Here is a 113,106-nt window from a genome sequence, read left to right on the forward strand (position 1 = left end):
CATAGCCGAACAGCAGGTTGTAGCCCATGGCGAAAACCGCCAGCACCATGATGCGGGCGAGCAGCCCGTGGTGATACTCGGGCAGGACGAAGCTCAGGGTGAACAGCAGGACGATGACGCCCAGATGCAACGTATAGGCTTTTGCCGGTGAAGCCTCCTTCATCGCGATGCCGTCCCGAACAGACCTTGCGGCCGGAACACCAGCACCATGGCAACCAGCAGCGTGGCGATGATCTTGGCCAGCGTCGGCGAGAAGAACACCGAGATGATGCCGTCCGACAGGCCGATGAGCACGGCAGCTACGACGGTGCCGCGCAGCGAGCCGAGGCCGCCGATGATGACGACGATGAAGGACAGGAGCAGCGGGTCCTGTCCCATCAGATAATGCGCCTGGCTGATCGGCACGATCAGCACCGCGGCCACCGCCGCCAGCATGGCGCCGAGCGCGAAGACGCCGGCATAGACGCGGTCGACCGGTATGCCGAAAGCCTGCGCCGTCTCGCTGTCATATTGCGTGGCGCGCATGACGAGGCCGATTTTCGTACGGGTCAGCACGAACCAGGTCGCCACCAGCAGAAGCGCGGATGCGGCGATGATCCACAGCTTGTAGCCGGAATAGCCGAACCACGGCAAAAGGATGCGGTAGCTGAAGGGCGGCTCCACCGGCCGTGCCTCCGGACCGTAGAAGGTCAGCGCCAGTTGCTGGATGATGTAGAGCATGCCGATGGTGGCGACGATGGTGGCTTCCGGATTGTAATTCAGCCGGCGCAGCACCAGCCGTTCGGAGACCAGCGCGATCAGGCCGACGATCAGCGGCGCCAGCACCAGCGCCGCCAGGAAGCCGAGCGCCGGATGGCCTGATATCGCCGTGGAGATCGCCCAGGCAAGCACCGCGCCGAGCATGAAGAACTCGCCATGGGCGACATTGACGACGCGCATGACGCCGAACACCAGCGACAGGCCGAGCGCCGTCAGCGCCAGTACGGCGGAGGTGACGAGGCCTTCGAGGGCAGCGAGGAGAAGGTGAGGTCCGAAGTGCATCGGCTAAGCACCAGCGGGTGCGCGAAGCACCCCCCTCTGGCCTGCCCTCTTTGCCAAGACTTGGCATCTCCCCCTCAAGGGGGGAGAGTGCCTGTCATGACTGCTTTCGCCAATCACCAAAGACAGTGAGTGGCCGCCTTCGCACGAACTACCAATCTCCCCCCTTGAGGGGGAGATGTCCGGCAGGACAGAGGGGGGTGCTTCGAAGCGCACTGTGCTTACTGAACCAAGCTCACAGCGGCTGGGTCGTGTAATCCCCTTCCGGCTCGTAGAGGCCGTCCTCGATCTTGGTCTTGTGGACGACGTTCAGCCGGCCGCCTTCGACCTTGGAGATGTTCTGGATGCCAAAACACTGGTGGATCTTGCCGTTGAAGGTCTTCGGCCCCTGCGGATGTTCGGGGCCTTCGGCGAACTCGGTCAAAGCCTCGGTCGCCTCGACCAGCTTGGCGCGGTCTTCCGGACCCTTGTAGCCGGCATCCTCCATCGCCTTCTTGACGACATAGAGCGTTTCCCAGCAGCCGAACATGTGCGCGGCGGTAGAGACGTCCTTCGGATCGCCGACGGCGGCACCGTTGTCGTCGATGCCGACGGCGGCGCGATAGGCCTTCTGCGCAGCGGAATCATCTGTTTGCGCGTAGCGCGGCGAACCCTCCCAGAAATGGCTGCCGTCGAGGAATTCGAGGCCGGGGCTGTTGATGTCGGTGGCTTCGAGCGAATCGATGAAGCCGAACAGCTGCGGCCGGCTGGAGCCGTAGAACTCGCCGAGTTCCTTGACGAAGGTGAGCACCGCCGGCCCGACCATGACGTGGTAGATCACCTCGGTTTCGGCCGGGATCTGCGGGAAATATTTGGTGAAGGACGATTCCGTCGGCGGGATGGCGATCTGGGCGATCACCTCGGCGCCCTGCGCCTTCAGCGCCGGCGGCAGGTAATCGCGATGGTCGTAGCCGAAGGCAAAATCGGGGAATATCTGCGTCACCTTCTTGCCGGCATTCGCCGCGATCCACGGCGCCATCGCCTGGATCTGGCTCTTCACGTCGGTGATGCCGGGCTGGAAGACGTAGCGGTTGAGCTTGGTCGAGGCGACGTGGTGGCCTTCGCTGACGACAAAATAGGGCATCTTGGCCTCGCCGGCGGCCGGCGCCGAGCCGATGACGACATGCGAAAACAGCGTGCCGTAGACAATGTCGGTCTTGTGCTGGGTGGCGAACTTGCCGACCACTTCGGCGCCGCGGCCGGGATCGGTGCCGTCATCCTCGATGATCACCTCGACCGGCCGGCCGTTGATGCCGCCGGCTTCGTTGATCGCCTTGACCGCGGCGGCGGTGGTCCTGTCGTACCAGCGGCCGTAGGCGGCGCCGATGCCGGTGCGGTGGCACTGGAAGCCGATCTTTATCGGCGCCGAGCTTTGCGCCTGGCTGTAGCGGACGAACCCGGGCGCGACGGCGAGACCGGCGCCTGCGGCCAGCCCCTTCAGCGTGGTGCGGCGGGTGAGACCGGTTCTGGAGAGATCGAAAAACCCATTCTTGTCAGTCACGGCAGTTCCCCTTGTTTTTGAGTTTTGACCAATGGCTGTAGCGAGGCGAGCCACTCCTGGTAAGAGCGCCGAAAATTGCATGTGTACAAACTAAATCATCAAAGCCCTGACGTGGCAAGCGAGCTTTCCCCTGGGGATCAATCGGCGCCATCGAAGCCGGGCTTTGTCTCATCCGACCGAAGGCGTGGCAAGCAACCACAGGCCGAAGACCGTATAGGCGATCATCAGCACGGTGAGCGGAAACTGGCTGAGCGCGGCGCCGGCGGGACGCGGGTGCAATCGCCAGGCGAGGCCATGCGCAACGAGCACGGCGAGGATGTGGCCAATGATGATGACGCCGGCCTGGATATTCCACAGCCACCATGCCGAGCCGGCGCCGGCGGCGACGCCGGCTTCGATCTGCATGTCGGCGGTGCCGAACACGTTCCAGCCCAGCGCGAACGGGTCGGAAAGCGCAGCCACCGCATATTGGCCGTCGATAAGCAGCGACGTCAGATAGTGCGCAGCATGATAGGCGAGCGCGATCGGCACGATCGACCAGACCAGCAGCCCTGCGGCCTGACCGAGGGAATGCCGGCTGCCGGCAAGATGCTGGCCAAGGACAATGGCAAGGATGAACGCGGCTGCAAGCAACACGAACGTCAGCACGAGCCCGAAGGTGCCGACGCCGATCACCGCCGTGCGGCCCGGAAAGTCCAGCGGATTGATGCCGAACAGGCCGAGCCAAAAGAAGGTTTTCGACAGGCCGTCGAAAGACACCGACGACAGCGCGAGCAGCAGGAAAGCAATGCCACTGAGCGACAGCGGCGCGGCATTGCCGAGCTTGGCGCCCGGCCAGCACAGACTGAGCCGGCTACCTTCATTGCGCTCGACTTCAATGCGCTCGACTTCATTGCGCTCGCCTTCATTGCGCTCAAGCAGGGCGAATCGCGCCACCATGGCGAGGAAGACGGTCAGGAACTCACTGCGCCGGCTCCAGTCGCGGTAGCCGAACACCAGCATGGCGGCAAAACTCAGCAGCCAATAAAGGCCGGCGGCCCAGGCGAGCCGCGCCGGGTCGTCGGGCGCCGGGTCGATCAACTCGAACCAGGCGAAGGCGAAGAACAGCACGAAAGCCGGCCAGCAGCCGAGCCACGCAGGCGGTCGCCATGTCTTGCGATTGACGATCTTGCGCTTGCCGAACAGGCGGGAAACGACACGCCAGGGCCCGTACCAGGGGTTCAGCCATGACCAGAGATTGCCGAACAGCCCCTGCAGCAGAACCAGCCCAACCCAGAGCAGCGTCCAGATCGCCAGGGGAAGCGGGTTGGAGAGCGGATCACGGCTGCCGAACAGGCCGGCCGCAACCAGAATTGCAAAGCCGGCAAAGGATATCAGGCTGACGACAGTTCGTGCGCCGTCGCCGAATGCGAAAAGCGGCAAGCGCCGCCGCCAGAAGCGGTCGGGAAAGTCTGACGGCAGCAGTGCCAGGACAAGGAAACTGGCGGCGACCGCGAGCGCGCCGCCGGCGACGTAGTAGCCGGTGGGCAGAAGCAGGACGTGGCCGCGATCGGAGGCATGGGCGAAGGCGGGGGTGGGCAACAGGAGGGCCAACGAAGTCGCAAAGGGCATTGCTATTGCCAAGCGGCAGCGCTCTACGGCGCCCCCCTCTGTCCTGCCGGACATCTCCCCCACTTGGGGGGAGATCGGCAGTTCGCTCGATCGGCGCCTTCCATGCGACGTTGGCGATTGGCGAAGCTGTAGATGACGGCCAATCTTCCCCCTCGTGGGGGAGATGCCAAGTGGTGGCAAAGAGGGCAGGACAGAGGGGGGCGCGACGGAACTCATGCTATCCCAAGAGTTCCCTCACCCTCACACCTTGACCAGCTGCTCCACGCGGTCTTTCTCGCCGAATATGCGCAAATAGCGCTCGATCTCTTGTTCGTCGCCGGTGGCTTTGGCGGGATTGTCGGAGAGCTTGACCGCCGGGCGGCCATTGGCCTCGGTGACCTTGCAGACCAGCGAGATGGCGTCGAGCCGGTTGGTTTTGGTCGGCGCGCAGCCTTCGAAATCATTGGTCAGGTTGGTGCCCCAGCCGAAGGACATGCGCACCTTGCCGCGGAAGTGACGGTAGGTTTCCTCGATGGTCTCGACCTCGAGCCCGTCGGAGAAGATGAGCAGCTTCTGCCTGGGGTCCTTGCCCTTTTCACGCCACCAGGCAAGGATCTTCTCGCCGCCCTCGATCGGTGGCGCGCTGTCGGGGCGAAAGCCGGTCCAGTCGGCGACCCAATCCGGCGCATCGCGCAGAAACGAGGCGGTGCCGAAAGCATCGGGCAGCACGATCAGCAGATTACCGCCATAGTAGCGCTGCCAGTCCTGCAGCACCTTGTAGGGCGACTGCTTCAACTCCTTTTCGGAGTTGGCGAGGGCGGCAAGCACCATCGGCAGTTCATGCGCGTTGGTGCCGAGCGCCTCGAGGTCGTTGTCCATGGCGAGCAGCACGTTGGAGGTGCCGGTGAACGCCTCGCCGATGCCTTCCTTCAGTGCTTCGACGCACCAGCGCTGCCACAGGAAGGAATGGCGGCGGCGGGTGCCGAAATCCGAAATGCGGATATCCGGCAGTGCTTTCAGCCGCTCGGTCTTGGCCCACATCTTGGCCTTGGCGCGAGCATAGAGCACGTCGAGCGCGAATGGCCCGAACGCCCGCATGGCCGCGCGAGATCGAAGTTCGTTGATAATTGCCAGCGCCGGGATCTCCCACAGCGTCGTGTACATCCACGGACCGCTGAAAGTGAGCTCGTACTGGCCGTCGCGCTTGGAAAGCTCGTATTCCGGCAGCTGGAAATTCTCGAGCCAGGCGAGGAATTCCGGTTCGAATATCTGCTTGCGGCCATAAAAGGTGTTGCCGCCAAGCCAGATCATCTCTTTCTTCGAGAAGCGCAAGGTGCGGGCATGGTCGAGCTGATCGCGCAATTCCGCCTCTTCGATCTCCTCGGCAAGGCGAACCGAGGTGGTGCGGTTGATCAGCGAGAAGGTGGTGTCGATCTTGGGATACATGCCCCAGATCATCTGCAGCATCAGCAGCTTGTAGAAATCGGTGTCGAGCAGGCTGCGGACGATGGGGTCGAGCTTCCAGGTGTGGTTGTAGACGCGCCGCGCTATATCGGTCTTGGTCATGTCTCGATGCCGCCTTCGCTGCTCGCTCCCTGAAATGCCTCTTAGCATTGAATTTTTGAAAGCGCCTCCCGCTTTGCGGGCTGGCCCGACAAAAAGCAAAGCGTGCGGCAAGCGCGCTGCTTCGGCTGCTGCAGCCTCAGGGCGCGGTCTTGGCGCCGATCACTCTCAGCGCCGGACGCTTCCTGCGAATGCCGATGCGGCCCGCCACCGGCGCATCGGCGCGGCCGTCGGCCTGCTCTTTTTCGGCAAACAGCCAGTCGATGAACAGCTGCACGATCGGCGCCGACCTCATCTCGTTACGGCAGACGACATAGAAATCGTCGACCGCCGGCACCGACAGGCTGAACGGCGCGACCAGCAGTCCCCTGGCAAGCAGTCCGCTTGCTGTCACCGTATCGCCCAGCGCCACGCCATGGCCGTGGACCGCCGCCTCGCTCGCCATGCGCGCGTCGCCGAGATGGTGGCGGCGGCCGCGCTCCAGATCCAGCGCATCGGCGGCGGCCAGCCAGGTGTGCCATTCGCGGCCGTCGTCGCCGTGCAGGAAGACGTGATCGGCGAGATCGCGCACGGTGCGGATCGGACGGTTGTTGATCAGCGTCGGGCTGACCACCGGGAACAGCTCGAGGCCCGACCATTTGCGCATCCAGCAATCGGTCCAGCTGCCGTCGCCATAATGCACGCAGATATCGATATGCGGCGCGCGGACGTCCCTGGCGTCATTGGACGGGATCAGCGTCAGCCTGATGTCGGGGTATTGCGAGGTGAAGCTGCCGAGCCGCGGGATCATCCACAGCAACAGCAGTGCCGGCACGCAGGACACCGACAACGCACCGGTGCTCGCCGGCCTCGTCATGCGCTGCGTGGCGGCGGCGATGCCGTCGAAGGCGGTCGACACCGCCGGCAGCAATTCGGCGCCGTGCGGCGTCAGCTTCACCCGCTGGCCGGCGCGCTCGAACAGCTTGACGCCAAGCGACTGTTCGAGCGCCTTGATCTGATGGCTGATGGCGCCGTGGGTGACGTTGAGCTCAGCCGCCGCCTTGGTCAGCGAGGCATGGCGCGCCGTCGCCTCGAAGGCCCGCAATGGATTCAGGGGAGGCAGACGCTTGGCCATCGGAGCCTCAAAGGAGCACGACCCCCGGAAGTGCAACCCCGGTTTTCGGATAAGATCGTGCTCGACATTAATGTGAGATTTTCTCACAGCAAAGACCCTAACAATATCAATTGATTTTTCAATGCAGCTGCAAGACACTTTGGGCCGTACAGCATCAAGACGTGAAATCCGCAGGCAGCCGGCGCGGCCGTCATTGATGGCCGCCTGCACCAGCCATGGAGGACCGACATGGGTTATGATCGCGGCAAGCTCGAAGCGTTGCGCCGCAAATATGGCGAAAGCCATGGCGGCGAGATATTCGACCCAAATTTCCGGCGTGTCGCCGACAAGATCTTCTCCAAGAGCGGCACGCGGCTGGCGCCCTATTCCGGCATCCCTGCCTTCCTCAGCGCGCCTTACCGGGAAATCGCCGTCGACAATCCTGATTTCGGCGATCTGCAGGTGGCGATGATCGGCGTGCCGATGGACCTTGGCGTGACCAATCGGCCGGGCGCCCGCTTCGGGCCAAGGGCACTGCGCGCCATCGAGCGCATCGGCCCCTACAACCATGTGCTGGAATGTGCACCGACGCATGAGCTGAAGGTGGCCGACATCGGTGATGTGCCGTTCCAGAGCCGTTACCGGCTGGAGACCAGCCATGACGACATCGAGCGCCGGACGAACCAGATCGTCGATGCCGGCGTCGTCCCGCTTTCGGTCGGCGGCGATCATTCGATCAGCCACCCGATCCTGAAGGCTGTCGGCAAAAAAGCGCCGGTCGGCATGATCCATATCGACGCCCACTGCGACACCAGCGGCCTGTTCGACATGACCAAGTTCCACCATGGCGGTCCGTTCCGCAACGCGGTGCTGGACGGCGTGCTCGACCCGTCGCGCACCATCCAGATCGGCATCCGCGGCTCGGCCGAATATCTGTGGGAGTTCACCTATGAATCCGGCATGACCGTCGTGCATGCCGAGGAGGTGACCGGGCTCGGTATGCCCGCCATCATCGAGAAGGCGCGCAGAATAGTCGGCGATGGCCCGACCTATGTGTCCTTTGATATCGACAGCATCGACCCGGCCTTCGCGCCCGGCACCGGCACGCCGGAAGTCGGCGGGCTGACGACGCGGGAAGTGCTTGAACTGCTGCGCGGCCTGAAGGGCCTCAACATCGTCGGCGGCGACGTCGTCGAGGTGGCGCCGCAATATGACGCGACCACCAACACCGCACATGCCGGCGCGCAGGTGCTGTTCGAGATCCTCAGCCTGATGGTGTTCAGCCCGGCGATCTCAGGCAAGCGAGCCTGACGCATCAGACCAAGAAGTTCCAAGGCGACCGCCGCGCTGGAGCCGGCGGCCGCATTCAAACAAAACAAGCTTCCAGCAGGGGAACGACAATGACACTTCACATGAAGCTCAAATCATCCATCGCAGCCGTGCTGATGCTCGCCGGCCTCGGTCTTGCCACCCAGGCCGCCAATGCCGACGCGCTCGACGACATCACCAAGGCCGGCGCGATCAATGTCGGCATTTTCTCCGACTTTCCGCCCTTCTCCTCGGCCAGTGCCGATATGAGCATCAAGGGCTATGACATCGACGTGGCGCAGTTCATCGCCGACCAGCTCAAGGTCAAGCTGAATTTGGTCAGCGTGACCGGCCAGAACCGCATCCCGTATCTTACCGACAAGCGCGTCGATATCCTGATGAGCGTCGGCTACTCCAAGGAACGCGAGCAGGTGATCGATTTCGCCGCCGCCTACGCACCGTACTATATCGCCGTCATCGGCCCGGCCGCGCTCAAGGTCGAAGGCAAGGACGACCTCGCCGACAAGTCGATCGCCGTCAACCGCGGCACGCTGGAAGACACGTCGCTGACCGAAGCGGCACCCGCCTCGGCCGACATCCGCCGCTTCGACAACTATAATTCCGTCATCCAGGCCTTCATCTCGGGTCAGACCCAGCTGATGGTCGTCGGCAACGATGTCGGCGCCCAGGTGCTCGCCCGCCAGGAAGCACTGAAGCCGGAACAGAAGTTCCAGCTCCTCACCTCGCCGTCGCATATCGGCCTCAACAAGAACGAGGACCGCCTGAAGCAGGCGGTCAACGACGCGGTCGCCAAGATGCTGGCCGATGGCAAGCTGGACGAAAGCTCGAAAGCCTGGCTCAAGACGCCGCTCAATCCCGACAACCTCAAGGATTGATCTCCGGGGTAAGGACCTATCATGGGCTACAGCCTCGACTTCGGCTGGCTTGCCGATGCGACAGGCGCGATCGCGCGCGGGGCGGCCACGACGATCCTTTTGATCGCCGTGACCACGCTCGCGGGAACGTTCCTCAGCATCCTCGGTGCGGCCGGGCGGCGAAACGGCCCCTTGCTGCTCAAGCGGGCGATCGGCGTCTATGTCGAGGTGATCCGCAACACGCCGTTCCTGGTGCAGCTGTTCTTCATCTTCTTCGGGCTGCCCAGCATCGGCGTGAGGCTCGATCCGCTGCTGGCCGCCCTGCTGGCGATGACGCTCAACATGGCGGCCTACACGATCGAGATCGTCGGCGCCGGGCTCGACGCGGTGCCGCGTGGGCAGACGGAAGCAGCACTGGCGCTCGGGCTGCGGCCGCGCCAGGTGTTCGTCAAGATCGTGCTGCCGCAGGCACTCAAGGTGATCTATCCGGCGCTGACCAGCCAGATCATCATCATGATGCTGGAGTCGGCCGTCGTGTCGCAGATCGCAGTGCGCGAGCTGACCTACGAGGCCGACATGCTGCAGGCGCGCACCTTCCGCGCTTTCGAGACCTATTTCGTGGTGACGATCGTCTATCTCGTCCTGTCGATGGGGCTGCGCCGGCTGCTGGTCAGCGGCGGGCGCCGCGCGCTGGGGGCCGGCGTGTCATGATCGAATTCACCTTCTGGGATATGGTCCGCAACCTTCTGCTCGCCGCGCGCTGGACGGTGCTTCTGTCACTGGCGGCCTTCGTCGGCGGCGGTGTGGTCGGCATGGTCGTGCTGTTCTTCAGGATCGCCAAGAATAAATGGGCGCGGCGCCTTGCGTCGGGGTACATCGCGCTATTCCAGGGAACGCCGCTGCTCATGCAGCTCTTCCTGATGTTCTTTGGCCTGCCGATGCTGGGCTTGCGCATCGAACCGTGGACCGCCGCAGCACTTGGCCTCACCTTCTTCGCCAGCGCCTATCTCGCCGAAATCTGGCGCGGCGGCGTCGATGCGCTGCCGCGCGGCCAGTGGGACGCCGGCGCCAGTCTCGGCCTCCACTATCTGCAGGAACTGAGACTGATCATCCTGCCGCAGGCGTTTTCGATCACCCGCGCCCCGACCGTCGGTTTCCTGGTGCAGCTGATCAAGTCGACCGCTCTGACCTCGATCATCGGTTTCGAGGAACTGGTCAGGACATCCAACGCCATCAACAACGCGACCTTCGAACCGTTCACCGTCTACGGGCTGGTGGCGCTGATCTTCTTCGTCATGTGCTTCCCGCTGACGCAATATGCACGCGCGCTTGAACGACGGGCGACTACAAACTAGCAAGCTGCCTCTGCGCTTAGCGTTCGAATGCCTTCTTTTGGGTCAAAGCAGTCATTGGGGATTATCCGGTTCCGCGTTGTGAAAAACGATTGGTGACGATAACCGTGTTTCCGGCTGCCTCTTCGGAGCTACCTTCTTGTTGGAAGAAGAGTTCTGTGTACCATCAAGGGCTTGGGATGAGAATTGCAATGTTCGTCGCGTTGGCCGCGACAGCGGCTGGATGCGCGACCTCTCCGGTCGACTATGGAGCGTCGCTTTCGAAGCAAGACCGGAAATGGGGGTCGCCGGAATGCCGGCAAGCCCGCATGCAGGCTTCGAACTACGACGCTCGCGAAAAAAAGCAGCCGGGCTGGGGAACCGGCGTCTTTCTTGGCCCGTACGGATTGGGGCTAGCAGCAGCCATCAAGGAGCACCAGCAGAAGCAACGAAAATTGTTCGCTCGCGCGGTGCACTTGCGGTGCTCAAGCCTTCCCCTGCCAAAGGAGTTACAAAGCGACTTAAGCCCACAGGCCGCGCGTGCAAATCAGACGAAATATCCATAGACGTCACCACGCCGCCCTGCTTCGTGACGAAGCCGCTTTTATCAATGCCCAAAGGAGAGCGGCGGCGCGATCCTGTCGCGGCGCAGCCAACGCGCCAGGAGCAGCGCCGCCACCACCGCGAGCCCCAACGACAGGCCGATCCAGATGCCGACGCCGTCGAGCCCGGAATGGAAGGCAAGCAGCACCCCGAGCGGCAGGCCGATGCCCCAATAGCCGATCGCTGCATAGATCATCGGCACCTTGGTGTCGTGCAGGCCACGCAGCATGCCGGCGGCCACGGCCTGGGCGCCATCGAAAATCTGGAACAGCGCGGCAAAGGCCAGGAACGACACGGCAAGCCCGATCACAGTGGTATTGTCCGGGTCGCCGAGATCGATGAAGGCGCTGATCAGCAGCTGCGGCCACAGGATCATCACCAGCCCCATCAGCGCCATGAACGACACGCCAATGACAAAAGCGGTCCAGCCGGCGCGGGAAACACCTTCCGGATTGCCGGCGCCATGGGCGAGCCCGACGCGCACCGTCGCCGCCTGGTTGAGGCCGAGCGGCACCATGAAGCTGATCGAGGCGATCTGGATGGCGATGGCATGCGCGGCGAGCGAGGCGGCGTCGATCAGGCCCATAAGGAGGGCTGCCGCGTTGAAGATCGTCACCTCGAAGGCGAGTAGCCCGGCGATCGGCAGGCCGAGCCGCAGCAACCCCTTGAAGCGCGGCCAATCGGCCCGCCAGAAGCGCCCGAACAGCTGATAGCGGCGAAACTTCGGCTCAAGCATCACCACCGCCGCCATGCCGGCAAACATCAGCATGCTGGACAGCGTGGTGGCGAGACCCGAGCCGGCAATGCCCATCGAAGGGGCGCCGAGATTGCCGAACATGAACACCCAGTTGAAGAATACATTGCAGGCGACAGCAACGAAGACGATGACCAGCGCCCAACCAGGCCGCTCCAGCGCAGAGATGAACGAGCGCAGGACGATATAGCCATAGAACGGCAGCACCGCCCATTCGAGCCAGCGCAGGTAGATGCCGGCCTGATGCGCCAGCGCCGGTTCCTGGCCCATGGCCAGCAACACGACCTCGCCGTACCAGAGAAATATCCAGATCGGGATTGAGATGAGGATCGCCAGCCACAGCCCCTGCCGCACGGTGCGGCGCAGATCGCGCACGGAGTGGCGACGGCGGCCGAGTTCCGTAGCGATCATCGGCGAGGTCGCCAGCATCAGGCCCAGCCCGAAGATCAGCGGCATGAAATAGAGGTTGGCGCCGAGCGCGCCGCTGGCCAGCGTGTCCGGACCCAGCCGCCCCATCATCATGACATCGGTGGCGGTCATCGCCGTCTGGCCGAGATTGGTGAGCACCATAGGCCAGGCGAGCGCCAACGTCGCCCTGATTTCCTGACGCCAAAGGTTTTCCGGCGCGCGCGCGCCGGCTTCGATCGCAGACATTTTGTCGCCTATCCGATTGCGGCGCGTCGGCAAACACCGGAAGCCGCGTCTCAGCGCGGAAAATGGCCGTGATCGGCCCGGATTCCGCATTAACCGCACGGCTTGTCTACGAAAGGAGCGGCTATGGCAAGAGGCTGACTCAGTGAAGAGTTGAGCCAGAGAGCCCAGAAGCCGCTATGATTGCGTCGTTGGCCGATCTTAAGAGCGGTCATCACATCGGATTCCATCGAAAGGCATGCGGATGAGCGCGTTTCCCGAAATCTATCTGGTTCGGCATGGCGAGACGGAATGGAGCGCGTCGGGAAAGCACACCGGCCTGACTGACATACCGCTGACGCCTGCCGGCGAGGCGGCCGCCGGGCGGGTCGCTGAGCGGCTGCAGGGCCTTTCGTTCCAGGCTGTCTGGTCGAGCCCGTCGCAGCGCGCCCTCAAGACCTGTACGCTTGCCGGCTTCGGTTCGGCCAGCGTGGAGAAGGCCGACCTGGCGGAATGGGATTACGGCGCTTACGAGGGACTGACCACGAAGCAGATCCTCATCGAGCGTCCCGGCTGGCGTCTGTTTTGCGATGGCTGCCTTGACGGCGAGGCGGCAGAGCATGTCGGCGCGAGGGCGGATCGGATCGTCAATGAATTGCGTGACGTCAATGGCAATGTCCTGGTGTTTTCAAGCTCGCATTTCCTGCGGGTGCTGGCGGCGCGCTGGCTCGGCCTGCCGCCGCAAGATGGCGCGCTTTTCGTGCTGGATACCGCCAGCACAAGCGTGCTCGGCTATGAGCACGACCTTGGCGAGCCAATTATCCGGCGGTGGAACCAGAGATAGCAGACGCATTGCAGGGTTGTTCGCGCCGCGCCTACCTGATTTCGTCCAACGCCTGCCGCTGCCGGTGCATCTCCAAAAACACCCGGTAGTCGCGCTCGAAGCGGCCGGCGGCCGTCGAATTGGGCTCTCGCGTCTTGCCGCCTTGCTGCATGGCGACGCAGGCGGCGTTCAAATCGGGAAAAAGCCCGGCGGCGGTGGCGGCGATCATGCCGGTGCCGAGCAGCACCGCCTCATCGGCCAGCGGCTCGACCACCGTGCAGCCAGTGGCGTCGGCATAAAGCTCCATCAGCAGCGGGTTTTTGGTGTGACCGCCGGTGACATGCAGCGTGTCGATCAGATAGCCGTTCTCGTTCAGCGCTTCCAGCACATGGCGCACGCCGAGCGCAATGCTAACGGCGGTGCGCCAATAGAGCTTGCACAGGCTGTCGAAGGAGGAATCCAGCGTCAGCCCGCTGATGACGCCGACAGCATGCGGGTCGGCGAGCGGCGAGCGGTTGCCGTGGAAATCCGGCAGCACATGCAGCCTTCCGGCCAGGTTCTCGCCCTCTATGGCGCGCAACTCGACAACGCGCCGGGCAATCCTGGCGTGCATGGCGGCGTCCGGCTCGCCGCCGGCGCCGTGCCACCGGATGATGTGATCGAGCAGCGCGCCGGTGGCCGATTGGCCGCCTTCCGACAGCCAAAGCCGGGGAAGCGCCGCGCCATAATACGGGCCCCAGACACCGGCAAAGGGCTGCGGGTCGGGCGACATCGCCATGACGCAGCTCGAAGTGCCGGCGATCAGCGCCAGATGCCGGCCGATGTTGATTTCATCGCCGGCGAAGCCGCCGAGCACGCCGAGCGCGCCGGCATAGGCGTCGATGACGCCGGCCCCGACCCGGCATTGTTCGGTCAGGCCAAGCTCGGCCGCGGCTTGCGCGCTCAGCCGGCCGATATCGGCGCCCACCGGGCTGGCCTTGTCAGGCAGATTGCCATGCTCGAAAAGATCGCCGAGCCCGACGGCCTGGAAGAAGTCGTGCCGCCAGCCGGTCTCTTCATGCGCCAGATAGGTCCATTTGGCGGTCAGCGTGCATTGCGAGCGGGCGAGCGAACCTGTTGCCTTCCAACTGAGAAAGTCGGCGAGGTCGAATAAATAGCCGGATTCGTTCCATGTTCCCGGCAGGTTGCGCTTCAGCCACATCAGCTTCGGCGTCTCCATTTCCGGCGACATGACGCCGCCGATATAGTCGAGCACGGCGTGGCTGCTTTCGGTGCATTCATCGGCCTCGGCAATGGCGCGGTGATCGAGCCAGACGATGGTGTCCCAGCGCCTTTCGCCTGATACCGAGACGCTGAGCTGGCCACCATCCTTGCCCCGCACCACCAGCGAGCAGGTGGCGTCGAAGGAGACGCCGACGATGTCCTGCGCTGCCACGCCGGCTTTTTCGCGGGCGGCGCGCACCGCAATGCAGACCGCCGACCAGATATCCCGCGAATCGTGCTCGGCGTGATCGGCCTTCGGCCGGTTCATGACGATCGGATGCTCGGCGCGGCCGAGCAAGGTGCCTCCGGTGTCGAGAATGCCCGCACGGGCGCTCCCGGTGCCGACATCGACCGCGCAAACGAAACTTTTCGTCAAGGTATCCTTGCTCTCGCTCCCAGGCCTGCAATCAGATCGGGCAATTGCAGCATGTCAGCGAATATAAAGTCCGGCTCACTCGACGCAAGCCGCGCTTTCAGTGACGGATTACCGGCATGCGAGCCGCCGGTGAAGGCGAGGACGCGCATTCCCGCCGCCCGTGCCGCAGCGACCCCGACGGGGCTGTCCTCGACGACGACGCAATTTTGCGGGATCGCTCCCATTTTGGCGGCTGCGTGGAGAAATAGGTCCGGCGCCGGCTTGCCCCGCTCCACCATGGCGGCGCTGAACAGATGCGGCTCGAGCAGCCCGAGCAGCCCGGTGACGTCGAGCGCATAGCGGATGCGATCCAGCGTGCCGGAGGAAGCGACGCAGCATGGCATGGCGAGCCTCGGCAGAACCTGGCCGATGCCGGGGATCGGCTTCAACTCGTCGCGAAATTTGCGCATCAGCTCGACGCGCATCTCGCTCAGATGCTGGTCGGTGATATCAAGTCCGAAATCGAGACCGAGGATTTCGCGGACGCTTTTCATGCTCTTGCCGAGGAAATGCTCATAGGCGGCATCCTCGCTGACACTGCCGCCGGCAAGCGTGATCATGCTGAGCAGCGCCGAAACGGACAGCCCCTCGCTGTCGACCAGCACGCCGTCGCAGTCGAAAATGACCAGGTCAGGCGTCATTGCCGGGCCCTCATCAGCGGGGACATGCATTGAGCCGATCTTAGAGATTGCCGGCGAGGTAGCGCGTCAGCGTCGTACGTGCGCCATCGGCCCAGAGTGCCTCGATCGCCTTGGCAAAGGCTTCGACAAACGGCGCCGAGCGGCCGACCTCGCCATAGATGTCCTCCATGGCCAGCCAGGCGGCAGGCGCAGCCTTTGCCGCCCTGGCGGTCGTCTGCAGCCGGTCCCAGCTTGGATCATTGGGCTCGATGACCGCGCCTGAATCCGTGGTGCCGAAGCAATAGCGGCACCATAGCGCCGATTCCAGCGCCAGGCCGGCGACGCCCTTGCCGGCCTTCAGCCGGTCGGCGATGGTCGGGATGATGAATTTCGGCTGCCGGTTGGAGCCGTCGAGGCAAAGCCTGCGGATGGTGTCGCCGATCTTCGGATTGGAGAAGCGTTGCTCGATGAGTTTGTAATAGTCCTCCAGCACGGTGTCCGGCACCGGCGGCACCGTCGGGATGATCTCGTCGTGCTCCAGCCTGTCGAGAAAACCGCGCACCAGCGGCTCCTGCATCGCCTCGTGGACGAAGCGGATGTCCATCAGTCCGGCCGGATAGGCGATCGTCGCATGGCCGCCATTGAGGATGCGGATCTTCATCAACTCGTAGGGCGCAACATCGCTGACGAACTGCACGCCGACCTGTTCCAGCGCCGGGCGGCCGTCGGTGAAATGGTCCTCCAGCACCCACTGCCTGAACGGCTCGCAGAACACCGGCCAGTTGTCGTCGAGACCGAACTCGCTCGACAGAATGCTGCGCTCGCGTTCGGTGGTGGCCGGCGTGATGCGGTCTACCATGCCGTTGGGAAAGGCGACGTTCTCGCTCACCCAGGTCGCCAGTTTCTCATCGATCAGCCGCGCAAGCCCGATGACGCCATCGGCGGTGACATGGCCGTTGTGGGGGATGTTGTCGCAGGACATGATCGTGAACGGCACGATGCCGTCGTCGCGGCGGCGCAACAGCCCGGCAAGGATGATGCCGAAGACAGTCTTCGGCGTTGCTCCCGGCTGCGCATCGGCGACGATGTCGGGATGGGTCGGGTTGAACACGCCCGACGCCGGGTCGATGAAGTAGCCGCCCTCGGTGATGGTCAGCGACACGATTTTGATCGCCGGATCGGCAAGCCGTTCTATGATCGCGGCCGCGTCGCCCGGCATCAGGAAATCGATCATGGCGCCGGTGACGCGGGCGCTCATGTGGCCAGAATCCTGCTCGACCACGGTGGTCAGCCAGTCCTGTTCCTGCAACTTGCCGCGGCCGACCTTCTCGCCGTCGAAGACGCCGGCGCCGACAAGTGCCCAGTCGTGGCCGACGCCCGCATTGAACAGGTCGTCGAGATAGACGGCCTGATGCGAGCGATGGAAATTGCCGACGCCGAAATGCACGATTCCGGCCCTGAGCGCGGCGCGATCGTATTTCGGGCCAGCGACCTCAGGCGGAAGCTTGGCGAGGATGGAAGAAGAGAGTTTCACGGTCATCTGCTTACCCTTTAGCGGGACGGCTCTTCCCCCCGTGGAGGAGACGGGGAGAAGAGCGCCTTCGCCCCCTCAACTCATCCACTGGCCGCCATCGACATTGTAGGTCTGGGCGACGATGTATTCGGCGTCATCGCTGGCCAGGAACACCGCCATGCCGGTGAGGTCTTGCGCCGTGCCCATGCGGCCATAGGGCACGGCCTCGCCGACCAGCCTCTTCTTTTCGCCCTTCGGCCGGTTTTCGTATTTGGCGAACAAGGCATCGACATGGTCCCAGTGCTCGCCGTCGACGACGCCGGGCGCGATGGCGTTGACGTTGATGCGGTGCTTGATCAGATCGAGCCCGGCCGACTGGGTGAGCGAGATGACAGCGGCCTTGGTGGCGCAGTAGACGGCAACCAGCGCCTCGCCGCGGCGCCCGGCCTGGCTCGCCATGTTGATAATCTTGCCGCCCCGGCCAGCCGCGATCATCGAGCGGGCGGCTGCCTGCAGCATGAACAGCGTGCCGGCGACGTTGACCGAAAACAGCCTGTCGTAGCTTGCCTTGCTGATCTCGACGATCGGCGCCAGGTCGAACAAAGCGGCGTTGTTGATCAGAATGTCCAGCCCGCCGGCCCTTGTCTCGACCGCCTTTATCGCCGCCTCGATCGAAGCAAGGTCGGTGACGTCGAGCTTGACCGCATAGGCTTTTGTGCCGATCTCCGAAGCGGTCTTTTCCGCAGCTTCGAGATTGATGTCGCCGATGGCCACCGTGGCGCCCTCACGGACATAGGCTTCCGCGAATGCCCTGCCGATGCCGCGCGCCGATCCGGTGATCAGCGCCGATCTACCCTCGAGCCTCATTGCATCATCGCCTTTCCGTCGGCGCCGAAGCGGTGCAGCTTGGTCTTGTCCGGCGTCAGATAGATCGTGTCGCCGTGATGGGCGGCCAGTTCGCCGTCGGCGCGCACCGTCAGCGGCCCGACACCGTCGGCCTGCACGTGCAGAAACGTGTCGGAGCCGAGATGCTCGGCGACGCCGACCGTGGCTTGCCATTCGCCTGAAGTTTTCGAGATGTTCATATGCTCGGGGCGGATGCCGACGGTCTTGGCGCCATGTTTGGCCGCCGGCGCGCCTTCGATCAGGTTCATCTTCGGCGAACCGATGAAGCCGGCGACGAACACGTTCTTCGGCGTCTTGTAGAGCTCCATCGGCGAGCCGACCTGTTCGATGTTGCCGGCATTGAGCACGACGATCTTGTCGGCCATGGTCATCGCCTCGACCTGGTCGTGGGTGACGTAGATCATCGTCGTCTTGAGCTGATGATGCAGCTCGCTGATCTCCAGCCGCATGGTGCCGCGCAACGCAGCGTCGAGGTTGGACAAGGGTTCGTCGAACAGGAAAGCCGATGGCTGGCGCACGATGGCGCGGCCGATGGCGACGCGCTGGCGCTGACCGCCCGAGAGCTGGCCGGGGCGGCGATCGAGATAGTTGGTGAGGTTCAGGATGCGCGCCGCATCCTTCACCTTCCTGTCGATGGTCGCCTGGTCCTCGCCCGCCATCTTCAGCGGGAAGGCGATGTTCTTGGCCACCGTCATGTGCGGGTAGAGCGCATAGGACTGGAACACCATGGCCAGCTTGCGCTTTGCCGGCGCCTCGCCGGTGACGTCGCGGCCGTCGATATTGATGGTGCCGGCGGAGGTGTCCTCCAGCCCGGCGATCAGACGCAGCAGCGTAGACTTGCCGCAGCCCGACGGGCCGACGAAGACGACGAACTCGCCGTTCTCGATGACCAGGTCGATGCCCGGAATGATAACCGTCGACCCGAACGATTTGGAGACGTGCTTGAGCGTGATGTTTCCCATGGTTTCCTCCCCGGGGGTATCTTTGTCGGTTGCTTCAGGCAGCGTCCGTTACTTCACGGCGCCAAAGGTCAGGCCGCGCACCAGCTGCTTCTGGCTGAACCAGCCCATGATCAGGATCGGCGCGATCGCCAGTGTCGAGGCCGCCGAAAGCTTGGCCCAGAACAACCCTTGCGGGCTTGAGAAGGAACTGATGAAAGCAGTGAGCGGGGCGGCCTCGGTGGTGGTCAGCCGGATCGTCCAGAACGCCTCGTTCCATGCCAGGATGATGTTGAGCAGCATCGTCGAAGCGATGCCCGGCACCGCCATCGGCGTCAGAACATAGACGATCTCGTTCCAGAGCGATGCGCCGTCCATGCGCGCCGCTTCCAGGATCTCGCCGGGGATCTCGCGAAAATAGGTGTAGAGCATCCACACCACGATCGGCAGGTTGATCAGCATCAGCATGACCATCAGGCCGATGCGGCTGTCGAGCAATCCGGTATCGCGGAAGATCAGGTAGATCGGGAACAGCACGGCAACCGCCGGCATCATCTTGGTGGAAAGCATCCACATCAGGATGTCCTTGGTCCACTTGCCCGGCGAGAACGCCATCGACCACGCCGCCGGTATGGCGACGAGCAAAGCCAGGATGGTCGAGCCGACCGACAGGAACACCGAGTTGAGGAAGAACTTGAAGTAGCCGCTCTGCGCCTCGACCGCGGTATAGCTTTCCGTGGTTCCCGACGGAAACAGGTTGAAGCCCTGGATGGCCTCCTGCTCCGACTTGAACGAGGTGATGATCGTATAGAGGATCGGGAAAAAGATCAGCAGGGCGACGATCCAGGCGGCCGCGGTCGCGATCGTCTTGTGCTGGGTGCTGACTGCACGTGCCATCGTTTCCTCCCTTATTTGTCCAGGTTCCTGCCGACCGCGCGCATGGCGAAGAAGGCGACGATGTTGGCGAGAATGACGGCGAGAATGCCGCCGGCGGATGCCTGGCCGATTTTGAACTCCAGCAACGCCTTCTGGTAGACGAGGAAGGGCAGGTTGGTGGAGGCGTAACCCGGGCCGCCATTGGTGGTGACGAGAATCTCGGCATAGACCGACAGAAGGAAGATCGTCTGGATCAGGAGGACGACGGTGATGGCGCGCGACATATGCGGCAGCGTCAGATAGATGAAGCGGCTGATGAAGCCGGCCCCATCCATCTCAGCGGCTTCCTTCTGCTCGCCGTCGAGCGACTGCAGCGAGGTCAACAGGATCAATGTCGCAAACGGCAGCCATTGCCAGGCGACGATGATGATGATCGCCAGCATCGGATATTGGCCAAACCAGTCGATCGGCTGCCCGCCGAAGAAGCGCGCAATGTCGGCAAAGACGCCGTATTGCGGATGCATGATCATGTTCTTCCAGACCAGCGCGGCCACCGGCGGCATGACGAAGAACGGCGAAATGACGAGGATGCGGACGATGCCCTGTCCCCACATCGGCTGATCGATCAGCAGCGCCAGCAGGATGCCGCCGATCACCGTGATCAAAAGCACGCTGCCAACGAGGATAAGCGTGTTGAGTATCGACTGCAGGAATGCCGGATTGGAATAAAAAAGCGCGTAGTTCGAGAAGCCGACGAAGCCGTCGCGGATCGGATTGAGCGGATTGTACTGCTGGAAGGAGAACCACAGCGTGAATGCCAGCGGAACGATCATCCAGACGAACAGCAGCACCACGGATGGCGCCATCATGAAGCGGGCAAGCGAACGGGTCTGCTGAGTAGCCATGACGGTCACCCTTCAAAGGTCAGCCAAATTTTCAGAGTTTGCCAATTTTTCAGAGTTTGAAGGTGGCCGCCCGAACTGGGATTCGGGCGGCCCCTGCTGCCGGCCATGATGGGCAACCGGCATTCGGCACCGGGAGGAGCCTACTGGATATAACCGCCCTCGGTCATCGTTGCGGTGGCAGCGTCCTGGGCCTGCTTCAGAGCGTCGTCGACGCTGGTCTGGCCGGCGAGTGCCGCCGAAAAGAGCTGGCCAACGGTGGTGCCAAGGCCCTGGAACTCGGGGATGGCGACGAACTGGACACCGACATAAGGCACCGGCTTGACGGTCGGATGCGTCGGATCGGCGGCGTTGATCGAGTCCAGCGTCATCTTGGCGAACGGCGCCGCCTTCTGGTATTCGGGGTTGGCGTAGAGCGAGGAGCGCGTTCCGGGCGGAACATTGGCCCAGCCTTCCTTCGATGCAACGAGCTCGAGATAGGCCTTGCTGGTTGCCCAGGCTACGAACTTCTGAGCGGCGTCAGCCTTCTGCGTGCCGGCGGGAATGGCCAGCGACCACGCCCACAGCCAGTTGCCGCGCTTGCCCAAGCCATTGTCGGGCGCCAGCGCATAGCCGACCTTGTCGGCGACAGTTGAGTTCTTCGGGTCTGAGACGAAAGAGGCGGCGACGGTGGCGTCGATCCACATGCCGCATTTGCCCTGCTGGAACAGCGCCAGGTTTTCGTTGAAGCCGTTCGATGACGCGCCCTCCGGGCCATTGGCCTTCATCAGGTCGACATAGAACTGCAGCGTGTTTTTCCACTCGGGCTGGTCGAATTGCGGCTTCCAGTTCTCATCGAACCAGCGTGCGCCGAAGGAGTTCGACATGGCGGTCAGGAACGCCATGTTCTCGCCCCAGCCGGCCTTGCCGCGCAGGCAGACGCCGTTCACGCCATTGGCGCGATCGGTCATCTTCTCGGCGGCCTGCTTGACGAAGTCCCAGGTCGGCGCGTCGGGCATGGTCAGCCCGGCCTTCTCCATCAGGTCCTTGCGGTACATGATGAACGAGCTTTCGCCGTAGAACGGTGCCGCATAGAGCTTGCCATCGACCGAGAGGCCACCGGCGATGGCCGGGATGATGTCCTTGACGTCATAGTCGTCGCCGAGCTTGTCGAGCGGCAGCAGCCAGCTCTGCTTGGCCCAGATCGGAACCTCGTAGGTGCCGATGGTCATCACGTCGTACTGGCCGCCCTTGGTGGCGATGTCGGTGGTGACGCGCTCGCGCAGCACGTTCTCCTCGAGCGTGACCCACTGGAGCTGGATATCGGGATTTTTTGCGGTGAAATCGTCGGTCAGCGTCTGCATGCGGACCATATCGCCATTGTTGACGGTGGCGATGGTGATGGATTCGGCGTGCGCGGCGAACGCGAGGGTGCTGGCCGACAACAGACCCAGGGTGAGCGTGCGAAGTTTCATCAAATTCCTCCCATAGACCAAGCTGAGCATTTGCTTTGGCTGTGAGCAATTACTCACCTCGCGTGATTTATGTCAAGCCGGATTCGTTGCTGCAGCGCAGCACACAACCTCGTGCGGGATCCCGGTTCCGGAGGTTTACGGCGATTATTTCCTGCCGGCCAGGATGGGTCTCGGCGCGCGAAATGTCGGATTTCAGCGCCTGCTTGCATGGATAAATTGCCAACCTATTGGCCGGCAAGCTCCGCCAGGATCCATTCGCGAAAAGCGCGGATCTTCGGCAAGTTGCGCCGCGCCGGGGGATAGACCAGCCAATAGGCGTGGCCGTCGTCGCCGACCAGATCGAAAGGCTGGATCAGGCGGCCATCAGCAAGCTCGGCCTTGAAGAAAGCGGCCGTCACGATTGGCACGCCCTGCCCGGCGATGGCGGCATTCGCCTCATAAGCCTGCGCCCCCATGCTGGAGCCGGGGCGCTTCGCCAGTTCCTCGACCGGCAGGCCGGCGGCGATAAACCAGTCCCGCCACCAGATGTCGCCGGGGTCGAGGATCGGCAGGCGCAACAGATCGGCAGGCTCCTTTACGCCGCCGATGGTCGCCGCGAGTTTCGGGCTCAGCATCGGCGTGAAGTCCGCATTGAAAAGCTTGTGCACCTCGACGCCCGGCCAGTTTCCGCCGCCCGAGCGGATGGCGATATCGATATCCTCGCGGGCGAAATCGACGAGGCGGTTCGATGTATCGAGGCGCACCGCCAGCGATGGATGCGCGACCTGGAACGAGCCGAGATGCTGCGCCAGCCAGTTCGAAGCAAAGGTCAGCAGCGTCGAGACACAGAGCACGCCGTCGGCGCCGCTGCGCGCCGCAGCATAGGCTCCACCCAACAGGGCGAACGCCTCGCTGACCGCAGGCGCCATGCGTTGCCCCGCCTCGGTCAGCACGATCTGCTTTGGCCGGCGCAGGAACAAAGGCGCCCCGACGCGCTCCTCCAGAAGTTTGATCTGATAGCTCGCCGCCGCCTGCGTCATGCCGAGCTCGCCGGCGGCCTTGGTGAAGGAAAGATGCCGCGCCACCGCCTCGAACACCCGAATCGCCTGAAGCGGAGGGAGTTGGGAGACCTGCCGTGACTTGAGTTCAGGCATAAGCCCTCCTTATGGGCCGTGATCGACGTTTGATTGGCAGCAAGGGCCGATCCAGCCGATATTTGAGGTCGACGATCCCTTTCGTCTACAGCGCCGCGCGTCCTTTTGGACGCGCAGAGGACGCTGTAGCACTTTTGATTTTGCGCATGATCCTTTCCGAAAATCGATATCGATTTTCGGGGTCATGCGCAGACATAACGAGGCTGACGATCATGACCATTGTACAGGAAAAGCTATTTTCGACGCCCGCCCAAGGCTGGTTTTTGCGGCTGGCGCGGGGATTGGCTCGGCACGGAGCCAGGAAACGGGCCTATCTCGACATCAGGGAATTGCCACCGCATTTGCAGCGCGACATGGGTTTTCTCGATGGCAACGATCCTTGTGGCCGGCACAAATAGCCTTGCTGGACTTATCCCCGATCAGCTGGCGGCCAGCAGGGCGGCGGCGGTCCGCTCGTCGGTGATGAGGCCGTTGACCAGCCGCCGGTTGACAGCCGCAAGAATGCCCGGCAATTTGCGCTCGCCCATGGCGAGCGCGATCACCAGCGACTTTTCACGCGACGGCAACGATGCCGACGACACCCGGTCATTGGTGATGCCGTCGATCATCCGGCCCTCGCGATCGAACACCCAGCCGACGATCTCGGCGACGCCGCCGGCCTTTTGCAGCGCCTTCAATTCGCTCTCCGAAATGAAGCCATCCTCATAAAGCGGCGCCTTCGGGCCGAGATCGCCGATGCCGACGAAGGTGACGTCGGCTTCCGCGGCAAGCGCCAGCGTCGGCTGGATCATCGGCTGGCTGAGCAGCATCTCGCGTTCCTCGGGGGAGGAGGCGATGACCGGCAGCGGCATCGGGAAGGACCGCGCCTTGACCCGATCGGCCATGGTGAAGATGACGTTGTAGAAGGCGGCCGAACCGTCGGGCGAGATGTTGCCGGTCAGCGACACCACCTTGTGCTGCGGGCATTCCATCGGCGGCAGTTGCTCGATTGCCGCCTTCAGCGTGCGGCCGGTGCCGATCGCCATGACGATCGGCGTCGGCGAACGCAACCGCCGCTCGATCTCGGCAGCCGCCGCCACGGCGACGCCGATGGCCGAGGAGGAAGCGGGATCGCTCGGCACCACCTCGACCAGGTCGAGCGCGAAGCGCGATTTCAGCCGGGCCGCGAGATCGAGGCAACTGGCGATCGGGTGGTCGACACGCACTTTGATCAGCCCTTCGGATACCGCCAGTGACACCAGCCGCTGCGCCGTCTGCCGTGAGATGCCGAGCGTCGAGGCGATCTGGTCCTGCGTGTTGCCGGCGACATAATAGAGCCAGCCGGCGCGCGCCGCGTCGTCCAGCCTGTTGCTGCCGCTGTCCTGCCGGGAATTCAACTTGCTGCCTCCCTGCCCCCGAGCACCGAGCGGGAGCGCCTTGGTTTTACCGGGGAATGCGTTTGTAAGCAATTGCCTGTCGCCGGAGCAATTGCCTAGGTAAGCTCCCGAGGAGCGTGCAGTGTTTCGAGTGGATGATATAGCCCGCAATGTTGGTGCAGGCAGGTGCGGCGGTTTATCTCCCGAGGCAAACCCTTTAAGGGATTCGGACAAAGGAGCCTTGCATGACGCCGAAAGCGGTTTTCTGGGACATGGACGGCACGCTGGTCGACAGCGAACCATTGCACGAGGCGGCGCTGATAGCGGCGCTGCACAGCGTCGGCATCGCGGCGCCGGCCAACCTGCATGAACGGGTGCTCGGCATTGCCGCGTGGCCGGTCTACGAGATGCTGCGCGACGAGTTCGGCCTCGACCTGCCGTTCGACGACTGGATCGTGCGCAAATACGACCACTACCTGCCGATGGCCGAGACGCTGAAGCCTCGCCCCGGCGCCATCGAGATCTATAACGAACTGCGCGCGCTTGGCGTGGCGCAAGCGGTGGTGTCCAATTCCGACCGACTGGTCGTCGACGCCAATCTGCGCATGGTCGGCCTTTTCTATCCGGGCATGAAGACGATCAGCCGCAACGACGTGCGCGAAGGCAAGCCGCACGCCGAACCGTTCCTGCGCGCCGCATGGCTGGCTGGTGTCGATCCGGCCGATGCCGTGGCCGTCGACGACAGCGTGACCGGCGCCACGGCTGGGCTGGCGGCGGGGATGAAGACGATCTTCTGGCCGGAGGCGCCTATGCAAGGGCCGCCCGGAGCGATCGCCGTCAACAGCGCCGACGAATTGCGGGCTGAGTTGGGGCTTTAAGATTGGCGAAACCGGCGATCAGAGCGCCCTTCTCCCCGTCACTATACGGCGAGAAGTGCCCGGCAGGGCGACGAGGGGCGGCGCCGAGATTGACAATGAAGGCGCTTTTCCAGGGCGTATCGACATCACGGTCAGGCCAGGCCCCGCACTTTCGGGCGCTTGCGCTGCCCCTCATCCGCCTGCCGGCACCTTCTCCCCGTATAGTGACGGGGAGAAGGAGGCATCAGTTCCGGTAGACCGGCTCCTGCTCGTCGAGGATCGCCTTCAGTTCGGACAGGTGCCGCTCGGCCTGGCCGGGATAACCTTCCTGCTCCGCTGCTGCCTTCTCGGCGATTTCATCCGACAGGACACGCAGCGGACGGCCGGTCCACAGCGCCTTGATGTAGGTCTCGGCGGCGCGTTCGAAATAGAACATGCGGTTGAAAGTGTCGGCGACTGTATCGCCGATGACCAGCACGCCATGGTTGCCCATGACCATCACCTTGACCTTCGGATCGGTGAGCAGCTGCGAGCAGCGTTCGCCCTCTTCCTCGAAGGCGAGCCCGCCATAATGGCCGTCGACGACGTGGCGGTTGAAGAAGATCGCCGAGTTCTGGTCGATCGGCGGCAGCTTCGAGTCGGCGAGCGAAGCGAGCACCGTGGCGTGGATCGAGTGGACATGCATGACACAGCGCGCATGACGCACATTACGATGGATGGCGCCATGCAGGCCCCATGCCGTCGGGTCGGGCGCATTCGGGCCGGAGAGCGTGCCGGGATCGTTGGCGTCGATCAGCAGCAGGTCGCTCGCCTTGATGCGCGAGAAATGCACCTGGTTGGGATTCATCAGGAATTGCGAGCCGTCATCGTTGACGGCCAGCGAGAAATGATTGGCCACCGCTTCATGCATGTTGAGCCGCGCCGTCCAGCGGAAGGCGCAAGCCAGATCGACGCGCTCCTCATAGAAAGGCAGGTTGGTCAGCGTATCCTTCTGCAGGCGGGCGATGCTCATCGAAAACCTCCGTGAAAGAAGTTAAGGATGCCGCGCGCCGCAGATGCGCGCAACCGGTTTTGTTTGGTGCAGGCGAGCGCTTTGCCTTACGCCGCAGTGCTTCTGGCGGCGTCGATGCGCAGCCCGCCATTCTCGACGATAAAATCGATCACCTCCTGCAGCCCCTTGCCGCGCGACAGGTCGGTGAAGCCGAACGGCCGCTTGCCGCGCAAACGGGCGGCGTCGCTCTCCATGACGTCGAGATTGACGTTCACATAGGGGGCGAGATCGCTCTTGTTGATGACCAGGAAATCCGATCGGGTGATCGCCGGGCCGCCCTTGCGCGGGATCTCCTCGCCCTGGCAGACGGAGATGACATAGAGCGTCAGATCGGCGAGGTCGGGCGAGAAAGTAGCGGCGAGGTTGTCGCCGCCCGATTCGATGAAGACGATGTCGAGATCCGGAAATTTTCTGGTCATCTCGGCGATCGCCTGCAGATTGATCGAGGCGTCCTCGCGGATGGCGGTGTGCGGGCAGCCGCCGGTCTCGACGCCGACGATGCGATCCTCGGGCAGCGCCTGCAGCCGGGACAGCATCATGGCATCTTCCTTGGTATAGATGTCGTTGGTGACGACGGCGATCGAAAACTCGTCGCGCAGCGCCTTGCAGAGCTTTTCGGTGAGCGTCGTCTTGCCGGAGCCGACGGGGCCGCCGATGCCGATGCGAAGAGGACCATTGGCTTGTGTCATACGGCGAACTCCATGATGGCAAGCACTGCAAAGCCGAGCCCGATCAACAGGCAGAGCGGCGAATAATAGCTGACATCAAGCCGCGCGAAAGGCTGTTCCGGCGCCAGCCGGCGCCACCACGGCGTGAAGCCGGCAATGCCGCGCCCCAGGAAGACCAGCGCGATGAGCAGCGCCGTGGCGGCAAGCCCGGCCTTAGGAAAGGGCGTGGCAAACACGCCTTCGAGCGCCATCGGCCACAGTGTCGCCAGGCCGAGGCACCCGGCAACGGCGAAGCTGGCGAAGGGCGCCGGCATTTCGTCGACGCCGCGAAAGCCGACCACCGCGCGGGCGCAGGTGGCAGCGTCCGTGCCCGGCCAGATGCCGCCAATGCCCCAATAGACATGCAGCGTGGTGATCACAAGCAGGACGAACGAGAGCGCGAAGGCGAGGACGATCATGAGCGGAACAGCCGTGAATATTGCGTCTCGTGCTTCATCGCCATGACGTCCGAGACGAAGGCGCAGCCGCCGAGATCGTCCAGCGTCGAGCCGGCAGCGCGGGCGGCGACGCCGAGCGCCAGCGGCTCGAAACCGGCGAGCAACGCGGTCGCTCCAGTCTGGCCGACGACGCCGAGCCGGATCGCGGCCTGGACGAGATTGGAAAAGAAGCTCTGCAGGAAGGCCGACAGCGCGTCCTGCAGGGCAATGGCATTGCCGCCGGCAGTTGCGCCGACTGCGACGCAATAGGGGCACTCGGCCGGCAGACGGTCCAGCACCTGACACGGCCAGGCCGATGCCGCCTTCAGGAAGGCGGCGCCCTGCAGCATGGTTTCGGCATGGCGCTCGCGCGAGCCGGCCAATGCCTCGGCAAGTGCCGCGATCTCATCGAGATCGCCGCCCTCGCGGGCGCGCCGCCAGCTTTCGGCAAAGAGCACGGCATCGTTCCAGCCCGAGCCGATCTCGACCAGCGTCTCCAGCCACGCGGCGAGGTCTTTGCTGTCGGCGACCAGCCCGGCATGCACGGCTTGTTCGAGACCATGGCTGTAGGAAAAACCGCCGACCGGGAAGGCAGGCGACAGCCACGCCATCAGCCGCAACAAAGCGATGTTGGAAGGCTGGTCAGTCATGGTCATGGGAATGGCTGTGGGAATGCGATTCGCTATGGGTATGGGAAGGCGACTCGCTGTGCGCATGCGCCTCGGCGTGGGCATGACCGTGACTGTGCCCGGAATAGGCGCCGCGCAGCGGCTTGAACGGTTCGGAAACGTCGCTCACCGTGGCGCCCAGGCCTTCCAGCATCGCCTTGATGACATGGTCGCGCAGGATGAGGATGCGGTTAGCCTCGATGGCGGCGGCGAGGTGGCGATTGCCGATATGCCAGGCAAGCTCGGCCAGGTGCACCGCGCTCTCGGCACGGATGTCGTAGAGCGGCTCCTCGGCCGCGACGATCTCGATGTGGCGGCCATCCTCCAGCACCAGCCGGTCGCCATCGTTCAGGGCAACCGGTTCGGGCAGGTCGACCAGCACTCTATCGCTACGGGCCGTTTCGATGGCGCGGCGGCGCAGATGCCGCTCGTCATGGGCCAGCACCGCACGATCATACGGCGTGACCGCTTCCGCTTCGCCGGCGGTGAGGACCGAGACGGCACGCGGGAATTTGGTGAAATCGGTGCGGATGTCGAGCTTCATGTAAAAACTGCCTCTCCCAACAAGCGTAGCCTATCGCCTCCGCCGCCCCAAGGGTGCTCAAACAATCGTGTCGAAGAGCCGCAGGATGAATGATATCTGGTAGACGAGCGCGGCGGCGACAAAGCCGATGTGAAAGCGACGATCGCTGACCAGTATCGCGCGTAAGGGAGTTGCTGGTTCATTAGCTACCCCCTTTTGGCAGGAACGCAGTAGAGAAGAAGCCAACTAATCCCGCAGGAAATCGCCCATCGATAGTGGGTTGCCCGGCCAGAATCGTTCATCGAGCGCCTGCTTGGATGTGAATGGAGGGTCGCCTGGAAAGTGAGACTTCCTGAGACCCGTTTCCCTGACCGTGATAAGCAAAGCGTCTTTATATGCATCGTCGAAAATCTGAGCGGGATATCGGCGAAGACTCGGGCTGTCCTTGATGATGTTTGCGATCCAGATGCGCTGTTCGGAAATTGACGACTGCCAACTATGACTTCGATGGCCGGGTTGAAATTCCCATTTTAGGAGATGTGCAAGCAGCACCTCCATCCGACTGCGAATCTCTCGTTTGTCACGTCTCCCCAAACTCTCGATCTCCTCGGCAAGATTCTCACGATCGAGGTCGGAGAAACGACCTTCGCGCAACAATACGCCTTGCTCGGCGCACCACTGAGCATAGTCGGTTTCGTAGGGTGTAGACTTATGCCGACGCTGGATTTGGATCTTGTTCATGCCTGCATAATGCGTCGTTTTCGATGCCAAGCCAATCACTGGGTGAGACGGCTCAGATCCGGGATCAGAACAAAAAATACCTCTGCGCCATCGGCAGCACCGTGGCCGGCTCGCAAGTGAGCAATTCGCCGTCGGCGCGCACCTCGTAGGTTTCGGGGTCGACCTCGACATGCGGGGTGGCGTCGTTGAGCACCATCGATTGCTTGCCAATGCCGCCGCGGGTGTTCTCGACGGCGACCATCTGCTTGTCGATGCCGAGCCGGCCGCGCAGGCCGGCATCGAGCGCCGCCCTGGAAACGAAGGTCACCGACGAATTGGTCATCGCCTTGCCATAGGCGCCGAACATCGGCCGGTAGTGCATCGGCTGCGGCGTCGGGATCGAGGCGTTGGGATCGCCCATCGGTGCGGCGGCGATCATGCCGCCGATCAGCACCATGTCGGGCTTGACGCCGAAGAAGGCCGGGTTCCACAGCACCAGGTCGGCGCGCTTGCCGACCGCCACCGAGCCGATCTCGTTCGACAGGCCATGCGCGATGGCCGGGTTGATCGTGTATTTGGCGATGTAGCGGCGGACGCGGAAATTATCGTTGTCGCCGGTTTCCTGCGGCAGCGAGCCGCGCTGGCGCTTCATCTTGTCGGCGGTCTGCCAGGTGCGGATCGCCACTTCGCCGACGCGGCCCATGGCCTGGCTGTCCGACGAGATGATCGAAAAGGCGCCGATGTCGTGCAAAATGTCTTCGGCGGCGATGGTTTCCTTGCGGATGCGGCTTTCGGCAAAGGCGATGTCTTCGGGGATCGACGGCGACAGATGGTGGCAGACCATCAGCATGTCGAGATGCTCGGCCAGCGTGTTGACGGTGTAGGGCCGGGTCGGATTGGTCGAGGAGGGGATGACGTTGGGCAGGCCGCAAACCTTGATGATGTCAGGCGCATGGCCGCCGCCGGCGCCTTCGGTGTGGAAGGCGTGGATGGTGCGGCCCTTGATCGCCGCTACCGTGTTCTCGACAAAGCCGGATTCGTTCAGCGTGTCGGTGTGGATCATCACCTGCACGTCATAGTTGTCGGCGACCGACAGGCAGCAGTCGATTGCCGCTGGCGTCGTGCCCCAGTCCTCGTGCAACTTAAGCGAGCAGGCGCCGCCCAGCACCATTTCTTCAAGCGCGGCCGGCAGCGACGCGTTGCCCTTGCCCGACAGGCCGATATTCATCGGAAAGGCGTCGAAGGACTGGATCATGCGCGCCAGATGCCACGGCCCCGGCGTGCAGGTCGTCGCCAGCGTGCCATGCGCCGGTCCGGTGCCGCCGCCGAGCATGGTGGTGATGCCTGACATCAGCGCCTCCTCGATCTGCTGCGGGCAGATGAAATGGATATGCGCGTCGAAGCCGCCGGCGGTGAGGATCTTGCCCTCGCCGGCGATGATTTCGGTGCCGGGACCGATGATGATGGTGACGCCGTTTTGCATGTCCGGATTGCCGGCCTTGCCGATCGCGGCGATGCGGCCATCGCTGAGGCCGATATCGGCCTTGAAGATCCCGCCCGGCGCATCGATGACCAGCGCATTGGTGATGACGGTGTCGACCGCGCCTTGCGCACGGGACACCTGGCTCTGGCCCATGCCGTCGCGGATGACCTTGCCGCCGCCGAATTTCACCTCTTCGCCATGCAGTGTAAAATCCTTCTCGACCTCGATGAACAACTCGGTATCGGCAAGCCGCACCTTGTCGCCGACGGTCGGGCCGTACATCTGCGCATAGGCGGCGCGGGTGATTCTAGCCATCAGCAATTGCTCCCGAAATACGGCCCAACAGCCCCAGATACAGCCGGGGCGAAGCCCGGCCCCACATTGTCGCCATCCTATGGTCACGCAATGACCCGCTGGGCGACACCTTCCGATCCCATTTAGCGTTTGAGGTGGCAAGGTCACCCCAAAACGACCGTTTGCCAATCGATGGAAAGGAAGTTTTATGCGCAAGACGATATCTCTCGCAGCCGCCGCCACCCTCCTGCTCGCGACCGCTGCCAGCGCCCAGCAACAGCCTGCGCCGCAACCCGGCGAGCCGCCGGCTTCGCCGGCTCCCGCGGCGCCTGGCGCTCAGCCGGCAGCGCCGGCGATTCAGACCGTCAACGTCGTCGACATCGAGGAACTGCCCAAGGAAACGCAGACGAAGGTCAACGAAGTGATCGCCAAGCGCGGCGAGGACGGCCTGCAGAAATTGCGCAGCTCGATCGACGCGACGCCACAGGTCAAATCCGCGCTCGAATCCAAAGGGCTCACCTCGGCGCAAGTGATCGCCGCCAGCATGGACGCCAACGGCTCGCTGACCTTGATCACCAAGAAGGCGAGCTGACGATGCGCTGTGGCGGGCCGGCACGAGGCCGGCCTGCCGCATCGGGGAGGGAACCTTCGCAGGGCAGGATGCGTTTCGATTTTTTGGCGTAGCAACGAGCCTAGAAAGCGGCTCTGAGAGCGAGCGATGGCGATCACCACCTTCCCCGACAGCAGATGGCTGCATATGGTTGCCGCAACTGCGTTTCTTGCGGCGAGCGCTCCCCAGGCCGGGTTGAATGCGCAGGGCCTTGAAGGCCCTGAGACCCAGAACAAGATCATCGGCTCGGAGGTCGGCCAGGAAGAGACCAACACGGCGGTCGAGGCCGGCAAAGTCACTACCGCGATCGAGCGGACGCGTGAAAACATCGGTACGGTGCGCAAGACATCCAAGCTCGACAAAGTCGATATCGTGTTCCTTACCGACGCCGCGCGCACGGAAGGCGGGCTGCCGCCGGCGATCGAAAGCAAGGTCGAGCAGCATCAGGAGGACATTGCGGAACTGCGCGACGAGATCGAGGCGAACGCATTGCTGTTCAACGCCATCGACTCCCGACGCGTGCAGACCGAAGACGTTCTCGCCGTCGAATTCGACGATCCTGGCAAGGTCGTCATCTACGCTGCGGCCAAGCCGCCCGGCTGAGCCGAAACTGCTCGACGCTCTGGATCGCACAAGGCGCCCAGGGGATTTCACAACGCGCCCATGATCTTCTGCTGAAACCCGTAGACCTCGCGCTTGCCGCCGAGCGGCACCAAAGTGACATCGCGCTCCTGGCCGGGTTCGAAGCGCATCGCCGTGCCGGCGGCAATGTCGAGGCGCATGCCCCGCGCCCTGTCGCGATCGAATTTCAGCCCCTCATTGGTTTCGAAGAAGTGATAGTGGCTGCCGACCTGGATCGGCCGGTCGCCGCTGTTGGCCACTTTCACGGTGACGGTCGGCTGGCCCTTGTTGAGCTCGATTTCGCCGCCTGCCGTGATGATTTCGCCGGGGATCATCGCCAGCCTCACAGAACGCCGAAGACGAGGCCGGCGGCGAGGAGCAGGATCGCCGAGAGGGACGTGCGTTTGATCGTTGTGTGGACCATCGATATGCCTTTTCGCTGTCGGGATCGTGCCGTCACGCGGCGTTGCGCGCCGGGCCGCAGCCTTCGGCCTTGAGGACGCGCTTTGTCGAGGCGGGATGTTTGTTCAGCATCGCTGCCGGCCGGATCGGGCGCACTGAAAAATTGCCGCCGCAATTCGGGCAGACGCCGCCCAGCACGTTTCCCGCGCAATCAGCGCAGAAGGTACGCTCGAAGGTGCAGATCAGCGCATCCGTCGCATCAGGCGGCAGGTCCTTGTCGCAGCATTCGCAGTTGGGGCGCAGTTCAAGCATTTTCCTCTCCTCACCTTATCGGCCCTCACCTTATCGGCTCGTGCACGGTCACCAGCTTGGTGCCGTCGGGAAACGTCGCCTCGACCTGGACGTCGTGGATCATCTCGGCAACGCCCTCCATCACCTGCGCGCGGGTGACGACGTGGGCGCCGGCCTCCATCAGCTCGGCGACCTGGCGGCCATCGCGGGCGCCCTCGACGACAAAGTCGATGATCAGCGCGATCGCCTCCGGGTGATTGAGCTTGACGCCGCGTTCGAGCCGCTTGCGCGCCACAATCGCCGCCATGGCGATGAGCAGCTTGTCCTTTTCCCTTGGCGTCAGGTTCATGCGTATCCCAGGAATGACATAATCGGAATCAGAGTGACCATAATTTGGGCAGGCCCGCCCGCCCGTTGAGCAATTCGACGAGCGGAACCAGCCGCTTGCGGAGCTGGTAGCCGTCCTCGGCAAACAGCCTCGCAAGAAGCTTGCCAGATTTCTTCACGCTCCAGACGCTGGCATCGCCCTGGCCACCGATAATCTCCCGCGCCGGATCCAGCAAAGCCTCCACCCGCGGCGAGATCATCAGCACCGTCGCCATGGCGATGGCGCCGCCGGCCACAGCGGAACGGCCCAGCATGGCCGCAATATCCGGCCCGATGCGGAAATCCTCGGCATGAACGAGGGCCCCGCCCTGACTGACCCGCCAGCGGTCATGGAAATTACCGTACGCCGCGCGTTCGCCCATGGCGAGGCGGCCGAAGACGGTCGCCTCGAGCACCAGCGCCTCGGCACCAGCGGCAAGCTCCAGGTCGAGCCTGCGGGCAAAGGCCGATCGATCAAAGACGATGGTTTCCTGCGGCAGCCAGGCGATGCGGCCGCCGGCGCCGACGGTCAGCTTCACCCGCACCTCGGCACGATCGGATGCGGCGCGGTAGATTTTCTCGCAGGCCTGGGTGGTTATAGTGGCGGAGGCGCCGGCGCCGACATCGACCTCCCAGCCGAGGCGATCGCCGCCGGTCAGCCCGCCGGCGGTGTTGATCAGGACGGCTTCGAGCGGATCGGCCGAGACGGCCGGCATGCGGATCTTGGCGGAGCCATCCTGATAAAGCCGCCGAAGACGCGTGCGGCCGCCATTTCTGTCACAGGCAAGCCGCGCCGTTCCGGCGACGCGCTGGGCCGGCGGCACAAAGGTCAGGTCATGTCCGATCATATCCACGACGCCAACTTAAGCACAGCGCCGGCTTTGTCGACATATAGCTTGTTGCTTGACAACGTTTCGGTTTCTATAGAGGAGCCGTCTTGGTACGGTCACACCGCGCCTGGCAAAGGCGATGATGACGATTTGAGCCTGGGGAAAAACAGGCGCCGATCAGTTGGCGTCGAGAAACGACAAGGGTTGGGGAAGGAACCGAATGGCTGACCAGCTGGCAACGGACATCATCGCGAAGATCAAGGTTCATGCCGAGCCCGGTGGCGAAGAAATCACCACCAGCACCGAACTGACCTCGCTTGGCATCCATTCGCTGGAACTGACGGAGATCATCTTCGATCTCGAGGAACAGTATGGCATCGAGATCGAGATGAACACGGTCGATGCCTGGAGCAATTTGAAGAACGTCGGCGACATGGTCGAGGCGGTTCGCGAATTGATCGCGAAAAAAGCCTGACTGAATGCACAAGCGCGTCGTCATTACCGGCATCGGCGGCCTATGCGGGCTCGGCACCAATGTGCCGGCGATCTGGGACGAGATGCGCGCCGGCCGCTCGGCCATCGGCCCAATCGTCAATTCGGAGCTGCATGACCTGAAAATCCGGGTCGGCTGCGAAATCAGGACGCTTCCCGAGCACGGCATCGACCGCAAGCAGGTCGTCTCGATGGACCGCTTCAGCCTTTTGGCGACGATCGCCGCGCGGGAGGCCGCGCAACAAGCCGGGCTGACCTCGCACGCGGCCAACACCTACCGGATGGGCGCCATCGTCGGCGTCGGCGTCTGCGGCTGGGAGGCGATCGAAGAGAGCTATCGCGCCATCCTGCTCGAAGGCAAGAACCGTACCGGTATCTTCACCGTGCCGAAAGTGATGCCGGGCGCCGCGGCCGGCCATGTCAGCATGAATCTCGGCCTGCGCGGGCCGGTCTTCGGCATCACCTCGGCCTGCTCCTCGTCCAACCACGCCATTGCCTCGGCGGTCGACCAGATCAGGCTTGGCCGCGCTGACGTCATGCTGGCCGGCGGCACCGATGCGCCGCTGGTCTGGGGCGTCCTGAAAGGCTGGGAAGCGCTGCGGGTGCTGGCGCCCGATACCTGCCGGCCGTTCTCGGCCGATCGCCAGGGCCTGGTGCTCGGCGAAGGCGCCGGCATGGTTGTGCTGGAAACCTACGAGCATGCCATGGCGCGCGGCGCCACGATTCTCGCCGAAATTGCCGGCGCCGGCCTTTCTGGCGATGCCTCCGACATCGTCGCGCCGACCATCGAAGGGCCGGAGGCAGCGATGCGCTTCTGCCTCGTCGATGCCAGACTCAACCCGGAGGACATCGACTATATCAATGCGCATGGCACCGGCACCAAGGCCAACGACCAGATCGAGACGGCGGCGATCAAGCGCGTCTTCGGCGATCATGCGCACAGGCTTTCGATCTCCTCGACCAAATCGATGCACGCCCACTGCCTCGGCGCGTCGGGCGCGCTGGAGCTGATCGCCTGCGTGATGGCGATCCGCGAAGGCATCGTGCCCCCGACGGCCAATTTTCGCGAAACCGACGCCGATTGCGATCTCGACATCACGCCGAATGTGGCGCGCGAGCGCAAGGTGCGCGCGGCGATCAGCAACGGCTTCGCCTTCGGCGGCACCAATGCGGTGCTGGCCTTCAAGGCAGTCTGACCGCAACCGGTATCCCAGCTACTGCGAGACGTCTTGCCACCCGCCACGCGCGCGCGAAAAATCCCCGCCCAGGAGCTTCGATGACCGACCTGTCCGCCTTTCCGATCGCCACGCGCTGGCCAGCCAGCCATCCCGACCGCATCCAGCTCTATTCGTTTCCGACGCCGAACGGGGTAAAAGTGTCGATCGCGCTGGAGGAACTCGGCGTGCCCTACGAGGCGCATGCGGTGAACATCGGCAAGAACGAGAGCTGGACGCCGGAATTCCTGTCGCTGAACCCGAACGGCAAGATCCCGGCGATGATCGATCCGGACGGCCCGGGCGGCAAGCCGATCGGGTTGTTCGAATCCGGCGCCATCCTGCTCTACCTCACCGACAAGACCGGCCGGCTGGTCCCGGCCGACCCGGCGCGGCGTTACGAAACGATCCAGTGGGTGTTCTTCCAGATGGCCTCGATCGGGCCGATGTTCGGGCAGGTCGGCTTCTTCCACAAATTCGCCGGACGCGAGATCGCCGACAAGCGACCGTTGGCGCGCTATCGCGACGAATCGCGGCGGCTGATCGGTGTGCTCGACGCGAGGCTGAAGGGCCGCAGCTGGATCATGGACGACGATTACACCATCGCCGACATCTCGATGCTGGGCTGGGTGCGCAATCTGACCGGTTTTTACCAGGCAAGGGAGCTTGTCGGCTTCGACGATTTTTCGCATGTCGCAGCATGGCTGGAGCGCGGCCTCGCCCGACCAGCGGTGCAAAGAGGCCTTACCATACCCGCCAGGGGCTAGCTCATCGGTCGCAGGCGCCGAGAAGCGGCTACTTTGTCTTGGCTCTGGGTTTTGAACCGCCCTTGCCCATGACGGAAGCGGCTAGGGACGCTGCGGTCTTGGCGGTGGCGACAACCGCGCCGGCCGCGACATTGGCCGTCGTCTTCACCGTGCGCATTGCGCTGTCTGCCATCGAGCCGCCGCTTGCCGATTTCCTCGGCTTGGCAGGTTTTGCCGTGGTCTTGGCTGCGGTCGGCGTCACTTTCTTCGGTGCTGCCTTGCCAAAACTGGGCTTTGCCGCATCCTTGGAGCGGGCGGCGACGGCTGGGCCAGCACCCGCCTTCGATTCAGTTGCCTTTAATTCAGTCGCCTTCGATCCAGTTGCCCTGGAACGAGTTGCCCTGCCCTTGCCGGGCGCAGGCTTTCTTGCCTTGGTTGCCATCGGAGTAGCCATCGGACAGTTTTCCTCATGTCAGCATCATTGCCGTATCTGACATAACGGCCGGAAAGTCCTAAGGTTCCAGGCGCCGGCTATTCCGCAAATCAGGCGTGATCGCCGATCACCAGATCGGCGGGGCGGCGGCGGGCAAGCACGCGGTCGATGTTGGGCATGTCGTTGGAGGCGATCCAGGCGCGGGCGTCCTCATCGGAGCGGCCATGCTCATGCCATCGCTCGAGCAGCCGGCGCTCGAGCTCGGCGCGCGGCACCTCGACGAAGATCGAGAAATCGAACAGCGGCGCCAGCCGCGACCACGGTTCCTCGTCAAGCAAGAGATAATTGCCTTCGACCAGGATGAACTTGGTGTCGGCGGCGATGATCGACGCAGCCGCGCGAGAGAGTTCCATGCTGCGATCGAACACCGGAATGGCGATGTCGGGCTCGGCGGCGCGGATGCGCTTCAGCAAGGTTTCGAAGCCGGCGAAGTCAAAGGATTCCGGAGCCCCCTTTCGCGCGCGCAAGCCGCGCTGCTCGAGCACGGTATCGTCGTAGTGGAAGCCATCCATCGGCACGATTTCGGCCGCACCTTCCGGCAGCAGTCCATGCAGGCGGGCCGAAAGCGTCGACTTGCCGGCGCCCGGAGGACCGGCAATGGCAACGACAAAACGCCGCGCCTTGCCGGCGCGCTTGAAGATGGTGGCGGCGAGGTGAGCGATCTCGGACATGCGTGATCCCGGGTGATATGTCGGCTGCATCTTGCGACAGTTCGCGGAAATTTCAAACGCGGATTGAAGGTCGCCCAATTGTCGAGGTCGCCGCCGCCCCTCATTGCCCTGCCCGGCATTTCTCCCCGTATAGTGACGGGGAGAAAGGGCTGGCCGCGATGTTGGCGCCCTTCCTGCAACGCTGGTGATTGGCGAAACCGTCGATAAGAGCGCCCCTCTCCCCGTCACTATACGGGGAGAGGATGCCGGCAGGCAGGTGAGGGGCAGCGCAAACGCTGGCAATGAGCGATCGCCTGCGCACAGACCAATCAGACAGGAACGAATTGGCCAATCCGCAGGAAATCGCCGTCGAAAGCGACATCCCGCGTCGAGCCGTCAGCAGCCGCAATGCGCATATGCCCCTTCGCCGTGGCGATGTCGCGCGGCGGCTCGCCGCCGGATAAGGGCAGTGCGCCGATGACGTGGCGGAACGAGACATTGCGGCCTTCGCCAAGGGCAAAGGCGGTTGCCACCCCTTCCCGCTTCAGCCAGTTGTCACCCAGCGATGCCGCATGGCCGAGCGCGGTGCGGCCGTCCTCGATGCCGAGCACGCCGCGATGGCGGCCGCTCCACGGCGCGTAGTCGCGACCGCCATTGCTGACCCACAGCATGGTGACCGGCAGCTCGGCCGGGTTCTTCAGCACCAGAACGAGATCGGCTTCCGCCTTTCGCGCCAGCGCGGTCCAGCCCGGCCCGCCATGGTCGGCCTCGACCAGCGTGACGAAATCCTCTCGGCTCTGGTCCATGCGGTAGTCGGTCAGGTCAAGCGTGCCGCCATCGGCGGCGGGAAATCGCGTCAGGTCGGTCGAACGCGCGGGATAGGCGAGCAGGAAACGGCCGCGAGCCGGATCGGGCTCGAGCGGGTCGTCCGGCGTTGCCGCAAACCGCTTCGGCGAGAAAGCCAGCCTGCCGCCCTCCGTCATCACCGTCATCGGATGATGGGCGACGGAAATCGCGCCGGAACCGCCGGAAAAGACATGCTCCTGGTAGAGAAAGGGATGGTCGTCGCGCAGGATCAGGATCTTGTCGACCGTCGCGCCCAAAACCTTGTGCTGCAGCCTGAAAACGGCCCGCCAGCCATCGGCGGTCGCCGCGGAGGCGACGACATCCCAGCGGCTGTTGGCCGGCCAGCCGTGCAAGGGCGCTTCCTCGACATCGCTGCGCGAAAACGGCGCGCATAAAAAATCGCCGGCCAGGCGAACGGTGCCCTCGGGCAGGTCCTGCGGCAGCGTCTCGCGCGGCTCGTCGATCCACGGCGCGCGATGCAGCGGCTTTAGCCGGCGCCCGTCGATATCGACCGTCATGTCGGCGAGATGGCCGACGGTGAGATCGACCGTTACCGAAATGCCCTTTGCCGTGATCGTGAGCGTTTCCATGGCGCACCTGCTGATTCTGCCGGCGCCAGCAAACCCGCTCGGTGGCGGTTGCGCAAGCTGCGGCCGGCATTTCGTATCAGAGACGCCGGGGCACCCTGTGGGAGCGATCATTGCCGGCTGGCGGCGCCGCCCCTCATTGCCCTGCCGGGCATTTCTCCCCGTTTACGGGGAGAAAGAAGCTGGCCGCAATGTCGGCGGCCTTCTTGCGAACGCTGGTGATTGGCGAAACCGTCGATGACAGCGCCCCTCTCCCCGTTCTACGGGGAGAGGATGCCGGCAGGCAGGTGAGGGGCGGCGCCAACGCCAGGAGCGTGGCGAATTCAAACCTCAAGCGATTGCCCTGAAGACCGGCATTAACGAAATGGACGGCGCCATTGGGTTAGGCTAGTTTCCCACTCGTTTCAGCAACGGCTTACCTTCAAAACAGTGTCCAAACCGCGCCTCTTTCAGCTCATCAAAAGATTTGTCGCGGTGTTTGCGCTGCTTGTGCTCGTCGCCGGCTGCGCGACGACGCCGACGGAGACCATGCTGGCGGTGCCGGCGCCGGCGCAGAAATATGCGGCCATCGTCATCGATGGCAGCACCGGCAGGACACTGTTCGAGGCCAACTCGACGGCGCCGCGCTATCCGGCGTCGCTGACCAAGATGATGACGCTCTACCTGCTGTTCGAGGCGCTGGAGCAGGGCCGCATCAGCAAGACGACGCTGATCCCGGTCTCGGACAACGCCGCCAGGCAGCCGCCGACCAAGCTGCGCTTCAGGCGCGGCGAGACGATCGATGTCGAATCGGCGATCCGGGCGATCACCGTCAAATCGGCGAATGACGTGGCGGTCGCCGTCGCCGAATATCTCGGCGGCAGCGAACAGGCGTTTGCCGCGATGATGACGGCCAAAGCGCGCCAGATCGGCATGCGCAGCACCGTCTTCCGCAACGCTTCGGGCCTGCCGGACGCCGGCCAGCTGACGACGGCGCGCGACATGGCGGTGCTCGGCACGGCGCTGCGCGCCCGCTTCCCGCAGCATTTCCACTATTTCTCGGAAAGCGACTTCATGTTCCGCGGCAGGCTGGTGCGCGGCCACAACGACATGCTCGGCCGCGTGCGCGGCGTCAACGGCATCAAGACAGGCTACATCAGAGCCTCAGGCTTCAACATCGTCACCTCCTACGACGCCGACGGCCGCCGGCTGATCCTCGTGGTGATGGGCGCCGACAGCGCGCGCCAGCGCAACGACCACGTCGAAGCACTGATCCAGCGCAACCTGTCGCCGGCATCGAACACGACGACGCGGCTGCTGTATGCCGAGCAGTGAGGACTCGGTTCAGGAAACTCCACGAGTGAGCGAATAATAACCGTTGGTAAACAAGTGTTCGTAGTTTAGTTTTGTCTATTAGGGCAGCGGTGTTCTTCATATTGGGATAGCCGCGCGGAGGCAAAACCAGCTTGGCTGTCAAGATTGTGGTCGCGGTGACGGATGGAGATTGGTTTAAACAACTCCGCCGCCAGCCTGATTTGACCGAGGTTAATTTCTGGTCGCCATCGCCAAAGGCGTTTCGCGCTTTGCGGCCTGGTGAGCTCTTTCTGTTCAAGCTGCATGCACCGATCAACATGATTGTAGGGGGCGGGGTCTTTGCCTCCTCTACCATCATGCCGCTATCGTTGGCGTGGGAGGCGTTCGGAACGAACAATGGCGTTACAAGCTTACCGGAAATGCGATCCCGTATCCTCCGTTATCGCAAGCTCGATCCGCACACGGCTGGACCTGTCGAAATCGGCTGTCGCGTTCTCACGCAGCCCTTCTTTCTTGATGAAAGCCGCTGGTTTTCGCCACCGCCGTCTTGGTCAAAGAACATTGTTTCGTTCACGACTTACGGGACTGACGACCCCGAAGGAGCGGCATTGTGGAATACAGTGCAAGATGCAATGGTTCCGGCTGTTTCCAGCACGGGGTTTTCGGAAGAAAAGTCGCGATTTGGCGAGCCTGCGCTGATACGTCCGCGCCTCGGCCAGGGAGCTTTCAGGCTATTGGTGACCGACCTTTATGACCGGCGCTGTGCTATCACGAAAGAACGCACCCTACCGGCTTTGGAAGCCGCCCATATTCGTCCCTATGCCGAAGGCGGAGAACATTCGCCAAGCAACGGGATTCTGATGCGGCGAGACATCCATAGCCTTTTCGATCAAGGGTATGTAACAGTCACACCAGATCATCGTTTTGAGGTGAGCCGACGCATCCGCGAGGAATTTGAGAATGGTCGGCATTACTACGAGTTGCATGGATCGGCAATTACCGTTCCTTCGATGATCAGCCAGCAGCCCGACGCAAATGCCTTGGATTGGCACAATAACAACCGATACTTCGGATAGCTCGCTCACTCTCGCACAAAAATCGGTCGCTACATCCCGCCTCGGCATGCCCGATGCGCGTAGCAGAAAACGGGCCTGCGACCTCTGCCACTCGGAATTCGCGCAACCTCCCACTTGACCGTTGAAGCGCGCCCCCGCATCAGATAAGAAGCCGTGGCCAGCCGGTTACCCGGCTGGTTCGTTTTCCGGATCGTCGATCCTGAAAGCACCCGTAGCTCAGCTGGATAGAGCGCTGCCCTCCGAAGGCAGAGGTCACAGGTTCGAATCCTGTCGGGTGCGCCAATAAAATCAATGGTTTAGATTGTAATCGACGATTTCTTTTTTCGAGTTGGTGCCAAACGGTGCCAGAATGTTGCCGAGGGCATGAACGGCGATTGCTTCACCGGGATGTATGATCGGTACCAATCGAGCGCATGCGACTTCTGCCAATAGGCATATAAAGAGCCGCCAAACTCGGCATTCGCTAGGCGCTGATGGGGAGTGGATCCACGCACGGCGTGGGTAGGTCCATTAATGAGTCGCATAGGCGCTGTTGGTCAACTACCTTCAGGACACTATCTTCGTATGGCCGCCGGGTCACCAGGGGTAGACGGCACGAGCAGACCGCGCCAAGGCTTCTTCGGCGGCCCGATGCCCGACCTTGACCATTCCGAGTGGTTTGGCAGGGACATCGAGATGGCGCTGCTAAGACTAGGATCGCGAAAGTTGAGGAGCGTAGCTTGATGAAAACGAAAAACTGGAGCGAACGGCTCGACGCAAGAATCATTGAATGGATGAAGCGCGTTCCAGCGCCGCCGCTTTGGCTGTTGCTCGCTATGCAGGGCCTCGCGCTCATCATGATGATAGTGCTTCTGACTTCATAAGATGAAAGCATGGAGCAGGCGCAAAAGGTTAGGATAGCTCAAGGCATACGACTACCCGGTAGTTCGTCCGCTAATCCAAATTCGTTTTCTCAGTTTCGAGATCAATGATAGTCGACTTCATGGCCTCGGACGGCAAATGAACATAATTGTAGGCCGTGACGCGGGAGCCGGGCGCGTGGCCTAACCTGGGCTGAAGAATGACGTCATCGACTCCACGTTGCTTCAACCAAGTCGCATGCGCTTTCCGAAGCATGTGAGGAGTGATGTGCATCTCTGCGCCGTCGCGTGTAACTCCGGCCTTTTTGATGGCTGTCGCGAGGGCTTTTTCGAAGTTCCACATTCTGCCACCTCCGCGCCCTAAAAACACAAGGCTTGCCGACGCACTATCGTCTAAAGCTTGTTTGAGGGCGGCATGCTTGGCCACGACAAGTTCCTTCATGAGGCTCGCGCCAACAAATACGTCACGATCACTGTGGGCTGTCTTCGGTGTCCAGCCAGCTTTCCGACGGATCAATATCGCGTTGTGGAGTTCATCGACATCCGCCCATGTCAGCGAAAACGCCTCGCCCTTTCTGCAGCCAGTCTCCGCAAGAAAACGAATCAACAGAGCAAGGTTAGGAGGCAGAGCGGCCACCACCCTAACGATCTCCTCAATGGTTGGAACGCTGAGCCGCTTCCGTGGCTCAGGAATCGGCTCTACTTTGGGTATCTTATGGAGAAGATCGTGATCCACAGCCCAACTTAGAATCTGTCGCAGTAAGCGGATTTCGGAGTTGATAGTGGCGGGTGATCGACCGACTGCGAGCCTGATCTTTTGATAGTCAACGATATCTTTCACCGAGATTCGCTCGATGTCCAGGTCGGCTAATGGGCCAAGCAGCGCCTTCAAGCGAAAAGCATGCGTTTCGAGTGATATCACCCGCTTCTTCTGCGTAGCTACGCGATCAGCTTGCGTCGCAAGCCATCTTTGAGAGAGTTCAGAGAACGTGATGCCAGCAACAGGGCGATGGAAGCCCCGGAGTGCTCCATCGATCTGAAGGCTCCGGAGAAGTTGCCTGGCTTCGCTCATGGCTTCGCTTTTCGTATCGAAGCTCCGACGGGTTCGCCTGCCTTCCAGGGAAACGTGTGGCGGAATATCCAGAAACCACTTCCCAGATTGCTGGCCGTCCCGAACGCGAGGTGCAATGCGAAAGGGACCAATCTTGAGCGCTTCGTTATTAGCCATCTCCCCGCCCCTTCCCCAGCAGGCGCTGAACATGCAGGACTGGATCGAAGACGTCGTTAGATTTGGGTCGGCCCAAAGAGCGACTTCCAATTTTTGCAACCCGTTGCACCGGGCGCGACCAATTGTCGTCTTTCATGGGACGGGTAGCTACGGCTCGTTCCGAGAGAATGAATGCTTGCACATCTGCCCTGGAATAGATGGCTCGCTGACCGATCTTAGAAACCGGCAGTCTGTGGCGCGGAATTCGCCGAACGAAATCTAGGCTGCATCCCAGCATACGGGCGACATTCTCCGCAAAGAGGTAGTCTCGACCGAGCCCATCCGCATCTGCGAGAAAGCGACCGGGATTCTGCTTCCTATCGAGATCATAGGCTGTTCTTACGCGCGCCGCGAGGTTCTCGAGCAGAGTCCCCGGCGCCCGATTGCCGTCCAATTTTTTCTCGCGCATTGCCGGCCCCTGAAAAGTTGTCGCGATCATCCAAAGGCGTGTCTTGGCTGTGCAGGTGCCAAACACCCCGTGTGAGGCCTAGGGGAAAATGGACTGACTAGCAAGGCGCGCAGTAGGTCAATTTGAAAATGTCACCGACCAAAGTGTTTGTCAATTCAATAGCTTACACTCTTTTCGACGGTTGACATGTTCCACCTTGAGGGATAGCTCGCAGTCGAAAAGTATACTAAGACGAGCACCCACAGCGTGAAATCTCAAACCGCCCGCAAAGAGCTGCGCGACTTTGCCTTCGCCGACGACATGGAGTTCCGCCTGTGGACCGTGCTGCACGGCTGGCAGAAGTTCGACAAGGCCCGCCCGCAGGACGAGCCGACCGAGGACAACATCGCCGAGCCGCTGGCTGCCTTGAAGGCGATCACCGGCATGGGCGGCGGCGATCCGTTCGGCGCGCGCGGCGTCTTCGTGATGATGCATCCCCACAAGATGCTGTCGCAGCACCTGGGCATGATCCAGTGCGTGAAGGAATACGCCAAGACGTTCGTCGCCGGCCACCGGCGCCTGATCATCCTGACGCCCAACTCCTACTCGCTGCCCGAGGAACTCCAGGACGACGTGGTCATCCTCGACTACGACCCGCCCTCCTATGCGGAGCTGCGTGACGTCTACGATCGGCTGATCAACGACGTGCCCGAGGCGCGGCGGCCGAAATACAACGACGCCCAGATCGACCAGATTTTGGCGAATGGCGCCGGCATGACGCAGGCCGAGTTCGACAATGCGATCTCGCGTGCCCTGGTCACCAACCGGGCCAAGCTGCCCAACATCCCGCTCGACGACTTTTGCAAGATGATCGCGGATGTCAAGACGGAGGTGGTCAAGCGCTCGGAGGTGCTCGAGATCATGGAGCCCATCGAGATGTCGGCGGTCGGCGGCCTCGACAACCTGAAGGACTGGGTCCAGAAGCGGGCCGGCTGCTTCAGCCAGAGAGCCCGGGATTTTGGCGTCGAGCCGCCCAAGGGCATTGCCCTTATCGGACCCCTCCAAGACGACATCGGCGGTGCCAAGAGATTGAGCAACTCAACGAGGAGTACAGGATTTGACGAGTGATTTGAGAGGCGTAGCAAGTTCGACAAAATTGAATCTCCGAAGGGGAGAGCGGAACCATGGGCGGGAGATTTCCATCGACGAGGCATACGCAAAAATGCGAGGCGGCCAAGCCTATGGCGGCGCTCAGTGGGAGAAAGGACTCGACTGCTTCATCCCCGCATATCTAGGAGATCGCGTTGGTTATCACCGGCTCACCACCATCGAGCATTGTGGAATTTCGGAGACTCTGATCCTCGTAGCCGAGAATGGACATTCAATAAGAGCGACGGCGGAGCAACAGTTCAAAGTCCCTGTCGATGAAGGGGAGGGCGACGGCATCTTCCGCCCTCTTCGAGAACTGCGTAGTGGAGATCGCATTTTTGTTCGGAGCGAAGAAAAGGCGAGCGGGGGCAGAAAGCCTAACCGTCCACGCAAGGTCATCCATTCGGTACCCCATCATCCGTATGCAAGTCGCCAGGTCGTCGCGGGCAAAGACTACAAACGAACAGCCAACGCGAGACTTGTTCTCGAAGCGCAATTAAATGGAATTTCATTGGATGATTTCATAGAAATCTTGCGCAGAGACCCTGCACGGGCGGCGAACCTGCGATATTTGGACCCGGGTCTCGAGGTGCACCACAAGGATGAGAATCCACTGAACGATTCCCCCGAGAACCTTATAGCCATCACAAGTGACGATCACTATCAAATTCATGCCAAGGAGAAGCAGAAGCATTTTGGTGACGTACTTCTAAAAGAATGCCGTGTACGTAGTATAACACCATATAAACGGGAGACTGTCTTCAACATTTCTTTAGACGACCCCTACAGAGCATACATTGCGCATTGCTTCATTCTTGCAGACAAGGATGGATGACCTCCTGGTCTGTCTCAATTGAGACACTGCCGGTACGGACCTGTGCACTTGTCATCTGGAATGCTTACGCCACATAACACCACTTCCCCGCTCGATACGCGTGAGTATTTTTCGTGACCGCCTTTGATAGTAACCGCGTCATCCTCCGACCTCTAAAAGTGGTCTCACGCCTCTTGCCTTGGCGCCCGATAACTCAGCTCTCGCGCGTTCGCAGATAGCATCTACCGAGGGTTTGGCGACCGTCACTAGCTAGGGGCCAATCTTTTCATTTCTGTTCACACGGGGCGGTGAGGATCAAATCGCCGATGCCGGTGCAAAGCTCACCGCATGGCTTAGAGCAGCGGACATTCAAGTCGAATCCTGCCGCCGCTCTATCTTCCTTGCTTGAGCATCGGATTTTCCCAAAATCGGTACCCACTTTTGCGTTCAATGCTCTAGGCGCTGTCTCCAAGCCTAGTGACAAACTTCGAGCACGGCGCGGCGGCTGTCATCGCGGGTTATCCGTCCGCAAAATCGGAAGCAGAAAATTGCAATGGGTTGCAAAACACCCATCTGCGGGGCGTTCTTGGGTTCCGATTGCGCAGTTGCCACTTTGGCGTCGCCGAAGCTCAGGTTGGCGGTGATGATGAGGTGGGTTCGGTCGTCGCGCCTTTATCCCGGCTCATCAGTGGTGGCCAGTGCTCTAGAGAGCGCCAAATTTGCAACGGGTTGCACCAACTTCAACCCAGTGAGGCGAACCCCTCGCGATATGGTCGCCACCTCGGTTTAGTCAAACCTCACTTTGCTGTCATCCAGGCTTTGTATCGGCGCGCTCGCGTTTGCTGGTCGAGCGCAGCCGCTAAGATCAGTCCGTTCCAGTCGAATGGATCAGGAAGCAGCCGTTCCGTTCAGGACAACTACGGTCCGGGCCGTCGTCTTAACTTCAGGCGCGCCTTCGCAAGCGCGCAGATGGCTGGCCGGACCCCCTTCGCTGTGCTTGCAATCGGGGAACTGATTGCATCCGCGGAACACCGTTCCGTTCCTGTCGCGCTTCTCGACCATCTCGCCCACCAGGCACACAGGGCATTGACGCAAGGCAGCATGCTGAAGAACGACGCCTGTTCTACGTCGCTCTAACGCGCGCCAGCCGAGGCGTGTACCGCCTTCGATTGTCTCGAAGCGCACTTCATCCCCGGCGATCGGATATAGCTGGATGGCTGACGGCAGTTGGTGAATAGGGGTTTCAGGGCGGGGAATTACCAGATTGAGCAGCTCGTCGTCCTCGATGCGGCTCAGCACGCCATAATCGCCTTCACTCACATCAAGCAGAACCGTGTAGTCGGCCTTCAGCCCTTTGGCCCGGTGAAAGGATAAACCCGAAACCTCGATATCGGCGAAGGAGGGCGCGATCCCGCCGAACGGGTCGAGCACATTGTACCGCCATAGAATTAGGACCTTGAGTTTGGCACCCGGTTTGTTGCGCTACTACGCGGCGATGCCGCCTAGAGCTAATCCTGATCATATTCTATGGGTAGAATATACTACAAAAAATTTCAGCCGCTGCCCCCCAGCAAGTCATCCCCTGGGATGACCGATGACGATTGGATTCCAATCCCATGAGGCTGCGCCTGCGGCCGGCAGTTTAAGCTTTTAGGCAATCAGGGATTCACACGAGCGAGGTCACGTGTTACGCTTCGCCCTGAGCGCGAAGGGGTGCGTGTGGGATTAGATGGCCAGAAGTGATCTCCTAGTTTCATTGGTGAAGGCAGGAGCGTCTGGCGACCGTTCGACATTGACCACGACCGTCGAGGCACTGGTCGCCGAAGAACGCGCCAAAAGCCATCATGTCCTGGCCGACAAGCTCCACCGGGCGCTGGCGTCGGTGCCGGTTACCGCGTCGAGTGAACTGCGCCGAAGCGGCGCGCCGGGCCGCGACTTCGTCATCGAATCAGAACCGCGCGTCGGGCTCGACAGCCTGATCCTGACGCTGCCGGCCGATCGTCTGACCCGCCAGCTCGTCGAGGAGCATCACCGCGCAGACCTCTTGCGCGCGCAGGGCATGCAGCCGCGCCACCGCGTCTTGCTCTCCGGACCGCCGGGCAACGGCAAGACTTCGCTGGCCGAGGCGATCGCCGAGGCGGTGGCCGTGCCTTTGCTCACCGTTCGCTACGACGCATTGGTCGGTGCCTATCTGGGCGAGACTAATGCGCGCCTTGCACGGCTATTCGACTATGTCCGAGCGACACCCTGTGTCCTTTTCTTCGATGAGTTCGACGCGGTCGGTAAAGAGCGTGGCGACATTCATGAGACCGGCGAGATCAAGCGCGTGGTCTCTTTTCTCCTGATGCAGCTCGACCAGCTACCGAGCTATGTTGTCGTGGTCGCTGCCACCAACCATGCAGAGCTGCTAGATCGCGCGGTCTGGCGCCGCTTCCAGCTGCGCATCGACATGCCACAGCCGTCGCGCGAAGCCGCTGCCGTGCTGATCGAGCGCTTTTTCGAGGCATGGCCCGAGCCGGCCGGACTGTCGGCCACTCAGGTTGCTACTCAAATGGGGCGATCGAGCTTTGCCGACATCTTCGAGTTTTGCCAGAATATCCGGCGGCGGCATATATTGTCCCAGGGCGGCGAGACGCTTCAGCGCGTCCTCACGCAGGAACTTCGCCTGTGGAAAACCCGCATAAAGCCGGAGAGCGATGGCCAACCCACCGAACCAACCGCTGCTGCGCCTCGGCGCTCCCGCAGCGATCCCAAGAAAGACCGGCGGGGGAATACCCCGCGCGCGTAAGCTCGCGCCGGCCGAGCAGGCCGAAACGCCCGCAGGCCAGAAACTCACCGGCCTCGCGGCGCAGCTCGACGCCAACACGCCGATGCTCCAGCTCCGCGCCGACCCGGATGCGCTCGCACCCGAGCGCCTGCTCGTCTTCGAGCTGACCGGCGGAGTGATGCAGTTCACCGAGGCCGTCCGCCTCGTGCCAGGACTAGAATTTCTCGGTGCGGAGGATCTCGACGAGGATGAGCTCGACAAGAGCCCTGCGGTCTATCTTATGGTGCCGAGCGAAGCGGCGCTGCGCAACATCGTAACTTTGTGGCGTGGCTGGCAGCAGAACGGCACCGTGCCGCCCCGCTTCAGCGCCTGGAAAGTCATGCTCTCGCAGCTGCGCGACATCCGACCTTGGGGACCGCAGGACCGCGTCACGCCGGCCGATCATGATGTTCTCGTCGAGGAATATGCGCGCGACGCTGCACTCACCCGCGTCGAGGTCGAGCTTGTCTTTCGTCGCAATGGCGATGCGACCGAGGCCGAGGCGCGCGCCGGCGTTCTCGCCGTCGGCGGCGCAGTCGTGTCGCGCTCGCGGATCACCGGCGCCGGCTATCATGCGCTGCTTGCCGACCTGCCAGGCCCCGCACTGGCCAGTGTCATCGCCCGCGACCCCGCCGGACTTGCCGGCGCCGAGGCGGTGCTACAAATCAGGCCGCAGAGCATCTTCCAGCTCATGCCGTCCGAAGAGGTTGATGGGCTGCCGAACGGCGGCGCGCCGGCGCTCGATGGCGATCCAATCGCCGCGATCTTCGATGCCGTCCCCTTATCGCAGCATCCGCGCTTGGACGGCACGCTCAGCGTCGATGATCCCTTCGACTTGGAAGGCCTTGCGGTCGGGGCACGCAAGCACGGTACGGCGATGGCAAGCGCCGTCGTCCACGGCGACATCAACGGCGCCTGGGGCCGCCCGCTCGAACGCCGCGTTCATTTCGTCAACATGCTCTATGCGACGGCCGATCCCAACCAGCCCGAACGCTTTCCAGACCTTTTGCCCGCTGATATGTTCGAGCGCGCGATCCTCGCCATGCGCACCGGCGACGCACCGACCGCGCAACACGTCCTGATCGTTAACGCCTCGCTCGGTGATCCCAACAAGCCCTTTGCTGGGCGGCTCTCGGGCTGGGCGCGCGTCGTCGATCATCTCGCCAGCACCTACGGCATCCTATTTGTGATCAGCGCCGGCAACCATCATTCAGCGCTCGAAACCCTGAATATGACCGCCGGCGCGTTCGAGGCGCTTGGAGCCGCTGAGCGCGTGCGGGTGGCGCTCCGCGCGAGCGCCGCGCAAATGGCGACGCGGCGCGTGCTGGCACCGGCCGAGGCGATGAACGCTATCACAGTCGGCGCGTTGCATGCCGATCAGTTCGCCTACCCACATCCGTTGCCGGCCTTTCACTTCGACGTCTGGGCAGAAACCGGCCTCTGTTCAGTGTCTAGCGCGCTCGGGCCCGGATACAATGGCGCGACCAAGCCCGAGATATTGGCACCGGGCGGTCGCCATAATGTCCGCTTGTCGCCGCAAGGCGATCATCACCGGTTGCAACCGCTCTCCACCAACGCCGCCGCCTTCGGCGGGATCGCGGTCGCCGCACCGCCGTCGGCGACCTCGCTTGGACCCAACATCGTCGCCCGCTCGATCGGCACAAGCGTCGCCGCCGCACTCGCGACAGGGGTCGCCGCCCGCGCGCATGAAGCGCTGGAGGCCGCGTACCCCGATTTCGGCGCGCTCCCGAGCGCGCAGCGTGCCTGCCTTTTGAAGGCGCTCTTGGTGCATGGCGCGCGCTGGACAAGTGCGCGCAATTTGCTGATCGAAGTGCTGGGACCGCCCGAGGGCAAATATAGCTATCGCCAGAAGGACAATGTCCGCCGCTATATCGGCTACGGTGCCTACGATCCCGACCTCATCATCAGCTGCGCAAACGATCGCGCAACCTTGTGGGCGGTCGGCACGCTCGCGGCCGATCAAGGCAAGCGCTTCCGCATCCCTTGGCCGGCTGCGATGACTGCCAAGGCGCAGCCGCATGGTGTCTCGGCGACGCTCGCCTGGTTCTCGCCGCCGCGTCCCGGCGCGGTCGCCTATCGCGCGGTGCGGATGAAGATCGTCGAGCCGACACAGCTCGGCACCGCTGGCATCAAGGCGAGCGGAGTCCAGCCCGATCCAAAGCAATCACATAAGGGAACGGTGGTCCATCGCCGCTGGGACGGCGACAAGGCCGCAGCGATGGCGGCCAACGGCTTCTTTGATCTCGATGTGCAGCGGGAAGCCGACGATGGCGTCACGCCCGCCGATTTCGCAATTGTCGTCACTTTAGAAATGCCTGGCGAAGTCGCGATCTACAGTCAGGTGCTTAACCGCGTGGCGCTGAAACCGGCGGTGCCAGTCGCGGTTTGAATTTCAGAAATGCCCGCCCAGCCCAAGAGCGGACGTTCGCAAATTGGGTGTGAACATTCTAACCTAAAAGCGCACAGAACCTATTTCCCAACGTCCTCTTTAACTCGACGACCGAGCGGAGAGCTCTTCGAGGCTGCCACCCACCATCACGCGGCGACGAGCAAAATCAATAGAAGGACTATGTTTAACGCGAGTAAAAGTTGGACGCAGCGGAGGTGTGACTCAAGTTTGGCATCGGTGACATTTTTGGGAGAGATATTGTCAACGCGTGCAGCTTCCTGCGCCAATTCATGGGGGACGTTCACCGAGCGCAAGGCAGCGTAGAGTTCTCCGTAGACCAAGGCCACTGTCGCCCTCCTTGCAGACGAAATTTGCGTCAAACAGGCCGCGTGAACGGCATAAGGCTACCTACCGCATAGCAAGCTTACGATACAAACTTGAGAGAAAGTGAACTTGCTTCCGCGCCGTAGTTCGCTCTCTATCCGTAAGAATTACACGTACGTTCGGTAACAAGCGCATCACCAGTACAATGACTGCGTGGTCAGTCTTGGTCGAATCCATCTGCATTCCTCTTGTTCTCTGGTTGTTGGTCCAACTGGAGAGCCCGCTTTTGCGGACTTATAGGCGAACCAATTTTGACATATTGGGCATGCTCTCTATCCTGGTTCTGCCTCTCTTTTTCTTTCTCTTCTGCCGCCGTTCGGGTTTTCTGCCGCTTTCGCTCTGCTTCGTCATCAGCACGTCGTTGCCTGATCAGCGGCAGTTCCGCACTCGAAACCAGGGGTATTGGATTGCTGTGTCGGCAACTCTGCTTCGGCAGCGGGCCATACCGGATGAGAACTATGTTGCCTTGGTCATCGTAAGCGTAGTCATCACTGTTGGACATGAGGGTTCTTCGCTAAGGTCGGGACAGGTTTGGTACCCAGTCGCCGTACTCGGGTGCCGCTTTTGCGATGGCCTCGTGATTGTCGCCGAAGCGTTCGCCGTCTGGAGGTTAGGCTAGCCGCGAATTCTTGCCTTCGAAAGCCTCGACGAGTGATGCGTATGCAGGACTGGGGCACCCGCGAAACAATACCGTCTTGCTTCCCTTTTGATACTCCGCAGACAATGAGTAACATACCACTGCTTTAGCTTTTCAGCGAAGTCAAGCGAGATTGTCACTTATCGTCTGTAGACCGATAGTCGACGGGCCTTGACCCTGTTGGCGTGGACATTCGTGAACGCCTCGCCCGAAACCTGCGCAAAATGCGGCAGCAGAAAAATTTGTCGCAGGAGGCTTTTGCCCACGACGTCGGCATCCACCGCACCTACATATCCGACCTCGAGCGTGGGGCCAGGAATCCAACCATTACGATCATCGATAAACTTGCGCGGTTCCTGGGCGTAACACCAGGGACTTTGTTAGACGAATAAATATAACTTAGTTCACCGCCATAGTGTTCCTATCTGAAGCATAGCGTGCCGCGCGGATAACCGGACCGGATGGAAGTTCTCCCGTGCGTAGCGCTGCATTGTCTGCACTTTTTGCTGGAAGCGTCATTTACTCCCATCCAAAGCGCCGTTGGCACGCCGTTCGATGGGCTTATCAGATTGCAACGCTTGCAATGGCGCCGCCTCGGGACGACCGACCACGTCGATGCTTGCGGCTAGACGATACTTGCGGCTAAATCAGGAAACGAACGTGACGTTCCTGGTAAAAAAATCAGCAGAACGGTGCAATCCGTTGCAAAAAGTGGCGCGAAGCCAGTGCTCGGGAACGTCCTCGTTATGGGACGATTTTTGCAACGGGTTGCAAAATCGCGCTGTTTGTCGACAGTCCTAAGGCGGGCCTGGTCAACCTTTGATGCTATCCCGACGTCTGGGCCACGCAGTGGGATGCTAGAACAGGATCAAGGGGGCGTCGCTTTTGCGCCGTAGCCAACGTCCGCTCCTGGCGCCCGAAACAGCCTTCGCGACACGTGTCATTTAACGGCGGGATGGGGGCCGAAGAACGAACCCGCTGCGCGGGAGGGCGCCTGCGGTTGAGGTAGAGATCAGGGACCGGTCGTCGCGCCTGCATTGAGCGTTGTTCGGCGGCGGCAGAGCATGGCGGGCTTCTTCAACAAGGAGGCTGACCATGCCCTATCCTGTTCTTGATGCACCTTTCAGTCCACTTCGTCAGCGGCTGATCGACGACATGAACATGCGGCGTTTCTCACGGGAGACGCAGCGCAACTATCTCCGCGACATCGGACGCCTGGCGACGTTCCTCGGGCGTTCACCAGACACAGCGACCGCCGACGACCTGCGTCGGTTCCAGATCGAGCAGCAGGAGGACGGCGTTCCTGTTCCCACGATGAACAGCATCGTGTCGGCGCTGCGCTTCTTCTTCACGCATACGGTCGATCGTCCCGATCTGGCGCGCAAGCTCGTTCGGCTGGCGCACCCGCGCACGCTGCCGGTGGTGCTGAGCCGCGACGAGGTCGCCCGGCTGCTCAATGCCACCACCTGCCTGAAGCACCAGGCCACATTGTCGGTCGCCTATGGTGCGGGCCTGCGCGTGGCGGAGGTGTCGACGCTGAAGGTCGCCGACGTCGACGGCGAGCGGATGTTGCTCAGGGTCGAGCGCGGCAAGGGCGGACGCTACCGCAATGCCATGCTCTCGCAGGACCTGCTCACTCTGCTGCGCCAATGGTGGAAGGTCGGACGCCAGCAGGGCGTGATGCACCGCGACGGCTGGCGTTCCCGGGACAGCATCCGATGAAGCCGATCAGCACGCGGCAGCTCCATCGCATCGTCGTCGAGGCGGCGCAGGCCGCCGACATCGCCAAGCGGGTCGGGCCGCACACGCTGCGCCACAGCTTCGCCACCCACCTGCTGGAGGACGGCACCGACATCCGGGTCATCCAGGTCCTGCTTGGGCATGCCAAGCTAAATAGCACCGCCTTCTACACCAAGGTCGCGACCCGGACGGTGCGCACCGTCACGAGCCCGCTCGACAAGCTTGGCCTCTTCAAGCCGGAAGAGATCTCACCCGACGGCTGAGCGTGCGCGCCTCGATCGAGGTTGCCGACATCTTCCGCACTGCCGGGCCCGCCTACCGGGCCGCCCATGCAGGGCATCTGACACTGCAGCAGCTCAAGGTCATGTCGGCGATCGAGCACTGCCGCACCGCGGCCCTTGGCGGTCACGTCGAGGCCTGCGAGGACTGCGGCCACTGGCGCATCGCCTACAACTCCTGCCGCAACCGGCACTGTCCAAAGTGCCAGGGTGCCGCGGCGCGGACATGGCTTGCCGAGCGCGAGGCCGACCTGCTGCCGGTCGGCTACTTCCACGTCGTCTTCACGCTGCCAGCCGAGGTCGCCGACATCGCCTTCCACAACAAGGCGGCGGTCTACGACCTGCTGTTCAAGGCGGCGTCGCAGACGATGCTGACCATCGCGGCCGATCCGAAGCATCTGGGCGCACGCATCGGCATCACCGCCGTGCTCCACACATGGGGTTCGGCGATGACGCATCATCCGCACGTGCACATGATCGTGCCAGGCGGTGGCATCTCGCCGGACGGAAGCCGGTGGATATCGTCGCGTCCCGCCTTCCTGCTGCCGGTGCGGGTGCTCGGCAAGCTGTTCCGCCGGCTGTTCCTCTCCCGGTTGGTCGCGCTGCACGACGCTGGCCGGCTCGCCTTCTTCGGCGCAATTGCTCATCTCGCGCAACGGCGGGCATTCCTGCGCCACCTGTCGCCGATCCGGAAGAAGCGCTGGGTGGTCTACGCCAAGGCGCCCTTCGCCGGCCCGGAAGCGGTGCTCGCCTACCTGTCGCGCTACACCCACCGGGTGGCGGTCTCGAACAGCCGCCTCATCCGCCTCGACGAGAGCGGCGTCACCTTCCGCTACAAGGACTATCGTCGCGAAGGCGCCGACCGGCAGCAGCTCATGACGCTCGCGACCGACGAGTTCATCCGCCGCTTCCTGCTGCATGTCCTGCCGCGTGGCTTCCATCGCATCCGGCATTACGGCCTGCTTGCCGGTTCCGCTCGCAAGGCCAGCCTCGCGCTTGCTCGTGAACTCCTGAACGTCGTCGCACCGTCCGACGATGACACCACGGACGAACCGGACAACTTTCGCCCGCCATGCCCCTGCTGTGGCGGACGCATGATCGTCATCGAGGTGTTCGAACGCTGGAGGCAGCCGCGCGGACCGCCACACGGTTCCCCGTCGACCGGGAGCAGCACGCCATGACCCGGCATGGAAAGGTTCAGCCTTCAGCTGCAGGCACTCAGCCTCCGGCAACGGATCGACGCACGGCTATGGTGATTATCGACTCCGACAGAGCCGCGCCCAGCCGCCCACCGTTCGGACAACACCGCGCGGAGGCGCAACGAAGCGGTCTGTCCGCATTCACCCCAGAGCTCCTCGACGGCGGTCGCGCCATCGCCGACATCTGCCGAAATCCGAAATCCCCATAGCCATCGCCTGTGCCCCGCGGGTTCCTTCCTCGGGGACTTTCGTACGCCTGCCGGCGCCCGAAACTCTTCACGATTTCGGACTGACAGCTTTCGGCCGTCGAAGTGCGAAAGCGGACGTACGGTGCGCTCAAAGGGTGGTCTGGATGTGGTTCCTCAGGCTGCGCGCGGAGGGTATGTCATCCGGCCCTATCCCGGATTGCATAGAAAATACCTGCCATGACGAGTGTCGCGCCGATCGCTTGGACAAGCGTTATCGTCTCGCCGGCGAAGACCCATCCAACCACAAGAGCGACGACCGGCGGGATGTAATAAACCGACGCGACCTTCAATGCCCCCAAAATCTGGATGAGCTGGTAATAGATGACGAACGCGATCCCGGTCCCCGCTAGGCCAAGCCCGAAGACGAGCGCCAGCAGCGCCTCTCTATGGACAGCCAGCTCACTCCAGTGCCCCGGGGCTGCGAAGGGGGCTAGCAGAACAGCGGCAAAGAGCATCTGGTAGGTCGCCAGCTTGACCGGACCAAGGCCGAGCGACACCATGAACCGCCGCGCATAGACCAAGGCCAGTGCGTAGCTCACCGATCCGGCTAACATCGCTGCCACCCCGATCAGCGGCGAGCCGGCGCTTGCAGAGGCTGCTCCGCGGCCGAGCGGCGCGACCAGAAGGACACCCGCGAAGCCGATCCCCAGGCCAAGCGCCTTGACCCTGGTCAGACGCTCTGCGGGAAGCGCGACGGCAACGGTCGCCGCGGTGACGAAGGGGATAGCCCCGCTGATGACACCGGCGACACCGGACGGAAGGTGCGCCGTGCCGATGACAAAGAAGACATATGGGCCGACATTGGCCAAGAGTGCCATGGCGGCGAAATGGTGCGCAAAGCGCCAGTCGGTCCTCGCCAGCGATCCTCGGACGAGGGCAAGGGCAGCGATCGGAAGCGCGCCGAAGATAGTTCGCATCCACGCCACTTCGAGCGGCGGCACGACGGCGACCGCCATCTTCATGAACAAGAAGTTGGTGCCCCAGATGAAGCCGAGCAGGCCCAGCAAGGACCACGCTAACCAGAGCTTCGGTGATGCATTTGCGTGGCGATCAGGGCGAGGTGAAGTGCTGCCCACAGACATGACAATCCTCCGTTACACACGCAAAGCGGCCGCTGTTGTTAAGCTCATGGGACTCCCTCCACCTCGCCCAGCAGTCGGGGAAGCTCCAGCTCCGCGTCCCGCGTCTGGAAGCCCCATTGGAGGGCGGCTTGCATCCGGCTCTGGAACTCGGCCTGCTGCATGAGGGAGACCAGGTCGCGGATCAGTTCTGGCCCCATCAATTCATAGGCGGGGCAGCAATTTCGGCGAAGAGGACGCCCGCTTCCTTGCTCACGGGTGAGTGTCTAGAAAAAACCATAGCATTCTCCTGCATTCCTCTGGTGAACCCACATACCTCGCTTGGACGAACGGAATTATACGTGCGGTCTATCTCACGTTCTCCGTCCCCGCGCGCGATCCGTCGCGGTAGGGGGCCAAGAACGGCGTTAGCGCCGCGAGCAGCTTCTTTGGAGCCTCCTCGGCGACCCAGTGGCCGCTTTCGGGAATGATGACGCTCTGCACGTTGTCCGCGACGAGCCTCATCGTGTTCGCCGTCCCCTCACCGATGGCTTTGCCGCCTCCGATTGCGAGGACAGGGAGGGTCAGCCGCCGCGTCTTGCGCCGCGCGTTCTGCGCAATCGTGGTGTCGATCGCGCGATACGATCCAAAGCTGCCACGAAGTGCGTCGGGGTTCGAGGTCAGGCCGTCGACGTAATACTTCACGACGCTGGCGGGTAGAGGCGTCCCCGCCGACTGTACGTACTCTGCACCGAAATAGATGTCCTTCGCGCCCCCGAACGAGGCGCTCATTTACGTCGCCGTCCAGCCGGTTGAATGCAATGTGCCAGAGTCGCTTGTTGAGCGGTCCGGGGACAATCAGGGGTGGTGAGGGAGTGACGCCTGCGATGATGCCCTCGCCGATGACGAGGCGCTCCACGCGATCAGGATGATCCGCAGCGAGAGCATAGCCGATTCCCATGCCCGTGTCGAAGCCGATCATCGCGAAGCGCTTGTGGCCGAGCGCATCCATCAGCGCGATGAGGTCGTTGGCTTGCGTGCCGGAGTCGTACCCGTTCTGCGGTTTGTCGGAGAGCCCGATCCCGCGCTGGTCGATCGCTATGACTTGGAAGTCCCGCGCCAGCGCCGGCATCACCAGGCGCCATTGGTACCAGGTCTGGGGCCAGCCATGGACCAACAGCAACGCCGGGCCTTTTCCGCCAACTACCGCATGCAGGCGCACACCGTTGGCATGAACGTACCGACTGGTGAACGTGTCGGTGAACCCTTTCGGAAGGTAGGGTGCCCTTGTGGCGGAGCCCGAACCTTCGGGAGTCGCTGACTGGGCGGCCGCTTGGGGTATTGGCTCCCCAAGTAGTCCAAAGGCAACTGCGGCTGCTGCGATGGCAAGAATGCTTCGGCGAGTCGCTAACGACGAATTTGCGGTCATGACGGCCTCCCTGTTCAGGAAAGTAAAAATCGTCACCTTCTCTTACAGCTCAGAGAGGCCACCATCCACGACCAGTTCCGAGCCAAGCATGTAGTTTGACGCGTCGCTGGCAAGGAACAGGACGGCGGCTGCCACTTCCTCGGGGTGTCCCAGCCGGCCGAACGGAATCTGCTTCGCGGCACTGGCAAGGTAGTCCTTGAATTCCGCCTCGGTCTGACCGGGGAACTCTGATTGTCCGACACCCCTGAGAATGGGGGTGTCGATAAGACCGGGGCTCACAGCATTGACTCGGATCCGCCGCGACTGCAGCTCTGCCGAGAATGTTCGGGCGAAGGAACGAACCGCCGCCTTGGATGCCGAAAGCGCGGCGCGGCCAGGGGCGCCCACCTGGTTAAGCCATGCGGTATTCAGAATGACCGAACCGCCCTCCCGCATGATCGGCTCCACCGCCTGAAGCGAGAAGAAGACCGACTTGACGTTCGTGGCCATGAGGGTATCGAACGCTTCTTCCGTCGTATTCGAAAGTGGTGTTGTGTAAGCCACTCCGGCATTGGCGAAGAACACATCCAGGCCGCCGAATGAGTCCTTGATCCGCGCCGCCATGTTGCGCAGGCTTTCCGTCGAAAGGGCGTCCACCTGGAGCGTTAGGAGGTCATCACCGATGGCCGCGCGTGCCTTGTCCAGCTTGGGTTGATCTCGACCGGTAATCGCCACACGGGCACCCGCCTCGTGCATTAGCTTGGCAGAGGCCAAACCTATACCTGAAGCGCCACCGGTAATCAGCACCGTTTTGTTCTCGAGCATGCGATATACTCCATCCTTATAGTTGAACATGAGGTATCTTCCTTCGGTGCGGTTATGCGTGCCTGAGACTGTCCACGGCATCGAGAACGTGTGTGCTGTAGACCAGCGCAGCGCCTGCATTGAGGTTGATGGCGACACCGAGCGCCTCGGCGATTTCATCATCAGTGGCGCCAAGCTTTACCGCCTCGGCAGAGTGAGCGGCGATGCAACCGTCGCAGCGAGTGGTCACAGCAACAGCGAGCGCGATAAGTTCGCGCATCTTCGCTTCGAGGTGGCCGGTTTTTGCGCCCGCGCCAGCCAGGAGAGTTGCGCCTTTGATAGTATCAGGTGTCCTGGTGGACATTTCCTTGAGGCGGAGATTGATGTCCAGAAGCTTTTTCTTCCAGTCGAGCATCAGAATGACTCCAGTTGCGGTGTTCGGGTTTGAAGTGGCCGGTGGCGGAAACAAAGTACGGGGATGGCGCTCCCCGCTCAGGATGAGCCACTCGGGTTGGGCGCGGCTGACAATCCCAGCCGCCCGGCTTGCAGTGCAAGCTCGCTGACCTGCTCCGGCGTTGCCGACTGCAGGTGCTGGGCACTTCCTAGTCGTGATGATCGTGCGTTAGCTTCGCCGACTCGGGCACGGTGAACGTATGAGTCACCTCCTGTCCGGGGATGACGTTGTGATTAGCGTCCACCAGCGCGATCTTCACCTTGTGCTCGCCAGGCGGCAGCCCGGCTATGTCGACTGTGTTGTTGTCACTCGCATCCGCCCACCACCAGGGCAAGTCGTCGACAATGACGTGCAGATGCCCGATACGTGGAGATACCTGGAGGGCGCCCGCCCCGAACACGGGTACGATGCGCAGGTTCTCCACCCGGTACTGGGCCCAGTAGACGCCTATGGTCAGCCCCTCCGGAAGCGGGGGATCCACAATCAGCTTGGGCGCAGGCTCGTTCTCGATGGCGACATACGGGGAAGCGCCGCGGATCTCCCTCGCGCTCTGGGCAAAGGCGCTCGTGGCGAGCATGGTGCCAGCCGCGACAGCGGCAAGGGTCTTGATGAGAGTCATGGCATTGTCCTTCTTTGATGAGTGCAGGATTTTGTCAGGCCAGCGGGCCGCCGCGCGGCGCCGCTTTAGCTCGGCGACGTTTGCGTCCGGGACGTAGCTGGTGGACGATCTCCGGACGACTCTTGGTATGCGTCTTCGAATTGGTTCCGCCTCTCGCGCCACGGCAAGCGGCGTAGTTCCTCAGCGAGAGCTGGGGCTGCGGACTCTCGATAGCGACGCGCCCAAAGGTTGAGCCGATCCTCGTTGTCCAAAAAGAACTTCCAGTCGCTGATGACCGCGGGTCTGATCAGCAGGAACGGCACAGGCGCTGTGAACGGTCGAAAGCTGGGGTTGTATAGCGCAAACCCTTCGTTGGTTTCGTAAAACCCTCCCAGCACCAGTCCGGCTTCTGCATAAGACGGGACTCCAAGATGCTGCAGGATTTCGTCGAAAAGATCCTTTGCTTGATCGGCCGACAAATCGGTGAAAACAACGACGATTGATTTGTAGATCGCATCGTCTCCGTCAGCAGGTTGTGCTTCCAAGAACAGTTTCTGGTAGACGCTTATGAGCTGGACAGTGTCCGGCACACTCAGGTTGGCTATTCGCTCAGGAGCTAGCCAAAGTGTTTTAAGTTCATCGGCCCGAGGCACGAACGGGCACACAGGTCCAGCGCGGCCGAGATCCTTGTGAGGCCTGGCCACGAAGGTCTTGATCCAGTCTGCGACGGCGTGAAGCGCGCTTAGATCGCTTCCCGCTAGCTTCTTCGTTCTACTGACATCCTCAAGATGCGTGGGGAGGAAAAGATTGGCGGCCTGTGGCATCGAACTGCCTCCTAGCGAGCCGTCGTGCATTGTTCCCGCGCTCTGCGGGGCTCCCGTGGTGATCGACTTGCCAGCTGCAACACCAGCAGGCGTCTTGATGCGCGTAGTCATCGCATTCTCCTCAGGTTTTGTGCCTCGGTTTGTCAGTTGGAGAAGAGCGCGGCGGCCAGCGCCACCGCGCTCTCGTCTCAGTTCAGTTCACGCAGCGGCTTGAACGCCGCCCTGAGCTCGCGGGTGAAAATCATCGGCTCCTCCCAGGCGGGAAAGTGGCCGCCCCTTTCGGCGTCGTGAAAGTAGATCAAGCTCGGGAAGGCGCGGCGCGCCCACGTCTCCGGGGCTCGAAAGAGATCGTCGTCCGGGAACGTCGTGATCGCGACCGGGACCGCGATCTCATCGGTCTTTTGCGCGGCAGCACTGATGAGGTTCTGATCGCGATTCTCCCAGTAGAGCCTCGCCCCGGAGGATACGGTGTTGGTCAACCAGTGCAGCGAGAAGTTGTCCAGCACCTCGTCCGGTGTCGGCCGCTGCTCCGGGTCCTTGCCGTAGGTCCACTTGCCGAACCCGCCGTGCACGAGCATCCACCCCGCCAGGCCGGCGGGGGAGTCCGTCAAGCCGTAGCCGACGGCTTGCGGTCGCGCGCTCATCATCGTCAGGTAACCCCAGCCCCCGTTCTTGATGAACCCTTGCATGGCATCGAATTCCGCGCGCTCCTTCACGGTCAGACCCGCAGGCGCGGGCCCGCCTGTCGCGATCGCGTCGGCAGCGTCAGGCGGGAACACCGCCGGGAGATTGGTGTGGATGGCGAGCAGTCCTGTCGGCGCTTGGCGCGCCATCGCCTCGACGACGCCCGCTCCCCAGTCGCCGCCCTGGGCGACGTAGCGCGTGTACCCCAGCCGCTTCATCAGCACGTCCCAAGCACGGCCGATGCGCTCGACGCCCCATCCGACCTCGTTGGGTCGAGACGAAAAGCCGTAGCCCGGCAGGGAAGGAACCACGACATCGAAGGCGTCTTCGGCCCGGCCGCCGTACGCGGCTGGGTCGGTGAGCGGACCAATGATCTTGATCTGCTCGAAGATCGAGCCGGGCCAACCATGCGTCACGATCAGCGGCATCGCGTTCGGGTGGCGCGAGCGGACGTGGATGAAGTGGACGTCCACTCCGTCGATAATCGTCTTGAACTGCGGGAAGGCGTTCAGTTTCGCCTCGCCCTTGCGCCAGTCATAGTCCGTCGCCCAATAGTGGACGAGCTCTTGGAGCTTCACTAGCTGCGCGCCCTGCGAATGATCGATGACCGTCTCCTTGTCGGGCCAGCGGGTCGCCACGAGACGCTGCTTCAAGTCGGCTAGGTCCGCGTCCGGCACATGAACGCGAAACGGGCGGATTGCGCTGCCGACCGCCGTGGCTGCGCGCAGCGTCCCGGGAAGGATGCTGATTGCGCCGACGGCAGCAGATGCGAGAATAAGATCGCGCCGCGTCGGCGATGGCAGTGTTGATGATGAATTGGTGGACAAGGCAAGTCTCCTTTGTTCGTTGCTGCCGGAGCGTTGAGTAAGTCGGCACTCCTTCAGCCAGCTTCGATACCGGCCATACGCTGCAATTCGCGAGCAGACATAGGCCTGCCAAATCGTGTCTAGCGGGTCGCTGCTCGGCGCGCTTTCAGAGGACCTTCATTTCCTCTTAAGGAGGCCTTCAGGTTAGCGTATCCGATGTGCTAATCTCCCACTGACCTAAGCGGCCGTTGGAGTCGCCGGTGCTGTTCCTATTTGATGATCTCTCTCTCGACACCGACCGCCGTGAACTTCGTGGCGCGGGGGGCCTGATCTCCCTCGAGCCTCAGGTTTTCGATCTTCTGACCTACCTGATATGCAACCGTGATCGGGTCGTCAGCAAAGACGACATCCTGGCCGCAATCTGGCACGGACGGATTGTTTCGGAATCCGCATTGACTACACGCATCAATGCGGCCCGTAGCGCAATCGGCGACAGCGGCGAAGCACAGCGCCTCATCAAGACGCTGCCGCGCAAGGGCTTGCGATTTGTGGGCGCGGTGAGCGAACGAAAGGAGCCTATGGCAGCGCCGCTACCTTTGTCTTCCGGGCAGCTTACACCTCCCGTGCTGCCGGTTCAGCCTTCGATAGCGGTTCTGCCATTTGCCAATCTGAGCGGTGATCCCGAGCAGGAATACTTCGCTGATGGCATCGTGGAGGAGATCATCACGGCTTTGTCACGCATGCGCTGGCTGTTCGTCATCGCCCGCAATTCAAGCTTCACATACAAGGGTCGAGCCACCGACATAAGGCAAATCGGGCATGAGCTGGGAGTGCGCTACGTGCTTGAAGGCAGCGTGCGGAAGGCCGCCGACCAATTGCGCATCACAGCGCAGCTCATCGAGGCGGCTACCGGCGCTCATTTGTGGGCTGAGCGCTATGATCGCAAGCTCGCCGACACTTTCCTGGTGCAGGATGAGATCACTGGAAGCGTAGTGGGCGCGATCGAGCCCGAGCTGCGGAAGGTCGAGCGGCAGCGAGCGATCCGCAAGAAACCCGAAACTATGGACGTATGGGATCAATGCGCGCGGGGCATGTGGCACTTCTACCAGTCAACTGCCGAAGACAATGCCGCAGCCGAGGCTTTCATGCGAGGGGCGATCGATCTGGACCCGACATACGCACAGGGGCATGTTGGCTTGTCGGCGGTCTTTATCCAAAGAATCCTTTCGGATTGGAGTGAAAACATCGACGCCGACCGGCAAGCAGGGTACGAAGCGGCGCGCCGCGCCGTCGAGCTCGACGACAAGGATCCCACGGCACACTTCTTGCAGGCATCGCACAGCCTGCTGAATCTGGATCACGGGTATTCCTTAGCGTCGGCGCAGAGAGCAGTCGACCTAGCACCGAATTTCGCAATGTGCCATTTCGTCCTGGGCTGGGCGCGCCTCTTTCTCGGCAAGTTCGAGCAGGCGATTGAATCGTTCCAGCTAGCGATGCGCCTGAGCCCGTACGATCCGTTGACATACGTTTTCTGCATCCATCTGGCGCTGGCGCATTACCACCAAGGGCACTACGCGAAGGCTGCGGAGATCGCGCGCACCGGCATCGGACTTCGGCCCACGCGCATGGCGTACCGGGTACTCGCCGCCTGTTGTGGCCAGCTCGGCCAAGTGAGCGAAGGGCAGGCCGCGCTCGCTCAAATGCGCCGCCGAATGCCAAAGGATGCCGAAAAACGATGGGACGTGTCATATCCTTACGCCGATCCTGCCCACCGCGCGGCTTTCATCGATGGACTGCGCAAAGCAGGTTGGGACGGATAGCGGCGGTGGGACGTGGCAACGGTCGCAATCGACGCGTGGGCAACTGTGTACCCGCGGGTGGTTGCAGAAGTCATTGTCGCCCTGGCGAGAATGACTGGCCCTACGAGAAGACGGTTGACGATCGCCTGGCGTCGATCGCGAATTCGGCCAGTGCCCAGATGATAGTTATGCTATTGTCCTTCCGAGAATCGCCTGGACCCGCCGAGGCTCGACACAAGCATACTTCTTGAGTTGATATTGGGGGTTCTTGTTGATGAAGTCAGCAGCCTTGACTTGCCCCGTCATGAGGCAATCCATAAACTGCATTTGTTCTCCTATCATCGGTTGGCATTGCTGCCCCGTCGAGAGACATACCCACAGTACGAGAATGCTAGTCATCGAACACTCCTGTCGTCTTGCAGATAATCCTGTCGATCTTGCATCGCGGGCAATCTCAGTATCACTGTTGTGCCCGACCCGAAGGTGCTCTCAAGATCGACGCTTCCGCCTGTTTCCTCGGCGAAGCGTTTCACCATCGGTAAGCTGATACCGCCAAGACCCTTCCCCTTCGTGGTGAACAAAGGATCGAAGGCGCGGACCATCGTCTCCTGCGTCATTCCAATACCGCTATCGATGAAGCGACATCCACGACGCACCGGTCATTTCCGTTCGCCTCTCAACATCGGCCGGGCGCTTCTTGCTTCAACCATGATCGCTCGACGTTCGAACGCCGGGCCTGGCCCCCGCATGTAGTGAAGTTCCGGCCGGTAGCTCGGTGCAATGAACTCACGGACTGCAGATGCCAGCCGTTTTCCAAGCGCTCGCAGTTTCATGGCACAACTCCTTTCTCCATCCGAGACTGATGGGTGGAGGATGGACCACGCTGAGCTGAAAGACTTTCAGACGACCTCAATTTTGCCTTGGGGTCTTGTCCAGAATTGTCCAGAATACCTGCGATCGCGGTAGTATTGCGTGCCGAGAGGTCCACCAGGTCGGTCGCGTAGCGAACTGGCCAACACGATGCAAAACCGGCGGACTAGTCTACACGGGCGGCGAATGTCAGCCCATTGCGGAAATTTGACACCGCCTCGTCTAGCCAAGGAGATGATGCCGATGGTCGAAATCGCCTACCCTCGCGAGAGGACCGCACTCCTCCTCGTAGATCCCTACAACGACTTCCTGTCTGAGGGCGGGAAGTCTTATCCGCGCCTGAAACCGATCGCCGATGAAGTCGGGCTGCTTGATAATCTGCGCCGGCTGGACAGCGCCGTACGGACGGCGGGCATCCAAGTGGTCATCGTGCCGCACCGGCGGTGGGAGCCAGGTGACTATGAGGACTGGGACCATCCGAACCCCTCTCAGCAACGGATCATGCAAGCCCACCATTTCGCGCGCGGCGAGTGGGGCGGCGATTGGCATCCCGACTTCGCGCCGAAGCCAGGCGATATCGTTGCCCAGGAGCACTGGGGGCAAAGCGGTTTCGCCAACACCGACCTGGATTTCCGGCTGAAGCAGAAGGGAGTTACCCATGTAATCGTCGTCGGACTGCTGGCCAACACATGCATAGAGTCGACCGCCCGCTTCGCCATGGAGCTCGGCTATCATGTTACCCTGGTGCGCGACGCGACGGCCGCCTTCTCGCACGAAATGATGCACGCCGCGCACGAGCTGAACGGCCCTGCCTTCGCCCACGCCATCCTGACAACAGCCGAACTGATCGCAGCCTTGGCCAAGGGAGCCTGATCAAAGGGAGAAAGGCAATTAAACGCCTATCAATACGCCTGCCGCAGCTGCGGTGCCAATGAGTTAGTAGGTGCATAAACGGACCATCCGAATGGTATCGAGGAGTGACCGATCATGGCGCGCAACCGCGACTTCCAGAGCGGTCGCCGGCTATGTCCGCTCCCAGGCGGCGGCAAAGCTGACCTTAACGGCCGACATTGGCGCAAAGTTGTCGCCAGTCGGACGTCACTCTGGGTCATGAATTTCCCTTGATCTCCCCTTTAGGGAAGGTCTGCATAGGTCGGAACAGGAAATCGCGTCGGACAGCTTGAGCTGCTCCGTAATCTCAACCGCGAGCCCGGCTGTCCACCATCTTGTAGGCGCTGCCGGCGTTGACCGCGTTTCGATCCCGTGAGCGGTGACACCTTTGGACGTTCTTTCATGTTATCTGACGACGCGCATCATGACGCTGAAGGGCTGAGCGAACTCTTGGCGCCCTCAGCCGCTGAAAGCGGTTTTGCAACGGGTTGCACCAAGCTTGCCTTCGGAAGGCTAGGGGCGCGAACGAAGAGGTCGTGAGTTCGAATCTCGCCGGGCGCGCCTATTTCTATATAAGTTTCAATTTGTTAGACTACATAGCTGCAGATTGCAAATGCGCGAGGCCATACGTCCGCAAGCTAGTTGAATGCGCCAAGCTGCCACCTTCGCGGCACAATTCGTGCGCTCCTTGCCGAATTCACTCACTTTCTGCAGGAGTTCGGCGTGGGCCAACTCAGCGTCACAGATGAGTGGTGCCACGTGGGCAGTGGTTGACGCTCCCGGCCTTATTAACCCACATTTGGCGCTGGAACAGGGTCGCAAAACTGACCGCAAACTTTCCGGATCCGGCTTGCCTCCCACCTTCTTCCCGCTCCCCAGAGCCGTCTTAGATGCTAAATATGCAGGTCGAACCGAATTGCCGGTTGGCGCAATCCTCCCACGCAAGCGGGTTGTGTTGAGCAACGGAACCTTCGTTGATGCAGGCTTCAACCAAGCTCTCGTCGATGAAGGTTTCAGCCTCAATTCGTAGCTTTATCTCCCTCCGATCATTTTCGCCTTGCAGTAGCGTCGGATGATCTCGATCACGGTCTCGGTGGTGCGGTCGAGATAGCTGCGCCCGTCGGCGAGCCGCGCCGTCGGGCTGATGTAGCTCTGCGGGCCGATGTGGGCTGCCGGGTCGAGCGAGCGCACCGTGACCTTCCCGGCGTCCAGGGCCCGGTTCCAGGCGCTGCGCCGCCACAGACGCCAGCGCTGGGGGAAGAGTCCGATGCCCACCCGCTCGATCCAGTCGTTCGCGCTGGTGAGCCGGTACAGGTGGAGCGCATGCGTGAGGTCGTTGGCGCCGTTGTGGAAACCGCCGAGCGTGATCAGCCACAGCGGAGAGCGGAGCTGGTTGAAGAGCTCCTCGACCGCGCCGGTGGCCACCTGGGCGCCACCACTGTAGCAGAGCAGGACGACCGGTATGCCGCTGGCGGGCTCGTAGCCCGCGAGCCGGAGCTGGTCGGCGATCTGTGCACCCACTGCCCGGTTGTACAGCGGGCGGTACCGGCGGTCGGCGGCCACAAAGGTCTGCATGACGTTGTGCAGGAACAGCGTGATACCGACGTGCCGCCGGAGCCAGTCCCACACCGGGCGCCCTACGAGCGGGTCCGCCAGGGGCGAGTAGGGCTGGACCTGGCCCAGCACGCGCAGCTCCGGTGCTCCGGCGATGACGGCCTTGACGAGCTGGCCGCCGTCGCGCGTATCGGTGAAGCGGCGCTTGCCGATCCCGTCCAGGTAGACCAAGTAGGCGTCCGGCGGTCGCCCTGGATCGGCACCCCTGGCGTAGGGCACCTCCGGTGGGAGCGTGGCGGCCGGTGCGCGCCGGCCGATGGTGTAGACCATCAGCTCGTAGCGGGCGAGCAAGCCCTCGGCAAGCAGGAACGGGCCGAGCGCCAGGAGGGCGACGAGCAGGAGGAGCTCGCTCACACGATCGCCTCCGGCTCCCGCGCGCCGGCGATGATCCTCGCGATCAGCCGCCGGACCACCTCGACCGTGGCGGCGAGCCCGACCCCCGCGACGGCGATGCACCCGGCCGTGGTCCACCAACCCAGTCCCGACTCCGCGGCGAGCGGGCCGACCAGCCCTGCCCCGACACCGGCCACTAGCAGGATGTGCAGGAACGGCCCGAGGAGCGGGAACGCGAGGACGGCGGCCAAGAGCAGCGGGGCGACCAGGGCGGGTGTCCAGGCCAGCCCGCTCGTGCCGGGCAGCGGGGCCGCGTCAGGCGCCACGACCGGCTGCACCAGGTCGGCGACGGTCCACGCGGCGAGGGGCCACAGCGCGATCACCGTGCCTTCGACGACGGTGCCGGTCACCATCAGCCCAGCCACGAGCCGCGGGGACAGCCTGGGCCTGCGCGCCACCAGGGGCAGCACCCGCCCGGCACTCTCGGACAGACCGGCGAGGACCAGCAGGACGACGACGGTCGTCGACATGGTTCAGCGACCCCGTGCTCGATCGGTCGCGGTGCCTCTGCGCGCGTCGTCGAGGTACCGCTCGAGCTCGTCGGCGGCACGCCGGGCGCCGCCGGCCTGCTGCTGTGCGGCGCCCTGTGCGGCTGCCGCCTCGCGGAAGCTCGGCTCGTCCAGCAGACTCCGGGCGAGCGCGTGCACCGTCTCCGCAGTGGCGTCGTCCGTGCGGAGCGCGAGGCCAGCACCGAGCTCGACGACCCGCCGGGCTACCAGCGGCTGGTCCGCGCCCTGTGGCACGACGAGCGTCGGCACCCCGGCCCGCATCGCCTCGTTGACACTGTTCATGCCGCCGTGCGTCACGAAGAGCGCCGCCCGGTCCAGCACCTGGAGCTGCGGCACGGATCGGCGGGCCAGCACGTTGGCCGGCAGCGGACCCAGGTCTGCCGGTTCCGTGTGCCCGGTCGAGACGACAACGGTGCCGCCCAGCGGTGCCAGCGCGGTCGCGAAGGTCCGCAGCAGGGCGGGCCCCGCTTCGAACACCGTGCCTAGCGACGCGTACAGCACGGGGTCCTCCAGCCGGACGGCGTCGAACCCTGGATCGGTCAGGCGGGAACCGACGCTCGCCCCGACGAACCGGTACGAGGGGTCGAACGCGTCGGCTCCGGGCTGGAACGCGCTGGAGGTGAAGACCAGGTTCAGCGGCTCGCGCGCGTTCATCAGGTCGGTCAGAGGCAGCCCGCCGGTGTCGTAGCCGCGGTGCAGGGCCCAGCGCGCGCGGACGTAACCCCAGCCGATGCGAGGACGGGCCGCCGCGGCGGCCACCAACTCGCGGGAGATGCCGGTGGGGCTGGGCACCTGCCTGTTGAAGGCGAACGTGGTGAACGTTGCCGCCGCCGGCACACCGAGCTCACGCGCGGCCACCGCGCCCCATGGACAGGCCGCCCCATGCACGATCAGGTCGGGCCGGGTGCCGCGGAGGTCCGAGAGCACGCCGGGCAGCAGGCCGAGGGCGGTCCGCGCAAGCTCTTCCAGCATCGCGAGGGGGATCGGCGGATCCGGCAGGGGCAGGTCGCCCCCGGAGTAGAGGTTAACCTTCGCACCAGCGGCTTTAATCTGGGCCGCGAACGCGGGGGAGGTGTGGTAGGTCACCGTGTGACCACGCCGGGCGAGCTCTGCCACGACCGGGAGCGTCGGGTTGATGTACCCGTGCATGCCGATGTTGAGGAACGAGACGGTGCTCATCGACGGCCTCCGGGTGCCGCCGCCACCGGCTCGCGCCGGTACAGGCCGGGGCCGGTGATGACCAGCTCGTCGAGGAACCGGTTCGCGGAGAGCAGCGCGGCGTCGGTCAGCCGGCGGGAGTGGCTGGAGTCCCGGAGCGCGGGCCAGGCAACCACCAGCGCCATCGTTCCGCCAGCACCGTCGTCTAGATCCGTCTTAACGGACCGACTGGAAAGCATCAGTCTTAGCTTTCGCTGCGACATCTCAGACCCCAAACACCTTCATCAATGGCCCGGTTTGATTATCAAATTAAGTGCAAATTCTCACATTAAGTGCACGCCTAACCGACTGAAATCGTTGATAAGCGATTGTCACAATTAACTGCAAAGCGACAGTTGTTCTGGGTCATCGACCGGCTCCTTGTCCTGGCGTTTCTCGTGCGTTCCGAACCTCGGCAACCAGGTGTTGTCAGCACGCACATGAAACTCGGTTTTGCTTGATTTATGACGTCCCTACGCCTTTTTTGATTAGCGCATCACTCGATCAAGATCTGCCGATCCCCAGGGTGGCTGGCGACTCTAGCGGCAGAACCTTGGGGCGCGCGGGCGTTCTTCACAGCCCAGTCGAGCGCGAAGTCCGCGACCTCCTCCCAGCCGGCCTGAATACAGGTCCAGTGCGAGCGGTTGGGATAGATTTTGAGCTCGGTGTTCGACGGCGCCTGCTTCTGCTTCTCGAACATGGCTTTGGTCATCTTGGCCTGGGCAATGAGGTCGATGCCGCCGCCTATGAGCAACAGAGGCGCGCGGTTTGGGTTGTCCCAGCGGATCTTGCCTGCGGCCGAGACCAGACCGTCCCAGTAGATCTTCCCGGGCGTGGGGACGGTGTAACGGTCGTACATGGCATCGACCTGCGCCGACGGCACGGTCTGTGCGAAGCGCGTGCTGAAGAACCTGCGCGACATGGTCATGACGCGGCTCCAGCTTCCCCAGGACAAGAACACGGGGAAGGTTGACTTGATGGTCTGCCATCCGACCAGCACGCCGGACGTCGGCGCGGGGTCGATAACGACGCCGGCCACGCCAAGCCCGCGGTCAAGCAGGTGCTGCGTGACGGTGCCGCCGAACGAGTGTCCGATCAGGATGGGCGGCTCGGGCAGCGCGCGGATGAGGCGATCGTAGTGATTGATGATTTCGTTGATGCCGACCTGGGCGAGAGCGGGGTTCGGGGACGCACGTAGCTCGGCCGGAGAGCGGTCGTCGAGCGGCCAGGACGGGGCGATGACGGTGTAGCCCCTAGTTTCGTAGCGGGCCTTGAAGCCTTCCCAGCTGTGGGCGTTCAGCCAGGCGCCATGGATCAGCATGATAGTTTTGGACATTGGTTACTCCTTCGGTTCTGCTTAGCAACTGGGGCAGCGTACATTGCGTGGTCATCCTGCTATCGGATGAAGCTTGCAGCCATCGCCAGCCTACTTGGACTGCCTTGCGACCTCCTGAGCCTTGACGTAGCTCTCCATGACGGCTGAATAGTTCGGCGACACGTGACCGTAGAGCTTGCCAATCTCGGACGCTTGCGGACGATTCCAGGTGCGGTGCACTTCCGAAAGCACCGCGTTGGTCGTCACAGGTATGACGCCGCCTTGGACGAGGCGTGCCAGTGTCGTCCGGTTCGCCATCTCGCTGACGTCGCCCGAAGCATCCATGACAGCGTAGACCTTGTATCCAGCCAATTTTGCGTCCAGCGCTGGAAACGCCACACAAACGCTGGTCCACACCCCTGCCATTATGAGGGTCTTCCGACCAGTAGCCTCCACTGTCTTCACGAAGTCTTCGTTATCCCAGGCGTTCACTTCGCCCTTGCGAGCGACATAGACAGCATGGGGCGCGAATTCGTGAATCTCCGGCATGAGCGGCCCGTTGGTGCCGTTCGGCTCGGACGCCGTTGTGATCACGGGGATTTTCATCAGCGTGGCGAGCTTCGCAAGCGTCACGGTATTGGACCGAAGTTCAGCGACCGTAATGTCCTTCACGGTTTGGAATAGACCCGCCTGGTGATCGAGCAGCAGAAATACAGTGTCCGACGGATCAAGCAGCGCTGCCCCACCTCCTGTGGGAAGAATGCTCGATCGGACGCTGGCTTCAGGGGATTGAGCCAGTGCGGTAGAAGCAGGTGAAAGAACGGAGACTGATAGAATGCCGGCAAGTATCATCTTGTTGATTGCGGATTTCTGCATTGCGAACATGGGGGAACCTCGTCCTTGGCCCTTCGACAATTGTCGATCGATTGCTATGTCGATGACACTACGGTTGAAGGATGGTTGTGGTCGATCGGATCAAGGAAGAGGGCGGTCGATACCGCGGCATAGGTCTGTCATCTCGAAGGATGCGGCGCAATGGCGTCAGCCGCGGGCCGAGCACAGCCGACGACGCCCTCCGCTGCGTCATCGCCACCGCTTTCGCCTAGAACATACCGGTGTCATACCGGCGTTCACCGTCTGGACAGTAATCCCCCCTCAACGGGGGCCTCATTCGGCTCTGGGGCTCATGGCGCACCGGTCCGCCCAGCTTGCAGGAGGGGCTTTCAGGTGATGACCTCTATGATCGTATGGATAGGTCCCCTGCACGTCACAGCCAACCAGGACGCGCTGCGGGGTGGCTGCAACTGTTTCGCTACCGCCGAAGATTCGGAAGAAAGCCTTCAAAGGCGCGAAAACGACCTGGTCACCGTTGCACATCGGAGGACTCTGTATAGACCGTCCTTAGCCGGTACGCGCGTCGGCACGGCTGCTTCGCCGGGTTTGCAAGACCGATAATCACGCACGTATATGTCGTAGAGCATCAATTTATCTACGCGTGCTGAGTGGTATCGAAGGATGGATCGGTGCTCCGATTGAAGGGCCCTACCGACCGCCTCGCGCGACATTTGCGATACGTTGTGCCTCTCGATTGCTGCTGCATGAGTGGCGAGAATGCTCATTGCAACAAGCATGGCTATCCGTCTCATGGATGCTTTTCCTTCCAGTCGATCTGGTCGTGCATTGTGTCGCTCAGTTCGATCGGAGCTTGCCACTAGCGCGTGCTTCGCCGCCGCTGCCGGACGAGCAAGCACCCTGCACGCCACCGGTGGGAAGCGTCCATTGCGCAGCGCCATCATTAGTCGTGCCGGACTGTCGGTGGCGACATGCCCGTGTTCCTCGTTTGCTCGATCGACCAGCATGGCGATCAGAGCCATACGGAGAACGCTATATTGAGGGCACGCGTGCAGTCGACTGCATCAAGGCCGTGGACGACTAATACCGCGGTAAAGGATCTCCTACGCGCTGGGTGTACCGCCGACAGGCAAGAGGCACAGCCGCTGTTCGCTGCTCAAAGCGGCGCCTTCCGACGTTTGCGCGAGATCACCCATGCTCGCGACGGGTCTGCCTTGGACCTTCGCATGGCATGACCGATGCTTCCGTTCGATGGTCGCGCAGGCCGCGGCAGCGCAATCTCCTCCGCAGACGCCAGGTGGCCGATACGGCCGTGGGTAAGGCGGTCAACAGGAGACAAACATGAGAAACATGAGCTTGGGCAATATCTCACACCCCTCGGTCAAGCATTGCGCCGACAAGATCGACGCGAGGTACCCCCACGGTAGACCGCACCACGAGCTGGTTCCGTCGCGCTACGCGCTGAAGGTCGGCGAGATTGACGTAATGGTGGTCAGCGATGGGGTGCTGTCGCTGCCAGGCGAGATGTTGGGCCACAACGTCGACCCGGCCCTCCGGGCAGCCTGGCTGGAGGACATGTTCCTGCCGCCGGATGTGCTCGAGTGGGCGCTGAACGCGGTCGTGGTGCGTAGCGGCGGCCGAACCATACTCATCGACGCTGGGATGGGGGAGGAGTACCCGGACGCGCGGCGGGCCGGGCTATTGGCCCAGCGACTGGAGGATGCCGGCATCGATCCAACATCCGTGACCGACGTGGTGCTCACCCACATGCACATGGACCACTGTGGCGGGCTGCTCGCCGACGGGGTGAAAGAGCGGCTGCGTCCGGACCTGCGGGTCCACGTCGCGGCCGCCGAGGCCGAGTTCTGGGAGGCGCCCGATTTCTCTCACGTCGCCATGCCGCCGGGGTACCCGGATGCGCTTCGGCGGACGGGTAAGCGGTTCTTGAAAGAGTTCCACGGCAAGCTGCGGACGTTTGAGAACGAGTACGAGGTGGCGCCGGGCGTCGTCGTCCAACGCACCGGCGGTCATACCCCCGGGCACAGCGTGGTTCGACTCGCCTCCGGCGGCGACCGGCTGACATTCGCCGGCGACCTCGTGTTCCAGGTCGGGTTCGAGCACCCCGACTGGTACAACGGCTTCGAACACTTCCCCGAGGAGGCGGCCCGCGCCCGGATCCGTCTTCTGCGGGAGCTCGCGGCGAACCGTGAGTCGCTGGTGGCCACTCACCTGTCGTTCCCGTCCGTCTGCCATGTGGCGATCGACGGCGACGTCTTTCGTTGGGTACCGGGCCCTTGGGAGTACTGACCGCGGGCTTTCGCCGCCACTCCCACACTCGAACAAGGGTCCACAACCAGGAGGCTACAAATGTCAGTCCAGAAGCCGGTTCTAACGCCGCCCAACGGCGGCGAGACAGTGACCACGAGCGGGGGCTCGAGCATCGAGATCAAAGTGGAGAGCAGCCAGTCCGGAGGTGAATATGGCGCTGTCCTGTGGACGGTGCGAGCCGGGGAGGAGCCGCCAATACACACCCACTCGCGCGAGGACGAGCTAGTCTACGTGGTGCAGGGGCAGCTAATCGCGCGGGTCGGCGATGAACGCGTCGAGGTGGGGCCGGGCGCCTACGCGGCTCTTCCCCGTGGTGTGCCGCATACGATCGAGGTGGTCGGCGACCAGGCGACCCTGCTGGCCAGCTTTGTGCCGGGTGGGCTGGAGCGCTTCTTGGTACCCCGGAAAGGCGAGCAGCCCGATCCGGCCGCTTTCGGCCTGACGTTCCCCTAGGGGCGGGGACCGCGGCGCGCGGCGTTCCGTCACCGTGCGCCCGCGCAGGTCCGTCCGCAACGTCGCTCACGACCGACACGTCTCGATCACGCAAAACAGGAGCGCATCATGTCGCAGGCAGAAACAAAACCCCGCACGATTGGTCAGCAGGAGACAAGCAGGAACTTGGACATCACCCCACACCCCTCGGTCAAGCACTGCGCCGACAAGGTGAACGCGAAGTACATCCACGGTAGACCGGAGCCCGAGCTGGTCCCGTCGCGCTATGCGCTGAAGGTCGGCGCGATCGACGTGACGGTGATCAGTGACGGGGTGCTATCGCTGCCGGGCGCGATGTTGGGCCACAACGTCGACAAGACCGTCCGGGAGGCCTGGCTGGAGGACATGTTCCTGCCACCGGATGTGCTCGAGTGGGCGCTGAACGTGGTGCTGGTGCGTAGCGGTGACCAGACCATCCTCGTCGACGCTGGGATCGGGGCCGAGTTCCCGGACTTGAAGAGGGCCGGGAAGTTGGTTCAGCGACTGGACGACGCCGGCATCGATCTCTCATCCGTGACTGACGTGGTGCTGACCCACCTGCACATGGACCACATGGGCGGGCTGCTCGTCGACGGGGTGAAGGAAGTGCTGCGTCCGGATCTGCGGATCCACGTGGCGGCCGCCGAGGTCAAGTTCTGGGCGGAGTCGCCTGATTTCTCCCGCGTCTCCATGCCGCCGGGCTTTCCGGACGCGCTTCGGGAGTCGGCCAAGCGGTTCTTGAAGGAGTACCGCAACCAACTGCGGCCGTTCGAGGACGAGCACGAGGTGGCGCCGGGAGTGCGCGTCCAACGCACAGGCGGCCACACCCCCGGGCACAGCGTCGTCCGCCTGGCGTCCGGCGGCCAACGGCTGACGTTCGCCGGCGACGCCGTGTTCCAGGTCGGGTTTGAGCACCCGGACTGGTACAACGGCTTCGAACACGACCCCGAGGAGGCGGCCCGCGTCCGCATCAGCCTTTTGCGGGAGCTGGCGGCGAACCGCGAGTCGCTACTGGCCACTCACCTGTCGTTCCCGTCCGTCTGCCATGTTGCGGTCGACGGCGATGTCTTTCGTTGGGTGCCAGGCCCCTGGGAGTACTGACCGCTTATCGGGTTAGAGCCCAACGAGCCTGAAAGATCGCTGTCGAGGACCATCGCGCCATGATCGTCTGTTCGTGCAATGTGTTGAGCGATCATGATGTCCGCTCCGCCGTCGAGGCGGAGCGGACGCGCTCCACCAGCCAAGTCTATCGCTGCCTCGGTTGCAGCGCCAAGTGCGGCAGGTGCGCTCGCACCATCCGCCGCCTCATGGATGAAGCGCTCGGCGGTGCCGGTGCAGCATCCCGCAACGGTTGCACTCCGTCCTCGCAATAAAGGAGAACAACGATGGAAACTGAACGCACGGCAAGAACTCATGACCCAGGTCCATCGCAACTGGATGGACTTGTCGAGCCCAGAATGATCGCGCGGCGCAGGTTGCTGAAGTTCCTCGCAGCGAGCCCTCTCGTCGCGACGCCCACGGTCGCCTCCGCCATCGCCAGCTTGCTTGCCTCCGCGCCGGGCCAGGTGTTCGCGCAGAACTACGACGTGCTGCGCGGTTCTCGAAGAGCGCTTGGCCCGGACGGCATCATCACAGCGCCTGGCGACGCGCTGAACGTGTTTGAGTTCGAGCCGGCAGCGAAGAAGGCCGTCCTCAGCCAGGACGCGCCGGCGCACTGGGGCTATCTGGAGAGCGGCGTCGACGGCGACGTAACGCGCGATGCCAACCATACCGCCTACCAGCGTTACAGCCTTCGCGTGAAGCGCCTCATCGACGCGCGCAAGGTCGACACCAGTGTCAAGATCTTCGGTGAGACCTGGGATAGCCCCATCTTCATTTGCCCGGTCAGCAGCCTTGGCGCCTACGACCCCGAGGCGGGGGTCGCTGTGGCGCGTGCGGCCGGCAAGCGCAAGCACCAGATGATCCTCTCCACCGTCGACAACGCGAGCATCGCCGACGCGAACAAGGCGCACGGCTCGCCGGCTTGGTTCCAGCTTTATCCGACCGACGACTGGGTCGTCACGCAGGCGCTGGTGGACCGCGCCGAGGCGGCGGGCACTCCGGTGATCGTCCTCACGGTGGACCGGCAGGGCGGCCGCAACACCGAGGACCTGTTCCGCGCACGACGTCTGGACGAGCGCGACTGCACGGCCTGCCACACTCCGGGATTCACCAACGATGTCAGCCGCAAGGCCAACTTCTTCGATATCGATGTCTCGAAAGTCACTAACCTCTACGGCACCGGGATGACGTGGGAATTCGTCGATCGCCTGCGCGGGATCGTCAAGGGCAAGCTCCTACTGAAAGGTATCATGACAGGCGACGACGCCCGCCGGGCGCTGAGTCACGGCGTGGACGGCATCCTGGTTTCCAACCACGGCGGCCGCGCCGAAGAGAGCGGACAGGCGACGATCGGTGTTTTGGCTGAGGTCGTGGAAGCGGTGGACGGCCACATCCCAGTGCTCGTCGACGGGGGCGTACGCCGCGGCACCGATGTGTTGAAAGCGCTCGCTCTGGGTGCAACTGCCGTCGGCATTGGCCGGCCCTATGTGTGGGGCCTGGCCTCATTCGGAGAAGCCGGCGTGGACCGCGTGCTGGAGATCCTAGACGCCGAGTTCGTTACGATCATGCGGCAGGCGGGAGCGCTGAATATCAAGGAGATCACGCGGGGCAACGTGACCAGCGCCCTTTAGCCGTGATCGGCTGCACGCCGATGGCATGCCCGCCCAGTGAGCGGCACGCCTCTAGTGTGCTTCTACTGCGCGATGCCGCTGATATCGCCCAGGGCTGCGCTCTTGGGACGATCTGCGTGATTGACACGCGGCCACTGAGAACTGAGCTTTGCGCAGCAAGAGGGGCTTGCGGCGCCTTGCAGAATGGGAGGGTCGAACCGCGATTCCACGCTTCGGCGAGCGCGATCATTGCCGATGTCAAGGGCTGGCGGCCTCCAGGTCGATCGTTTAGTCTCATGGCGGAAGTTCGTCGGTTGTTGCTGGTACCGCGCACGGGGCCGCGTTTCGGGTCGCTATGCCACGAAGGTCGCCATGACAGTGGCTCAATCCCAGATAGGGCTGATCTCAAGCGCGCCGCCGAGCCGAGTGCAGAAGCGCGCGGCATTTGTCACAGCTGTGGTGCTTCTGGTCGTGTTTTTTTCGGCGCTGCCGTTCGCCCATGTTCGCCTCGGGCGGCTTGATGTCTTCCTTCCGATTTTCGCGACCATCCTGTTTCTTACCGACTTGATCTCCGCCACACTCCTGTATGCTCACTTCGCGATTTTGCGTTCTTGGTCTCTACGATTGCTCGCGGGCGGCTATCTGTTCTGCGCGTTGACCATCATTCCATATGCTCTCACCTTCCCAGGAGCATTTGCACCAAACGGCTTGTTGCACGCCGGTCTGCAAACCTCGCCGTGGCTATTTACCATTTGGCAAATGGCCTTGCCGACGACCATCATCGTGTACTCGACCGCGCGGAATCTCCCGTCGCAGCGAATGGTCCGTAGCTCCGTTGCGACCGTCGTTGCCGTTGACGCTTGCATCGTGGCTGCCCTGGTGTGCGCTGTGACCTGGTTTCTCACGGCGCACGAGGACATGGTGCCACCCTTGATCGTCACCGTAACCGACACGGCTGCATTTGTGAAATTCGTCTCCGCCTTCATGCTGATGGTAAGTATAGCTGCATTGGTGTCGATTTGGCTTTCACAACGCTCGGTGCTTGACATGTGGCTGCTAATTGTCGCGCTGGCCTGGCTCTTGTCGTCGATCCTCTTGAATCTCGTCGACGTTCGCTTTGACGTCGCCTGGTATGCAAACCGCATTTTAGCGGTTGCGTCAGACAGCTTGGTCTTGCTCGTGTTGCTCGCCGAGTCGACAATGCTCTACGCAAGATTGGCCATGTCGGTGCTGGCGCGCCAAAGAGAGCGCGAAGGCCAACTGATCTCAATCAATGCGGTGTCCGCGGCAATGGCGCATGAGATCAGGCAGCCGTTGACTGCCATTGCGGCGAATGCCAGAGCCGGTTTGAACTGGATCAGAAGGGCTCCGCCTAATCTCGAGAGGGCCCAACGAGCATATGAGCATATTATTTCGGATACCGGCAGGGTCGGCGAAGTCATTCAATCGGTGAGAGAAATGTTCGCCGGCCGCGAGCGACAAAGAACGCTGGTCGATGCCAACGACATCATCAGGGAGACCATCGCACTAGCTAGGGGAGAACTGGAGGATGGAAACGTTGTGGTCGAGTTGGACTTGAGCGAGCCAATTCCGACGGTGCCAGGTCATCGAGGTCAGATTCGGCAGGTTTTGTTGAACCTTGTCAGCAATGCGATCGAGGCCATGCGACACGTGAGCGGTCGACGGCGAGTCCTTCGGATCAGGTCGGAACCGGATGAGCACAATGGCGTAGCGCTATCCGTGGAGGACAATGGGATCGGGGTAGCTCCGGAAAACATGGGGCAGATATTCGACGTGTTCTTTACAACCAGGTCTGATGGAATGGGCATTGGCTTGGCAGTCTGTCGATCGATTGTGGAAGCGCACGGCGGTAAATTGTACATTGCGCGGACTGGCTCTCACGGATCTGTTTTCCGGGTCGCGCTGCCGGGATCGATTGACCCGGATGCTGAGGCATCTCCAGCGCCAATTCGAACGCAGGATATGCGATGAGAGATAAGACAACATCCGGCCACTTGGGGTCCGCTCCTGTGGCGCGTTACGGAAGTGGCTCCGATCCAGACCGGCTTCCGGAGTTCAACCGAACCGGACTCTGGTTAGTCACCGCGCAACATGTTTATGAGTTTACGGTCTAGATCGTCCGAATGCGTTTGAACAACTGGTCGATCACTCGTCGTATGACAACGCCCGTATCTTCGCCGCTCAGGCTTAGGCTCCCACCGCAAGCAGGCGCCTAACATCTCGCGCCCCCGCCGCACCGGCTTGGGCTCCGGCAGCGGCGCGCAAGTTCGCGGAAGCCAGTTCGGGCCGATCCCGTTGACGTTTCCGCGATAGTCCGTCTCACCTTTGACCAATCAAGCAAGGAAAGCCTCATTTTCTTTCCGGCTGAAAATTGACGAAGTGGGTGAACTCCAAGTCGCTGCTCGGCCGTCCGGCCGTCCGGCGCAGCCTTTATTCAGGAACCCATAGACCAACGTATCGGACGCACGCGTCCTCGGCACGATGGTCCGCACCCTGGAAAGGATGGCATGGTTGGGTTTCTTCGTAACCCGACCAAGGAGCATCAGAAATGAGGCTGGGACTCACTCTTTCAAGGATGCAGCAGCTCCTTCAGAGGCTCTGGGCTGTCGATAGTGCGGCGCAGCCAAGGCGCAGCAGCGGCGTCGACGAATTCGCTCGCGCGGCGGTTCGGCCGATCTACTCACGCAACGGGATCAGAGTGTCCGTCGCGTCGAGGAAGGTTCGCGACCCCGAGTGAACACGCTCATCCGTGGTGAAGGCGGCTGTCCAAGGGGCGCAAGCCGATGTCGATACCGGCAATTCGAGACCCAGAGCCAATGCGATGAGCGGTGGACATTCAACCTATGTTCCCAAGACCGGGATCGGACGCTGGTTCGACGCCCGCTTGCCGGTGCCGCGCCTGGTGCATGATCAGTTCATCGTCTATCCAGTCCCGCGCAACCTGAACTACGCCTATTCGTTCGGCGGCATCCTCTCGATGATCTTGGCGGCGCAGATCGTTACCGGCGTCGTGCTGGCCATGCACTACGCAGCCGACACGACACTGGCCTTCAATTCCGTCGACAAGATCATGCGCGACGTGAATTCCGGCTGGCTCCTGCGCTATCTGCATTCAAACGGCGCGTCGTTCTTCTTCATCGCGGTCTACGTCCACATCTCCCGCGGCCTCTATTACGGCTCCTACAAGGCGCCGCGCGAACTGCTGTGGGTTCTCGGCTGCACCAACCTTCTGTTGATGATGGCGACGGCTTTCATGGGCTATGTGCTGCCCTGGGGACAGATGTCGTTCTGGGGCGCGACCGTCATCACCGGCTTCTTCAGCGCCATCCCGCTGGTCGGCGACTGGGTACAGCAACTGCTGCTCGGCGGCTTCGCGGTCGATAATCCGACGCTCAACCGCTTCTTCGCGCTGCATTATCTGCTGCCATTCATGCTGGCGGGCGTCGTCATCCTGCACATCTGGGCGCTTCACATCGTCGGCCAGAACAATCCGGCAGGCATCGATGTGAAGTCGGAAACCGACGTCGTGGACTTCACGCCCCATGCCACGATGAAGGACGGGCTCGGGGCCGTGGTGTTCCTGCTCGCCTTTGCGTATTTCGTCTTCTACATGCCGAACTATCTCGGGCATCCCGACAACTACACCGCCGCCGACCCGCTGAAGACGCCGGCGCATATCGTGCCCGAATGGTACTTCCTGCCCTTCTACGCGATCCTGCGCGCTGTCACCTTCAACATCGGGCCGATCGACTCGAAGCTCGGCGGCGTGCTCGCCATGTTCGGCGCGATCGCCGTGCTGTTCTTCGTGCCCTGGCTCGACACTTCAAAAGTGCGCTCGGCGGTCTACCGGCCCTGGTACAGGCGGTTCTTCTGGCTGTTTGTCGCCAATGCACTCTTCCTCGGGTGGCTGGGATCCAAGCCGGCGGAAGGTTGGTACATCCCCGCCATGCAGGTGTCGACCCTCTACTATTTCGCGTTCTTTCTGGTCGTCATGCCGCTGCTAGGCGTAATCGAGACGCCGCGCCGGCTGCCGAACTCGATATCCGAAGCGATCCTGGAGAAAGGCAAGGAATAACACCGAAGGATCGCTTGCCCCGATGCCCTGCTCTCGCTCAGAGGCGAGGATTGTGAGGATTATGTTGGATCCGAATCCGGTCATGAGCTGGTGGAACGCCCCCTATCTTTACATGGTGCTGGTCGGTCTCGCCGGCATAGTCGTATGGCACGTCATTCCGCAGCGGCTCTCCACCACCAGGCTGATCGTCCAGATCGCCTTCTTCCTCACCATGTCGGTCCTGCTTCTTGACGGAGCTGTGGTTCCCTACGAGCCGACAGGAGGCAATGACATAACCGCGGAAGCAATCCTCGTCGGGACCGCCAACGTACTCTGGTGGATTCACCTCGCCTGGGCTCTGATCGGAGTTGTTCGCATCTATCTCGTGTTCGAGCGAAAACCGCGGGAGGCGCGCCTCCTGCAGGACCTCGTCGTCGGCGTCGTCTACGTTGGGATGCTGCTGTCGATCCTTGCTTTCGTCTTCGGCGCGCCGATCGGAACGCTGGTCGCCACCTCGGGCGTCTTTGCAATCATACTTGGACTGGCGCTCCAGAATACGCTGAGCGACGTCTTTTCGGGCATCGCGCTCAATCTCGGCCGACCATATGTGCTTGGGGATTGGATCGTTCTGAGCGACGGCACCGAAGGCCGCGTTGTCGAGACCAACTGGCGATCAACCCACCTGCTCACCTTGGCGCACAACGTCGTGGCACTGCCGAACAGCTTTCTCGCAAAGCTCGGACTGACCAATGTCAGCAGCCCTGAGGAGAGCCATGGGCTGTCCGTCACGATAAGATTAACCCCGACCAAGATGCCGGCCATCGTCGCGGACGTCATGAACGCGGCCCTACAAAGCAGCAACATAATACTGAAGGAGCCGCCACCAGTGGTCGCCATCAAAGGTCTGGATGCGACAGCGATTGAGGTCGATCTATTTTTTCGCGTAGCAAATGTTGGCCAGCGAATTCCAGCGACGAACGAAATCTTCGACCTTGTCTATCGTCATTCCAAGTCCACGGGTTTGGGGCTGGCGACGCCACCCTCCTCTTCGATTCTCATAAGTGATTTACCGAACGAAGATACGGCAAATCTCCCGCAAGTCACGCCGATCAAGCTTATAAACGCGATACCAATATTCTCGGCCTTGACGGACAACGAAAAAGAGGCCCTCGCAGCAACAACCACAGTGCGCACCTATCGCAAGGGCGATGTCATAGCACGACAGGGAGAGATGCTGCCGTCCCTTATGATTGTTCGGACGGGCATCATTGTCCGAGAGCGCGGCGAAGATGACGCCCGCCCGCAGGAGATCGGCCACCTCGCTCCCGGCGACTTTTTCGGAGAGACGGGTTTGCTCGCGGGCATCGGCGAGACCTCGACCTTGCGGGCCATGAGCCACGTCGTGGTCTATGAGATTGACCAGCAAAACTTTGCACCTCTGCTTCTCGACCGGCCCGAAATGGCTGAAGATCTTGCAGCGGTCCTTGCGGCGAGGATGTCGTCCCTCGGCGGCAGCAACATCGCCGGAGAACAGTACACGAGTTCGAAATTTGCGCTGCTCAAAGCCATGCACAAGGTTTTTCACGCCGTACCGTTCCGGCGCGTTTTGAGCGCCGGCAGACAGGGCGCACAAGAAGGAAGAAAGCCAAGACCATCCGACAAGCCGGCGTCATAGACATCGACACAGTCGTTTTGCCGGTGTCCAGTGAACTGGTGAGCGGTTTCAAGGTGCGGCGCGTATTGCCCTCCAAGTATGGGCGAATGGTCGGCCCCTTTGTTCTCTTCGACCACATTGGTCCTGCGGTGTTTAATACCGGTCAGGGTTTCGACGTGGGGCCGCATCCCCATATCGGCCTCGCGGCCGTGACCTACCTGATCGATGGGGAGATCGTTCACCGGGACAGTCTCGGGAAGGTGCAGGCTCTCCGCCCCGTTGAAGTCAGCTGGATGACGGCGGGTTCGGGGATCGTCCATTCCGAACGGACCCCGCCGGAGGCTCGGGCGTCCGGGAGCAATTTTTTCGGCATTCAGGCCTGGGTTGCCTTTCCTTGCAGGCATGAGGAAGTCGCCGCCGATTTTGCCCACTACAGTGAGCCGGAGATACCGAGGACGTGTGCAAGAGGAGTTGAGTTCACCTTGATCGCCGGAGCCTCGGACGGTTTGGTCTCGCCGGTCAAAACTTTCTCCGACATGGTGTTCGCCGAAATCGTCCTCACCAGCGGCGCACGATACCAGGTCAAGCCCGAACATCACGAGCGGGCGGTCTATGTCGTCGCCGGCGAAGTTGAGATCGTCGGCCGGCCGGGCTCGTTCCGTGAAGCCGAATTGATGTTGTTGGAACCCGGTGCCGAAATCGTGCTCAAGGCGCCGGCCTTCCATTCAACACGACTGATGCTGTTGGGAGGCGAGCCCTTTTCCGAACCGCGGCACGTCTATTGGAACTTCGTATCCTCCTCGACCGAGCGGATCGAGCAGGCCAAGACCGATTGGCGTTAACGCCGGTTCCCGGAAGTGCCTGGGGAGGAAGAATTCGCCCCCTGCCGAAGGATCTGGACCAGAACGCAAATGGCTTACCCTGATCTGCCTTGGCCGGCATGCGACCGCACGTGGCACGGCGGAATGTCCAGCTTGGCCAGGCCGTCGAAAAAGCTGATGGCGCGAAGCTTTCTGCCTCTTCGAGGGTGCGAGGCAGCCGGCGATGCCGGCTTATCGCTGCATAAAGCGGATCCGCGTCATGGTGTCCTCGTCGAGCAAACCGTTGAACCAGACGTCGAACATGGTTTCGGACAGGAACTCGTCATCGCTGGCTTCGGCGAACAGCGTCAGCGACGCCTGCAGTTTGCGTGCATCGACATCGCCAAAGACGGTGCGGACGCTGACGTCGATCAGCCGCTGTAGCGTGCGGACGCTTTCGCGATTGCGTCCTCCCAGCGGCGGCGAGGAGATATAGGCGTTGGCCTCGTCGAGCGATCTGATCGCGTAAGGCTCGAGCGTACAGTCGCTTCCGCGAGAGGCCAGCCTGGGGAACATGAACTCCATGTAGGGAGTACACATGATTGCAGGCATGAATGACTGGGCGCTGTGAGCCGGCACCCGATTGGCTTGCAGTCAATCCTGCCGGGCCTCCATGGCGGGCAGGCGCAATATCACTGTCGTGCCCGACCCGAAGGCGCTTTCGATATCGACGCGCCCGCCGTGTCGCTCGGCAAAATGCTTCACCATCGGCAGGCCGACGCCGCCCAGGCCCGTGCCCTTGGTGGTGAAAAAGAGATCGAAGGCGCGGAGCACGGTCTCGCGCGTCATCCCGATGCCGCTATCTTCGATCCGGAGCTCAATGACGGTTCCAGGATACTGAAAGACCGGGGCGACGCTTATCGAGATCAACCCGCCGTCCGGCATCGCGTCGCGCGCGTTAAACACGAGATTCAAGATCGCGTTTTGCAAACCCAGGGGATCACATATCGCAGCGGGCAGATCTCGCTCAACGCGAACCTCGAGACGGATGTTGGTCTCCGATGTGCTTTGGACGAGGTTTTCGACCTCGGCCAGGCAGGCGCTTACGCTTGCATATTCAGGCGTCCGATGACTCGATGCGGCCCGGCCTACCGTCTCCCGCACGAGCGCGCCGGCTCGCTGCAGGGCAGTCCTGGCGCTGGCGATTACGGGCTCGAGAGTCGGAGCCGTCGAGACGCTCGGGTCGCGGGCGACACGATTCAGCGCAGATGATGCGACCTGAATAAGGTTGCCAAGATCATGAACAACGCTGGCCTTCGACTGCTCTACGGGCGGGTCGGAAAGGGACACATCGGCAGTCTCAAAGAGATATTTGCCGGCCCCGCCTGATCTTGTTTTCGGTCCTGACATTTTCATCCCGCTGCTTTTCGACACTTGGCGGATTGGTCGTGTGATCACCCTATGTTGAGAAGCATTCGTGAGGCGATTGGATCGAGGATGAGGGCGGGCCATACGTCGGTATATGTCTTGTTGCGGTTTTCGTTGGACTGCTTGCCGTGGTGCTTTTGAGACCTAAGGGGAACACCGACTGGACGACGCCAGTTGGCGGCGCGACCGAAACCGCCACTCCCGGCGTACTACCGGGGAACGTCGGCGCCTCTATCCCGGCGGTGCGTTCGAATATGTCCGGCTAACCCTCGGCCAACCGGCTAAAGCCGTCACTCCTGGAGTGCATCGGTCCTAGACTTTCGGATCATCGGACCGAGCCGTGCGTCGAATATTTTCGCGTACCAAGTGGGCGCATTCTCCTAGGCATCGAAAGACCGCCGCACAGGAGAAGACACGTGCAGAAGATCATCAGAGCTCTGGCCCTCGTTTATGCATGCTGCGTGTCGGACAACGGGGCGGCGCAAACCGTGTCCATAGTCGTCGATGGCGGGTCGCACGCGCTGATGGTCTCGCATTCCAGCGCGGTCGCCTCGCCTATCGAGGAAGCCGCCGCATCGGCGCAGTGACGAAACCCGTCGCCTCGCGCCGGCTGCATTCGACAAGTGCAAGCCTCAGGAGACATCGACATGAAAATCGTGGTCATTGGCGGCACTCGGTACATCCAGTTGGCGACCGTCGAGCGGCTGCGTCAACAGGGGCACGATGTCGTGGCGGCGTCGCCGCAATGTCGTGCCCTCGCAACATCGGCACCTCGTGATCCCGGCCATGCTGGCAGACCTCTTCGGGAATTCCTCGAGAACACCGCCTCCATCATGCGCCACCTATGGCTCGGCCGACATCTTTGGCTCGGGGTCCTACGGCAGCGCCTCGGAGGTCATGGGGTCCGGGGCCAAGCGAGGGGAGGCTGCGAAGACAGTGTCGCTTGAGCCAACCCCTTCGGCTCACGGTCGAGCGAGTCGCGGACGCGCCTCTCTCTCATTGAGGAATGCAGGACCGGCAGGGTGAGGAGCCGCCGGCATTATCAGATCTTTTCGAAGTCAGAACAGGAGAATGACATGAAAATCGTAATCATCGGCGGCACCGGACTTATCGGCTCCAAGACCGTCGCAAGGCTGAGCGTGAAGGGCCACGACGTATTGGCGGCGGCGCCAAGTGGCGGCGTCAATACCTTCACCGGTGAAGGATTGGACAAGGCTCTTGCCGGGGCGGCGGTCGTCATCGACCTCGCCAATTCACCGTCGTTCGAGGACAAGGCCGTTCTCGAGTTCTTCGAAACAGCCGGAAAGAACCTGCTTGCGGCGGAGAAGGTTGCCGGCGTGAAACATCACATCGCGCTCTCGATCGTCGGGGCGGAGCGCCTGCCCCGCAGCGGCTACCTGCGCGCCAAGATGGCCCAGGAGAAGCTGATCAGGGAGTCCGGAATTCCCTACACGATCGTTCACTCGACCCAGTTCTTCGAGTTCCTTGGCGGCATTGCGCAGTCGGCAACTGTCGGCGACACCGTCTCGGTATCGTCGGCCTACTTCCAGCCCATCGCCTCCGACGACGTCGCAGACGTCATGGCTGACGTGGCGCTCTCCCAGCCGATTAACGGCGTGATGGAGATCGGCGGCCCCGAGCCGTTCCGGATGAACGAGCTGGTCGCGCGTTTTCTGCAGCTCGCCAACGATCCCAGGAAGGTGATCGGTGATCCTCATGCTCTCTATTTCGGGACCGAGCTAGACGACCGCTCGCTTGTCCCGGGCGCGGGCGCCCGCATCGGTTCGACGTCGTTCGAAGACTGGTTCGAACATGCCCCACCTCGGCGAAGCGGTGTTGCGGCGTAACGGCATCATCTGAAGAGAACTCGCAAGGAAACGAACGATGGACCACGAGCTGCCCTTTGCGCCTCAGGCGAGTCGCCGAGCCCTGCTCCTCGGTGCAGCTGCCGCCGGCATTGCAACCGGCCTGCCCAAATACGCGCTCGCGCAAGGGGCAGCCGGCCAGGAGTCGAACTCATTCATTTCTCAAGAAGGATTAAAAGATATGAGCCCTATTACAACCAAGGACGGCACGAAGATCTATTACAAGGACTGGGGTCCGAAGGACGCCCAACCGATCGTCTTCCATCATGGCTGGCCACTCAGCGCCGACGATTGGGACACGCAGATGCTTTTCTTTGTCGGGCATGGTTTTCGTACTATCGCCCATGACCGGCGCGGGCACGGCCGTTCCGCGCAGGTGAGCGACGGTCACGACATGGATCACTACGCCGCCGACATTGCCGCTGTGGTCGAGCATCTCGACCTGAGAAATACGGTCCACATCGGTCACTCCACCGGCGGTGGTGAAGCCACTCACTATGTCGCGCAGCATGGGCAGCCTCAGGGCCGCGTCGCAAAGCTCGTGCTTATCGGCGCTGTGCCGCCAATCATGGTGAAGACGCCGGCCAATCCTGGTGGCCTTCCGATCGAAGTGTTCGACGGGCTGCGCAAGTCGCTCGCCGACAACCGCGCGCAGTTCTACATCGATTTCCCGTCTGGCCCCTTCTACGGCTTCAACCGGCCGGGCGCGGAAGCGATCCAGGGCGTCATCCAGAACTGGTGGCGGCAGGCCATGATGGGTAGCGCGAAAGCGCAGTATGAAGGCATCAAGGCCTTTTCGGAGACCGATTTCACCCACGACCTCAAGATCATCGACGTGCCGACACTCGTCATGCACGGCACGGACGACCAGATCGTGCCCATTGCCGATTCCGCGCCGTTATCCGCAAAGCTTCTAAAGAACGGCACGCTCAAGATCTATGAGGGCTTTCCGCACGGGATGTGTACCACGCATGCCGATGTGGTGAACGCCGACTTGCTCACCTTCATTAGGTCCTAAGGCTCACGCCGTGCCCTCAGGCGAGAGCCCGATCGCCGGCCGTCCTCCCCTCCGGCCGGCGATCACCCCCAATCTCAACCGCAACTGGAGCCAGACAAATGATCAGGACCATACTCTACAGCACCGCCGCTCTCGCGGCCCTCATCGCCACCTCAGCGCTTGCCGAAGATTCGGCGGGCGTGCCCTTCAAGGGCGTGAAGCTCGTCTACGACCACCCGCTTCCAAACGTGCCCGGCAAGAGCATGAGGGGCGTGCTCGTCGAATATGAGCCCGGCGGCATTTCGCCCGCGCATCTCCACCCCAAGTCCGCCTTCATCTACGCCACGGTCCTCGAAGGAGCGATTAAGAGCCAAGTCAATGATGAGCCGGTAATCACCTATCGCGCCGGCGAAAGCTGGTCCGAGTATCCTGGCGATCGTCACAGCGTCAGCCAGAATGCCAGCGCAACCGAACCCGCCCGGCTGCTGGCCGTGTTCGTCGTCGACACCGACGAGACGGAACTGGTGATCCCATACGACGAATGAACCGGGATTTCATCGCCTGTTTGAACGGGAGGAGCGCCGCGCCGCCGGAGCGTTTAACGAATTCGGCGGCACGGACACTCAACCAAGGACGGCAGCAATGCTTATCGAGAAACTGCATGCCTTCACGTCGTCGCGTCTTGCGGTGATCGACTTCAATGCAACGGTGCAAGCGGCCGCCCTTTCGCTTTCCAGGCCCGGCATCGGCCTCGTTGTCGTGTGCAATGCCGGCGGAAGCGCGGAAGGCGTGCTCAGCAAATCCGACCTCGTGCGCCATCTCACCGGGCCAACGTCCTCAACACCGCCGGTGTCCGACCTGATGTGCAGATCCATCGTCTCGTGCAGTCCGCAGGACGATGTTCATGACGTATGGCAGACCATGGCCGCGCGACGCCTGCAGAACATTCCGGTGATCGACGTTGGCGTCAGGCCTCTCGGCATACTGGACATCCGGGACGCCATGAAAGTCCTGTTCGAGCAGGAAGAAATGCAGGAGCGGATGCTCTTCAACTACGTCACCGGCCTCGGCTACCGCTAGCTGTTTCCTGCAGCGGTGCCGCGCCTCTTCCAGGAATCCTCCCCGAAAGGATTGTGAACATGAAACTATACTACAGTCCGCTCGCGTGCAGTCTTGCCGATCACATAGCCTTGCTCGAGGCGGGCGCGCCATTCGAACGGGAGAGCGTCAATCTGAAGACGAAGCGAACGGCGTCGGGCGCCGATTTCAACGATGTGGCGCGCAAGGGCTACGTTCCGGCGCTGGTGCTGGACAGCGGAGAAGTCCTCACCGAGAACATCGCCGTCCTGGATTGGCTGGCTATGGAGTATCCGGCGCTCGGCGTTCCGGAAAATCTCGGCCGTACCCGCGTGCTGGAAGCGCTGGCTTTCATCTCGACCGAGGTGCACCGCAGCTTCAAGCCGATGTGGCATGCGAGCAGCGACGGTCAAAAGGCACAGGCAAGAGCGACGATTTCCAGGCTGCTGGACATCCTTTCGGGCAATCTTGCGGGCGACTACCTGTTTGGCGCAAAACCCAGCGTGGCCGACTTCTATCTTTTCGTGATGCTGCTGTGGGCCGAGCGCTTCGATGTCACCGTTCCCGCGCCATTGATTGCCTTGCGTAAGCGTATGGCGAGCCGTCCGGCCGTGCAGGAGGCAATGCGGCAAGAGGGCCTCATCTCTTTGATAGACAATGAACGAGCGTCTCGGGTTCGTGAGGCAAAGCCGCCGGTCGCAACTCGCTAAGGAGATTATGGACATGAACCGAACCAGCAGTCGGATGCTTGCGGAAATTTCGGTTCCCGATACGCCGCTCGTGGAACGGGCCCTCGACTATGCCCGCCGGGAAAGCGAGCCATATCTGTTCAATCATGTTGTCCGCTCCTGGTTGTTTGCGGCACGGATCGGACAGCTTCGCAACATTGATCACGACGCGGAAGTCGTCGCCCTAGGGACGCTGCTGCACGACATCACGCTCAACGAACGGTTTGACGGTCCGCGCCGCTTCGAAGTCGAAGGCGCTGATCTGGCTCGGATCTTCGCCCGGCAAGGCGGGGTCGACGAGCGCCGAGCCCAACTGATCTGGGACAGCGTCGCCCTCAACTCCACACCATCCATCGGCCTCTACAAGGAGGCGGAGGTGGCGCTCTGTACTGCCGGCATCTGCCTGGATGTGATCGGCCTGCAATACGAGCTTATCCCCGCAGCAGAGATAGCGAGGATCGTTGAGGAATTCCCGCGGCTCGAAATGAAGCGGCGGATGAGCCGGTGCTTCTGTCACATCGCCGAGGCCAGACCGGAAACGACCTACGACAATTTCGTCCGGGATTTCGGTGAACGCTATGTACCTGGATATCGAGTTCCTTCCTCCGTCGACCTTGTGTCGAACGCACCCTTCGAAGGGTGAACACGGCTAACAGCCAGATCGTCCGACAGTTCCGCGCATGGAACACAACATCGGGAACTCGTACGTTGCTGTAGCTTCACTCAGGGCTATCGCATATGAGCTGGTGGCAGGCTTACCTGTCCGCCTTAGTCCTGCCCTCATGCGATAGTCCTGGCCTTGACCCGACAAGTCCGCTGCCTTCAAGCCAACCTCCTCGTAAAGCACGAGAAGGAATTCCCTGCGCGCTAGGTGATCCTTTCGGACGGAAGCATCTATCGGCTTATGCCAAAGTCTTGTTCGCGCCGGCCTCGCGCATCGGCGCCGGCAGCGTCTCCCATGCCCGGATCAACTCGCCGATGGAAGCAGCCTCCATCTTGCGCATGACGTTGCCGCGGTGCAGCTTCACCGTAACCTCGCTGATGCCGAGATCGAAGGCGATCTGTTTGTTTAGACGTCCCCACGCGACCTGACAAAGAACCTCGCGCTCCCGTGGCGTCAGCGTCTCGAGACGTTCGAGGTTGCGTTTGACGACCGCGGATGCCGCCCGCCGCGCGGCATCCGCGGCAACACCGGCGATTACCGCATCAAGCAGCGTCTGGTCCCGCACCGGCTTCGTGAGGAAGTCCACCGCTCCGGCCTTCATTGCCTGCACGGTCATTGGAATGTCGCCGTGCCCGGTCAGGAAGATGATCGGCTTGGGGTTGCCCGTTTGGGCCAGATGAAGCTGCAGGTCGAGGCCGCTCGCTCCCGGCATGCGCACGTCGAGGATCAGGCAACCGGAACTGTCCAGTACGTCGGCATTGAGCAATTCGCGCGTCGAGCTAAAACAGACGGGCTGAAACCCGGCAGAAAGTATCAATTCGGACAGCCCCTCGCGGACAGCCGCATCGTCATCCACAATGATGACGAGTGGCTGCTCCGCTTCGTTGTTCCGCTGCGATGACAACGGCGCCGATCTCCGTAGGTGCGGCTGCTCAAGTCTCATGCTAACCTCCATTTTTCGATTTGCGTAAGACATCGCCGATGGCTGCCAGCATGACCTGCGCATCGAAGGGCTTGCGGAAGCATCCGCTGACGCCCTCTGCTTGGTCCGCATCGGCAATCTCGTGGCGTCCGGTGATCAAGAACATCGGCAGATCCGGGCGCACCTTCTTCACCAGGTCACAAAGTTCGAAGCCGTCCATGCCGGGCATCCCGATGTCGGTGATGAGCACGTCCAGGCCGGACAGCCCGCTAATGAGCAATGATCGCGCCGACGAGAAGCTGCGAGCCACATAGCCTGCGGACTCCAGCAGATTCTCCAGCGACTCGAGCAGCCTTGGATCATCATCGACAACCGCCACAACTGGTCTTCTCTTGATCACACCCGGGTCCCTCCCGTTCGTCGCGAGTGGGTGATCGGTATCTCCAATCGCTCCGCGATCCGCACGAGATCGGCGAGCGACGCCGCCGCCATTTTCTGCATCACGTTCCTTCTATGGATTTCCAGCGTGACTTCGCTGATCCCCAGCTCGGCGGCGGCCTGCTTGTTGAGCAAACCGCTCACCACCAGTGGCAGCACCTCGCGCTCGCGTGGCGTCAGCTCGAGATAACGTCGTCTCAACACGCCAAGTTCGGCGCGCGCTGACCTCTTTTCCCGATCCTGGGCGATTGCCGCATCGATTGCGGCCATGAGGTTCGCATCACTGAAGGGCTTGGTCAGGAAATCCACGGCGCCGTGCTTGATCGCGCGCACGGACGACGGGATGTCGCCATGCCCAGTTATGAAAACGATCGGCGGATGGTTCCCCTTCGCGATCTGCCTCTGCAGGTCGAGCCCGTTGATATCCGGCAGCTCGACATCGAGAATGATGCACGAGGGGACGTCCGGCTTCTCCGCGCCGATGTAGTCTCCGGCCGATCCGAACGCCAGGGCGCGCATTCCGTGCGACGCCAGAAGCTCTCCGAGCGCCTCCCGGATCCGCGCATCGTCATCGACGATGAATACGATATGGTCGTCCGTCGTCATTGCGCCTTCTTTACTTCAACCAGGGCAGCATTCTCGCGCGCGGGATTCGCCAACTCATTCCGCACCGTAGCCTCTCTTTGACCGTCCGGCACCCTATGGAAATCCTGTACGCTCTTCTTCGCGTTTGCAACGCGCGTGCAGGGTGTCGTTTGCGCGCCGAACGTTAAGCTGTAGGATGGCATCTTGGAGGTCGAGACCGACCCGGACGCGAGGACGCTCCGGCCGCCGAGTGAGGCGTAGCCGGCATGACCGAAACTCCGCGAGATCCTTGGATACCCCGCGAACCCGCGTCCCTAGTGATAGGTGCGATCGCCGCGCAGGTGATCGGTGGGCTGGTCCCACAGATGTCGCCCTTTGTGATTGCCGGGCTGATGGCCGGCCTCTCGCTGTCGGAACGCGACTCCGGCCTCGTCGTCTCCGCCGAGTTTCTCACTCTCGCTGCCACGGCCATCGCCATTGCGCCCGTCCTGCCCAGGCTTTCCTATCGGCGCGTCGGTCTTGTCGCCGCCGCGCTGACATTGCTCGCCCAAGGCGCATCGACCTTCAGCGCCTCGTGGACATCGCTCGTCCTGCTTCGTAGCCTGGCGGGCGTCGGCGAGGGTGCGCTTTACGCCGTATCGCTCTCGATCGTCGCCTCGCATTGCAGGAACCCGGATAGGGTCTACGGCTACTTCCAGGTCGTCTGGGCCTTGGGCAGCGCCGGGCTCTTCGCCGTCGGCGGAGAGGTCACCGCCGCTTTCGCCCATCGCGGCATCCTTGGGCTCATCGCGGGCGTGACGCTTGCACTCGCGCCGCTCCTGTTCCTTGTTCCGGACGTACGCGCCAAAACCGGCAGCGGAACCTTGGTCGCCTCGGCACAAGCCTCCCCGATGCTCTGTGTCATGACGCTCGCGTCGATCGTGGTCTACGTGGCTGCGTCCGCCGCGATTTACGCGTTTAGCGCCCCCTTGGGCGAGCGCGCTGGCCTCGACACGAGCGCCGTCGGCTATGCGCTGACGGTCTCGACGCTGGTCGGTCTCGCAGGGGCGGGAGCCGCAACCGCGCTCAACGTGCGCTGGGGACGGGCGATCCCCATATCGGGGTTCTGCATCGGCTTCATGCTCGTCGTGCTCGCGCTTTGTTTCTGGCGCAACCCAGCCGCCTATGTCATCGCTCTCGGCGGCTCGGTCGTCGTTTACTATTTCTCGATGCCCTACCTGTTGGGCCTCGCCGCCGCGCTCGATCGCAGCGGACGTTGGGCCGCGGCGGCGGGATCGGCCTATCTGATCGGTTTTGCCGCCGGCCCCCTAGTCGCGGGCGCCGTGATCGTAGCGGCGGGCTACGCCGGTCTCGCCGCCGTCTGCGTTGCATTCACGCTTGCCGCCTGGGGGCTCGCGATGGCCGTCAATCGGGGCGTTACGACATCGTCGCGCTGCCCCCATTCGTCGCGAGCGGAAGCGTGAAAGCGACGGTAGCGCCCCTCGCCTCGTCGTTGGCCGTCCAGAGGCTGCCCCCATGCGATTCGATGATCGAACGGCAAATGGCGAGCCCCATGCCCATCCCGTGCTGCTTGGTCGTGAAGAACGGCTCGAAGACGCGATCGGCGTCCTTGAATCCGGTTCCGGTGTCGCGAACCTCGACGCGGATTGCATGAAGGTCGTCCCGGGACGAGCGGATCTGAAGCGCACGCGCGCCCTCGACCACGGCCTCCATGGCCTCGATCCCGTTCCGGATCAGGTTCACGAGCACCTGCTGCACCTGTACGCAATCGAGCGCGACCGGCGGCAGGTCCGGCTCGAGGTTTGTCTCGACGCGGATGTCTTTCGCGGCGATCTCGTCGGCCATCAGCCGGCAGACTTCACTGATCACGCGGTTGATGTTCTCAGACGATTTGGCGTTGGTTGTCTGTCGGAATAGGGCGCGGATGCGGCTGACGACATCCGCCGCCGAGTTGGCGTCTCGGGTGATGCGCTCCGCGGTGATCTTCGCGCGCTCGACATTCGGCGGCTCCGCGGACAGCCAGCGGTGACATGCCTGTGAATTGGCGACTATCGCAGCCAGCGGCTGGTTCACCTCGTGCCCGATGGATGCGGAAAGCTCGGCCAAGCTTGCCGCCTGCGTTGCCCGCGCGAGTCTCTCGGAAGCGCGCCGCAACGCCTCTTCGGCCCGCACCTGATTGTCGATGTCGTGACAGAGGCCGAACCACTGGACAATACGTCCGCTCTCATCCCGCATCGGCTCTGCCCGACCCGACATCCAGCGGTAGACGCCATCATGCCGGCGCAGGCGGTAGGTCATGGAAAACGGCTCGCCCGTGCGGAGACAGCGTGCGAAAACATCCCAGACCTCATCCACCTCGTCCGGGTGGAACATGGTATTGAACACCGCCTCCATCCGAGGCTTGTCCTCTACATCCAAGCCGAAATAGTCCGCCATGTGCTTATTGGCGAATGTGGTCTCCCCTTCCGGGCTCACGCGCCAGAGGTGACTTGGAACCATTTCCACGAGCAGCGAGAGCTCCCGCTCCCGCTCCCGCAGCGCCTCCTGCGCACGCACCTCATGGTCAATATCGAGAGAAACCCCGTACCACTCTGCGATAACTCCGTCCTGATCACGCCGAGGCTCCACCCTGCACTCCGCCCAGCGATAGGCGCCGTCCTTCTCGCGCCACCGAAACCGCATCGCGGAGCCGCCGCCGGTGTCGAAACAGTTCCGCAACGTACACTGCACCTCGGAAGCGTCTTCGGGATGAATCAACTCCTGCAGCAACGTCTCGATGCGCGGCTCTCCAAGCGCGTCGAAGTTCGGGATGACGGCGCGGAAATGGTCCTGATATCGTTTGTTGAAATAGATGGGGCCGCCAGTCGGCCTTACGCTCCAGATACGGACCGGCACCGCGTCGATCATCTGCTGAAGCTGCCGCTCGCTCCGCCGTAGCGCCTCTTCGGCGTGCATCTGATCGTCTATGTCGATGGAAACCTGGTACCAGTGGACGATCGTTCCGTCTTGATCGCGCAGAGGCTCGCAACGCCCCTCCATCCAGCGATAACTGCCGTCTTTGCAGCGCCGGCGATACCGCATCATGAAGGCGTCGCCAGCCTTGAGGCAATTGGCAGACGTACGCAGCACCTCGGGGGCATCTTCAGGATGTACCAGCTTTTGCGCCACCATGGTGGAGCCTTCGAAGTTCGCACCGGAGAGGCCGAGTTCCTCCAAGGATCGTTTGTTGACGTAGGCCAGCTTGCCATCGGGCGTCCAGCTCCAGACGTGGACTGGCAGGGCGTCGACAAGCTGCTGAAGCTCCCGCTCGCTCCGCCGGAGCGCCTCTTCGGCATGCATCTGATCGTCAATGTCGTGACAGAGGCCGTACCACTGTACGATGCGCCCGTTCTGATCCCGCATCGGTTCTGCGCGGCTCGACATCCAGTGATAGACACCATCGGCGCGACGCAGGCGGTATCGCAACGCAAAGTTTTCGCCGGTGGCGAGGCTGCGACGGAGCGCGTCGCCGAACCCGATTGCCTCGTCCGGATGGATGGTTTCAATGACCGCCTCCAGCCGGCTCATACCCCGTTTGTCCAAATCCGCTACGTCCAGGCCGAGGAAATCGATCATGCGCTTGTTGAAAAAGGTCGGCTCGCCGTCGGGCGTCAGACGCCAGACGTGGCTCGGAACCATGTCGACAAGCTGCGAGAGCTCCCGCTCGCTGTCGCGCAGCGTGAGCAGCGCCTGCTGGTGCTGCCGGGAAACGGCGGCCACGGTGAGCACGGAAAATGCCGAGATGGCCAGAAAAAGCTGCAGCGCAAACTGCATCTGCTTCTGGAACTCAGGATCGCCGACGAATTGGCTTGTGCCGGATATCGTGAATACCACCGTGATCAGGGCGAGAAGGGTCAAGGCGACGGCGGCGCCTTTGAACTCGAAGCGCACCGCGGCCCAAAGAAGCGGCGGCATGACGATGTAGGCTGAGGGCAGGTGACCGCTCAAGGAAAGGGCGGCGACACCGAGAAAGATCAGCCCTAGGACGCAGGCTTCCATCCAACGCGCGGCCGAGAGCTGGGTCCTGCCGCCACAGTTTTGCAACACGGCCAGCGCCAGTGGCGCCACAATCAAGACCCCGGTGGCGTCTCCGAGCCAAAATAGAGGCCAAGCGGCCGCGAAGGTTTGCATGCCAAACCACGCAAGCGTCGCGCTTCCCACCGTCGCGCTTGCGACTGGCGCAATTCCCGCGCCCAATACGACCAGTGTAAGAACTTCCTGCAAGGTTTCCAGCCGAAACGGCCGTCTGCAGGCCCAGGTCACGAGCCATGCGCCGGCCACCGCTTCAAGAACGTTGCCGGTATAGATCAGCAAGGCAACGGACAGTGGATTATGGAACCACAAGGCGTTGCTGAACAGTTCAGCCAGGCAGCCCCCCAACACCCACCACGGCCAGCTGTGCCTGGAGGCGAGGATAAGCGTAGCCATGAAAAGCCCGCTGGGAGGCCAAATGGAAATACCTGTTCCAGGCACGATTGCGAGCGCCTGAGCGAATCCGCAGCCCAATACATATGCTGCAGTGAAGAGCCCCAGGTGCAGGAAGTGGGGGCGGCGCGACCAGACTGACATCATCGACTTCTCCTGCCGGGCAAAGAAAGGCTGGGAACTGTCAGCGCTTGATGTAGCACTTCTCCTCGATGTCTGGGTCGGCAAATTCATACCCGCACTCTAGTCCCGCCATCCTGCGGCCGCACCTCATGGAAATCCATGAGCCGACGCGTATTTCTTAGCCGTCGGGATGGTGCTGCCTGGGTCATGAACTCATAAAATGGATTGAACGAAGCCGCTGACGCGGCAGATGGGTGGCCGGTCCCATACGCATCTCAGGATTGATCCGAGACCTCACCCAGGACGTGGCCGGACCTTGCCTGCCTTGCCTGGTCGCCCCCGGTTCTTTCCTTCGCGCCGACCAGGCTCCGTTCCGATGCCGGCTCATTGTCCTCGAGCCCTGCCGCCACCGGAGAATATTTCCAGAAGGCCTGTCAGGCTGGCAACTGGGCATCTTCCGCTTGTCTCTGACTCCCGTCGATGAGGACGTTCGAGGCCAAGGCTGGAGACGGCAAGCTGGGAGTCATGTCGGGCGGCGGCGCGATCAGCAACGGGATCGCCGTCAGCTTCGGGGACCGTCCCGCGCGCTTTCCCATGAATCGGGAGATACCGATCTTGATTGCGATCAGCACGGGCGCGGCGACCACAAACAGCAGCGCGACTGCGTTGAACGCTGTGTCGAAGGCGATCACGGTGGACTGACCCGTAACGGCTCTGCCCATTAGGATCGCCGCTGCCCGGCCGGCTGCAACGGAATCCATTCCCTTTGCCGCGAGCATGGCTGTGGTCGTCGCTAGACGCTCGCTGACCGCGGGAACGCCCGCGGTGACGTTGGCGCCGAGCACCGCGACATTGGCGGCGACGTTATTCTCGATCAACGTCTGCAGCCAGGCGACACCCATGAGGCCACCAAACTGGCGACCCGTGTTGAAGAGGCCTATGCCGGATGCGAGGTTTTGGTCGTTGAGCTTGCTGAAGGCGATGAGGGTGATAGACAGGAATAGGAAGCCGAGGCCGAGGCCACGCAACAGGATGGCCGGCATCATGTCGTCCGCGCCGCTCTCGATCGTCGAACCGGACAGCATCCACATCGCGACCATGATCATCAGGATTCCAAACGGCACCGTGGCGATCGGAGGAACACGGCGGACCTGCATGAGGAAAGCAGCGATGAGAAGCGCGCCGATGAAAAGCGCGCCGCTCGGCAATAGGAGCAGGCCGGCGTCGGTTGGCGTCAATGCAAGGACGGACGCGGCGAACGACGGAATCAGGAACGCGCTCCCGAACAAGGCGGCGCCGGCGACGAAACTGACGATGAACGCGAAGGAGAAATCCTCCGACCGGAACAAGGTGAAATCCAGCAGGCCCTGGCCTTTGGCCATCGCCTGTTGGCCGATAAACGCCAGCAGCGCGGCCGTGCCGATCACTGTCAGCCACAAGATGCGGGATTCCTCGAACCAGTCCCATCGGCTGCCCTGGCTGAACACATAGGTGAAGCAGTAGAGTGTGGCAGACACGAGCGAGAAGCCGAGCCAGTCGAACGGTCGGCGTGCTACTTTGACGGGCGCTGGGCAGTCCGCGAGCAGCAGGAGACCGGCCGCCGCCAGCGCCACCGGGACTGCACTGAAGAAGATCCACGTCCACGACTGGCTGTCGAGCAACCAGCCCTGAAGGGCGGGGGCAATCGTCGCGGGGGCAACGACTGCACCCATTGCGAACAGGGCCTGGAGGATCGGTTGGTGGCGTCGCGGATAGGCAAGAAAAATGATCGCCTGCCCCGCCACGAGCAGGATGCCTCCAGAGAAGCCTTGCATCACGCGGAGCAGAACCAACAGGTCCAATCGAGCCGTGATCGCGGCAATGGCGCAGGCTGCGCCCATGACCAGGGCCGAGCCGACGATCAGGCTCCGTGGGTTCATACGGTTCATCAGCCAGGCCGCGGCCATGAACCCGATCAGCTTCGGGGCGGTATATCCAACATCCAGCCAGGCGAACTCATCGGGTGTTGCATAGGTGTCGCCGATGATGTCGCCGCGCCCGAGCGACAGGACCGTGCTGGCGATCGCCTCCGTCAGGGTGGCGAGCACTATGCCCGCGACGAGAAGCGTTCCTGTCGCGGGTCGATCGAGGCACGGCGTGGCGACAAGCGCCGCGGTCACGAGCCGCTCCCGTCATCGATATCGACACGCGCGGACAGGCCCGGGACGAGGCGGCCAGGCAGTGGATTGCCGACAAGCCGGATCTTCACCGGAACGCGCTGGACGACGCGCACGAAATTCCCTGTCGCATTGTCTGCGGGAAGCAAGCTGAAAGCAGACCCGCTGCCGGGTGCAAAGCTGTCCACCACGCCTTCAAATGTCGCATTCGGATAGCCATCGACGGTAACACGCACATGCTGACCGGCCCGGATATGTTCGATCTGCGTTTCTTTGAAGTTCGCCACGACCCACAGATCGTTGACCGGAACGATATCGAGCAAGGAGGCGCCCGGCGCCACAAGTCGGCCGATGCGAACCTGGCGGTTGCCGACGACGCCGCTGACCGGGGCACGTACCACTGTGTTGTCGAGGTCGATTTGAGCGAGTTCCTCTGCGGCCCGGGCTTGCGCTACGGCGGCTACGGCGGCTTCGCGTTGGGCGTCGAGAACAGCGATACGCTGCCGCTGTGCTTCCAGTGCTGCTGATGCTGCCTCCACGGCCGCTTCGGCCCTCGAGCGCGCGGCATCGCTTTCATCAACCTGGGCCTGGCTCACTGCGCTGCTGCGGATAAGTTCGCGGCGGCGGTCGGACGCCTTTGTCGCTAGGTTCAGCTCGGCCTCGGCCGCACGCATCTGGGCTTCGGCCTGCCTGATTAGGGCATGCTGAAGCAGGACTTCGGCATCGACATTACCGAGGCGCGCCTGGGCGGCTTCGACATTGGCCACGGCTTGTGCGAGCCGCGCGCGGTAGTCGCGATCGTCGATCTGGAACAGGACGTCACCGGCTTGGACGGCTTGGTTGTCCCTGACCTCTACCGCAGTGACGTAGCCCGCAATCTTCGGCGCGAGCCCGGTCACGTCCCCGCGGACGTAAGCGTTGTCGGTTGACGTCTCGTCTGAACGTGCCCAAGCCCATCCTGCACCTAGGACGACCACGGCTGAGAGGCACAGCAGCAAGCCGATCGTCTTTTTCCTGCTATGTTGCGCCATGACGGCCTCCGGTAATAGACGTTACCATTGACGTTTACGGTAATAAGCGTTACCAGTCAAGTGATGCATTGGAGCGAATGAATGGCTGCGGCTGTAAAGACCACGCGGCGCAAGGGCCGACGGGAGGCCCTTCTTCAAGCGGCCGCCGAGGTCTTTTTTGAACAGGGCTACGCCGCGACAAGCATCGACGCGATCATCGAGCGCGCCGGCGGATCGAAACGCAACATCTACGATGAGTTCGGCAACAAGGAGGGCCTGTTCTCCGCTATCGTCAAGGAAAGCGCAGACAAGGTGCTGTCGCCCCTGGTGATCGAGGAAATAGAAGGCCACGACCTGCGGGCGACGCTGACGGCGTTCGGCCGGTATTCCATGGATGCCTACATGTCGCCCACCTTGATCGGCATCTACCGAATTGCCGTCACCGAGGCCAACCGCTTCCCCGATCTCGTGAAGTCGTTCTACGAACAAGGGCCGGGTCGGACCACGGTCCGGCTCGCCGAGGTCCTCGAAGCCGCCAGGGAACGAGGGGAAATCCACGCGGATGATTGCTTGCGCCTGGCCGGGCACTTTGTAGGCATGATCCGCGACAACCTTCATCTGCAGGTCGTTCTCGGCCTCCGGCCACCGCTGTCGGAGAAAGAAGCGCAGGAGGCGGTCGCTTCCGCCGTGGAAATCTTTCTGAACGGCGTTCGACGCGGCCAGAAGTAGAAGGGCAATCGTCGTCATCAATGTCGAGCCGTAGGCCGAGGGGTCCGGCGGAGTGTTGCGTTCCACCGACAAGCCTCGACGATTGTATGACTTGCGGGCCTCATGAACGATCCGCCTCACATCGTCGGCGCAGACGTTGTCGTGCCGCATCAGCGGCTGGACGATAGGATCGTCCAGCATCTCTTCGAGTGTTGGTTCGAGATTCACGGGGTCCATAATCTCTTCCCTCGCCGGTTTGGCTTGCGGGGCGGGTTTTCACTCGCAACCCGCTGAAGCATCCCAGGGGACGGTCGCAAAAACAGCTCGCGCGCCCCGTCCACTGGTGTGGCCTTCAATGACATCATCTGGCGTTGGACTTGGAAGGTATCTGCGCCTTGCGGCCGCTCGAAAGCTGCATGATGGCAATCGTCGCCACGCAAAGCCCAACCAAGACGTGCGTCCACATTTCCGCCTGCGCCGATCCGAAGCCGAGCAGAAACGGGGCGGCTACTGCCCAACACCCCAAGGCAAGATTGGACCACTCGGCCCAGGCTCCGTAGCGGTAGAGCGCCACGGCAGAGCAGCAAACAATCAGCAGGCCGACGATCCCCGCATTCCAAGCCGCGGCAGGCAGCTCGGTGAGCGCGAAGGCAGCGCAGGTCAGACCTGCGCCCAGAACGAGGTTGGTCCACTCCAACCCCTTGCTCGGTACTTCACTTGTCATTTTAATCTCCTTTTCCAGTCCGGCTCCGTACCCAGGCCATCAATGTTGGGGGCGGCGGGGTGCGAGGAGAATGAGGCGGTCCCGCGCAGCAGCCTAGTCTACGCAGGCATCTGTCGGGCGATGCTAAGGTCTAGTGCGGCTGAGCGCGGTGCTGGCGGATAATATCGAAGCGCCTGGGGTCACAGCTTCTTGGGCGTAGGGAAATTCGCCTTTCTCTCTGTCGAGCAATGCTCCTGCTCACAGCCGTCGGTCGGCGAAAACAGGGTGATCTTTCCACAGGTTTCCAGCCAGGAAGCCGGCATAGCCGAGGTCATATACGGCTTGCATATAGCTGGCGTTGAAAGGATCGAGCATCGAATAGGGGACTTGAGCGTCAATAGTCGCAAGGTGAAAACGTGCCCCGGTCAGTTTGGCGTAATTGTACAGGATGGCCAGTTCGCTCTGTGTCTGGGACTTGAGGAGAATAGAATATGCTCTCGCGATCACAGCCAACGTTCTGTTCTGCGTGGTGGCGAATTCCGGAATGAGCGCGTTGTTTACGATCACATGGAAATCGACAGTTTGGCGTTTCCCCAGCACGAGAGGGTTCGTGCTTGCCAGAATTGCCTGTGGAAGTATCAAGACTTGCGACGTTGACCCTCCATCGGAATGCATTTCCTGGAAGCGACGCCCTCCTGACTTGGCTTCGATCATCACCGCCGGATAAACGCCGGGGATACTTGCCGACGCTATCACAATATCCTGGAACAGCTTCAGCGCGTCCGGTCGGCCGCTATTGGCGATGGCGCCCATGTTCCACACGACTGCACGTTGGGTGTCGAGATTGGTCGTGAGGACGAGGAGGCGGCGGCCTTCGCGATGCTGAGCCGCAACCTGCTGCAGGATCGCGGGTGTGATGAAATCCTCGACTATCCGCCTCATTGGCGTGGATCTCAGCAAGCTCGATCCGATCAAGCCCACGGGAAATTTGGTTGCGACAAGATCGTCGGCGACGCCGCTCGTAAAGAGATGCACCAGGGTGTCGTCATGAGCCGATCCGAGGAACGCGAATGGCGCGATCAGGGCGCCAGTGCTTACGCCGGTGACTACATCGAATTGCGGGCGGGTCCCGGCTGCGCTCCAAGCCGACAGCACGCCGACGCTGAAGGCGCCTCCCGCACCGCCGCCGGAGATCATGAGGACATCGAGGCCATCCGGCTCGGTCGCCGGCGACCAGTCGCGAACGTCGCCTGCGGCGACTCGAGCGTCGCGATATATCCGGATCTCGCCATAGCCGGCGATCGCAGCCTTCTCGGCTTCCGTTGCGTCAAGGGGTCTGTCCATCTCGGCGATCCGGGGATCGCATCCTTGGAACCACACGACGGTCGCAACCACTGCTGCCAGCCCAACAAGCACCGATATTTTCACAGAGCGCAAAACGGATCTCCAACGTCTGACTTCGTGACCGCGGAGCAAGTTCGCTTATCCGATGGCCGCGGGTCTCTGACGCCTTGGTCCAACGAGTCGTTTTCCGGCGACGAGACTCAGTTCTCATCAGGCAGGCATCATGCTGTCAGCGCGACATCACCCCGTCAGCCTTCCGCATAGGATGGAGCTCATCTCGCCCGACACGACGCCGGTGATAAGCCCCCATGGAGCATGGCTATATGGGGGCCCCGGTTGTAGTCGATTGGTTCAAGGATGATGGCCGGCACTACCACGGTAGGTCGCCCGCAGCGGTGACGGTAGGGAACCGCAGTTTTATCCGCTGTGGCAATGGCTCCGCGCGCGCGTCCATCGTCTGAAGGGCGCGCCTGATGCCCGGAATGCCCGACAACTCCAGCGCACCGGACTGCACAACGAAGCAGGCGCCGAGCGCAAGGAGATGGAGTGTTAATGCGGCTTTCATATTTGGTACCAGGTCAACGCGGCCTGCTCAAGGTGATTGCGGCTCCGGTGAATGCGTCTCGTTCGGGGCAAAGGAATGCCTCGACCGGACGCGAGGGCGGTTAGTATCCCTTCGGCGGAACGAAGAGGCAGATCGTCTTGCTGTCGTTGGCGCCGGCCACCGAGCACCAGTGATAGACACCATCGGGCGAGTTTTTCACCCGGCTGTCGCTGTAGGCGACGACCTCGCCGGTTCCATTGATGACATAGCCGTGCGGGCGCTCGCTGATGGCCCTGTCGCTAACCTGGCGGCAGTCGATGCCGGAGCAGCACGAGTAGGGATAGCTCCAGCCCAACGGCTTGGCGGCTGTGGGCAGCGCTTCATGCGCACTGACCTGACACGCCAGGAGGATCGGTGCGGAGAACATGGCGGCGACAAGGGAGGTGCGGTGCGGCGGCATTCGGTTCGAATTGTGCATTGTTTCCTCCATAAAGGCTTGTAGACAGTACAGAGGAGGATGCGCCGGACCGTCACGCCAATGTATTCTACAGGAGTCTTTATGATGCGATGCAAAGGTACAGGATACCTGCGCCCGCCGCTCGTGAAACCAACCACGATAGGCACTGTACAGCGGGTTCTGGCGCCGCCGCCGCTCACCGCGATGGCGATGCCCTGCTCCGAAGGTGAATGACATAGGGGCGGGAACCGACGGTCCGCACACCTATACCGAGGTTTAGATCAGACATTCAAATTGCTAGGTCCGACCACCCTTTGTCGTGTTGCGTTGCCCGCCGCGATACAGGTACGCAAGACCTGACGTTAGAGACTGCGATCGGCGGGGCATTGCTGGCTGTCGGTCGCCGAACGAGTTCCGGCGGCGTCGCGTGAGGTGCAGGTCCCGGTTGACGCGTGACGGAAGCGGGGTTGATACTGACCGCGTGAAAGCCAATTCGTGTCCAGCAGATCTCCGGAGGCGAGCGTAATGGGCGTGGCAACTTCAGGTATTGCAGAAAGTCCCGTAGCAATTGTGATCGACGATGACGCAGCGGTCCGCGACGCGTTGGAGGAGTTGCTGAATTCGGTCGGCATCGACACGATATCGTTTTCCTCTGGTCAGGAAGTGCTGGACGCGACGCTGCCGGACCGCCCGAGCTGCCTTGTTCTCGATGTGCGAATGCCGGGTCTGAGCGGCCTCGACCTTCAGAATCTCCTTGCAAGCAAAGGCATTCGGACACCGATCGTCTTCTTGACTGGTCATGGCGACATCGCCATGAGCGTGGAGGCGATGAAGGCAGGGGCAGTAGATTTCCTGACCAAGCCGGTGCGGGACCAGACGTTCCTTGACGCAGTGTCGACAGCCATCGCCACCGACGTGGCACGAAGAGCAGCGTCGACCGCATCCCGCAACAGCGTGGCTCTCTATGAGACCCTTACGCCCCGCGAGAGGGAAGTACTGAAGCTTGTGGTCTCCGGTGCGATGAACAAGCAAATAGCATCGGATCTCGGTATCAGCGAAATCACCGTAAAGCTCCATCGGAGCAACATGATGAAGAAGATGAACGCAAGGTCCATCTCCCATCTCATCAACGTGTGGCACTCGTTTCCAGCCGACATCCGCTGAGCGACAAATGGGCAATCAGGCGCAGGGGCTCCGTAACTGAGTTGGATTACGGCCGCGACAGGGAGTGGGACGCAGAGGCGGTCTCAAGAGGCCTCAGATGGAGCTGACGTCAACGAAACAACGCCGCGCCGCGGCATTGGCGATCGGAGCTGCGAGCGTCTTGCTGGCATTATTCGTCGATGAGCCATACGTTCTGCTGGTCGCCGTTGCAGTCATATGCATCTGCATCGGCTGGGAGGCCGGCTTGGTGGCCGTTGCCTCGGCCGGTCTGCTTTCATCCGTGATCCTGTTTTCGCTGGAATCAGGGGCCATAGGCGGCGCGGTCAGGTTGGCGGTGTTTGTCGTAGCGGCGTTAGCCCTATGGTTCGTGATAAAGATTTTCAGGACCATGAGCTTCTATGACCGGGTCTACCAGGGCGCCGGACCCAACATTGCCGATATTCCGGGCCTCGGATGGTCGGCCTATCCGGATGGCCGCCTTCGCTTCGTCAATCCCGCGGCGCTCGAGTATGTGGGTGTGACAGCCGATGAGATGCGCCGAATCATGGATGGCGATGATTATCATTGGACACAGTTTGTCCATCCGGACGATGTCGAGGCGAGCATGGCGCGATGGCATCACAACCTAGAGACGGGCGAGCCTGTGATCGACGAGCAACGTGTGCGCCGGTTCGATGGGACTTATCGATGGTTTCGCGACACCGCGGTTGCTTCTCGCGATGAGCACGGAAGGATTACCGGCTGGTATGGCCAGATGGAGGACATCGACGACCAGAAGAAAGCGGAAACAGCGTTGCGCGAGCGTGAACGTGAGCTGCGCCTGCTGGTCGATACAGTTCCCACCATGATCTGGCTGATGACGCCGGCCGGATTGCCGTACTATTTCAACAAGCGGTTCCTCGACTGGGCGGGCATCGACGCGGTCAAGGAGGAACCGCGAGGCACGCGGCAATTCGCCTCGCATGTGGAGTTGTTCCATCCCGATGACCGGGCGGCCGTCAAGGCTGTGTTCGAGAAGTCCTTTGCCCGTGGAGAGCCACTCCAGCACAAAGGTCGGCTGTGCCGAAAGGATGGCAAATATCGCTGGATTGATTCGCGCTTCGAACCGCTACGCGACGAAGACGGCACTATCCTTCGCTGGTACGGCGTCAATTTCGACATCGACGACGAGGTCCGCGCCCAAGAATCCCTTCGTCTGGCGGACGAACGGCTCGCGCGCGCCTTGCGCGCCGCCAGCCTGTCCGAATTGTCGGTGTCCATTGCGCACGAACTCAACCAGCCGCTGCAGGCAGTCGTGGCCAACGCCGGCGCGTTCCAGAGATGGCTGACCGCCGATCCGCCAAACTTCAATCATGCCAGCCGGGTCGCCCAAAAAATCATCAGAAACGCCGACGCGGCGGCGCAGGTAGTCGCTCGCATCCGGGCGCTGTTCAGCAAGACCGAAGGCGCACCGCACGCGATCGATCTGAATGTAGTGATCCGTGAAGTATGTGATCTCCTGGGCGACACGCTCACATCGAGCGGCGTCAAGCTGGACCTTCACCTCGATCCCCGCCTTCCTGCGACGACTGCCGATCAGGTTCAGATGGAGCAGGTCGTCCTCAATCTCGTCCGCAACGGCATCGAAGCGATGCAGAACGTCAGCATCAACGTGCGAAGCCTGCGGATCGTGTCTCGGCATCAGAATGACGGAACAGTCGAGGTCGAAGTGCGAGACCGCGGCCGCGGGTTTAGCAATCCGGAACGGATTTTCGAGGCGTTCTACACAACCAAGCCGGATGGAATGGGAATGGGCCTGGCAATCTGCCGCTCGATTATCGAAGCACACTACGGACGACTCTGGGCGGAAAATGTCGAAACAGGGGGGGCATCCATAACCTTCAGCATTCCCATCCGCGCTGCCGACTCGATCCATACGATCACCGCCGCGACAGCAGATTCACGAATGGGCGCTTTCAGAGATTGATCCGGGAATCGGCCACTGACTGCCCGATCTCGATGAGCGTGCTGACCAGAATGTACAACATCCCAAAAACGATTGCGACGCCCAGCACTGCCGGGAGATCGGCGCTGGCAAGAGCCTGGACCGTGTAAAGACCCAGACCAGGCCACCCGAAAATGCGCTCGACAACAAGCAAATTGCCGAAGAGAATGGGGATCTGCAATCTGAGCATGGACAGTGGGGCCGTGGCGGCATTGCGCAAACCGTGGCGCAACAGCACCTTTGTCTCGCTGATACCCTTGCCACGCGCCGTACGGATGTATGGCTGCCTCATCACCTCGTGGAGCGCACCATTCAGGCTTCGCCCAACCGCGACGCCGATGGGCAAGGCCAGCGCAAGCGCCGGCAAGGTCATGTGCAGCAGCGCGTCGAGGCTGACTTCGGGCCGGCCGACCAGTATTCCGTCGATGACGTTGAGCCCAGAGGGGCCTGCGAAGTCGCGGTAGGCAAGCCGACCCGCTCCGGGAAGCCAATCGAGACGGAACCAGAAAAAGTAGGCGAGAAGCAAGGCTGCCAGAAAGATCGGCGTTGAGCCTATCCCCACTATTGCGAACCTTATGCCGCCCGATCCCGGAATCAGGAACTGAAGCGCCGCCATGACGCCGGCGAGCGCCACTCCCAAAGCGATCGACGCCAGTCCGAGTTCAAGCGTAGCGGGAAGATATTGCCGGATGTCGTCAGATACCGGCTTGCGGGTCCTTACCGACGTCCCCAGATCCGCATGCGCAAGGCGCAATAGAAAGCGCCCGTACTGAACGAGGACCGGGTCGTCCAGTCCGAGGTGCTCACGCATTGCTTCAACCGCTTCCGGCGGAGCGCTGGGCCCGGCAATGGCCCGCGCCGGATCGGCGGGGATAATGCTTTGGAGACCAAAAACAATGAAGCTCATCACCAGGAGAACGACGACCGCGCCGACGATACTTTTGGTGAGATATACCAGCACTACGCCCCCCTCAGCGCGGCGCGAATGCCGTCGCCCGCAAGGTTGGCGAGGAGACAGAGGAGAAAGATGATCGCGGCCGGCAGAATCGGCAGCCACCAATGGACCGTGAGACTGTCGAGGGTGCGCGACGTCATCGCTCCGAGTTCAGGCGCCGGTGCAGGCAGTCCAAGGCCAAGGAACGACATCAGCGACAAAGTCATGACGATGTTGGCGACATCCAGCGATGCTCCGATGAGCAAGGCCGGGACGACTCCCGGCAACAAGTAACGCAACAGCAGGCGTGGACCCCGGACCCCGGCGATACGCGCCGCCTCGACATGTGGACGGGCCTTCAGGCGACGAATTTCATCACGGGATATGCGCGCATACCAGGGCCACCAGACAATGGCGATCGCGATCATCGTGTTGCCGAGCCCGGGGCCAAGCGAAGCCACGACAGCGAGCGCGATGAGCGATGCTGGAAGGACCAAGAACAGGTCGACGATCCGCTGGATCACCAGATCGACCTTGTCGCCCATCAGGCCTGAAATCAGTCCGACCATGGTGCCCACAGTGAGACTGAATCCGATAACGGCAAGCGCTGGCAGCCACGTATATTGAGCGCCGAGGATGACGCGCGAGAACAGGTCGCGGCCGATCTCGTCGGTGCCAAACCAATGTCCAGCTGAAGGCGGCAGGTAGGCTCCAGCGACGCGCAGCTGCGGGTCGAACGGCGTGATCCAGGGCGCCAGCACGGCCACAACGGTGACGACAGGCACGCCGATAATACCGACGCTTTCAAGCCCCCCGGCACGCCGGAAGAAATCGCGCCAGTTGAACCGAGGCCGCGCAGGCAGCGTGTCCGGGCTTGGCCTTTTGGTCATCGTCCGCCTCCTGGCTGAAGGCTCGGCATCGCCGCGACGAGAGACCGCGTGTAGGAGGATTGTGGTGCGGCGATGATGGCATCTGGATCGGCAATCTCAACCAACTCGCCATCCTTCAGCACCGCGATACGGTCGGCGATGATCCTGGCGGCCGCCAGATCGTGGGTGACGAACAGCATGGCCATGCCGAGCCGCCGTCGAAGGTCGCTAAGAAGGTTCAAGGTGGTGGCCGCCAGCGACACGTCCATGGCGCTGATTGGCTCATCGCACAGCAGAAGCCTTGGGGGGACGATCACCGCGCGAGCCAAAACCGCGCGCTGGCACTGCCCGACCGACATCTCGGCCGGCAGCGCGTCCATCAGGACCGGATCGAGGCCGACCAGCTTTATTGCCTCTCCGACGCGACGGCGACCGTAATCACTGTCCGGCGAAACGGCACGCAGGCGCTCACCGATCTGCTCGCCGATCGTGAGCCACGGCGTCAGCGACGCCACGGGGTCTTGAAAGACGACTTGCGGAGGAAGCTTGTCGAAGCGTGTGACGGTGCCGCCCTCGGGGACCACAAGCCCGGCAGCAATCCTCAGTAGGGTAGACTTGCCGGCGCCACTCGCGCCCACCAGGGCCACGCACTCGCCAAGCTTGATTGAGAGGTTGACCGACCTGAGAACGGGCTGCCGTTGACGCCGTCCCCAAAACGATCGGGCGCCTGTCGGGTATGTTTTTCCGATATTGGACAGCCTCAAGGCAGCGGTTTCCTGGATCGCCTGGGCCGGCCATGGTTTTGCATCGGCGCGCTGCGTTGCGAGGAATGCGGTTTGTTCGTGGTGAAGGCAGGCGACTGCGCCACCATGGACAGAAGCAGGCTCCAGCGGTGGCCGGATCGCCGTGCAATCTGGCTGGGCGATCGGGCAACGTGTAGCGTAGGCGCAGGCGTTCTCAACATTTATGGAATGTGTGCGCTCGGACGGGAGCGTGGGAAGCGGGCGCCGTCGATCAGAGTCCAGATCGAATCGAGCGGCGAGAAGGCCGGCGGAATAGGGGTGCGTGGCATTGCGGGCAACGTCCTGCATGCGGCCCATTTCAACGATGCGTCCGGCATAGAGAACGAGGACGCGGTCGGCCAGTGATGCCGCCACGGTTAGATCGTGCGTAACGAACAGAATTGCCGTCTGCTGATCGCGGGCAAGATCGCGCAACAGGTCGAGAATCTGCGCCTGCATGATGACGTCGAGCGCGGTGGTCGGTTCATCGGCGATGAGGAGCTTCGGTCTTGCCATCATCGCCATGGCAATAAGCACTCGCTGACGTTGCCCCGCCGACAGGCGATGCGGAAGCGCATCGGCGATGCGTTCCGGATCAGGCAGGCCGGTTCGGCTAAGCCAGTCTCCGATCGATCTGTCATCCCCCCCCTTAGATTCTTGCATCTGGCGGCGGATCGTCATGGTGGGATTGAGTGCACCCATCGGATCTTGCGAGATGGCGCGGACGAGGTGGCGGCGGGCCGACTGCCAGGTGCGCCTTCCCGCGCCGACAAGCTCGATCCCCGCAAGCCGGATCGAGCCTGCAACCTGCGGCAGATATTCGCGCGGCAGTAGCCCCTGAAGCGTCAACCCGATGCTTGTCTTGCCGGAGCCGCTTTCCCCGACCAGCGCGATGATCTCGCCCGGAAACATGTCGAAACTGATGCCATCGAGCACGCGGGAAGGACGGCCTTCGCGGCTGAGAATGACCGAGAGGTCTTTAACGGCGAGGACTGACCCGGTCACGGGTTCGGACATTCGGTGCGAAAGCTTGACCATAAGGGACGAGCCTGCCCTGGTTCTGGAATTCAGGGTCCCCAGCGAACGGTGGCGAAGTCGATGTTGCCGGGTGGGTTCACGGGACGGAGTCCAAGGTCCTTCAGACCCTTGGCGTGGACAACCACATCGTTGACGTCGACAAGCGGGATGACGATGCCGGCATCGAAATACATCTGCCCCGCTCTCTCGTAGAGAGCGTCGCGTCCTTTGACGTCGATCAACTGCCCGGCCCGGTCCACGACGGCATCGGCTTCCGGCAGCACCTGCCCAAAAAAGTTGAGGGAACCGTTCCTTGTGAAGAAAGCCCTGGCCTGGCTCTCCGGATGAGCGGCGTCCGGTCCCGCGATCGTGAGTAGCAAATCGGGAGGGTTTGGGTCGTCTTTCAGGGTGTAAGCAGCGCCGGCGGGCAGCACGTAAGCCGTTGCCTTTACGCCGATCAACGCCAGTTGCGCTATCATCAGGTCGGCGATGCGACCATAGCTTGGGGCCGCGCTATAGAGGCCAATGGTCAAGTTGACCCCGCCATGTCTGGCGATCGCAGCTTTCGCTGCCTCGAAGTCGGTCGGAAACCGGATCGGATTCACTGGGTCGAGCATCACGTTCGGATAAACCGACCTCGACACGCTTGCGAACTCTCCAAAGGCGTCCTTGACCCACAGCGCCGGGTTGATCGCTGTCAAAACGGCCTTGCTGACCTCCGCATCGTCGAGCGGCGAGTTCGGCTTAACGAAGAGATAATACGGTATCATGCTCGGGGCGGCGGTGATCTCCAGACCCCCCGGCAGGCTGGTGAGTTGCGCAAACGGATAGTCGATCGGCACGGCATCGATCGTACCGGCCTGCAGTTGAAGTATCTGCTGGCTGATATCGGGCACGACCGAAATCTGGATCTGCCGGAAGAACGGTTTGTCGCCCCAGTAGTCGTCGTTGCGCTCGAGCACATAGCGCTGACCGCGTTTGAATTCAGCCAGTTTGAATGGACCCGTTCCGGCCGCATGCTCATTGAGCCAGGTCGTCGCGAAATCGCCGTTGTCATGCTCGGCGAGCGCTACCGGACTGATGATCTTGGGCCCCCACGGACTGGAAAGGGTATCAAGGAACGACGGCTGAGGATGACCCAACGTGAGCACGACCGTCGAATCGTCGGGCGCCCTCATGTCCTTCACGTTGGCCAGGAAGTAGCTCAGGATCAGTCCACCATCGCGGCGGCGCTCGAACGCCTGTATGACCGCCGCCGCATTGAATGGCGTGCCATCATGGAACTTGACACCGTCGACCAGGTGAAAGGTGTAGGTCAGTCCGTCGTCCGAGATCTCCCAACTCTTGGCGAGCAGACCAACGATCCTGGTCGAACCCGGCTCGTAGTCGACGAGCCCTTCATAGACATTGTTGATTGCGCTGATCCCGCCGACCTCGAACCCGTTGTCCGGATCGAAAGTGCCGATATCTGCCACGTAAGGTATGCGCAGCACCTCTTGCGCGTAGACCGGCGCAATCAAGACCAGCAAACCGAGAGCGAATCCCAGCATGCGCAGTCCGAAGCTGCGTTTGTAAGATCGTTCGGTCCAGTACGCGTAATGCTGCATGAAGGATTTCCCGTTGGCCTGGTACTTCACTAGCGACTGCAGGAAGGCCACCCCCAGTCAATTCTTGGCCAACGAGGCATTTAACACTCTTGTCCAACCCAGCGTCCCACCGATGCCGTCAATATCTTCTCGCTGCGCTCGGCGTCGATGCGGACACACAGATAATCTCGCCACGATACGTCAGCCCGCCGATCGCGGTCTATGAGCATCAAGCAGAGGTTACCCTATTCCCAGGGTATAGATCGCGACCCCGCCGGACAGGCATGTGGACCTTGCAAGCGCGGATTCACACAGAACGCGTTGCACCCACATAGCGCAAATCGCCGACCTCGAGGCAGCGAAGGATGGTATCAATAGTGCGAGGAGCTGCTTGCCTTGATCCCCACCAGGCATGGCGACAGACCCTCGAAGAACTCCAGAACCCGCCTACGCGTCAGCTTTCTTCGGATCACAACCTCGTC

At 62.2% G+C, this 113,106-nt stretch carries 110 protein-coding genes, 1 tRNA gene and 2 pseudogenes (1 of these 113 cut by a window edge); 48 read left to right on the plus strand and 65 right to left on the minus strand.

Features of this window, described 5'->3' with window-relative positions; genetic code table 11:
- The 6 genes from NMG70_RS11265 to gcvA form a co-directional block, all read right to left on the minus strand.
- Positions 1-163: the 5' end (the start) of a branched-chain amino acid ABC transporter permease gene (locus NMG70_RS11265; protein WP_254024583.1), read on the minus strand. Its footprint begins 800 nt before the window's first position; 163 of the gene's 963 nt are visible here — the first part of the coding sequence; the start codon lies at positions 161-163; the stop codon falls past the left edge of the window.
- A complete protein-coding gene (locus NMG70_RS11270) occupies positions 160-1,041 on the minus strand; it encodes a branched-chain amino acid ABC transporter permease (RefSeq protein WP_254024584.1) in 882 nt (293 codons plus the stop codon). Before NMG70_RS11270 ends, NMG70_RS11265 begins: the two co-directional genes overlap by 4 nt.
- Positions 1,042-1,273: 232 nt before the next feature.
- Positions 1,274-2,578 carry an ABC transporter substrate-binding protein gene (locus tag NMG70_RS11275; protein WP_254024585.1) on the minus strand — a complete coding sequence of 435 codons (1,305 nt, stop codon included), beginning with the start codon at positions 2,576-2,578 and terminating at the stop codon, positions 1,274-1,276.
- A 168-nt stretch (positions 2,579-2,746) separates the two neighbouring features.
- Positions 2,747-4,189, minus strand: a complete 1,443-nt coding sequence (locus NMG70_RS11280) for a hypothetical protein (RefSeq protein WP_254024586.1) — start codon at positions 4,187-4,189, stop codon at positions 2,747-2,749.
- A gap of 240 nt (positions 4,190-4,429) precedes the next feature.
- Positions 4,430-5,734 carry a nicotinate phosphoribosyltransferase gene (gene pncB, locus NMG70_RS11285; RefSeq protein ID WP_254024587.1) on the minus strand — a complete coding sequence of 435 codons (1,305 nt, stop codon included), beginning with the start codon at positions 5,732-5,734 and terminating at the stop codon, positions 4,430-4,432.
- A gap of 136 nt (positions 5,735-5,870) precedes the next feature.
- Positions 5,871-6,845 (minus strand): transcriptional regulator GcvA, encoded by a 975-nt coding sequence (gcvA, locus tag NMG70_RS11290; RefSeq protein WP_254024588.1) that lies wholly within the window; start codon positions 6,843-6,845, stop codon positions 5,871-5,873.
- A gap of 228 nt (positions 6,846-7,073) precedes the next feature.
- Here gcvA and speB point away from each other — a divergent pair, with 228 nt between their 5' ends.
- The 5 genes from speB (at position 7,074) to NMG70_RS11315 (ending at position 10,904) form a co-directional block, all read left to right on the plus strand.
- Positions 7,074-8,135 carry an agmatinase gene (gene speB / locus NMG70_RS11295; RefSeq protein WP_254024589.1) on the plus strand — a complete coding sequence of 354 codons (1,062 nt, stop codon included), beginning with the start codon at positions 7,074-7,076 and terminating at the stop codon, positions 8,133-8,135.
- Positions 8,136-8,224: 89 nt separating this feature from the next.
- Positions 8,225-9,028, plus strand: coding sequence for a transporter substrate-binding domain-containing protein (locus tag NMG70_RS11300; RefSeq protein WP_254024590.1), 804 nt, complete (start codon positions 8,225-8,227; stop codon positions 9,026-9,028).
- A 21-nt stretch (positions 9,029-9,049) separates the two neighbouring features.
- The gene (locus NMG70_RS11305) at positions 9,050-9,718 is read left to right on the plus strand and encodes an amino acid ABC transporter permease (RefSeq protein ID WP_254024591.1); all 669 of its coding nucleotides are present in this window, start codon (positions 9,050-9,052) and stop codon (positions 9,716-9,718) included.
- A complete protein-coding gene (locus tag NMG70_RS11310) occupies positions 9,715-10,362 on the plus strand; it encodes an amino acid ABC transporter permease (protein WP_254024592.1) in 648 nt (215 codons plus the stop codon). The genes NMG70_RS11305 and NMG70_RS11310 overlap by 4 nt, the downstream gene beginning before the upstream one ends.
- A 176-nt stretch (positions 10,363-10,538) precedes the next feature.
- Entirely contained in the window at positions 10,539-10,904 is a 366-nt protein-coding gene (locus tag NMG70_RS11315) for a hypothetical protein (protein ID WP_254024593.1), read from the plus strand.
- A 41-nt stretch (positions 10,905-10,945) separates the two neighbouring features.
- Here the strand turns inward: NMG70_RS11315 and NMG70_RS11320 are convergent, their stop codons facing one another.
- Entirely contained in the window at positions 10,946-12,349 is a 1,404-nt protein-coding gene (locus NMG70_RS11320) for an MATE family efflux transporter (RefSeq protein WP_254024594.1), read from the minus strand.
- Positions 12,350-12,590: 241 nt separating this feature from the next.
- Between NMG70_RS11320 and NMG70_RS11325 the strand changes: the two genes are divergently transcribed.
- Entirely contained in the window at positions 12,591-13,169 is a 579-nt protein-coding gene (locus NMG70_RS11325) for a histidine phosphatase family protein (protein WP_254024595.1), read from the plus strand.
- Positions 13,170-13,200: 31 nt separating this feature from the next.
- Here NMG70_RS11325 and NMG70_RS11330 read toward each other — a convergent pair whose 3' ends face one another.
- The 9 genes from NMG70_RS11330 to NMG70_RS11370 form a co-directional block, all read right to left on the minus strand.
- On the minus strand, positions 13,201-14,787 hold the full coding sequence (locus tag NMG70_RS11330; RefSeq protein ID WP_254024596.1) for an FGGY-family carbohydrate kinase: 1,587 nt from the start codon (positions 14,785-14,787) through the stop codon (positions 13,201-13,203).
- Positions 14,784-15,467 (minus strand): HAD-IA family hydrolase, encoded by a 684-nt coding sequence (locus tag NMG70_RS11335; RefSeq protein ID WP_254024597.1) that lies wholly within the window; start codon positions 15,465-15,467, stop codon positions 14,784-14,786. Before NMG70_RS11335 ends, NMG70_RS11330 begins: the two co-directional genes overlap by 4 nt.
- A gap of 40 nt (positions 15,468-15,507) precedes the next feature.
- Positions 15,508-16,986: a mannitol dehydrogenase family protein gene (locus NMG70_RS11340; RefSeq protein ID WP_254024598.1), complete on the minus strand. Its 1,479-nt coding sequence runs from the start codon at positions 16,984-16,986 to the stop codon at positions 15,508-15,510.
- A gap of 69 nt (positions 16,987-17,055) precedes the next feature.
- Positions 17,056-17,826, minus strand: a complete 771-nt coding sequence (locus NMG70_RS11345; protein WP_254024599.1) for an L-iditol 2-dehydrogenase — start codon at positions 17,824-17,826, stop codon at positions 17,056-17,058.
- Positions 17,823-18,827, minus strand: a complete 1,005-nt coding sequence (locus tag NMG70_RS11350; RefSeq protein WP_254024600.1) for an ABC transporter ATP-binding protein — start codon at positions 18,825-18,827, stop codon at positions 17,823-17,825. The genes NMG70_RS11345 and NMG70_RS11350 overlap by 4 nt, the downstream gene beginning before the upstream one ends.
- Before the next feature lie 48 nt (positions 18,828-18,875).
- Entirely contained in the window at positions 18,876-19,700 is an 825-nt protein-coding gene (locus tag NMG70_RS11355) for a carbohydrate ABC transporter permease (protein WP_254022207.1), read from the minus strand.
- A gap of 11 nt (positions 19,701-19,711) precedes the next feature.
- Positions 19,712-20,584, minus strand: coding sequence for a carbohydrate ABC transporter permease (locus NMG70_RS11360; RefSeq protein ID WP_254024601.1), 873 nt, complete (start codon positions 20,582-20,584; stop codon positions 19,712-19,714).
- A 140-nt stretch (positions 20,585-20,724) separates the two neighbouring features.
- Positions 20,725-22,035 carry an ABC transporter substrate-binding protein gene (locus tag NMG70_RS11365; protein ID WP_254024602.1) on the minus strand — a complete coding sequence of 437 codons (1,311 nt, stop codon included), beginning with the start codon at positions 22,033-22,035 and terminating at the stop codon, positions 20,725-20,727.
- 224 nt (positions 22,036-22,259) lie between these two features.
- Positions 22,260-23,168 (minus strand): LysR substrate-binding domain-containing protein, encoded by a 909-nt coding sequence (locus NMG70_RS11370; RefSeq protein WP_254024603.1) that lies wholly within the window; start codon positions 23,166-23,168, stop codon positions 22,260-22,262.
- A gap of 212 nt (positions 23,169-23,380) precedes the next feature.
- Between NMG70_RS11370 and NMG70_RS11375 the strand changes: the two genes are divergently transcribed.
- On the plus strand, positions 23,381-23,566 hold the full coding sequence (locus tag NMG70_RS11375) for a hypothetical protein (RefSeq protein WP_254024604.1): 186 nt from the start codon (positions 23,381-23,383) through the stop codon (positions 23,564-23,566).
- Between the two features lie 21 nt (positions 23,567-23,587).
- On the opposite strand, the gene NMG70_RS11380 is transcribed toward NMG70_RS11375, so the two are convergent.
- Entirely contained in the window at positions 23,588-24,544 is a 957-nt protein-coding gene (locus NMG70_RS11380; RefSeq protein WP_254024605.1) for a sugar-binding transcriptional regulator, read from the minus strand.
- Between the two features lie 224 nt (positions 24,545-24,768).
- Here NMG70_RS11380 and NMG70_RS11385 point away from each other — a divergent pair, with 224 nt between their 5' ends.
- Positions 24,769-25,401, plus strand: a complete 633-nt coding sequence (locus NMG70_RS11385; RefSeq protein ID WP_254024606.1) for an HAD family hydrolase — start codon at positions 24,769-24,771, stop codon at positions 25,399-25,401.
- A gap of 223 nt (positions 25,402-25,624) precedes the next feature.
- Here NMG70_RS11385 and NMG70_RS11390 read toward each other — a convergent pair whose 3' ends face one another.
- From NMG70_RS11390 to ureC, 7 genes are all read right to left on the minus strand, one after another.
- Positions 25,625-26,392: a class II aldolase and adducin N-terminal domain-containing protein gene (locus tag NMG70_RS11390; protein ID WP_254024607.1), complete on the minus strand. Its 768-nt coding sequence runs from the start codon at positions 26,390-26,392 to the stop codon at positions 25,625-25,627.
- An 86-nt stretch (positions 26,393-26,478) separates the two neighbouring features.
- Positions 26,479-27,120 (minus strand): urease accessory protein UreG, encoded by a 642-nt coding sequence (gene ureG, locus NMG70_RS11395; protein ID WP_254024608.1) that lies wholly within the window; start codon positions 27,118-27,120, stop codon positions 26,479-26,481.
- Positions 27,117-27,557, minus strand: coding sequence for a DUF3995 domain-containing protein (locus NMG70_RS11400; RefSeq protein WP_254024609.1), 441 nt, complete (start codon positions 27,555-27,557; stop codon positions 27,117-27,119). Before NMG70_RS11400 ends, ureG begins: the two co-directional genes overlap by 4 nt.
- The gene (locus NMG70_RS11405; RefSeq protein WP_254024813.1) at positions 27,554-28,225 is read right to left on the minus strand and encodes an urease accessory protein UreF; all 672 of its coding nucleotides are present in this window, start codon (positions 28,223-28,225) and stop codon (positions 27,554-27,556) included. Before NMG70_RS11405 ends, NMG70_RS11400 begins: the two co-directional genes overlap by 4 nt.
- Positions 28,218-28,787, minus strand: a complete 570-nt coding sequence (locus NMG70_RS11410) for an urease accessory protein UreE (protein WP_254024610.1) — start codon at positions 28,785-28,787, stop codon at positions 28,218-28,220. Before NMG70_RS11410 ends, NMG70_RS11405 begins: the two co-directional genes overlap by 8 nt.
- 225 nt (positions 28,788-29,012) lie before the next feature.
- Positions 29,013-29,507 (minus strand): DUF29 domain-containing protein, encoded by a 495-nt coding sequence (locus tag NMG70_RS11415; RefSeq protein ID WP_254024611.1) that lies wholly within the window; start codon positions 29,505-29,507, stop codon positions 29,013-29,015.
- Positions 29,508-29,571: 64 nt separating this feature from the next.
- Positions 29,572-31,284 carry an urease subunit alpha gene (ureC, locus tag NMG70_RS11420; RefSeq protein WP_436798371.1) on the minus strand — a complete coding sequence of 571 codons (1,713 nt, stop codon included), beginning with the start codon at positions 31,282-31,284 and terminating at the stop codon, positions 29,572-29,574.
- Positions 31,285-31,471: 187 nt separating this feature from the next.
- Between ureC and NMG70_RS11425 the strand changes: the two genes are divergently transcribed.
- Positions 31,472-31,855 carry a hypothetical protein gene (locus NMG70_RS11425; protein ID WP_254024612.1) on the plus strand — a complete coding sequence of 128 codons (384 nt, stop codon included), beginning with the start codon at positions 31,472-31,474 and terminating at the stop codon, positions 31,853-31,855.
- A gap of 126 nt (positions 31,856-31,981) precedes the next feature.
- Positions 31,982-32,476, plus strand: a complete 495-nt coding sequence (locus NMG70_RS11430; RefSeq protein WP_254024613.1) for a hypothetical protein — start codon at positions 31,982-31,984, stop codon at positions 32,474-32,476.
- A 47-nt stretch (positions 32,477-32,523) separates the two neighbouring features.
- Here the strand turns inward: NMG70_RS11430 and NMG70_RS11435 are convergent, their stop codons facing one another.
- The 4 genes from NMG70_RS11435 to NMG70_RS11450 all read right to left on the minus strand — a co-directional run bounded on the left by NMG70_RS11435 (position 32,524) and on the right by NMG70_RS11450 (position 34,401).
- The gene (locus tag NMG70_RS11435) at positions 32,524-32,829 is read right to left on the minus strand and encodes an urease subunit beta (protein ID WP_254024614.1); all 306 of its coding nucleotides are present in this window, start codon (positions 32,827-32,829) and stop codon (positions 32,524-32,526) included.
- A 121-nt stretch (positions 32,830-32,950) separates the two neighbouring features.
- A complete protein-coding gene (locus NMG70_RS11440) occupies positions 32,951-33,208 on the minus strand; it encodes a DUF1272 domain-containing protein (RefSeq protein ID WP_254024615.1) in 258 nt (85 codons plus the stop codon).
- Between the two features lie 25 nt (positions 33,209-33,233).
- Positions 33,234-33,536, minus strand: coding sequence for an urease subunit gamma (locus tag NMG70_RS11445; protein ID WP_254024616.1), 303 nt, complete (start codon positions 33,534-33,536; stop codon positions 33,234-33,236).
- Positions 33,537-33,564: 28 nt separating this feature from the next.
- Complete coding sequence (locus tag NMG70_RS11450; protein WP_254024617.1) at positions 33,565-34,401, minus strand: urease accessory protein UreD; 837 nt, start codon at positions 34,399-34,401, stop codon at positions 33,565-33,567.
- Positions 34,402-34,603: 202 nt separating this feature from the next.
- On the opposite strand from NMG70_RS11450, the gene NMG70_RS11455 reads away from it, so the two are divergent.
- The 4 genes from NMG70_RS11455 (at position 34,604) to NMG70_RS11470 (ending at position 37,329) form a co-directional block, all read left to right on the plus strand.
- Positions 34,604-34,858, plus strand: a complete 255-nt coding sequence (locus NMG70_RS11455) for an acyl carrier protein (RefSeq protein ID WP_254024618.1) — start codon at positions 34,604-34,606, stop codon at positions 34,856-34,858.
- Positions 34,859-34,862: 4 nt separating this feature from the next.
- Positions 34,863-36,071: a beta-ketoacyl-[acyl-carrier-protein] synthase family protein gene (locus tag NMG70_RS11460; RefSeq protein ID WP_254024619.1), complete on the plus strand. Its 1,209-nt coding sequence runs from the start codon at positions 34,863-34,865 to the stop codon at positions 36,069-36,071.
- Between the two features lie 80 nt (positions 36,072-36,151).
- On the plus strand, positions 36,152-36,856 hold the full coding sequence (locus NMG70_RS11465) for a glutathione S-transferase family protein (protein ID WP_254024620.1): 705 nt from the start codon (positions 36,152-36,154) through the stop codon (positions 36,854-36,856).
- A gap of 131 nt (positions 36,857-36,987) precedes the next feature.
- Complete coding sequence (locus NMG70_RS11470) at positions 36,988-37,329, plus strand: hypothetical protein (protein ID WP_254024621.1); 342 nt, start codon at positions 36,988-36,990, stop codon at positions 37,327-37,329.
- Positions 37,330-37,378: 49 nt separating this feature from the next.
- On the opposite strand, the gene NMG70_RS11475 is transcribed toward NMG70_RS11470, so the two are convergent.
- Together NMG70_RS11475 and NMG70_RS11480 are read right to left on the minus strand one after the other, a co-directional pair.
- On the minus strand, positions 37,379-37,999 hold the full coding sequence (locus tag NMG70_RS11475; protein WP_254024622.1) for a nucleoside triphosphate hydrolase: 621 nt from the start codon (positions 37,997-37,999) through the stop codon (positions 37,379-37,381).
- Positions 38,000-38,307: 308 nt separating this feature from the next.
- Positions 38,308-39,414 (minus strand): hypothetical protein, encoded by a 1,107-nt coding sequence (locus tag NMG70_RS11480; RefSeq protein ID WP_254024623.1) that lies wholly within the window; start codon positions 39,412-39,414, stop codon positions 38,308-38,310.
- 426 nt (positions 39,415-39,840) lie between these two features.
- Here NMG70_RS11480 and NMG70_RS11485 point away from each other — a divergent pair, with 426 nt between their 5' ends.
- The 4 genes from NMG70_RS11485 (at position 39,841) to NMG70_RS11500 (ending at position 42,643) form a co-directional block, all read left to right on the plus strand.
- The gene (locus NMG70_RS11485; RefSeq protein ID WP_254024624.1) at positions 39,841-40,725 is read left to right on the plus strand and encodes a D-alanyl-D-alanine carboxypeptidase family protein; all 885 of its coding nucleotides are present in this window, start codon (positions 39,841-39,843) and stop codon (positions 40,723-40,725) included.
- A gap of 131 nt (positions 40,726-40,856) precedes the next feature.
- On the plus strand, positions 40,857-41,780 hold the full coding sequence (locus NMG70_RS11490; protein ID WP_254024625.1) for an HNH endonuclease: 924 nt from the start codon (positions 40,857-40,859) through the stop codon (positions 41,778-41,780).
- Between the two features lie 205 nt (positions 41,781-41,985).
- Positions 41,986-42,062 (plus strand) — tRNA-Arg (locus NMG70_RS11495).
- 440 nt (positions 42,063-42,502) lie between these two features.
- The gene (locus NMG70_RS11500; protein WP_254024626.1) at positions 42,503-42,643 is read left to right on the plus strand and encodes a hypothetical protein; all 141 of its coding nucleotides are present in this window, start codon (positions 42,503-42,505) and stop codon (positions 42,641-42,643) included.
- Positions 42,644-42,713: 70 nt separating this feature from the next.
- On the opposite strand, the gene NMG70_RS11505 is transcribed toward NMG70_RS11500, so the two are convergent.
- The gene (locus tag NMG70_RS11505) at positions 42,714-43,868 is read right to left on the minus strand and encodes a tyrosine-type recombinase/integrase (protein ID WP_254024627.1); all 1,155 of its coding nucleotides are present in this window, start codon (positions 43,866-43,868) and stop codon (positions 42,714-42,716) included.
- The gene (locus NMG70_RS11510) at positions 43,861-44,316 is read right to left on the minus strand and encodes a helix-turn-helix domain-containing protein (RefSeq protein WP_254024628.1); all 456 of its coding nucleotides are present in this window, start codon (positions 44,314-44,316) and stop codon (positions 43,861-43,863) included. The genes NMG70_RS11505 and NMG70_RS11510 overlap by 8 nt, the downstream gene beginning before the upstream one ends.
- A gap of 246 nt (positions 44,317-44,562) precedes the next feature.
- On the opposite strand from NMG70_RS11510, the gene NMG70_RS11515 reads away from it, so the two are divergent.
- Positions 44,563-45,423: an AAA family ATPase gene (locus NMG70_RS11515; RefSeq protein WP_254024629.1), complete on the plus strand. Its 861-nt coding sequence runs from the start codon at positions 44,563-44,565 to the stop codon at positions 45,421-45,423.
- Positions 45,413-46,279 (plus strand): HNH endonuclease signature motif containing protein, encoded by an 867-nt coding sequence (locus tag NMG70_RS11520; protein ID WP_254024630.1) that lies wholly within the window; start codon positions 45,413-45,415, stop codon positions 46,277-46,279. The genes NMG70_RS11515 and NMG70_RS11520 overlap by 11 nt, the downstream gene beginning before the upstream one ends.
- An 867-nt stretch (positions 46,280-47,146) precedes the next feature.
- On the opposite strand, the gene NMG70_RS11525 is transcribed toward NMG70_RS11520, so the two are convergent.
- Positions 47,147-47,689, minus strand: coding sequence for a topoisomerase DNA-binding C4 zinc finger domain-containing protein (locus NMG70_RS11525; protein ID WP_254024631.1), 543 nt, complete (start codon positions 47,687-47,689; stop codon positions 47,147-47,149).
- A gap of 451 nt (positions 47,690-48,140) precedes the next feature.
- Between NMG70_RS11525 and NMG70_RS11530 the strand changes: the two genes are divergently transcribed.
- Both NMG70_RS11530 and NMG70_RS11535 read left to right on the plus strand, forming a co-directional pair.
- Positions 48,141-49,046, plus strand: a complete 906-nt coding sequence (locus tag NMG70_RS11530) for an AAA family ATPase (RefSeq protein WP_254024632.1) — start codon at positions 48,141-48,143, stop codon at positions 49,044-49,046.
- The gene (locus NMG70_RS11535; protein ID WP_254024633.1) at positions 48,955-51,474 is read left to right on the plus strand and encodes a S8 family serine peptidase; all 2,520 of its coding nucleotides are present in this window, start codon (positions 48,955-48,957) and stop codon (positions 51,472-51,474) included. Before NMG70_RS11530 ends, NMG70_RS11535 begins: the two co-directional genes overlap by 92 nt.
- Before the next feature lie 146 nt (positions 51,475-51,620).
- Here NMG70_RS11535 and NMG70_RS11540 read toward each other — a convergent pair whose 3' ends face one another.
- Positions 51,621-51,821, minus strand: a complete 201-nt coding sequence (locus tag NMG70_RS11540) for a hypothetical protein (RefSeq protein ID WP_254024634.1) — start codon at positions 51,819-51,821, stop codon at positions 51,621-51,623.
- A gap of 194 nt (positions 51,822-52,015) precedes the next feature.
- Positions 52,016-52,360, minus strand: coding sequence for a hypothetical protein (locus NMG70_RS11545; protein ID WP_254024635.1), 345 nt, complete (start codon positions 52,358-52,360; stop codon positions 52,016-52,018).
- Positions 52,361-52,680: 320 nt separating this feature from the next.
- On the opposite strand from NMG70_RS11545, the gene NMG70_RS11550 reads away from it, so the two are divergent.
- From NMG70_RS11550 to NMG70_RS11560, 3 genes and pseudogenes are all read left to right on the plus strand, one after another.
- On the plus strand, positions 52,681-52,887 hold the full coding sequence (locus NMG70_RS11550) for a helix-turn-helix domain-containing protein (protein WP_254024636.1): 207 nt from the start codon (positions 52,681-52,683) through the stop codon (positions 52,885-52,887).
- A 703-nt stretch (positions 52,888-53,590) separates the two neighbouring features.
- A pseudogene (locus NMG70_RS11555) lies at positions 53,591-54,498 on the plus strand (tyrosine-type recombinase/integrase).
- A 2-nt stretch (positions 54,499-54,500) separates the two neighbouring features.
- Entirely contained in the window at positions 54,501-55,694 is a 1,194-nt protein-coding gene (locus NMG70_RS11560; RefSeq protein ID WP_254024637.1) for an IS91 family transposase, read from the plus strand.
- Between the two features lie 403 nt (positions 55,695-56,097).
- Here the strand turns inward: NMG70_RS11560 and NMG70_RS11565 are convergent, their stop codons facing one another.
- From NMG70_RS11565 to NMG70_RS11600, 8 genes are all read right to left on the minus strand, one after another.
- Positions 56,098-57,042, minus strand: a complete 945-nt coding sequence (locus tag NMG70_RS11565; RefSeq protein ID WP_254024638.1) for a DMT family transporter — start codon at positions 57,040-57,042, stop codon at positions 56,098-56,100.
- 345 nt (positions 57,043-57,387) lie between these two features.
- Positions 57,388-57,543 (minus strand): alpha/beta fold hydrolase, encoded by a 156-nt coding sequence (locus tag NMG70_RS32905; RefSeq protein WP_367185521.1) that lies wholly within the window; start codon positions 57,541-57,543, stop codon positions 57,388-57,390.
- A 16-nt stretch (positions 57,544-57,559) separates the two neighbouring features.
- Positions 57,560-58,447, minus strand: a complete 888-nt coding sequence (locus NMG70_RS32910) for an alpha/beta fold hydrolase (RefSeq protein WP_367185522.1) — start codon at positions 58,445-58,447, stop codon at positions 57,560-57,562.
- A gap of 42 nt (positions 58,448-58,489) precedes the next feature.
- Positions 58,490-59,251 (minus strand): SDR family oxidoreductase, encoded by a 762-nt coding sequence (locus NMG70_RS11580; RefSeq protein WP_436798376.1) that lies wholly within the window; start codon positions 59,249-59,251, stop codon positions 58,490-58,492.
- A gap of 52 nt (positions 59,252-59,303) precedes the next feature.
- Positions 59,304-59,645, minus strand: a complete 342-nt coding sequence (locus NMG70_RS11585; RefSeq protein ID WP_254024640.1) for a carboxymuconolactone decarboxylase family protein — start codon at positions 59,643-59,645, stop codon at positions 59,304-59,306.
- A 187-nt stretch (positions 59,646-59,832) separates the two neighbouring features.
- Positions 59,833-60,303: a DUF6130 family protein gene (locus NMG70_RS11590; protein ID WP_254024641.1), complete on the minus strand. Its 471-nt coding sequence runs from the start codon at positions 60,301-60,303 to the stop codon at positions 59,833-59,835.
- 65 nt (positions 60,304-60,368) lie between these two features.
- Positions 60,369-61,217, minus strand: coding sequence for a DUF6875 domain-containing protein (locus NMG70_RS11595; RefSeq protein ID WP_254024642.1), 849 nt, complete (start codon positions 61,215-61,217; stop codon positions 60,369-60,371).
- Positions 61,218-61,294: 77 nt separating this feature from the next.
- Positions 61,295-62,617: an epoxide hydrolase family protein gene (locus tag NMG70_RS11600; RefSeq protein WP_436798372.1), complete on the minus strand. Its 1,323-nt coding sequence runs from the start codon at positions 62,615-62,617 to the stop codon at positions 61,295-61,297.
- Between the two features lie 239 nt (positions 62,618-62,856).
- On the opposite strand from NMG70_RS11600, the gene NMG70_RS11605 reads away from it, so the two are divergent.
- Entirely contained in the window at positions 62,857-64,416 is a 1,560-nt protein-coding gene (locus NMG70_RS11605; RefSeq protein ID WP_254024643.1) for a winged helix-turn-helix domain-containing tetratricopeptide repeat protein, read from the plus strand.
- A 374-nt stretch (positions 64,417-64,790) separates the two neighbouring features.
- Here NMG70_RS11605 and NMG70_RS11610 read toward each other — a convergent pair whose 3' ends face one another.
- Positions 64,791-65,051, minus strand: coding sequence for an ATP-binding protein (locus NMG70_RS11610; protein ID WP_301555148.1), 261 nt, complete (start codon positions 65,049-65,051; stop codon positions 64,791-64,793).
- A gap of 457 nt (positions 65,052-65,508) precedes the next feature.
- Between NMG70_RS11610 and NMG70_RS11615 the strand changes: the two genes are divergently transcribed.
- Complete coding sequence (locus tag NMG70_RS11615; protein WP_254024645.1) at positions 65,509-66,138, plus strand: cysteine hydrolase family protein; 630 nt, start codon at positions 65,509-65,511, stop codon at positions 66,136-66,138.
- A gap of 1,050 nt (positions 66,139-67,188) precedes the next feature.
- On the opposite strand, the gene NMG70_RS11620 is transcribed toward NMG70_RS11615, so the two are convergent.
- The 6 genes from NMG70_RS11620 to NMG70_RS11645 form a co-directional block, all read right to left on the minus strand.
- Entirely contained in the window at positions 67,189-68,124 is a 936-nt protein-coding gene (locus tag NMG70_RS11620; RefSeq protein ID WP_254024646.1) for a hypothetical protein, read from the minus strand.
- A complete protein-coding gene (locus tag NMG70_RS11625; protein WP_254024647.1) occupies positions 68,121-68,633 on the minus strand; it encodes a hypothetical protein in 513 nt (170 codons plus the stop codon). The genes NMG70_RS11620 and NMG70_RS11625 overlap by 4 nt, the downstream gene beginning before the upstream one ends.
- A 3-nt stretch (positions 68,634-68,636) precedes the next feature.
- Complete coding sequence (locus NMG70_RS11630) at positions 68,637-69,851, minus strand: macrolide family glycosyltransferase (protein ID WP_254024648.1); 1,215 nt, start codon at positions 69,849-69,851, stop codon at positions 68,637-68,639.
- Positions 69,848-70,015, minus strand: a complete 168-nt coding sequence (locus NMG70_RS11635) for a hypothetical protein (RefSeq protein WP_254024649.1) — start codon at positions 70,013-70,015, stop codon at positions 69,848-69,850. The genes NMG70_RS11630 and NMG70_RS11635 overlap by 4 nt, the downstream gene beginning before the upstream one ends.
- Before the next feature lie 350 nt (positions 70,016-70,365).
- On the minus strand, positions 70,366-71,205 hold the full coding sequence (locus NMG70_RS11640; RefSeq protein ID WP_254024650.1) for an alpha/beta hydrolase: 840 nt from the start codon (positions 71,203-71,205) through the stop codon (positions 70,366-70,368).
- A gap of 90 nt (positions 71,206-71,295) precedes the next feature.
- A complete protein-coding gene (locus NMG70_RS11645; protein ID WP_254024651.1) occupies positions 71,296-72,069 on the minus strand; it encodes an isochorismatase family protein in 774 nt (257 codons plus the stop codon).
- A 1,317-nt stretch (positions 72,070-73,386) separates the two neighbouring features.
- Between NMG70_RS11645 and NMG70_RS11650 the strand changes: the two genes are divergently transcribed.
- From NMG70_RS11650 to NMG70_RS11690, 9 genes are all read left to right on the plus strand, one after another.
- Entirely contained in the window at positions 73,387-74,343 is a 957-nt protein-coding gene (locus tag NMG70_RS11650; protein ID WP_436798377.1) for an MBL fold metallo-hydrolase, read from the plus strand.
- 60 nt (positions 74,344-74,403) lie between these two features.
- Positions 74,404-74,817 carry a cupin domain-containing protein gene (locus NMG70_RS11655; RefSeq protein WP_254024653.1) on the plus strand — a complete coding sequence of 138 codons (414 nt, stop codon included), beginning with the start codon at positions 74,404-74,406 and terminating at the stop codon, positions 74,815-74,817.
- Between the two features lie 108 nt (positions 74,818-74,925).
- Positions 74,926-75,936: an MBL fold metallo-hydrolase gene (locus tag NMG70_RS11660; RefSeq protein WP_254024654.1), complete on the plus strand. Its 1,011-nt coding sequence runs from the start codon at positions 74,926-74,928 to the stop codon at positions 75,934-75,936.
- A gap of 59 nt (positions 75,937-75,995) precedes the next feature.
- Positions 75,996-76,208, plus strand: coding sequence for a (2Fe-2S)-binding protein (locus tag NMG70_RS11665; protein WP_254024655.1), 213 nt, complete (start codon positions 75,996-75,998; stop codon positions 76,206-76,208).
- Between the two features lie 12 nt (positions 76,209-76,220).
- Positions 76,221-77,567, plus strand: a complete 1,347-nt coding sequence (locus NMG70_RS11670; RefSeq protein WP_254024656.1) for an alpha-hydroxy acid oxidase — start codon at positions 76,221-76,223, stop codon at positions 77,565-77,567.
- A gap of 351 nt (positions 77,568-77,918) precedes the next feature.
- Positions 77,919-79,538: an MASE4 domain-containing protein gene (locus NMG70_RS11675; RefSeq protein ID WP_254024657.1), complete on the plus strand. Its 1,620-nt coding sequence runs from the start codon at positions 77,919-77,921 to the stop codon at positions 79,536-79,538.
- Between the two features lie 850 nt (positions 79,539-80,388).
- On the plus strand, positions 80,389-81,642 hold the full coding sequence (locus NMG70_RS11680; RefSeq protein WP_254024658.1) for a cytochrome b: 1,254 nt from the start codon (positions 80,389-80,391) through the stop codon (positions 81,640-81,642).
- Between the two features lie 61 nt (positions 81,643-81,703).
- Positions 81,704-83,296, plus strand: a complete 1,593-nt coding sequence (locus tag NMG70_RS11685) for a mechanosensitive ion channel family protein (protein ID WP_254024659.1) — start codon at positions 81,704-81,706, stop codon at positions 83,294-83,296.
- Between the two features lie 35 nt (positions 83,297-83,331).
- Positions 83,332-84,117: a pirin family protein gene (locus NMG70_RS11690; RefSeq protein ID WP_301555151.1), complete on the plus strand. Its 786-nt coding sequence runs from the start codon at positions 83,332-83,334 to the stop codon at positions 84,115-84,117.
- A gap of 210 nt (positions 84,118-84,327) precedes the next feature.
- Here the strand turns inward: NMG70_RS11690 and NMG70_RS11695 are convergent, their stop codons facing one another.
- Together NMG70_RS11695 and NMG70_RS11700 are read right to left on the minus strand one after the other, a co-directional pair.
- A complete protein-coding gene (locus NMG70_RS11695; protein ID WP_367185523.1) occupies positions 84,328-84,687 on the minus strand; it encodes a DUF1810 family protein in 360 nt (119 codons plus the stop codon).
- A gap of 42 nt (positions 84,688-84,729) precedes the next feature.
- Positions 84,730-85,485: a sensor histidine kinase gene (locus NMG70_RS11700; protein ID WP_254024662.1), complete on the minus strand. Its 756-nt coding sequence runs from the start codon at positions 85,483-85,485 to the stop codon at positions 84,730-84,732.
- Between the two features lie 434 nt (positions 85,486-85,919).
- On the opposite strand from NMG70_RS11700, the gene NMG70_RS11705 reads away from it, so the two are divergent.
- From NMG70_RS11705 to NMG70_RS11740, 8 genes and pseudogenes are all read left to right on the plus strand, one after another.
- Positions 85,920-86,090, plus strand: coding sequence for a hypothetical protein (locus NMG70_RS11705; protein ID WP_254024663.1), 171 nt, complete (start codon positions 85,920-85,922; stop codon positions 86,088-86,090).
- Positions 86,091-86,150: 60 nt separating this feature from the next.
- Positions 86,151-86,246: pseudogene (locus NMG70_RS11710) on the plus strand (NmrA family transcriptional regulator); the annotation flags it as partial.
- A 333-nt stretch (positions 86,247-86,579) separates the two neighbouring features.
- Entirely contained in the window at positions 86,580-87,350 is a 771-nt protein-coding gene (locus NMG70_RS11715; RefSeq protein WP_254024664.1) for an SDR family oxidoreductase, read from the plus strand.
- Between the two features lie 199 nt (positions 87,351-87,549).
- Positions 87,550-88,386 carry an alpha/beta fold hydrolase gene (locus tag NMG70_RS11720; protein WP_254024665.1) on the plus strand — a complete coding sequence of 279 codons (837 nt, stop codon included), beginning with the start codon at positions 87,550-87,552 and terminating at the stop codon, positions 88,384-88,386.
- 98 nt (positions 88,387-88,484) lie between these two features.
- Positions 88,485-88,910 carry a cupin domain-containing protein gene (locus tag NMG70_RS11725; protein WP_254024666.1) on the plus strand — a complete coding sequence of 142 codons (426 nt, stop codon included), beginning with the start codon at positions 88,485-88,487 and terminating at the stop codon, positions 88,908-88,910.
- 97 nt (positions 88,911-89,007) lie between these two features.
- Positions 89,008-89,445 carry a CBS domain-containing protein gene (locus NMG70_RS11730; RefSeq protein ID WP_254024667.1) on the plus strand — a complete coding sequence of 146 codons (438 nt, stop codon included), beginning with the start codon at positions 89,008-89,010 and terminating at the stop codon, positions 89,443-89,445.
- A gap of 59 nt (positions 89,446-89,504) precedes the next feature.
- On the plus strand, positions 89,505-90,152 hold the full coding sequence (locus NMG70_RS11735) for a glutathione S-transferase C-terminal domain-containing protein (protein ID WP_254024668.1): 648 nt from the start codon (positions 89,505-89,507) through the stop codon (positions 90,150-90,152).
- Between the two features lie 13 nt (positions 90,153-90,165).
- Positions 90,166-90,813, plus strand: coding sequence for an HD domain-containing protein (locus NMG70_RS11740; protein ID WP_254024669.1), 648 nt, complete (start codon positions 90,166-90,168; stop codon positions 90,811-90,813).
- A gap of 259 nt (positions 90,814-91,072) precedes the next feature.
- Here NMG70_RS11740 and NMG70_RS11745 read toward each other — a convergent pair whose 3' ends face one another.
- Genes NMG70_RS11745 through NMG70_RS11755 form a run of 3 tightly spaced genes read right to left on the minus strand, consistent with a single transcriptional unit; the run spans position 91,073 to position 92,800 of the window.
- Positions 91,073-91,777, minus strand: coding sequence for a response regulator transcription factor (locus NMG70_RS11745; protein ID WP_254024670.1), 705 nt, complete (start codon positions 91,775-91,777; stop codon positions 91,073-91,075).
- Position 91,778: 1 nt separating this feature from the next.
- The gene (locus tag NMG70_RS11750; protein WP_254024671.1) at positions 91,779-92,156 is read right to left on the minus strand and encodes a response regulator; all 378 of its coding nucleotides are present in this window, start codon (positions 92,154-92,156) and stop codon (positions 91,779-91,781) included.
- Positions 92,153-92,800: a response regulator transcription factor gene (locus NMG70_RS11755; RefSeq protein WP_254024672.1), complete on the minus strand. Its 648-nt coding sequence runs from the start codon at positions 92,798-92,800 to the stop codon at positions 92,153-92,155. The genes NMG70_RS11750 and NMG70_RS11755 overlap by 4 nt, the downstream gene beginning before the upstream one ends.
- Positions 92,801-93,045: 245 nt before the next feature.
- Between NMG70_RS11755 and NMG70_RS11760 the strand changes: the two genes are divergently transcribed.
- Positions 93,046-94,242: an MFS transporter gene (locus NMG70_RS11760; RefSeq protein ID WP_254024673.1), complete on the plus strand. Its 1,197-nt coding sequence runs from the start codon at positions 93,046-93,048 to the stop codon at positions 94,240-94,242.
- Here the strand turns inward: NMG70_RS11760 and NMG70_RS11765 are convergent.
- The 3 genes from NMG70_RS11765 to NMG70_RS11775 form a co-directional block, all read right to left on the minus strand.
- Positions 94,196-97,390 (minus strand): PAS domain-containing protein, encoded by a 3,195-nt coding sequence (locus tag NMG70_RS11765; RefSeq protein ID WP_254024674.1) that lies wholly within the window; start codon positions 97,388-97,390, stop codon positions 94,196-94,198. The two genes, NMG70_RS11760 and NMG70_RS11765, sit on opposite strands and share 47 nt — an antisense overlap.
- 410 nt (positions 97,391-97,800) lie before the next feature.
- The gene (locus NMG70_RS11770; RefSeq protein ID WP_254024675.1) at positions 97,801-99,525 is read right to left on the minus strand and encodes a DHA2 family efflux MFS transporter permease subunit; all 1,725 of its coding nucleotides are present in this window, start codon (positions 99,523-99,525) and stop codon (positions 97,801-97,803) included.
- Entirely contained in the window at positions 99,522-100,553 is a 1,032-nt protein-coding gene (locus tag NMG70_RS11775; RefSeq protein ID WP_254024676.1) for an HlyD family secretion protein, read from the minus strand. The genes NMG70_RS11770 and NMG70_RS11775 overlap by 4 nt, the downstream gene beginning before the upstream one ends.
- Before the next feature lie 81 nt (positions 100,554-100,634).
- On the opposite strand from NMG70_RS11775, the gene NMG70_RS11780 reads away from it, so the two are divergent.
- The gene (locus NMG70_RS11780; RefSeq protein ID WP_254024677.1) at positions 100,635-101,261 is read left to right on the plus strand and encodes a TetR/AcrR family transcriptional regulator; all 627 of its coding nucleotides are present in this window, start codon (positions 100,635-100,637) and stop codon (positions 101,259-101,261) included.
- 340 nt (positions 101,262-101,601) lie between these two features.
- On the opposite strand, the gene NMG70_RS11785 is transcribed toward NMG70_RS11780, so the two are convergent.
- From NMG70_RS11785 to NMG70_RS11795, 3 genes are all read right to left on the minus strand, one after another.
- Positions 101,602-101,964 carry an SPW repeat protein gene (locus NMG70_RS11785; protein ID WP_254024678.1) on the minus strand — a complete coding sequence of 121 codons (363 nt, stop codon included), beginning with the start codon at positions 101,962-101,964 and terminating at the stop codon, positions 101,602-101,604.
- Positions 101,965-102,201: 237 nt separating this feature from the next.
- On the minus strand, positions 102,202-103,287 hold the full coding sequence (locus NMG70_RS11790) for a patatin-like phospholipase family protein (RefSeq protein WP_254024816.1): 1,086 nt from the start codon (positions 103,285-103,287) through the stop codon (positions 102,202-102,204).
- Between the two features lie 665 nt (positions 103,288-103,952).
- The gene (locus NMG70_RS11795) at positions 103,953-104,309 is read right to left on the minus strand and encodes a hypothetical protein (RefSeq protein ID WP_254024679.1); all 357 of its coding nucleotides are present in this window, start codon (positions 104,307-104,309) and stop codon (positions 103,953-103,955) included.
- Between the two features lie 504 nt (positions 104,310-104,813).
- Here NMG70_RS11795 and NMG70_RS11800 point away from each other — a divergent pair.
- Together NMG70_RS11800 and NMG70_RS11805 are read left to right on the plus strand one after the other, a co-directional pair.
- Positions 104,814-105,452 carry a response regulator transcription factor gene (locus tag NMG70_RS11800; RefSeq protein ID WP_254024680.1) on the plus strand — a complete coding sequence of 213 codons (639 nt, stop codon included), beginning with the start codon at positions 104,814-104,816 and terminating at the stop codon, positions 105,450-105,452.
- A gap of 97 nt (positions 105,453-105,549) precedes the next feature.
- A complete protein-coding gene (locus NMG70_RS11805) occupies positions 105,550-107,418 on the plus strand; it encodes a PAS domain-containing sensor histidine kinase (protein WP_254024681.1) in 1,869 nt (622 codons plus the stop codon).
- Here NMG70_RS11805 and NMG70_RS11810 read toward each other — a convergent pair.
- The 4 genes from NMG70_RS11810 to NMG70_RS11825 all read right to left on the minus strand — a co-directional run bounded on the left by NMG70_RS11810 (position 107,408) and on the right by NMG70_RS11825 (position 112,696).
- Complete coding sequence (locus NMG70_RS11810) at positions 107,408-108,397, minus strand: ABC transporter permease (RefSeq protein WP_301555153.1); 990 nt, start codon at positions 108,395-108,397, stop codon at positions 107,408-107,410. The two genes, NMG70_RS11805 and NMG70_RS11810, sit on opposite strands and share 11 nt — an antisense overlap.
- Positions 108,397-109,260, minus strand: coding sequence for an ABC transporter permease (locus tag NMG70_RS11815; RefSeq protein ID WP_254024683.1), 864 nt, complete (start codon positions 109,258-109,260; stop codon positions 108,397-108,399). Before NMG70_RS11815 ends, NMG70_RS11810 begins: the two co-directional genes overlap by 1 nt.
- Entirely contained in the window at positions 109,257-111,026 is a 1,770-nt protein-coding gene (locus NMG70_RS11820) for an oligopeptide/dipeptide ABC transporter ATP-binding protein (protein ID WP_254024684.1), read from the minus strand. The genes NMG70_RS11815 and NMG70_RS11820 overlap by 4 nt, the downstream gene beginning before the upstream one ends.
- A 62-nt stretch (positions 111,027-111,088) precedes the next feature.
- Positions 111,089-112,696, minus strand: coding sequence for an ABC transporter substrate-binding protein (locus NMG70_RS11825; protein ID WP_254024685.1), 1,608 nt, complete (start codon positions 112,694-112,696; stop codon positions 111,089-111,091).
- Positions 112,697-113,106 lie beyond the last annotated feature (410 nt).

Origin of the sequence: Mesorhizobium ventifaucium (assembly GCF_935822925.1) — a bacterium.
In the GTDB taxonomy this organism is placed as follows: Bacteria; Pseudomonadota; Alphaproteobacteria; order Rhizobiales; family Rhizobiaceae; genus Mesorhizobium; species Mesorhizobium ventifaucium.

Excerpts from the sequence above, each read along its gene's own strand:
- NMG70_RS11270 (WP_254024584.1), bottom strand. The coding sequence starts at position 1,041 with ATGCACTTCGGACCTCACCTTCTCCTCGCTGCCCTCGAAGGCCTCGTC.
- NMG70_RS11280 (WP_254024586.1), bottom strand. The coding sequence starts at position 4,189 with ATGCCCTTTGCGACTTCGTTGGCCCTCCTGTTGCCCACCCCCGCCTTC.
- pncB (WP_254024587.1), bottom strand. The coding sequence starts at position 5,734 with ATGACCAAGACCGATATAGCGCGGCGCGTCTACAACCACACCTGGAAG.
- gcvA (WP_254024588.1), bottom strand. The coding sequence starts at position 6,845 with ATGGCCAAGCGTCTGCCTCCCCTGAATCCATTGCGGGCCTTCGAGGCG.
- speB (WP_254024589.1), top strand. The coding sequence starts at position 7,074 with ATGGGTTATGATCGCGGCAAGCTCGAAGCGTTGCGCCGCAAATATGGC.
- NMG70_RS11300 (WP_254024590.1), top strand. The coding sequence starts at position 8,225 with ATGACACTTCACATGAAGCTCAAATCATCCATCGCAGCCGTGCTGATG.
- NMG70_RS11305 (WP_254024591.1), top strand. The coding sequence starts at position 9,050 with ATGGGCTACAGCCTCGACTTCGGCTGGCTTGCCGATGCGACAGGCGCG.
- NMG70_RS11310 (WP_254024592.1), top strand. The coding sequence starts at position 9,715 with ATGATCGAATTCACCTTCTGGGATATGGTCCGCAACCTTCTGCTCGCC.
- NMG70_RS11315 (WP_254024593.1), top strand. The coding sequence starts at position 10,539 with ATGAGAATTGCAATGTTCGTCGCGTTGGCCGCGACAGCGGCTGGATGC.
- NMG70_RS11320 (WP_254024594.1), bottom strand. The coding sequence starts at position 12,349 with ATGTCTGCGATCGAAGCCGGCGCGCGCGCGCCGGAAAACCTTTGGCGT.
- NMG70_RS11325 (WP_254024595.1), top strand. The coding sequence starts at position 12,591 with ATGAGCGCGTTTCCCGAAATCTATCTGGTTCGGCATGGCGAGACGGAA.
- NMG70_RS11335 (WP_254024597.1), bottom strand. The coding sequence starts at position 15,467 with ATGACGCCTGACCTGGTCATTTTCGACTGCGACGGCGTGCTGGTCGAC.
- NMG70_RS11340 (WP_254024598.1), bottom strand. The coding sequence starts at position 16,986 with ATGACCGTGAAACTCTCTTCTTCCATCCTCGCCAAGCTTCCGCCTGAG.
- NMG70_RS11345 (WP_254024599.1), bottom strand. The coding sequence starts at position 17,826 with ATGAGGCTCGAGGGTAGATCGGCGCTGATCACCGGATCGGCGCGCGGC.
- NMG70_RS11350 (WP_254024600.1), bottom strand. The coding sequence starts at position 18,827 with ATGGGAAACATCACGCTCAAGCACGTCTCCAAATCGTTCGGGTCGACG.
- NMG70_RS11355 (WP_254022207.1), bottom strand. The coding sequence starts at position 19,700 with ATGGCACGTGCAGTCAGCACCCAGCACAAGACGATCGCGACCGCGGCC.
- NMG70_RS11360 (WP_254024601.1), bottom strand. The coding sequence starts at position 20,584 with ATGGCTACTCAGCAGACCCGTTCGCTTGCCCGCTTCATGATGGCGCCA.
- NMG70_RS11365 (WP_254024602.1), bottom strand. The coding sequence starts at position 22,035 with ATGAAACTTCGCACGCTCACCCTGGGTCTGTTGTCGGCCAGCACCCTC.
- NMG70_RS11370 (WP_254024603.1), bottom strand. The coding sequence starts at position 23,168 with ATGCCTGAACTCAAGTCACGGCAGGTCTCCCAACTCCCTCCGCTTCAG.
- NMG70_RS11375 (WP_254024604.1), top strand. The coding sequence starts at position 23,381 with ATGACCATTGTACAGGAAAAGCTATTTTCGACGCCCGCCCAAGGCTGG.
- NMG70_RS11385 (WP_254024606.1), top strand. The coding sequence starts at position 24,769 with ATGACGCCGAAAGCGGTTTTCTGGGACATGGACGGCACGCTGGTCGAC.
- NMG70_RS11390 (WP_254024607.1), bottom strand. The coding sequence starts at position 26,392 with ATGAGCATCGCCCGCCTGCAGAAGGATACGCTGACCAACCTGCCTTTC.
- ureG (WP_254024608.1), bottom strand. The coding sequence starts at position 27,120 with ATGACACAAGCCAATGGTCCTCTTCGCATCGGCATCGGCGGCCCCGTC.
- NMG70_RS11400 (WP_254024609.1), bottom strand. The coding sequence starts at position 27,557 with ATGATCGTCCTCGCCTTCGCGCTCTCGTTCGTCCTGCTTGTGATCACC.
- NMG70_RS11405 (WP_254024813.1), bottom strand. The coding sequence starts at position 28,225 with ATGACTGACCAGCCTTCCAACATCGCTTTGTTGCGGCTGATGGCGTGG.
- NMG70_RS11410 (WP_254024610.1), bottom strand. The coding sequence starts at position 28,787 with ATGAAGCTCGACATCCGCACCGATTTCACCAAATTCCCGCGTGCCGTC.
- NMG70_RS11415 (WP_254024611.1), bottom strand. The coding sequence starts at position 29,507 with ATGAACAAGATCCAAATCCAGCGTCGGCATAAGTCTACACCCTACGAA.
- ureC (WP_436798371.1), bottom strand. The coding sequence starts at position 31,284 with ATGGCTAGAATCACCCGCGCCGCCTATGCGCAGATGTACGGCCCGACC.
- NMG70_RS11425 (WP_254024612.1), top strand. The coding sequence starts at position 31,472 with ATGCGCAAGACGATATCTCTCGCAGCCGCCGCCACCCTCCTGCTCGCG.
- NMG70_RS11430 (WP_254024613.1), top strand. The coding sequence starts at position 31,982 with ATGGCGATCACCACCTTCCCCGACAGCAGATGGCTGCATATGGTTGCC.
- NMG70_RS11435 (WP_254024614.1), bottom strand. The coding sequence starts at position 32,829 with ATGATCCCCGGCGAAATCATCACGGCAGGCGGCGAAATCGAGCTCAAC.
- NMG70_RS11440 (WP_254024615.1), bottom strand. The coding sequence starts at position 33,208 with ATGCTTGAACTGCGCCCCAACTGCGAATGCTGCGACAAGGACCTGCCG.
- NMG70_RS11445 (WP_254024616.1), bottom strand. The coding sequence starts at position 33,536 with ATGAACCTGACGCCAAGGGAAAAGGACAAGCTGCTCATCGCCATGGCG.
- NMG70_RS11450 (WP_254024617.1), bottom strand. The coding sequence starts at position 34,401 with ATGATCGGACATGACCTGACCTTTGTGCCGCCGGCCCAGCGCGTCGCC.
- NMG70_RS11455 (WP_254024618.1), top strand. The coding sequence starts at position 34,604 with ATGGCTGACCAGCTGGCAACGGACATCATCGCGAAGATCAAGGTTCAT.
- NMG70_RS11460 (WP_254024619.1), top strand. The coding sequence starts at position 34,863 with ATGCACAAGCGCGTCGTCATTACCGGCATCGGCGGCCTATGCGGGCTC.
- NMG70_RS11465 (WP_254024620.1), top strand. The coding sequence starts at position 36,152 with ATGACCGACCTGTCCGCCTTTCCGATCGCCACGCGCTGGCCAGCCAGC.
- NMG70_RS11475 (WP_254024622.1), bottom strand. The coding sequence starts at position 37,999 with ATGTCCGAGATCGCTCACCTCGCCGCCACCATCTTCAAGCGCGCCGGC.
- NMG70_RS11480 (WP_254024623.1), bottom strand. The coding sequence starts at position 39,414 with ATGGAAACGCTCACGATCACGGCAAAGGGCATTTCGGTAACGGTCGAT.
- NMG70_RS11500 (WP_254024626.1), top strand. The coding sequence starts at position 42,503 with ATGAAAACGAAAAACTGGAGCGAACGGCTCGACGCAAGAATCATTGAA.
- NMG70_RS11505 (WP_254024627.1), bottom strand. The coding sequence starts at position 43,868 with ATGGCTAATAACGAAGCGCTCAAGATTGGTCCCTTTCGCATTGCACCT.
- NMG70_RS11510 (WP_254024628.1), bottom strand. The coding sequence starts at position 44,316 with ATGCGCGAGAAAAAATTGGACGGCAATCGGGCGCCGGGGACTCTGCTC.
- NMG70_RS11535 (WP_254024633.1), top strand. The coding sequence starts at position 48,955 with ATGGCCAACCCACCGAACCAACCGCTGCTGCGCCTCGGCGCTCCCGCA.
- NMG70_RS11545 (WP_254024635.1), bottom strand. The coding sequence starts at position 52,360 with ATGTCCAACAGTGATGACTACGCTTACGATGACCAAGGCAACATAGTT.
- NMG70_RS11565 (WP_254024638.1), bottom strand. The coding sequence starts at position 57,042 with ATGTCTGTGGGCAGCACTTCACCTCGCCCTGATCGCCACGCAAATGCA.
- NMG70_RS32905 (WP_367185521.1), bottom strand. The coding sequence starts at position 57,543 with ATGAGGCTCGTCGCGGACAACGTGCAGAGCGTCATCATTCCCGAAAGC.
- NMG70_RS32910 (WP_367185522.1), bottom strand. The coding sequence starts at position 58,447 with ATGACCGCAAATTCGTCGTTAGCGACTCGCCGAAGCATTCTTGCCATC.
- NMG70_RS11580 (WP_436798376.1), bottom strand. The coding sequence starts at position 59,251 with ATGCTCGAGAACAAAACGGTGCTGATTACCGGTGGCGCTTCAGGTATA.
- NMG70_RS11585 (WP_254024640.1), bottom strand. The coding sequence starts at position 59,645 with ATGCTCGACTGGAAGAAAAAGCTTCTGGACATCAATCTCCGCCTCAAG.
- NMG70_RS11590 (WP_254024641.1), bottom strand. The coding sequence starts at position 60,303 with ATGACTCTCATCAAGACCCTTGCCGCTGTCGCGGCTGGCACCATGCTC.
- NMG70_RS11595 (WP_254024642.1), bottom strand. The coding sequence starts at position 61,217 with ATGACTACGCGCATCAAGACGCCTGCTGGTGTTGCAGCTGGCAAGTCG.
- NMG70_RS11615 (WP_254024645.1), top strand. The coding sequence starts at position 65,509 with ATGGTCGAAATCGCCTACCCTCGCGAGAGGACCGCACTCCTCCTCGTA.
- NMG70_RS11625 (WP_254024647.1), bottom strand. The coding sequence starts at position 68,633 with ATGTCGACGACCGTCGTCGTCCTGCTGGTCCTCGCCGGTCTGTCCGAG.
- NMG70_RS11630 (WP_254024648.1), bottom strand. The coding sequence starts at position 69,851 with ATGAGCACCGTCTCGTTCCTCAACATCGGCATGCACGGGTACATCAAC.
- NMG70_RS11635 (WP_254024649.1), bottom strand. The coding sequence starts at position 70,015 with ATGGCGCTGGTGGTTGCCTGGCCCGCGCTCCGGGACTCCAGCCACTCC.
- NMG70_RS11640 (WP_254024650.1), bottom strand. The coding sequence starts at position 71,205 with ATGTCCAAAACTATCATGCTGATCCATGGCGCCTGGCTGAACGCCCAC.
- NMG70_RS11645 (WP_254024651.1), bottom strand. The coding sequence starts at position 72,069 with ATGTTCGCAATGCAGAAATCCGCAATCAACAAGATGATACTTGCCGGC.
- NMG70_RS11650 (WP_436798377.1), top strand. The coding sequence starts at position 73,387 with ATGAGCTTGGGCAATATCTCACACCCCTCGGTCAAGCATTGCGCCGAC.
- NMG70_RS11655 (WP_254024653.1), top strand. The coding sequence starts at position 74,404 with ATGTCAGTCCAGAAGCCGGTTCTAACGCCGCCCAACGGCGGCGAGACA.
- NMG70_RS11660 (WP_254024654.1), top strand. The coding sequence starts at position 74,926 with ATGTCGCAGGCAGAAACAAAACCCCGCACGATTGGTCAGCAGGAGACA.
- NMG70_RS11665 (WP_254024655.1), top strand. The coding sequence starts at position 75,996 with ATGATCGTCTGTTCGTGCAATGTGTTGAGCGATCATGATGTCCGCTCC.
- NMG70_RS11670 (WP_254024656.1), top strand. The coding sequence starts at position 76,221 with ATGGAAACTGAACGCACGGCAAGAACTCATGACCCAGGTCCATCGCAA.
- NMG70_RS11675 (WP_254024657.1), top strand. The coding sequence starts at position 77,919 with ATGACAGTGGCTCAATCCCAGATAGGGCTGATCTCAAGCGCGCCGCCG.
- NMG70_RS11680 (WP_254024658.1), top strand. The coding sequence starts at position 80,389 with ATGAGCGGTGGACATTCAACCTATGTTCCCAAGACCGGGATCGGACGC.
- NMG70_RS11685 (WP_254024659.1), top strand. The coding sequence starts at position 81,704 with ATGTTGGATCCGAATCCGGTCATGAGCTGGTGGAACGCCCCCTATCTT.
- NMG70_RS11695 (WP_367185523.1), bottom strand. The coding sequence starts at position 84,687 with ATGCCTGCAATCATGTGTACTCCCTACATGGAGTTCATGTTCCCCAGG.
- NMG70_RS11700 (WP_254024662.1), bottom strand. The coding sequence starts at position 85,485 with ATGTCAGGACCGAAAACAAGATCAGGCGGGGCCGGCAAATATCTCTTT.
- NMG70_RS11715 (WP_254024664.1), top strand. The coding sequence starts at position 86,580 with ATGAAAATCGTAATCATCGGCGGCACCGGACTTATCGGCTCCAAGACC.
- NMG70_RS11720 (WP_254024665.1), top strand. The coding sequence starts at position 87,550 with ATGAGCCCTATTACAACCAAGGACGGCACGAAGATCTATTACAAGGAC.
- NMG70_RS11725 (WP_254024666.1), top strand. The coding sequence starts at position 88,485 with ATGATCAGGACCATACTCTACAGCACCGCCGCTCTCGCGGCCCTCATC.
- NMG70_RS11730 (WP_254024667.1), top strand. The coding sequence starts at position 89,008 with ATGCTTATCGAGAAACTGCATGCCTTCACGTCGTCGCGTCTTGCGGTG.
- NMG70_RS11735 (WP_254024668.1), top strand. The coding sequence starts at position 89,505 with ATGAAACTATACTACAGTCCGCTCGCGTGCAGTCTTGCCGATCACATA.
- NMG70_RS11740 (WP_254024669.1), top strand. The coding sequence starts at position 90,166 with ATGAACCGAACCAGCAGTCGGATGCTTGCGGAAATTTCGGTTCCCGAT.
- NMG70_RS11745 (WP_254024670.1), bottom strand. The coding sequence starts at position 91,777 with ATGAGACTTGAGCAGCCGCACCTACGGAGATCGGCGCCGTTGTCATCG.
- NMG70_RS11755 (WP_254024672.1), bottom strand. The coding sequence starts at position 92,800 with ATGACGACGGACGACCATATCGTATTCATCGTCGATGACGATGCGCGG.
- NMG70_RS11760 (WP_254024673.1), top strand. The coding sequence starts at position 93,046 with ATGACCGAAACTCCGCGAGATCCTTGGATACCCCGCGAACCCGCGTCC.
- NMG70_RS11765 (WP_254024674.1), bottom strand. The coding sequence starts at position 97,390 with ATGATGTCAGTCTGGTCGCGCCGCCCCCACTTCCTGCACCTGGGGCTC.
- NMG70_RS11775 (WP_254024676.1), bottom strand. The coding sequence starts at position 100,553 with ATGGCGCAACATAGCAGGAAAAAGACGATCGGCTTGCTGCTGTGCCTC.
- NMG70_RS11780 (WP_254024677.1), top strand. The coding sequence starts at position 100,635 with ATGGCTGCGGCTGTAAAGACCACGCGGCGCAAGGGCCGACGGGAGGCC.
- NMG70_RS11785 (WP_254024678.1), bottom strand. The coding sequence starts at position 101,964 with ATGACAAGTGAAGTACCGAGCAAGGGGTTGGAGTGGACCAACCTCGTT.
- NMG70_RS11790 (WP_254024816.1), bottom strand. The coding sequence starts at position 103,287 with ATGGACAGACCCCTTGACGCAACGGAAGCCGAGAAGGCTGCGATCGCC.
- NMG70_RS11795 (WP_254024679.1), bottom strand. The coding sequence starts at position 104,309 with ATGCACAATTCGAACCGAATGCCGCCGCACCGCACCTCCCTTGTCGCC.
- NMG70_RS11800 (WP_254024680.1), top strand. The coding sequence starts at position 104,814 with ATGGGCGTGGCAACTTCAGGTATTGCAGAAAGTCCCGTAGCAATTGTG.
- NMG70_RS11805 (WP_254024681.1), top strand. The coding sequence starts at position 105,550 with ATGGAGCTGACGTCAACGAAACAACGCCGCGCCGCGGCATTGGCGATC.
- NMG70_RS11815 (WP_254024683.1), bottom strand. The coding sequence starts at position 109,260 with ATGACCAAAAGGCCAAGCCCGGACACGCTGCCTGCGCGGCCTCGGTTC.